The sequence below is a fragment of the Lacibacterium aquatile genome (genome assembly GCF_042683105.1).
Classification (GTDB): Bacteria; Pseudomonadota; Alphaproteobacteria; order Elsterales; family Elsteraceae; genus Lacibacterium; species Lacibacterium aquatile.
The window spans coordinates 385,020-497,461 of the sequence record NZ_JBHUIP010000016.1; the positions used below are offsets into that span (position 1 = coordinate 385,020).

At 63.3% G+C, this 112,442-nt stretch carries 111 protein-coding genes (2 of these 111 cut by a window edge); 59 read left to right on the plus strand and 52 right to left on the minus strand.

The window, feature by feature from the left end:
- A protein-coding gene (locus ACFSM5_RS21410; RefSeq protein ID WP_379878854.1) for an alpha/beta hydrolase crosses the window boundary here: on the minus strand, window positions 1-320 show its 5' portion. It extends 328 nt beyond the left edge of the window; 320 of the gene's 648 nt are visible here — the first part of the coding sequence; the start codon lies at window positions 318-320; its stop codon lies beyond the left edge, outside the window.
- Between the two features lie 145 nt (window positions 321-465).
- A complete protein-coding gene (locus ACFSM5_RS21415; protein WP_379878856.1) occupies window positions 466-1,224 on the minus strand; it encodes a hypothetical protein in 759 nt (252 codons plus the stop codon).
- Window positions 1,225-1,533: 309 nt separating this feature from the next.
- On the opposite strand from ACFSM5_RS21415, the gene ACFSM5_RS21420 reads away from it, so the two are divergent.
- The 15 genes from ACFSM5_RS21420 (at window position 1,534) to ACFSM5_RS21490 (ending at window position 16,166) form a co-directional block, all read left to right on the plus strand.
- The gene (locus ACFSM5_RS21420; protein WP_379878859.1) at window positions 1,534-2,085 is read left to right on the plus strand and encodes a F0F1 ATP synthase subunit delta; all 552 of its coding nucleotides are present in this window, start codon (window positions 1,534-1,536) and stop codon (window positions 2,083-2,085) included.
- The gene (gene atpA / locus ACFSM5_RS21425) at window positions 2,085-3,614 is read left to right on the plus strand and encodes a F0F1 ATP synthase subunit alpha (protein ID WP_379878861.1); all 1,530 of its coding nucleotides are present in this window, start codon (window positions 2,085-2,087) and stop codon (window positions 3,612-3,614) included. The genes ACFSM5_RS21420 and atpA overlap by 1 nt, the downstream gene beginning before the upstream one ends.
- Before the next feature lie 37 nt (window positions 3,615-3,651).
- On the plus strand, window positions 3,652-4,530 hold the full coding sequence (locus ACFSM5_RS21430; protein ID WP_379878863.1) for a F0F1 ATP synthase subunit gamma: 879 nt from the start codon (window positions 3,652-3,654) through the stop codon (window positions 4,528-4,530).
- A 62-nt stretch (window positions 4,531-4,592) separates the two neighbouring features.
- Entirely contained in the window at window positions 4,593-6,017 is a 1,425-nt protein-coding gene (gene atpD, locus ACFSM5_RS21435; protein ID WP_379878866.1) for a F0F1 ATP synthase subunit beta, read from the plus strand.
- A 51-nt stretch (window positions 6,018-6,068) separates the two neighbouring features.
- Window positions 6,069-6,449, plus strand: coding sequence for an ATP synthase F1 subunit epsilon (atpC, locus tag ACFSM5_RS21440; RefSeq protein WP_379878868.1), 381 nt, complete (start codon window positions 6,069-6,071; stop codon window positions 6,447-6,449).
- Window positions 6,450-6,613: 164 nt separating this feature from the next.
- Entirely contained in the window at window positions 6,614-7,444 is an 831-nt protein-coding gene (locus ACFSM5_RS21445; RefSeq protein WP_379878870.1) for a ferritin-like domain-containing protein, read from the plus strand.
- A 90-nt stretch (window positions 7,445-7,534) separates the two neighbouring features.
- Complete coding sequence (locus tag ACFSM5_RS21450) at window positions 7,535-8,194, plus strand: DsbA family protein (protein ID WP_379878872.1); 660 nt, start codon at window positions 7,535-7,537, stop codon at window positions 8,192-8,194.
- A 30-nt stretch (window positions 8,195-8,224) separates the two neighbouring features.
- Window positions 8,225-11,725 carry an AAA family ATPase gene (locus ACFSM5_RS21455; protein ID WP_379878874.1) on the plus strand — a complete coding sequence of 1,167 codons (3,501 nt, stop codon included), beginning with the start codon at window positions 8,225-8,227 and terminating at the stop codon, window positions 11,723-11,725.
- 390 nt (window positions 11,726-12,115) lie between these two features.
- A complete protein-coding gene (locus tag ACFSM5_RS21460; RefSeq protein ID WP_379878876.1) occupies window positions 12,116-12,460 on the plus strand; it encodes an AtpZ/AtpI family protein in 345 nt (114 codons plus the stop codon).
- Window positions 12,461-12,495: 35 nt separating this feature from the next.
- Window positions 12,496-13,230 (plus strand): F0F1 ATP synthase subunit A, encoded by a 735-nt coding sequence (locus tag ACFSM5_RS21465; protein WP_379878878.1) that lies wholly within the window; start codon window positions 12,496-12,498, stop codon window positions 13,228-13,230.
- 69 nt (window positions 13,231-13,299) lie between these two features.
- Window positions 13,300-13,524, plus strand: coding sequence for an ATP synthase subunit C family protein (locus ACFSM5_RS21470; RefSeq protein WP_379878880.1), 225 nt, complete (start codon window positions 13,300-13,302; stop codon window positions 13,522-13,524).
- 144 nt (window positions 13,525-13,668) lie between these two features.
- Window positions 13,669-14,160 (plus strand): F0F1 ATP synthase subunit B family protein, encoded by a 492-nt coding sequence (locus ACFSM5_RS21475; RefSeq protein ID WP_379878882.1) that lies wholly within the window; start codon window positions 13,669-13,671, stop codon window positions 14,158-14,160.
- A 1-nt stretch (window position 14,161) separates the two neighbouring features.
- Entirely contained in the window at window positions 14,162-14,644 is a 483-nt protein-coding gene (locus ACFSM5_RS21480) for a F0F1 ATP synthase subunit B family protein (protein ID WP_379878884.1), read from the plus strand.
- Window positions 14,645-14,673: 29 nt separating this feature from the next.
- Window positions 14,674-15,429 (plus strand): GNAT family N-acetyltransferase, encoded by a 756-nt coding sequence (locus tag ACFSM5_RS21485; RefSeq protein ID WP_379878886.1) that lies wholly within the window; start codon window positions 14,674-14,676, stop codon window positions 15,427-15,429.
- Window positions 15,423-16,166: a GNAT family N-acetyltransferase gene (locus ACFSM5_RS21490; RefSeq protein WP_379878888.1), complete on the plus strand. Its 744-nt coding sequence runs from the start codon at window positions 15,423-15,425 to the stop codon at window positions 16,164-16,166. The genes ACFSM5_RS21485 and ACFSM5_RS21490 overlap by 7 nt, the downstream gene beginning before the upstream one ends.
- A 165-nt stretch (window positions 16,167-16,331) precedes the next feature.
- On the opposite strand, the gene phhA is transcribed toward ACFSM5_RS21490, so the two are convergent.
- The 10 genes from phhA to hisS form a co-directional block, all read right to left on the minus strand.
- The gene (phhA, locus tag ACFSM5_RS21495) at window positions 16,332-17,180 is read right to left on the minus strand and encodes a phenylalanine 4-monooxygenase (protein WP_379878890.1); all 849 of its coding nucleotides are present in this window, start codon (window positions 17,178-17,180) and stop codon (window positions 16,332-16,334) included.
- A gap of 60 nt (window positions 17,181-17,240) precedes the next feature.
- Complete coding sequence (locus ACFSM5_RS21500; RefSeq protein WP_379878892.1) at window positions 17,241-17,993, minus strand: class I SAM-dependent methyltransferase; 753 nt, start codon at window positions 17,991-17,993, stop codon at window positions 17,241-17,243.
- A gap of 53 nt (window positions 17,994-18,046) precedes the next feature.
- Complete coding sequence (locus ACFSM5_RS21505; RefSeq protein ID WP_379878894.1) at window positions 18,047-20,311, minus strand: glucosaminidase domain-containing protein; 2,265 nt, start codon at window positions 20,309-20,311, stop codon at window positions 18,047-18,049.
- Window positions 20,312-20,328: 17 nt separating this feature from the next.
- On the minus strand, window positions 20,329-20,928 hold the full coding sequence (locus ACFSM5_RS21510) for a nucleotidyltransferase family protein (protein WP_379878896.1): 600 nt from the start codon (window positions 20,926-20,928) through the stop codon (window positions 20,329-20,331).
- A 245-nt stretch (window positions 20,929-21,173) separates the two neighbouring features.
- A complete protein-coding gene (locus ACFSM5_RS21515) occupies window positions 21,174-21,599 on the minus strand; it encodes a DUF1178 family protein (protein WP_379878898.1) in 426 nt (141 codons plus the stop codon).
- Window positions 21,600-21,661: 62 nt separating this feature from the next.
- Complete coding sequence (locus ACFSM5_RS21520) at window positions 21,662-22,684, minus strand: DUF4167 domain-containing protein (protein ID WP_379878900.1); 1,023 nt, start codon at window positions 22,682-22,684, stop codon at window positions 21,662-21,664.
- Between the two features lie 260 nt (window positions 22,685-22,944).
- A complete protein-coding gene (gene prmC / locus ACFSM5_RS21525; protein ID WP_379878902.1) occupies window positions 22,945-23,802 on the minus strand; it encodes a peptide chain release factor N(5)-glutamine methyltransferase in 858 nt (285 codons plus the stop codon).
- Entirely contained in the window at window positions 23,792-24,859 is a 1,068-nt protein-coding gene (prfA, locus tag ACFSM5_RS21530; protein WP_379878904.1) for a peptide chain release factor 1, read from the minus strand. The genes prmC and prfA overlap by 11 nt, the downstream gene beginning before the upstream one ends.
- Complete coding sequence (locus ACFSM5_RS21535; RefSeq protein ID WP_379878906.1) at window positions 24,856-25,998, minus strand: glutamyl-tRNA reductase; 1,143 nt, start codon at window positions 25,996-25,998, stop codon at window positions 24,856-24,858. Before ACFSM5_RS21535 ends, prfA begins: the two co-directional genes overlap by 4 nt.
- Window positions 25,999-26,013: 15 nt before the next feature.
- On the minus strand, window positions 26,014-27,249 hold the full coding sequence (hisS, locus tag ACFSM5_RS21540) for a histidine--tRNA ligase (RefSeq protein WP_379878908.1): 1,236 nt from the start codon (window positions 27,247-27,249) through the stop codon (window positions 26,014-26,016).
- A gap of 147 nt (window positions 27,250-27,396) precedes the next feature.
- Here hisS and ACFSM5_RS21545 point away from each other — a divergent pair, with 147 nt between their 5' ends.
- The gene (locus ACFSM5_RS21545; protein ID WP_379878910.1) at window positions 27,397-28,239 is read left to right on the plus strand and encodes an EamA family transporter; all 843 of its coding nucleotides are present in this window, start codon (window positions 27,397-27,399) and stop codon (window positions 28,237-28,239) included.
- On the opposite strand, the gene ACFSM5_RS21550 is transcribed toward ACFSM5_RS21545, so the two are convergent.
- A complete protein-coding gene (locus ACFSM5_RS21550) occupies window positions 28,236-28,601 on the minus strand; it encodes a VOC family protein (RefSeq protein WP_379878912.1) in 366 nt (121 codons plus the stop codon). The two genes, ACFSM5_RS21545 and ACFSM5_RS21550, sit on opposite strands and share 4 nt — an antisense overlap.
- A 48-nt stretch (window positions 28,602-28,649) precedes the next feature.
- Between ACFSM5_RS21550 and ACFSM5_RS21555 the strand changes: the two genes are divergently transcribed.
- Window positions 28,650-29,297, plus strand: a complete 648-nt coding sequence (locus ACFSM5_RS21555; protein ID WP_379878914.1) for a phosphohydrolase — start codon at window positions 28,650-28,652, stop codon at window positions 29,295-29,297.
- A 100-nt stretch (window positions 29,298-29,397) separates the two neighbouring features.
- Here ACFSM5_RS21555 and htpG read toward each other — a convergent pair whose 3' ends face one another.
- Window positions 29,398-31,212, minus strand: a complete 1,815-nt coding sequence (gene htpG / locus ACFSM5_RS21560; RefSeq protein WP_379878916.1) for a molecular chaperone HtpG — start codon at window positions 31,210-31,212, stop codon at window positions 29,398-29,400.
- Window positions 31,213-31,416: 204 nt separating this feature from the next.
- Between htpG and ACFSM5_RS21565 the strand changes: the two genes are divergently transcribed.
- On the plus strand, window positions 31,417-32,574 hold the full coding sequence (locus ACFSM5_RS21565) for a TMEM43 family protein (protein WP_379878918.1): 1,158 nt from the start codon (window positions 31,417-31,419) through the stop codon (window positions 32,572-32,574).
- Here ACFSM5_RS21565 and ACFSM5_RS21570 read toward each other — a convergent pair.
- The 18 genes from ACFSM5_RS21570 to ACFSM5_RS21655 all read right to left on the minus strand — a co-directional run bounded on the left by ACFSM5_RS21570 (window position 32,571) and on the right by ACFSM5_RS21655 (window position 49,297).
- Window positions 32,571-33,026: an STY0301 family protein gene (locus ACFSM5_RS21570; RefSeq protein WP_379878920.1), complete on the minus strand. Its 456-nt coding sequence runs from the start codon at window positions 33,024-33,026 to the stop codon at window positions 32,571-32,573. The genes ACFSM5_RS21565 and ACFSM5_RS21570 overlap by 4 nt on opposite strands.
- A 65-nt stretch (window positions 33,027-33,091) precedes the next feature.
- A complete protein-coding gene (locus ACFSM5_RS21575; protein ID WP_379878922.1) occupies window positions 33,092-33,445 on the minus strand; it encodes a hypothetical protein in 354 nt (117 codons plus the stop codon).
- Between the two features lie 407 nt (window positions 33,446-33,852).
- The gene (locus ACFSM5_RS21580) at window positions 33,853-37,086 is read right to left on the minus strand and encodes a calcium-binding protein (protein ID WP_379878924.1); all 3,234 of its coding nucleotides are present in this window, start codon (window positions 37,084-37,086) and stop codon (window positions 33,853-33,855) included.
- Between the two features lie 128 nt (window positions 37,087-37,214).
- Entirely contained in the window at window positions 37,215-38,792 is a 1,578-nt protein-coding gene (gene purH / locus ACFSM5_RS21585; protein ID WP_379878926.1) for a bifunctional phosphoribosylaminoimidazolecarboxamide formyltransferase/IMP cyclohydrolase, read from the minus strand.
- 111 nt (window positions 38,793-38,903) lie between these two features.
- Window positions 38,904-39,986, minus strand: coding sequence for a CobW family GTP-binding protein (locus ACFSM5_RS21590; RefSeq protein ID WP_379878928.1), 1,083 nt, complete (start codon window positions 39,984-39,986; stop codon window positions 38,904-38,906).
- Window positions 39,986-41,002: a WD40 repeat domain-containing protein gene (locus ACFSM5_RS21595; RefSeq protein WP_379878930.1), complete on the minus strand. Its 1,017-nt coding sequence runs from the start codon at window positions 41,000-41,002 to the stop codon at window positions 39,986-39,988. Before ACFSM5_RS21595 ends, ACFSM5_RS21590 begins: the two co-directional genes overlap by 1 nt.
- The gene (locus tag ACFSM5_RS21600; RefSeq protein WP_379878932.1) at window positions 41,002-41,553 is read right to left on the minus strand and encodes a DUF924 family protein; all 552 of its coding nucleotides are present in this window, start codon (window positions 41,551-41,553) and stop codon (window positions 41,002-41,004) included. The genes ACFSM5_RS21595 and ACFSM5_RS21600 overlap by 1 nt, the downstream gene beginning before the upstream one ends.
- A gap of 1 nt (window position 41,554) precedes the next feature.
- Window positions 41,555-42,625 carry a CobW family GTP-binding protein gene (locus tag ACFSM5_RS21605; protein ID WP_379878934.1) on the minus strand — a complete coding sequence of 357 codons (1,071 nt, stop codon included), beginning with the start codon at window positions 42,623-42,625 and terminating at the stop codon, window positions 41,555-41,557.
- Between the two features lie 47 nt (window positions 42,626-42,672).
- Window positions 42,673-42,888, minus strand: coding sequence for a hypothetical protein (locus tag ACFSM5_RS21610; RefSeq protein WP_379878936.1), 216 nt, complete (start codon window positions 42,886-42,888; stop codon window positions 42,673-42,675).
- A gap of 77 nt (window positions 42,889-42,965) precedes the next feature.
- A complete protein-coding gene (locus ACFSM5_RS21615; protein ID WP_379878938.1) occupies window positions 42,966-43,577 on the minus strand; it encodes a hypothetical protein in 612 nt (203 codons plus the stop codon).
- Window positions 43,578-43,770: 193 nt separating this feature from the next.
- Window positions 43,771-44,772, minus strand: a complete 1,002-nt coding sequence (locus ACFSM5_RS21620) for a response regulator (protein ID WP_379878940.1) — start codon at window positions 44,770-44,772, stop codon at window positions 43,771-43,773.
- A 217-nt stretch (window positions 44,773-44,989) separates the two neighbouring features.
- Window positions 44,990-45,166: a DUF1328 domain-containing protein gene (locus tag ACFSM5_RS21625; RefSeq protein ID WP_379878942.1), complete on the minus strand. Its 177-nt coding sequence runs from the start codon at window positions 45,164-45,166 to the stop codon at window positions 44,990-44,992.
- A gap of 32 nt (window positions 45,167-45,198) precedes the next feature.
- Complete coding sequence (locus ACFSM5_RS21630; protein WP_379878944.1) at window positions 45,199-45,408, minus strand: hypothetical protein; 210 nt, start codon at window positions 45,406-45,408, stop codon at window positions 45,199-45,201.
- Window positions 45,409-45,596: 188 nt separating this feature from the next.
- Window positions 45,597-45,899, minus strand: a complete 303-nt coding sequence (locus ACFSM5_RS21635) for a CsbD family protein (RefSeq protein WP_417498536.1) — start codon at window positions 45,897-45,899, stop codon at window positions 45,597-45,599.
- An 83-nt stretch (window positions 45,900-45,982) separates the two neighbouring features.
- Complete coding sequence (locus ACFSM5_RS21640) at window positions 45,983-47,737, minus strand: sensor histidine kinase (protein WP_379878946.1); 1,755 nt, start codon at window positions 47,735-47,737, stop codon at window positions 45,983-45,985.
- A gap of 12 nt (window positions 47,738-47,749) precedes the next feature.
- Window positions 47,750-47,980 (minus strand): NepR family anti-sigma factor, encoded by a 231-nt coding sequence (locus tag ACFSM5_RS21645; protein WP_379878949.1) that lies wholly within the window; start codon window positions 47,978-47,980, stop codon window positions 47,750-47,752.
- Window positions 47,981-48,023: 43 nt separating this feature from the next.
- Complete coding sequence (locus ACFSM5_RS21650) at window positions 48,024-48,668, minus strand: sigma-70 family RNA polymerase sigma factor (RefSeq protein WP_379878951.1); 645 nt, start codon at window positions 48,666-48,668, stop codon at window positions 48,024-48,026.
- A gap of 62 nt (window positions 48,669-48,730) precedes the next feature.
- Entirely contained in the window at window positions 48,731-49,297 is a 567-nt protein-coding gene (locus ACFSM5_RS21655; protein ID WP_379878953.1) for a sigma-70 family RNA polymerase sigma factor, read from the minus strand.
- Window positions 49,298-49,467: 170 nt separating this feature from the next.
- On the opposite strand from ACFSM5_RS21655, the gene ACFSM5_RS21660 reads away from it, so the two are divergent.
- From ACFSM5_RS21660 to ACFSM5_RS21700, 9 genes are all read left to right on the plus strand, one after another.
- On the plus strand, window positions 49,468-50,256 hold the full coding sequence (locus ACFSM5_RS21660; RefSeq protein WP_379878955.1) for a PhyR family response regulator anti-anti-sigma factor: 789 nt from the start codon (window positions 49,468-49,470) through the stop codon (window positions 50,254-50,256).
- Between the two features lie 148 nt (window positions 50,257-50,404).
- The gene (locus ACFSM5_RS21665; RefSeq protein ID WP_379878957.1) at window positions 50,405-51,709 is read left to right on the plus strand and encodes a glycerate kinase type-2 family protein; all 1,305 of its coding nucleotides are present in this window, start codon (window positions 50,405-50,407) and stop codon (window positions 51,707-51,709) included.
- Window positions 51,710-51,733: 24 nt separating this feature from the next.
- Entirely contained in the window at window positions 51,734-53,155 is a 1,422-nt protein-coding gene (gene pyk / locus ACFSM5_RS21670; RefSeq protein WP_379878959.1) for a pyruvate kinase, read from the plus strand.
- 44 nt (window positions 53,156-53,199) lie between these two features.
- Window positions 53,200-53,400, plus strand: coding sequence for a v-SNARE N-terminal domain-containing protein (locus ACFSM5_RS21675; RefSeq protein WP_379878961.1), 201 nt, complete (start codon window positions 53,200-53,202; stop codon window positions 53,398-53,400).
- A gap of 13 nt (window positions 53,401-53,413) precedes the next feature.
- Window positions 53,414-54,841 (plus strand): protein adenylyltransferase SelO family protein, encoded by a 1,428-nt coding sequence (locus ACFSM5_RS21680; protein ID WP_379878963.1) that lies wholly within the window; start codon window positions 53,414-53,416, stop codon window positions 54,839-54,841.
- Window positions 54,842-54,874: 33 nt separating this feature from the next.
- Complete coding sequence (locus ACFSM5_RS21685; protein WP_379878965.1) at window positions 54,875-55,534, plus strand: TetR/AcrR family transcriptional regulator; 660 nt, start codon at window positions 54,875-54,877, stop codon at window positions 55,532-55,534.
- Between the two features lie 111 nt (window positions 55,535-55,645).
- Window positions 55,646-56,644 carry an ABC transporter substrate-binding protein gene (locus tag ACFSM5_RS21690; RefSeq protein ID WP_379878967.1) on the plus strand — a complete coding sequence of 333 codons (999 nt, stop codon included), beginning with the start codon at window positions 55,646-55,648 and terminating at the stop codon, window positions 56,642-56,644.
- 3 nt (window positions 56,645-56,647) lie between these two features.
- The gene (locus ACFSM5_RS21695) at window positions 56,648-57,415 is read left to right on the plus strand and encodes an ABC transporter permease (protein WP_379878969.1); all 768 of its coding nucleotides are present in this window, start codon (window positions 56,648-56,650) and stop codon (window positions 57,413-57,415) included.
- Window positions 57,403-58,149 (plus strand): ABC transporter ATP-binding protein, encoded by a 747-nt coding sequence (locus tag ACFSM5_RS21700; RefSeq protein ID WP_379878971.1) that lies wholly within the window; start codon window positions 57,403-57,405, stop codon window positions 58,147-58,149. Before ACFSM5_RS21695 ends, ACFSM5_RS21700 begins: the two co-directional genes overlap by 13 nt.
- A gap of 151 nt (window positions 58,150-58,300) precedes the next feature.
- Here ACFSM5_RS21700 and gluQRS read toward each other — a convergent pair whose 3' ends face one another.
- Window positions 58,301-59,122, minus strand: coding sequence for a tRNA glutamyl-Q(34) synthetase GluQRS (gene gluQRS / locus ACFSM5_RS21705; RefSeq protein ID WP_379878973.1), 822 nt, complete (start codon window positions 59,120-59,122; stop codon window positions 58,301-58,303).
- 114 nt (window positions 59,123-59,236) lie between these two features.
- On the opposite strand from gluQRS, the gene ACFSM5_RS21710 reads away from it, so the two are divergent.
- Window positions 59,237-59,449: a hypothetical protein gene (locus ACFSM5_RS21710; protein ID WP_379878975.1), complete on the plus strand. Its 213-nt coding sequence runs from the start codon at window positions 59,237-59,239 to the stop codon at window positions 59,447-59,449.
- 137 nt (window positions 59,450-59,586) lie between these two features.
- Window positions 59,587-60,240: a hypothetical protein gene (locus tag ACFSM5_RS21715; RefSeq protein ID WP_379878977.1), complete on the plus strand. Its 654-nt coding sequence runs from the start codon at window positions 59,587-59,589 to the stop codon at window positions 60,238-60,240.
- A gap of 84 nt (window positions 60,241-60,324) precedes the next feature.
- Here ACFSM5_RS21715 and acnA read toward each other — a convergent pair whose 3' ends face one another.
- The 11 genes from acnA to ACFSM5_RS21770 all read right to left on the minus strand — a co-directional run bounded on the left by acnA (window position 60,325) and on the right by ACFSM5_RS21770 (window position 70,895).
- Window positions 60,325-63,003, minus strand: a complete 2,679-nt coding sequence (acnA, locus tag ACFSM5_RS21720; protein ID WP_379878979.1) for an aconitate hydratase AcnA — start codon at window positions 63,001-63,003, stop codon at window positions 60,325-60,327.
- Window positions 63,004-63,170: 167 nt separating this feature from the next.
- Entirely contained in the window at window positions 63,171-63,650 is a 480-nt protein-coding gene (locus ACFSM5_RS21725) for a 2-thiouracil desulfurase family protein (protein ID WP_379878981.1), read from the minus strand.
- Window positions 63,647-64,255 carry a LysE family translocator gene (locus ACFSM5_RS21730; RefSeq protein WP_379878983.1) on the minus strand — a complete coding sequence of 203 codons (609 nt, stop codon included), beginning with the start codon at window positions 64,253-64,255 and terminating at the stop codon, window positions 63,647-63,649. Before ACFSM5_RS21730 ends, ACFSM5_RS21725 begins: the two co-directional genes overlap by 4 nt.
- A gap of 62 nt (window positions 64,256-64,317) precedes the next feature.
- Window positions 64,318-65,178, minus strand: a complete 861-nt coding sequence (locus ACFSM5_RS21735; protein ID WP_379878985.1) for a FecR family protein — start codon at window positions 65,176-65,178, stop codon at window positions 64,318-64,320.
- Between the two features lie 56 nt (window positions 65,179-65,234).
- Window positions 65,235-66,572 (minus strand): c-type cytochrome biogenesis protein CcmI, encoded by a 1,338-nt coding sequence (gene ccmI / locus ACFSM5_RS21740; protein ID WP_379878987.1) that lies wholly within the window; start codon window positions 66,570-66,572, stop codon window positions 65,235-65,237.
- Window positions 66,572-67,021 (minus strand): cytochrome c-type biogenesis protein, encoded by a 450-nt coding sequence (locus ACFSM5_RS21745; protein WP_379878989.1) that lies wholly within the window; start codon window positions 67,019-67,021, stop codon window positions 66,572-66,574. The genes ccmI and ACFSM5_RS21745 overlap by 1 nt, the downstream gene beginning before the upstream one ends.
- Complete coding sequence (locus ACFSM5_RS21750) at window positions 67,018-67,569, minus strand: DsbE family thiol:disulfide interchange protein (RefSeq protein ID WP_379878991.1); 552 nt, start codon at window positions 67,567-67,569, stop codon at window positions 67,018-67,020. The genes ACFSM5_RS21745 and ACFSM5_RS21750 overlap by 4 nt, the downstream gene beginning before the upstream one ends.
- Window positions 67,566-69,548, minus strand: a complete 1,983-nt coding sequence (locus ACFSM5_RS21755; RefSeq protein ID WP_379878993.1) for a heme lyase CcmF/NrfE family subunit — start codon at window positions 69,546-69,548, stop codon at window positions 67,566-67,568. The genes ACFSM5_RS21750 and ACFSM5_RS21755 overlap by 4 nt, the downstream gene beginning before the upstream one ends.
- On the minus strand, window positions 69,545-69,994 hold the full coding sequence (ccmE, locus tag ACFSM5_RS21760; protein WP_379878995.1) for a cytochrome c maturation protein CcmE: 450 nt from the start codon (window positions 69,992-69,994) through the stop codon (window positions 69,545-69,547). Before ccmE ends, ACFSM5_RS21755 begins: the two co-directional genes overlap by 4 nt.
- Window positions 69,994-70,173 (minus strand): heme exporter protein CcmD, encoded by a 180-nt coding sequence (ccmD, locus tag ACFSM5_RS21765; protein WP_379878997.1) that lies wholly within the window; start codon window positions 70,171-70,173, stop codon window positions 69,994-69,996. The genes ccmE and ccmD overlap by 1 nt, the downstream gene beginning before the upstream one ends.
- Entirely contained in the window at window positions 70,170-70,895 is a 726-nt protein-coding gene (locus ACFSM5_RS21770; protein WP_379878999.1) for a heme ABC transporter permease, read from the minus strand. Before ACFSM5_RS21770 ends, ccmD begins: the two co-directional genes overlap by 4 nt.
- Before the next feature lie 178 nt (window positions 70,896-71,073).
- Between ACFSM5_RS21770 and ACFSM5_RS21775 the strand changes: the two genes are divergently transcribed.
- The 5 genes from ACFSM5_RS21775 to ACFSM5_RS21795 all read left to right on the plus strand — a co-directional run bounded on the left by ACFSM5_RS21775 (window position 71,074) and on the right by ACFSM5_RS21795 (window position 75,104).
- A complete protein-coding gene (locus ACFSM5_RS21775; protein WP_379879001.1) occupies window positions 71,074-71,973 on the plus strand; it encodes a DUF72 domain-containing protein in 900 nt (299 codons plus the stop codon).
- Window positions 71,974-71,987: 14 nt separating this feature from the next.
- The gene (locus tag ACFSM5_RS21780) at window positions 71,988-72,656 is read left to right on the plus strand and encodes an extensin-like domain-containing protein (RefSeq protein WP_379879003.1); all 669 of its coding nucleotides are present in this window, start codon (window positions 71,988-71,990) and stop codon (window positions 72,654-72,656) included.
- 40 nt (window positions 72,657-72,696) lie between these two features.
- On the plus strand, window positions 72,697-73,707 hold the full coding sequence (locus tag ACFSM5_RS21785; protein WP_379879005.1) for a Gfo/Idh/MocA family protein: 1,011 nt from the start codon (window positions 72,697-72,699) through the stop codon (window positions 73,705-73,707).
- Between the two features lie 134 nt (window positions 73,708-73,841).
- On the plus strand, window positions 73,842-74,480 hold the full coding sequence (locus ACFSM5_RS21790; protein WP_379879007.1) for a bactofilin family protein: 639 nt from the start codon (window positions 73,842-73,844) through the stop codon (window positions 74,478-74,480).
- Between the two features lie 9 nt (window positions 74,481-74,489).
- Entirely contained in the window at window positions 74,490-75,104 is a 615-nt protein-coding gene (locus ACFSM5_RS21795) for a phosphoribosylanthranilate isomerase (protein WP_379879009.1), read from the plus strand.
- A 220-nt stretch (window positions 75,105-75,324) separates the two neighbouring features.
- Here ACFSM5_RS21795 and ACFSM5_RS21800 read toward each other — a convergent pair whose 3' ends face one another.
- The gene (locus ACFSM5_RS21800; RefSeq protein WP_379879011.1) at window positions 75,325-76,182 is read right to left on the minus strand and encodes a helix-turn-helix domain-containing protein; all 858 of its coding nucleotides are present in this window, start codon (window positions 76,180-76,182) and stop codon (window positions 75,325-75,327) included.
- A gap of 151 nt (window positions 76,183-76,333) precedes the next feature.
- Here ACFSM5_RS21800 and ACFSM5_RS21805 point away from each other — a divergent pair, with 151 nt between their 5' ends.
- The 3 genes from ACFSM5_RS21805 to ACFSM5_RS21815 all read left to right on the plus strand — a co-directional run bounded on the left by ACFSM5_RS21805 (window position 76,334) and on the right by ACFSM5_RS21815 (window position 79,549).
- The gene (locus ACFSM5_RS21805; RefSeq protein ID WP_379879013.1) at window positions 76,334-77,239 is read left to right on the plus strand and encodes a DMT family transporter; all 906 of its coding nucleotides are present in this window, start codon (window positions 76,334-76,336) and stop codon (window positions 77,237-77,239) included.
- Window positions 77,240-77,323: 84 nt separating this feature from the next.
- Window positions 77,324-77,713 carry a nuclear transport factor 2 family protein gene (locus ACFSM5_RS21810; protein WP_379879015.1) on the plus strand — a complete coding sequence of 130 codons (390 nt, stop codon included), beginning with the start codon at window positions 77,324-77,326 and terminating at the stop codon, window positions 77,711-77,713.
- An 18-nt stretch (window positions 77,714-77,731) separates the two neighbouring features.
- Entirely contained in the window at window positions 77,732-79,549 is a 1,818-nt protein-coding gene (locus ACFSM5_RS21815) for a monovalent cation:proton antiporter-2 (CPA2) family protein (RefSeq protein ID WP_379879017.1), read from the plus strand.
- Window positions 79,550-79,672: 123 nt separating this feature from the next.
- Here ACFSM5_RS21815 and mutS read toward each other — a convergent pair whose 3' ends face one another.
- Entirely contained in the window at window positions 79,673-82,321 is a 2,649-nt protein-coding gene (mutS, locus tag ACFSM5_RS21820) for a DNA mismatch repair protein MutS (protein WP_379879019.1), read from the minus strand.
- A gap of 133 nt (window positions 82,322-82,454) precedes the next feature.
- Here mutS and ahcY point away from each other — a divergent pair, with 133 nt between their 5' ends.
- Together ahcY and ACFSM5_RS21830 are read left to right on the plus strand one after the other, a co-directional pair.
- Window positions 82,455-83,750 (plus strand): adenosylhomocysteinase, encoded by a 1,296-nt coding sequence (gene ahcY, locus ACFSM5_RS21825; protein WP_379879021.1) that lies wholly within the window; start codon window positions 82,455-82,457, stop codon window positions 83,748-83,750.
- 81 nt (window positions 83,751-83,831) lie between these two features.
- Window positions 83,832-85,751 carry a sensor histidine kinase gene (locus ACFSM5_RS21830; protein ID WP_379879023.1) on the plus strand — a complete coding sequence of 640 codons (1,920 nt, stop codon included), beginning with the start codon at window positions 83,832-83,834 and terminating at the stop codon, window positions 85,749-85,751.
- Between the two features lie 25 nt (window positions 85,752-85,776).
- Here the strand turns inward: ACFSM5_RS21830 and ACFSM5_RS21835 are convergent, their stop codons facing one another.
- The 5 genes from ACFSM5_RS21835 to ACFSM5_RS21855 form a co-directional block, all read right to left on the minus strand.
- On the minus strand, window positions 85,777-86,646 hold the full coding sequence (locus ACFSM5_RS21835) for a 3-hydroxybutyryl-CoA dehydrogenase (RefSeq protein WP_379879025.1): 870 nt from the start codon (window positions 86,644-86,646) through the stop codon (window positions 85,777-85,779).
- Between the two features lie 101 nt (window positions 86,647-86,747).
- On the minus strand, window positions 86,748-87,683 hold the full coding sequence (locus tag ACFSM5_RS21840) for an electron transfer flavoprotein subunit alpha/FixB family protein (protein ID WP_379879027.1): 936 nt from the start codon (window positions 87,681-87,683) through the stop codon (window positions 86,748-86,750).
- Between the two features lie 2 nt (window positions 87,684-87,685).
- A complete protein-coding gene (locus tag ACFSM5_RS21845; RefSeq protein ID WP_379879029.1) occupies window positions 87,686-88,435 on the minus strand; it encodes an electron transfer flavoprotein subunit beta/FixA family protein in 750 nt (249 codons plus the stop codon).
- A 152-nt stretch (window positions 88,436-88,587) separates the two neighbouring features.
- Window positions 88,588-89,142 carry a cob(I)yrinic acid a,c-diamide adenosyltransferase gene (locus tag ACFSM5_RS21850; RefSeq protein WP_379879031.1) on the minus strand — a complete coding sequence of 185 codons (555 nt, stop codon included), beginning with the start codon at window positions 89,140-89,142 and terminating at the stop codon, window positions 88,588-88,590.
- A gap of 3 nt (window positions 89,143-89,145) precedes the next feature.
- Window positions 89,146-89,337 (minus strand): twin transmembrane helix small protein, encoded by a 192-nt coding sequence (locus tag ACFSM5_RS21855; protein ID WP_379879033.1) that lies wholly within the window; start codon window positions 89,335-89,337, stop codon window positions 89,146-89,148.
- Window positions 89,338-89,444: 107 nt separating this feature from the next.
- Between ACFSM5_RS21855 and rsgA the strand changes: the two genes are divergently transcribed.
- From rsgA to ACFSM5_RS21920, 13 genes are all read left to right on the plus strand, one after another.
- On the plus strand, window positions 89,445-90,542 hold the full coding sequence (gene rsgA, locus ACFSM5_RS21860; protein ID WP_379879035.1) for a ribosome small subunit-dependent GTPase A: 1,098 nt from the start codon (window positions 89,445-89,447) through the stop codon (window positions 90,540-90,542).
- On the plus strand, window positions 90,539-91,387 hold the full coding sequence (locus tag ACFSM5_RS21865) for an NUDIX hydrolase (RefSeq protein ID WP_379879037.1): 849 nt from the start codon (window positions 90,539-90,541) through the stop codon (window positions 91,385-91,387). The genes rsgA and ACFSM5_RS21865 overlap by 4 nt, the downstream gene beginning before the upstream one ends.
- A 329-nt stretch (window positions 91,388-91,716) precedes the next feature.
- A complete protein-coding gene (locus ACFSM5_RS21870; RefSeq protein WP_379879039.1) occupies window positions 91,717-92,283 on the plus strand; it encodes a hypothetical protein in 567 nt (188 codons plus the stop codon).
- Between the two features lie 180 nt (window positions 92,284-92,463).
- The gene (locus ACFSM5_RS21875) at window positions 92,464-93,027 is read left to right on the plus strand and encodes a polysaccharide biosynthesis/export family protein (RefSeq protein WP_379879041.1); all 564 of its coding nucleotides are present in this window, start codon (window positions 92,464-92,466) and stop codon (window positions 93,025-93,027) included.
- Window positions 93,028-93,038: 11 nt separating this feature from the next.
- The gene (locus tag ACFSM5_RS21880; protein WP_379879043.1) at window positions 93,039-94,193 is read left to right on the plus strand and encodes a hypothetical protein; all 1,155 of its coding nucleotides are present in this window, start codon (window positions 93,039-93,041) and stop codon (window positions 94,191-94,193) included.
- 18 nt (window positions 94,194-94,211) lie between these two features.
- Window positions 94,212-95,789 carry a GumC family protein gene (locus tag ACFSM5_RS21885; protein ID WP_379879045.1) on the plus strand — a complete coding sequence of 526 codons (1,578 nt, stop codon included), beginning with the start codon at window positions 94,212-94,214 and terminating at the stop codon, window positions 95,787-95,789.
- Window positions 95,790-95,802: 13 nt separating this feature from the next.
- Window positions 95,803-96,627, plus strand: coding sequence for a CpsD/CapB family tyrosine-protein kinase (locus ACFSM5_RS21890; RefSeq protein ID WP_379879047.1), 825 nt, complete (start codon window positions 95,803-95,805; stop codon window positions 96,625-96,627).
- A 10-nt stretch (window positions 96,628-96,637) separates the two neighbouring features.
- On the plus strand, window positions 96,638-97,519 hold the full coding sequence (locus tag ACFSM5_RS21895; protein ID WP_379879049.1) for an ExeA family protein: 882 nt from the start codon (window positions 96,638-96,640) through the stop codon (window positions 97,517-97,519).
- Window positions 97,516-99,090, plus strand: a complete 1,575-nt coding sequence (xrtD, locus tag ACFSM5_RS21900; protein WP_379879051.1) for a VPLPA-CTERM-specific exosortase XrtD — start codon at window positions 97,516-97,518, stop codon at window positions 99,088-99,090. The genes ACFSM5_RS21895 and xrtD overlap by 4 nt, the downstream gene beginning before the upstream one ends.
- 35 nt (window positions 99,091-99,125) lie before the next feature.
- The gene (locus tag ACFSM5_RS21905; protein WP_379879053.1) at window positions 99,126-100,748 is read left to right on the plus strand and encodes a glycosyltransferase family 4 protein; all 1,623 of its coding nucleotides are present in this window, start codon (window positions 99,126-99,128) and stop codon (window positions 100,746-100,748) included.
- Window positions 100,749-100,759: 11 nt separating this feature from the next.
- Window positions 100,760-103,150, plus strand: a complete 2,391-nt coding sequence (locus ACFSM5_RS21910; protein ID WP_379879055.1) for a tetratricopeptide repeat protein — start codon at window positions 100,760-100,762, stop codon at window positions 103,148-103,150.
- A 13-nt stretch (window positions 103,151-103,163) separates the two neighbouring features.
- A complete protein-coding gene (locus tag ACFSM5_RS21915) occupies window positions 103,164-103,931 on the plus strand; it encodes a WecB/TagA/CpsF family glycosyltransferase (protein ID WP_379879057.1) in 768 nt (255 codons plus the stop codon).
- Window positions 103,928-105,175, plus strand: a complete 1,248-nt coding sequence (locus tag ACFSM5_RS21920) for an MATE family efflux transporter (RefSeq protein WP_379879059.1) — start codon at window positions 103,928-103,930, stop codon at window positions 105,173-105,175. Before ACFSM5_RS21915 ends, ACFSM5_RS21920 begins: the two co-directional genes overlap by 4 nt.
- On the opposite strand, the gene ACFSM5_RS21925 is transcribed toward ACFSM5_RS21920, so the two are convergent.
- Window positions 105,116-105,994: a glycosyltransferase family 2 protein gene (locus tag ACFSM5_RS21925; protein WP_379879061.1), complete on the minus strand. Its 879-nt coding sequence runs from the start codon at window positions 105,992-105,994 to the stop codon at window positions 105,116-105,118. The genes ACFSM5_RS21920 and ACFSM5_RS21925 overlap by 60 nt on opposite strands.
- Before the next feature lie 182 nt (window positions 105,995-106,176).
- On the opposite strand from ACFSM5_RS21925, the gene ACFSM5_RS21930 reads away from it, so the two are divergent.
- The 7 genes in view from ACFSM5_RS21930 to ACFSM5_RS21960 are tightly spaced (at most 4 nt apart) and all read left to right on the plus strand, a layout consistent with a single transcriptional unit that may run on beyond the window.
- Window positions 106,177-107,106, plus strand: a complete 930-nt coding sequence (locus tag ACFSM5_RS21930; RefSeq protein WP_379879063.1) for a glycosyltransferase family 2 protein — start codon at window positions 106,177-106,179, stop codon at window positions 107,104-107,106.
- Window positions 107,106-107,690 carry a WcaF family extracellular polysaccharide biosynthesis acetyltransferase gene (locus ACFSM5_RS21935; protein WP_379879065.1) on the plus strand — a complete coding sequence of 195 codons (585 nt, stop codon included), beginning with the start codon at window positions 107,106-107,108 and terminating at the stop codon, window positions 107,688-107,690. The genes ACFSM5_RS21930 and ACFSM5_RS21935 overlap by 1 nt, the downstream gene beginning before the upstream one ends.
- Window positions 107,687-108,400, plus strand: a complete 714-nt coding sequence (locus ACFSM5_RS21940) for a YdcF family protein (RefSeq protein WP_379879067.1) — start codon at window positions 107,687-107,689, stop codon at window positions 108,398-108,400. Before ACFSM5_RS21935 ends, ACFSM5_RS21940 begins: the two co-directional genes overlap by 4 nt.
- Before the next feature lie 4 nt (window positions 108,401-108,404).
- Complete coding sequence (locus ACFSM5_RS21945; RefSeq protein ID WP_379879069.1) at window positions 108,405-109,172, plus strand: SGNH/GDSL hydrolase family protein; 768 nt, start codon at window positions 108,405-108,407, stop codon at window positions 109,170-109,172.
- Window positions 109,169-110,494, plus strand: coding sequence for an O-antigen ligase family protein (locus tag ACFSM5_RS21950; protein WP_379879071.1), 1,326 nt, complete (start codon window positions 109,169-109,171; stop codon window positions 110,492-110,494). The genes ACFSM5_RS21945 and ACFSM5_RS21950 overlap by 4 nt, the downstream gene beginning before the upstream one ends.
- Window positions 110,491-111,627 (plus strand): glycosyltransferase family 4 protein, encoded by a 1,137-nt coding sequence (locus ACFSM5_RS21955; protein WP_379879073.1) that lies wholly within the window; start codon window positions 110,491-110,493, stop codon window positions 111,625-111,627. Before ACFSM5_RS21950 ends, ACFSM5_RS21955 begins: the two co-directional genes overlap by 4 nt.
- A protein-coding gene (locus tag ACFSM5_RS21960) for a BNR-4 repeat-containing protein (protein ID WP_379879075.1) crosses the window boundary here: on the plus strand, window positions 111,612-112,442 show its 5' portion. 513 nt of this gene lie beyond the right edge of the window; only the first 831 of its 1,344 coding nucleotides appear in the window; its start codon is at window positions 111,612-111,614; the stop codon falls past the right edge of the window. The genes ACFSM5_RS21955 and ACFSM5_RS21960 overlap by 16 nt, the downstream gene beginning before the upstream one ends.

Sequence of the window (112,442 nt, forward strand, 5' to 3'; positions counted from 1 at the left end):
GCGACGAGCGAGCCATAGGAATAGCCGATCAGATTGAGCTGGGCTCCGTCGGTCCCGAAAGCTCCCCGATCCCCGATGTCTACGCCCCCGGATCTACCCAAGCGATGGGCAAGGACGCCCCAGGTGGCATCGATCAACATATCGGCTGACAAGAGATCGTGAGACCAGCGTTGACGGTCTGCTTTGAAAGCGTGGGTCATGCCGACCTCGACCAGGGCCGAAATCATGCCATCGATATAGCTGCCTTCCATTCCCGAACCACCGAAGAAGTAGGTGCCCTTGCGCGGAATGAACTGCGGCGGTGGAGGCGGCCTATTCAAATTCGGCGGGGGCGGTCGATGCCATTCAGGTGGAGACCTCGGGCCTGGGGGATCCAACGCCCAGGCCCAGTCAGGAAGAACTCCCAAAAAGATGGCAGCGATCAGGCAGAATCGAAACATCGGGCGAGATTAAGCTTAGCGTTCTTTACCCGCCATACTTGCGCGCCAATGCCTCGGCGGCACCGTCGTAGGCTTGTTTCTTCAGCAGGGCGACCTGCTCCTGGTCCGAGGCGGCCCGGCTGCGCGAGCTGCTTAAGGCTTCATCGGTGAAGGCGGACGGGGCGAAGGTTTCCCACTGGCCGGTGCGGGTGTCGATGACCGCCATATTGAGACGGATCCGCATGGTCTGGAATTGGTCGGGAATGCTGGCGCCGACGAAGGGGACCCAGGAAACTGCCTTGGTGGCGCCGCTCTGGGTGCCGGCTTCGAGCAGGCCCCAATAGACGATGATCGTCTCATATCCGCCCTTGGCGGCGGCGAGGCGGAAGAGCTTGGCATACTGGTCCTTGGGCAGGGTCTGGACGACCTTCTGATCGGCGCCCGCCGGGAAGGCGGGCACACCGGAGAAGGTTGCCACGCTGTAGGATCTCTCCAACGCGGCGACCATGTCGCTGTCGGGGATGGCGGCACCCGACTGCACCAGCATGATCGAGGAGCCTTTCTTGACCTGGATCGGCTTTCTGGCCGCCATCGCCCGGGCGATATCCTCCTCGGTGATCGGGCGGTCGAGGTCGACGCCCAGGATGTCATAGGGCGATAGTTCGCCCTTATAGGCATAGGCGCTGGCGGTGTAGCTGCTGCCCTCGCCCTTGTATCCGCTGTCGGAGATCGAGCGGGTGGAGCAGGCGGCGAGCACCAGCAGGGCACTCGAAACGGCGAGGAGCCGAAGGGTCGGGATGAACATGGCGCGGTTTAACCTTGAACGGGGCGATATCGCAGCATTTGACGGGAATTCAGGCGGAAATATGCGCGCATGCCGTGTTTTCCGGGCGAACGGGGCGAGACGCTTTGTCCCATGTTCAAAATACCACGCCGAATCGGCGCCCGGCTTGTTGCGCCACCGGGATCGCTGTGGTAGAGAGGCCGCGCCGTGCGTCGGGAAGGATCCCGTTTGCGCTCGGCACCATTTTGGCCGAACTCCGCCGGCGACGTTTAGAGGGCTCCAAATCAGGGGCAAAAACGGCGCCGCGGACTTGATGTGAGGACCGACAGGGTGGCGACACAGAAGACCGGGCTTGCCGAACGGTATGCCGTGGCCCTCTACGATCTCGCCGACGGCGCCAAGGCGCTGGATGCGGTGGCAGGAGATCTGAAGGCGCTGGGACAGGCGATTGTTGAGGTTCCCGATTTGGCTCGGGTGCTGAACAGCCCGGTCCTGTCGCGTGCCGATCAGTCCAAAGCAATTGCAGCGGTGCTGGAAAAGTCGGGCGCGCATGAGTTGACGCGCCGCTTTATCGGCGTCATTGCCCAGAACCGCCGTCTGGCGGCTCTGACTGAAATCAGCAAGGCCTTCCTGGCGCTGCTCGCTCAAAAGCGTGGCGAAGTGTTGGCCGAAGTTGTGGCGGCCCAGCCCCTTACCGACGCGCAGGTCGAGAAGGTCAAGGACGCTCTTAAAGGAACATACGGCTCGAAGGTCGTTGTCGACGTAAAGGTCGATGCAGGCTTGATCGGCGGGCTTATCGTCAAGGTCGGTTCGAAATTGATCGACCATTCGTTGAAAACCAAGTTGATGCGCCTGCAGCTCGCGATGAAGGGAGTTGGTTGATGGATATCCGTGCTGCCGAAATCTCGGCCATTCTGAAAGACCAGATCGCGGGCTTCGGCGCCGCGGCCGAGGTGGCTGAAGTCGGCCAAGTTCTCTCCGTCGGTGACGGTATCGCGCGCGTCTACGGCCTCGATAAGGTCCAGGCCGGTGAGCTGGTCGAATTCCCGAACGGCGTCAAGGGTATGGCGCTGAACCTCGAAGCCGACAACGTCGGTGTCGTGCTGTTCGGTGACGACCGTGAAATCCGCGAAGGCGACACCGTGAAGCGCACCGGCGCCATCGTCGACGTTCCCGTCGGCAAGGGCATGCTGGGTCGCGTTGTCGACGGTCTGGGCAACCCGATCGACGGTAAGGGTCCGCTGACCGATGTGACCCGCGCCCTCGTCGAGCGCAAGGCTCCCGGCGTTATTCCGCGTAAGTCGGTTTCCGAGCCGATGCAGACCGGCCTCAAGGCCGTCGACAGCCTGGTGCCGGTTGGCCGTGGCCAGCGCGAACTGATCATCGGCGATCGTCAGACCGGCAAGACCGCCGTCGCGATCGACACGATCATCAACCAGAAGAAGCTGAACGAAGGCTCGGACGAGTCGAAGAAGCTCTATTGCATCTATGTCGCCGTCGGCCAGAAGCGCTCGACCGTTGCGCAGATCGTGAAGACGCTGACCGACTACGGCGCGATGGATTACACCACCGTCGTCGCCGCGACCGCCTCGGATCCGGCTCCGCTGCAGTTCCTGGCCCCCTACACCGGTTCGGCCATCGGCGAATTCTTCCGCGACAACGGCATGCATGCCGTCATCATCTATGACGATCTGTCGAAGCAGGCCGTTGCCTATCGTCAGATGTCGCTGCTGCTCCGTCGTCCGCCGGGCCGTGAAGCTTATCCGGGCGATGTGTTCTATCTGCACTCCCGCCTGCTGGAACGTTCGGCGAAGATGAACGACGCCAACGGCAATGGCTCGCTGACGGCGCTGCCGATCATCGAAACCCAGGCTGGTGACGTGTCGGCCTACATCCCGACCAACGTGATCTCGATCACCGACGGCCAGATCTTCCTGGAAACGGAACTCTTCTATAAGGGCATCCGTCCGGCGATCAACGTCGGTCTGTCGGTCAGCCGCGTTGGCTCTGCCGCTCAGATCAAGGCGATGAAGCAGGTTGCCGGTCGCATTAAGATGGAACTCGCGCAGTACCGCGAAATGGCTGCCTTCGCTCAGTTCGCGTCGGATCTGGACCCGGCAACCCAGCGTCTGCTGGCCCGTGGTGCCCGTCTGACCGAGCTGCTGAAGCAGCCGCAGTTCGACCCGATGCCCGTTGAAGAGCAGGTTGCCTCGATCTTCGCCGGTGTCCGCGGTTACCTCGATAAGGTTGCCGTGAACCAGGTTACCCGCTTCGAGAAGGCGTTCCGCGCCGAACTCAAGGCGAATGCCTCGGACATCCTGGACTCGATCCGCGACAAGCGCGAAATCACCAAGGAAACGGACGAAAAGCTGAGCGCTTTCCTCGACCAGTTCTCCAAGTCCTTCGCCTAAGCGGTAAGAGACCGGATAACGGAAAGACGAGAGCGCCATGCCCAGCTTGAAGGACTTACGGCTGCGGATTCGTAGCGTTAAGTCGACCCAGAAGATCACTTCGGCCATGAAGATGGTCGCGGCGGCTAAGCTCCGCCGCGCCCAGGAACAGGCCGAAGCCGCCCGCCCCTATGCCGAGCGCATGGAGCGGATGATCGCCACGCTTGGCGCGCGCGTCTCTTCCGACGCGCCGGCCCTGCTGGCGGGGAACGGTAAGAACCAGACGGTCCTGTTGATCGTCGCCTCGGCCGATCGCGGCCTGTGCGGCGGTTTCAACACCAATATCGCCCGTGACGCGCGTGCTTTTGCCCGTCAGCTCAAGGGCGAGGGCAAGACCGTCAAGATCCTTTACGTCGGTCGCAAGGCCCGCGATCTGCTGCGCAAGGAATTCGCAGCCGATCAGGTCGGCTTTGTCGAACTGGCGGGCAAGAAGGGTGTCGGCTTTGCCGATGCCGACGCTATCGCCGTAACGGCTCGCGACATGTTCGCGCGCGGTGAAATCGACAGCGCTTACATCATCTATGCAAAGTTCAAGTCGGCGATCAGCCAGATCCTGACGCGTCAGCAGATCATTCCGGCCCCGCTGCCGGAAGTTCAGGCCGACGCTTCGGCCTCGGGTGGTGCGCTGTACGAGTACGAGCCGAGCGAAGAAGAAATTCTGGAAGCCGTGTTGCCGAAGAATCTGTCGATTCAGGTGTTCCGCGCGCTTCTCGAGAATGTCGCTTCCGAGCAGGGTTCGCGCATGACGGCGATGGACAATGCAACCCGCAACGCGGGCGATATGATCAACCGCCTGACCCTGAACTACAACCGCAGCCGCCAAGCGCACATCACCAAGGAGCTGATCGAAATCATCTCCGGTGCCGAAGCGGTCTAAGGCTGGCGCGACGGTTCTAAGGTCAAGCACAGAGATTTCTCCTAGGAGAACGGAGTATTCCAATGGCGAAGAATAATGTTGGTAAGGTCGCACAGGTCATCGGCGCTGTTGTCGACGTCAGCTTTGACGGCGAACTGCCCGCGATCCTCAATGCGCTGGAACTGAAGAACGGCGACAACAAGCTGATCCTCGAAGTCGCTCAGCATCTGGGCGAGCGCACCGTGCGCGCCATCGCCATGGACACGACCGACGGTCTGGTCCGCGGCACCGAAGTTGTCGATCTCGGCGCCCCGATCTCGGTTCCGGTCGGTCCGGAAACCCTCGGCCGCATTCTGAACGTCATCGGCGAGCCGATCGACGAGCGCGGCCCGGTCAATGCCAAGAAGACTGCCCCGATCCATCGTGGCGCCCCGAGCTACACCGATCAGGCGACCGAAGCCCAGATCCTCGTCACCGGCATTAAGGTCATCGATCTGCTGGCCCCCTACCTGAAGGGCGGCAAGATCGGCCTCTTCGGCGGTGCGGGTGTCGGCAAGACGGTTACCATTCAGGAACTGATCAACAACGTCGCCAAGGGCCACGGCGGTTATTCCGTGTTCGCAGGCGTTGGCGAGCGTTCGCGTGAAGGTAACGACCTCTATCACGAAATGATCGACTCCGGGATCATCAAGACCGACGGCGGCGAGTCGAAGGTTGCCCTGGTCTACGGTCAGATGAACGAGCCGCCCGGCGCCCGTGCCCGTGTCGCTCTGTCGGGTCTGACCCTGGCGGAATACTTCCGCGATGAAGAAGGCCAGGACGTGCTGTTCTTCGTCGATAACATCTTCCGCTTCACCCAGGCCGGTGCCGAAGTGTCGGCGCTGCTGGGCCGTATCCCGTCGGCCGTGGGTTATCAGCCGACCCTGTCGACCGACATGGGCGCGCTGCAGGAACGCATCACCTCGACCAAGAAGGGTTCGATCACCTCGGTCCAGGCCGTCTACGTGCCTGCCGACGATTTGACCGATCCGGCGCCTGCCACTTCGTTCGCCCATCTGGACGCCACCACCGTTCTGTCGCGTCAGATTGCCGAAATGGCGATCTTCCCGGCCGTCGATCCGCTGGACTCCACCTCGCGTGCGCTCGATCCGCGCATCGTCGGTGAAGAGCACTATCAGGTCGCCCGCGACGTGCAGCGCGTTCTGCAGAGCTACAAGTCGCTGCAGGACATCATCGCGATCCTGGGCATGGACGAACTGTCCGAAGAGGACAAGCAGGTCGTCTCGCGCGCTCGTAAGATCCAGCGCTTCCTGTCGCAGCCGTTCCACGTTGCTGAAATCTTCACCGGTACGCCTGGCGTGTTCGTGAAGCTGGAAGACAGCATCCGTGGCTTCAAGGGCATCGTCGACGGCAAGTACGACGATCTGCCGGAAGCCGCCTTCTACATGGTCGGCACCATCGAAGAAGCCGTCGAAAAGGCAAAGCGTCTGGCGGCTGAAGCAGCGTAACGCTGCTTCGACCCCTGGCTTTCCTGATCGAACCTTTGAAGGAGTAACCCGATGGCGACCGAACAGACAGTCGGCAAGCTGGCTTTCGAGCTGGTCTCGCCCGAACGGCTGCTGATGTCCAAGCCTGTGGACATGGTGGTGATGCCGGGTACCGAAGGCATGTTCGGTGTCCTGAAGGGCCACGCCCCGCTGATCGCCACCCTGGCGCCCGGCGTTGTGGACGTCTATGAGGCAGGCCAGATCGTCGACAAGATCTTTGTCGGCGGCGGTTTTGCCGAAGTGACGGGCGAGCGTTGCGTCGTTCTGGCCGAGACGGCTCTGCCGATCAGCAAGATCGACCGCGCGGATGCCGAAGCGAAGCTGGCAGCTGCCACCACGGAAGACGCCCGTCGTCTGTATCGTGCGATGGCCGAGGCTGCCAAGGCCGCGTAGGCTGACGCTCAAGACTAAGAAAAAGCCCGGGGACAGGTTCTCCGGGCTTTTTTATTGCAGCGCGATGACAGCTCCTGTCCTATCGTCTTGGAAATGCCACGGTCTCTGCCCACATATGCGCGGATTTCCGCAGTGGCTTGGACGCCGACTTTGTAGGTGAATTGATGAAAAACTGGTCCCTCGACGATATTCCCTGGGATAAGTTCGATCCTGCGCTGGTCGATCCCGAGACCGTGAAAGTCGTGAAGGCTGCGGCGATGGTCGAGCATAATGCCGCCGACTATGTCGCCTATCTTTCCAATGTCTTTGCCGACGATCCAAAGTTCCTGGAAGTTGTGCGCCATTGGGGCGACGAGGAAGTCCAGCACGGCGAGGCGCTGCGCCGCTGGGGCGAGCTGGCCGATCCGACCTGGGATTTCGAGAAATCCTTCAAGACCTTCCGCGAGGGCTATTCCCTGCCGCTGGACGCGAACGAGAGTGTGCGCGGCAGCCGGGTGGGTGAACTGATTGCCCGCTGCATCGTCGAAACCGGCACTTCCTCCTGGTACACCGCGATCCGCGAGGGCAGCGAGGAGCCGGTGCTGAAGGCAGTCTGCAAGGTGATCGCCGCCGACGAGCTGCGCCATTACAAGCTGTTTTATGATCATCTGCGCCGTTATCTCGAAGCCGAACAGGTATCGAAATGGGGCCGCCTCAAGGTTGCCGCCGGTCGTATCGGCGAGACCGAGGATGACGAACTGGCCTATGCCTATTACGCGGCGAACTTTGCCGATCAGAATGGCGGCGGCGTGCCCTATGACCGGTTGCGCCATTCCAATGCCTATATGCGCCGGGCCTTCAGCTTCTACCGCCCGCACCATCTGGATCGCGGCATGGCCATGATCTTCAAGGCGGTTGGACTGACCCCGAATGGCCGTCTGCAGATGGTCGCGAGCAAGGCCGCCTGGTGGCTGATGCAGTCGCGCACTAAGAAACTGGAGAAAGCGGCGGCCTGACCGTATAAAGGCCACGTTCTAGCCAATTTTGTCGGCGCTGATGCGTTGCTCGCGGACAGTCGGTCCGCCCAGATCTTTTGAGGACGGACGATGAATTCGAAACTGATGGTTGGCGTCGCGGCGGTTGTGGTCGTGGTGGTTGCCGGTGCCTTGATCCCGACCTTCATGGATTCGGGTTCCTCCGGCTCCTCGACCGGCAGCAGCGCGGTTTCGGCCGAAGTTGCCGAAGTACTGAAGCTGCGCGATGGCGACGTCATCCTGGGCAATCCGTCTGCCCCCATCACCATCGTCGAATATGCCTCGCTGACCTGCCCCCATTGCGCCAGCTTCTCGACCAACGTGCTGCCGCAGGTAAAGGCGGAATGGATCGATAGCGGCAAGGCCAAGCTGGTCTATCGTGATTTCCCGCTGGACCGCGTTGCCCTGCGTGCCTCGGTCCTGACGCGGTGCCTCCCCGCCGAGCGTCGCTATCCGTTCATCGACGTGCTGTTTAAGACCCAGAATCAATGGGCCGGTTCGCAGGATGCCAATGCCGCGCTCGCCCGTACTGCCAAGCTGGCGGGCCTGGGGGACGAGCAGGCCAATGCTTGCGTCGCCGATACCGCCAATGAAAATGCCGTCCTGCAGAGCCGCCAGGAAGCCAGCACGAAGCTGTCCGTGCAGTCGACTCCGACGATCTTCGTCAATGGTCGTGTCGCCGAACATGGCAGCGTCGAAAGCTTCACCGCTGCCCTGAAGGCGGCGCAGTAACGGCACGGCCCCAGCCGGTCAGGCGCAGCGATGTTTTTTACCAAGCTGCGCCTTGCTGGCTTCAAATCCTTTGTCGAAGCGACCGAGGTCCCCATTGCCAACGGCTTGACCGGGGTGGTGGGACCGAACGGCTGCGGCAAATCCAACCTCGTCGAAGCCATGCGCTGGGTGATGGGCGAGACGTCCGCCCGCCAGATGCGCGGCGGCGAGATGGACGACGTCATCTTCGGCGGCACCACCGGCCGTCCGGCGCGTAACTTCGCCGAAGTCTCCCTGACCATCGACAATGCCGACCGACGGGCGCCCGCGCAGTTCAATGACGCGAGCGAGCTGGAAGTCACCCGCCGCATCGATCGTGGCAAGGGGTCGCTCTATAAGGTCAATGGCCGCGAAACCCGCGCCCGTGACGTTCAGCTGCTGTTTGCCGATGCCGGGACCGGCGCCCATTCGCCCTCCCTGATCAGCCAGGGCCGAGTTGCGGCGATGATCGCGGCGCGTCCTGCCGACCGCCGGGCCATCCTGGAGGATGCCGCCGGTATCGCCGGTCTGCAGTCCCGGCGCGGTGAGGCGGAGAGCAAGCTCAAATCCGCCGAAGCTAATCTCGCGCGTCTTGAAGATGTGCTGGCGACCCTGCAATCCCAGGCCCAGAGCCTTGCCCGGCAGGTCCGTCAGGTGCAGCGCTATCGCAGCCTGTCCGAAGAAATCCGCAAGACCGAGGCGATCCTGCTGGCGGTCCGCTGGGCCGAGGCCACCAGCCAGCGTGAACAGACCGCCGAAGACGTGCGCCGGGCCGAACGTGCCGTAGGCGAGGCGACGGGCAAGACGGCCGAGCTGTCGACCCTGGAAACCGAAGCCAGCGCCATTCTTCCGGAGCTGCGTCAGGCAGAGGCGGCGGCATCTGCGCAGGTGCAGCGGCTGGCCCTGGCCCAGGGCGAGATCGAGGCCGAAGAGCGTCGCTATGGCGAAACCCGCAGCCGTCTGGTGGCGGCGCTGGAGCAGATCGCCCGCGATATCGAGCGTGAAAAATCCCTGGCTGGCGATGCCGATGGCGCCATCCGCCGCCTGGACGAGGAACGCCAGAGCATCACGGATGCCCAGGAGGAAGAGGCCGAGGCGCTGGAGCTGGCGGCCGAAGTGGTTGCCGAGGCCGAGTTGGCGGCAGAGGAAGTCGAAGCCGCGTTGCAGGCCGCGACCCAGCGCGCGGCCGAGCTTGAAGCCAAGCGCGCCTCCTTCGACCTGCGGCTGGCCGAGCTGGATAACCGCTATCAAGCCCTCGACCGGGATCTGGCGGGCATCGAGGATCGCCGCGCCGCCTTGCAGGCCGACCTGGATGGCGCAGCCTCCCCGGAGGAATCCGAGGAACGGCTGATGGCCGCCGAGGAACGGCAGGAGCGGGCCAGTGCCTTGCTCCAGGCCGCCGAGGAAAAGCGCATCGGGGCTCAAGGCGCCGAGAGCGAGGCGACCCGCACGCTCCAGGCTATCGAAGGCCGTCTCGTCGCCCTTCAGGCCGAGGTGCGTGGGCTGGAAGCCGCTCTCAAGGCCTCGGCTGGGTCGGATGATGCCGGGGTGCTGGATAGCCTGACCGTGACCTCCGGCTATGAGGCGGCGCTGGCGGCGGCCTTGGGTGACGATCTGGATGCGCCGGTGGCGGAAACCTCCGATGGTCCCCATTGGCTGCCCAACCCGCCGGATATCGCCGTGCCGGGACTACCTGCGGGTGCCCAGCCGCTTAGCCGTTTCTGTCAGGCGCCTGCCGCCTTGAAGCATCGTCTGGCGGCGACCGGTGTCGTGAATAGCCTGACACCCGAGCTGCGGGGCCAGTTGAAGCCCGGTCAGCGGCTGGTGACGCTGGAAGGCGCGCTCTATCGCTGGGATGGGTTTGGGCTGGCCGCCGGGGCGCCGACCGCCGCTGCCCTACGTCTGGCCCAGCGTAACCGGCTTGCCGAGCTGCGGATGGAGCTGGAAGGGCTGGAGGAAGAGGTCGAGATCGCGCGCGATGCGGTCACCGCCGCCAAAGGCCGCGCGACCCTGGCCCAGGAAGCCGAACTATCGGCCCGTGCCGACGAGCGGGCGGCAACCCAGGCCCTGGCCGGGGAGCGCGACCGCCATGCCAAGATCGTGGCCGCCCATGCCGGGGCGACCCAGCGCCTGGCTGCACTCGATACCGAAACCGAGCGCCTGACAACCGAAGCCGAGCAGGTGGAAGCCGCGCTGTCCGCCACCATGGCCGAACAGGATGCGCTGCCGGATGCCGCCACCCTGAAAGCGGCAGTTGGCGAGGCGCGCGGACAGGCCGCCGAGGCCCGCGCCCGCATTCTCACCGCCCGCACCGCCCGCGATGCCGTGAAGCGCGAAGCCGAGATGCGCCGCCAGCGGCTGGCGTCCCTGGCCCGCGAGGCAGAGGAATGGCGCAACCGGGCAGGCGGTTCGGACGAACGGCTGGAGGAATTGGCCGAACGTCGGTTGGGCGTCGAGGAAGATCTCGCCGCCCTGGAGGATCTGCCCGCCGAATTGCAGGAGCGCCGTCAGAATCTGATGGGCTTCATTGAGAAGGCCGAGGCTGACCGCCGCAAGGCGTCCGACGCCCTGGTCGCCGGGGAGCGCACGGTGCTGGAGGCGACCCGAGCGGCGCGCGAGGCCGAGGCGGCGGTGATGAACGCCCGCGAGACGCTGATCCGCGCCGAAGCCAAGCGCGATGCCGCCATCGAGGAAGCGCATCGCGTCGCCGACCGCATCCAGGAACGTCTGGGCTGCGCTCCCCATGAGGTGGCGGCGCTGGCGAATGTCGATCTGGAGCAGGCTTTGCCTGCTGTCGAAGCGGCGGCCCAGAGCCTTGAAAAGCTGACCCGCGACCGCGACGCCCTGGGCGCCGTCAACCTGCGGGCCGAGGAAGAGGCGGCGGAGCTGGAAACCCAGCTGACGAGCCTGACCGAGGAACGCGAAGATCTCACCCAGGCGATTGCCCGCCTGCGTACTGCCATTACCCAGATCAACCGCGAAGGGCGCGAGCGTCTGCTGGCTGCCTTCGAGGAGGTGCGCAAACATTTCGAGGAGCTGTTCACCCGGCTCTTCGGCGGCGGTCAGGCCAAGCTGATCCTGACCGAAAGCGAGGATCCGCTGGCGGCGGGCCTGGAAATCCATGCCAGCCCGCCGGGCAAGAAGCTGCAGTTGCTGTCCCTACTGTCGGGTGGCGAGCAGGCGCTGACGGCGCTGTCGCTCATCTTCGCGGTCTTCCTGACCAATCCGTCGCCGATCTGCGTGCTCGACGAAGTGGATGCGCCGCTGGACGACGCCAACGTCGATCGTTTCTGCGGCTTGCTGGATCAGATTTCTGCTGCGTCGGGGACGCGCTTCCTGGTCGTCACCCACCATCGCCTGACCATGGCCCGCATGGAGCGTCTCTATGGCGTCACCATGGCCGAACGGGGCGTCAGCCAGCTGGTCTCCGTCGACCTCGCCAGGGCCGAGCGCATGCGCTTCCCCGAAAAAGACCCCCGCAGCCCCAGCCTGCCCGGGTTGGAGCGGGAATAGGGGGGGCTTTTGGGGGGTATAATCCTCGAGCTTCGCCCTCTTTAAGGCCGTCATCCTCGGGCTTGACCCGAGGATCCATGGCGGTTGCTCGACACCGACCCCTACGCGGTTTGTGGAAAGATGGATCCTCGGGTCAAGCCCGAGGATGACGAAAGATAGTGAACCGCTACTCATTAGTCAGATAGATCATTCGTCAGCAATCGATCTATCTGACTAATGAGTCGCCGCGACCCTCCCATCTCGGGAAGGGCAAAACGTCGCTGCTACAGAAAAAGCGTCACTTCCGCGCTGTTATCCACACCCGCGCCTTGACAGGGCATGAGCCACGCTCTTATGGTGCGCCGCGCTATGCCAGGGGCGGAAGTCTCGGCATTGAGGAGTTGGTTTGCCATGGCTGAGGAAGAGACCCCGAAAGGGTTCGATGAGCGCCTCAAACGCCTGGAGGCTCAACGGGGGTTGAGTGAACCGGAGCCCGCCCAACAGGCGAGCAAAGGGGGGCTTAACCAGGGCATGCGCGCCGGGACCGATCTGGTCGGGGGCGTGCTGTTCGGGATCGGGGTCGGATACGGCCTCGACCGTTGGCTGGATACCAAGCCTTGGTGCCTGATCATCTTCTTCTTTCTGGGCACAGCAGCGGGATTCTTGAACGTCTATCGTTCACTTTCGGGCTACGGCTATGGGGTCGGGTACCGGAAGGACGGCAAGACGAAAAGCAACGACACGCCCCATGCCTGACGGCATGTGGCAGCCTTCTTGTGGGAGAGCATCAGGTGGCAGCAGGACATAGCCCTCTGGAGCAGTTCGAGATTAAGAAGCTGGTCGATCTCAACATCGGCGGCATCGATATCTCGTTCAATAACTCTGCTGCCTGGATGATGATCGCCGTCGTTCTGATAGCGACGCTGATGCTGGTTGCCGGCAGCCGCCGCGCGATGGTGCCGGGCCGCGTGCAGTCGATGGCCGAGGTTCTCTACGGTTTTGTTGCCGATCTGGTCCGCCAGAATGCGGGCAAGCAGGGGATGAAGTATTTCCCCTTCGTCTTCTCGATCTTCATGTTTGTGCTGTTCGGCAATCTGCTGGGCATGCTCCCCTATTCCTTCACCTTCACCAGCCACATCATCGTGACCTTTGCGCTGGCGATTTCGATCTTCATCATGGTGACGATCATCGCCCTGGCCCGTCACGGGCTGCATTTCTTCAGCTTCTTCCTGCCCGCGGGTGTTCCGCTGTGGCTGGCGCCGCTGATGATCGTGATCGAGGTGATTTCCTACTGCGTGCGTCCGATCAGCCTGTCCGTCCGTCTGTTCGTCAACATGATGGCCGGTCACACGATGCTGAAGGTCTTCGCCGGTTTCGCCATCAGCCTGCCGATCTTCGCCTCGCCGCTGCCGGTGGTGATGATGTCGGCGCTGACGGCCCTCGAAATTCTCGTCTGCCTGCTGCAAGCCTATGTCTTCAGCGTGCTGACCTGCCTCTATCTCAAGGACGCGATCGAACTGCACTGAGCAGTCGAGCATCCTCGGGTTTCGTTAGTTAGTTCTGTTTCTACAGTCTCGTTTAAGGAAGGAAGTACCATGGACGTTCAGGCTGCAAAGATGATTGGTGCCGGCATCGCCGTTATCGCCCTCTTCGGCGTCGGCATCGGCCTCGGCAACATCTTCTCGACCCTGATCGCTTCGATCGCTCGCAATCCGGCCGTCGAAAGCAACCTGCGCGGCGTCGGCATGCTGGGCTTCGCGCTGACCGAAGCGGTCGCGCTGTTCGCCCTGCTGATCGCCCTGCTGATCCTCTTCGTCTAAGGTTCTCTGACACGGACCGGTTCGCCGGTCCGTGTTATCGGACCACCCGCCGGATGGCTTGCCGTCCGGCCTTTGGGTTCAAAGGTGTCGCCCTGAGTCGGCTTCTCGTCGGCCGGGGCGCGCGGATTTTTCCAGGGAAGCGTGATGCCCCAGCTTAATCCCGCCTTTTTCTCGATGCAGATCTTCTGGGTCGCCGTTTCATTCATCCTGCTCCTCGTTCTGATGAGCAAGGTGGCGCTGCCCAAGATCGCCAGCATTCTTGACGAACGCTCGGCCCGCATCGATGGCGACATTGCCGCTGCCAAGGCCGCGCGCGATGCTGCCGAGGCATTGTTTGCCGAGACCGAGAAAAGCCTGCTTGCCGCCCGCGCTTCCGCGCAGGAGGTCATGAAGGCCGCCCAGGACTCGGCCGATGCCGAAGCCAAGCGCCGCGAGCTGGAACTTGCCCAGCGCCTGTCGGCCGAAGCCAGCGCTGCTGAAGCGCGGATTGCGGCTGCCAAGCAGTCGGCTCTCGATAACGTGCGTCAGATCGCGACGGAAGTCGCCGCTGCCGCCGCCTCGAAGCTGACCGGTACGACCGTGTCGGAAGCTGACGCCGCTGGCGCCATCGACCAGACCCTGCGGGAGCGTGCCTAACATGCTGCATGATACCAATTTCTGGGTGCTGCTCGGTTTTGCGCTCTTCGTTGCCGTCGCCGGCAAGAAGATCTGGAACGCCCTGACCGCGCTGCTCGATAACCACACCGCGACGGTGCGGGCTCAGCTGGCGGAAGCCACTGCCCTGCGTACCGAAGCCGAGGCCCTGCTGGCCAAGGCCAAGAGCGAATCGGCCACCGCACAGGCCGATTCGACCCGGATCGTGGAACAGGCCAAGCACGCTGCTGCCGAGATCAGCAAGGCTGCTGCCGCCGATCTGGAAGGTACTCTTGCCCGTCGCCAGAAAGGCGCCCTGGACAAGATCGCCCAGGCCGAGGCCGCTGCCCTGGCCGAAGTCCGGTCGGTTGCCGTCGATGTGGCGATTGCCGCCACTTCGAAGCTACTGGTGGAAAAGACCTCGGGCGCGCTTGCCGGTCAGATGATCGATCAGGCGATTGCCGACCTGCCGGGCCGGCTCAACTGAGCTCGTCCCTGGACGGATCTGATAGCGTGATGGCCGCCTTGGGAAACCTGGGCGGCCGTTCGCTTTTGGCGCTGGAGCAGGTGCAGCTCGCCAGCTGGCCTGCTCGCCGCACGGTGCTGCTGGATGGCTGGGCCATCCGCCTGTCGAGCGGCGTCACCAATCGATCCACCTCCATCAATGCCCTGACCGAAGGCCGCATGCCGCTATCGGCGCGCCTGACGGAAGCCGTGGCGCTGTTCCGGGCCGCAGGCCGCTGCCCGGTTGCCCGCATCACGCCGCTGGCGGAGCCTGCCTTGGATCCGGTGCTGGATCGTCTGGGCTGGGAGCGTCTGGCGGAAACCGATGTGCAGGTCGCCGATCTCTCGGCAGCCAGGCCGGACGCGGGCGTGGCTTTGGTGCCGGTGGCAGAGCCCAGCTGGATCGGCGCCTTGGCCCATGGCGGCGCCAGCCCGGAACGTATCGCCGAACATCGCGAATTGTTGGGCCTGTCGCGGGTGCTGTCCGCCTATGCCTATATCGGCCCTGCGGAGGCACCATTGGCCCTCGGCCTCGGCACCCTGGAAAACGGAGTGCTGATGCTGCATGAGATCGCAACAGCACCGCAAGTCCGGCGCCAGGGCCTGTCCGACCGCCTCTGCCGCGCCTTGATGGCTTGGGGGCAGGAGCGGGGGGCGACGACGGCCTTGCTGCAGGTTGTGGCGTCTAACGCACCGGCGCACGCTCTCTATGCTCGCCTGGGTTTTTCTCACGCCTATAGCTACTGGTATCGCCGCGCCCCATGCTGAACCTGACGCCCGATCAGATCCGCCCGCTCGAAGAAATCCAGCTGTCGACCTGGCCGACGCTGCGCACAGCGCTTGTGGATGGTTATGTGGCGCGCCTGGGCAATGGCGTTACAGGCAGGGCCAATTCGGTGAATGCTGTCTATGCTTCCACCCGGCCTGCGCCGGAGGTGCTGGCGGAGCTCGAAGAGCTTTATAAAGCTGCCGGTCTGCCGACGGTATTCCGCGACACGCCGTTGCTGCCCGACGCCATGCGCGAAGCCCTCACGGTGCGGGGTTATAAAACCTTCAAGCCGTCCGTGGTACAGCTTGCCCAGTCTCTGCCGGAAGCGGAGGCCGATCCCGCCGTCGCCTTCAAGCCGAAGCAGGATAATGCCTGGCTTGACGCCCTGGGCGCCTGCGGTGTGGTGCGCGGCCTGCTGGAGAAACACCGGGCGCTGCTGAGCCTGATCGCCCATCCAGCCCGCTTTGCGACTTTAAGCGAAGACGGTGAAGTGCTGGCGGTTGCTCTGGGTGTGCTGGATCGCGGTCACTTCTGCATCTATGAGGTCAATACCGCCCCCGCCGCCCGTGGGCGCGGAATTGGCAAGCGGTTGATGCGCGCGCTGCTGGCTGAAGGGCGCAGGATGGGCGGCACGAAGGGGTTGTTGCAGACCCAGGGCGATAATGAACCGGCGCGGGCGCTGTATCGGGGTTTCGGCTTCGAAGTAATTTACCCCTACGGCTACTGGCAGAGATAACCTCGCACCTGAAGAGAATCTGTCATCCCGGACGTGATCCGGGATCTTGGGTAGACGAGCCGCGTCCAGGTGTTGAAGAAACCCTACGCAGTGTGGCCACACAAGATCCCGGCTCGAAGGCCGGGATGACGAGGTCAATGAGGTGAGGCCTTCGGGGAAGGAGGCCTAAGCCGCCGGTCGTGTCCTGCCCGTCCCCCGATTGAGTACCGTATCTTCTGGCTGGATCTCCCCGGCTTCGACTTCCGGCAGGGACTTCAGCGTCTCATAATAGCCGGTGAAATCGGGGCGGGTGGCCTCGAACAGCTGCTCGTAGCTGTCGATGACGAAATAGCTCTCCTGGAAATCATCGATGCGGTAGCGGGTCCGCATGATCCGCATCAGATCGAATCCGATGCGGTTGGGGGCCGAGCTTTCCAGGCTGAAGACGCTTTCGCCCTGGCTGGAGACGATCCCGGCACCATAGATGCGCAGGCCGTCCGGCGTGCGGATCAGACCGAATTCCACGGTGTACCAATAAAGGCGGGAGAGATTATGTAGCGCCCCCAGCTGCATGGCCTTCACGCCGCCTTTGCCATAGGCCTGCATGTAGTCGGCAAAGACCGGGTTCACCAGCAGCGGGACGTGGCCGAAAACATCGTGGAAGACGTCCGGCTCCTGGATGTAGTCCAGCTGCTCGGCCGTGCGGATGAAGCAGGTGGAAGGGAAGCGGCGGTTCGCCAGATGGTCGAAGAAGATATCGTCCGGCACGAGGCCCGGCACGGCAACGATCTGCCAGCCCGTGCGGGCGCCGAGGATATCATTGAGGCGCCGGAAGTCCGGAACACCATCGGAGCTGACGTTCAGAATATCGATACCGTCCAGGAACTCCTGGGCAGCGCGGCCTTTCAGGATCTGCTGCTGACGTTTGAACAGGGTGGCCCAGATGGCGTGCTCTTCGGCCGTATGGGCGTCCCAATTCTGGTCGATGGTAAAGTCCGCCCGGGTCGACTCGGGGCGATGCGGATGGTTCTGCATGATGTCGCGATCCACTGCTGTGAAGTGGCAATATAGCGACATAGTTACATCGGAAACTAATTACCGCAAGTCTTCCCGCTGTGACACCCGGGTCGCGCGTCCCGGCATGGCGGGGATCAGCAGCTGGCGCCGTTTCTCGATCTTGCGCGGGGGCGGAACGGCGTAGAGCTGCTTGGAGGCTTCGACCAGGACGACGCCCGCTACGGTCGGGAACCAGCGCCCGCCAAAACCTTCCAGCGTATTGGCCATCCGCAGCATCATTCGTCCGTTCGAGGGGGGGACGTAGAGCGCCTGATCCACCTCGGTCGGGGTGAAGAGATTGTCGCGCAGCAGGCGTGTCAGCTGCCCCGGCGAATAAGGAGAACCGGAACCAAACGGCGTGCGGTCCAGCCGCGCCCAGATGCCCCGTCGGTTGGGGGCAATGACCAGCAGCCGCCCGTTGCTGGCCAGCACCCGCCAGATCTCGCGCAGCATGGGGCGAACCTGTTCCGACCGCTCCAGGGCATGCACCAGCAGCACGCGGTCGACGGATCCGTCCGGCAGGGGCAATTCGCCCTCATCGGCCAGAAACACGGCGTTCAGTTCGTCGGGCGGCCAGCGCAACACACCCTGGCTTGCGGGCATGCAGGCGATGGTGCGGACACCATCCTCGCGCAGCTGGCGCAGGAAAGGGGTGGCATAGCCGAGGCCCATGACGCTCATCCCGTCGAGCTTGGGCCAGAATTTGGAAATCCGCTGACGCAGAATGCGCCGGGTCACCTGCCCCAGGCGGCTCTGGTAAAAATCGCGAAGATCGACGACGTCATCATACATGGCTGCCCACTATAGGCACGGTTTGATGTCGGTGCGATAGCAGCGGCTGCGACTTATTCGAGACTGGTGCCCGCGCGGAACCGGGCGTCGTCATAGGCCAGCAGATTGTTGCTGACGATCAGGCCGCGGATGGTGCGGATATAGGCGTCGCCCCGTTCGGAGTATTTCTCCAGCTCGCCGATCAGGGCGAGGCCGTTGGGGCGCTGACCCTTGGTGCGCAGCTGGGCGCGGCGCTCGCGGAACTTGGAATAGGCGCGATGGGTATTCAGGTTCTTCACATAGGCATAGACGCCTTCGTGCAGATCGTCGAAGGGCCGCTGCTGGCGCACGGTAGTGCCCGACGCCTTGACCCAATGCACCTGCCCGAACAGCGCATTGCCGCTGACCGCCATGTCCGAGGTACCCCAGCCGCTTTCCTCCGCCGCCTGGGCCAGGGCTAGGGACGGCGGCACGATGTCGAGGCGGCGCATCAGTTCCAGGAAATCCCATTTCTCCATGCCGATTTCGGCGATGGTGGCATCGAGGAAGTCCTTCTCTTCGGGCGTCAGCTGGGCAACCTCGACCTTGGGTGCGAGATCGATGATCCGGCGACGCAGATAGAGCACCCGCTCGTTGGCATGCAGGATGTGGGGCAGGATCGCGCGCATGAACAGCTTCTTCTTGCGCTCGCCTTCCTCGCGGTCGAAATCCACCGGCAGCTTGCGCAGGAAGAAGCCCGGCACCGACAGCATGGATCCGGTCCCATAATCGAGGTCGCGCAGGATGGTCACGAACTTGGCCACATCCTTGGCCGCCCCGTGGGGAACCAGTGCCATCGGCCGGTCGCTGACAACCGCGCCGCCAGTCGTATCCGGGGCGACGTCGAACATGCGCAGGGCCTTGAAGGCGCTGATATCCACATCCTCGACCCGGGGGGAGGAGGAGGGGCTTTCGGCCAGATGCAGGCTCGCGACCTTGGGCAGGGCATCCAGGCGCAGGCGCGGCAGGGGCGTATCGGCCAGGCGGGCGAAGATCTCGGCGCGGTTCTCGATCGGCTCGCTGGGGGTGGTCGGGCGGCGCAACGGCGCTTCGCCAATCCAGGCTAGGGTGACCGGCGTCGGCTTGATCGGGCCTTCGCCGCCTCGTGGCGCGCGGGGGCTGCGGACATCCACCAGGGCAAGCTTTGGCGCGGGCGGGGGCGCTTCGATCCGGGCGACGGGGCGCGGATAACTTGTTTCCATCACCAGCACGACCGGCGCGGGCGGGCTGTCCTGGGGCGTCTGGTTCGGCGGGCGGCTCTGTTCCGGCACCATCATCGGGCCGGTGGTCAGGTCCAGCCCTTCGAAGCGCCGCCAGTCGGGTGACCGGATATCGGCGAGCAGGCTGCCGGTTGCGGCAAGGGGCTCGCTGACCGCGACGGCAGCGAGGGCGCGTGGGATTTCGCCGACGGCCGGACGCAGCCGCGGCAGGGGCTCGGGCGTCGGCAGGGCAGCGACGGCGGCTTCCGGTACCAGCGCCCGCTGCGGCGTCAGGCGATCCTCGCTTGCCAGCAAATTTGCCGGTGGCGGTTCAGCTAAAGGACGCACCAGCGGGCGCGGCAGCTGGTCGGCGCGCGCTTGGAGCACAGGGGCCTGTGTTTCGGACACCGGCGGCATCAGGGCAGCGAACAGGTCGGGCTGGCCGCTCGGGGTGGGCTCGATCTCGGCCAGCAGAGGGTCTGACGCCTTTGGCAGTGGATCGAGGCCAGGCAGGCTGGCTACCGGCACATCGTCGGGCAGGCCCGGACCGGGCGCGGGCCAGCTTTCCGGTGGCGTTGCGCGGGCGGGTGCGGTGGGCTCCCCGAGGGTGTGGTTCTCCGGTGCCGGGAAATGGTCTGCGACGGCGTCAGGGGCGGGATGCACCTCCTGGATCGCGGCGAGGCCGGGCGGGGCGGCCAGGGCATCGGGATTGCGGAAAGTGATCTGCGGCGGCTCACGCAAGGAGCGGTCGAGCCTTGTGATCAACCGCTCGGTCGGCGGCGGCAGCGCCTGACGGTGGGGCTCGGGACTAAGGCCAAGATCGGGTAGATCTGGCGGCCCCATCTCCACCACCACATAGCGGCGCATATCGGTCGGAACGCCGGGAATCGTGCGATGGTCGACCGGCGGCGGCAGGGTCGACGGACCCAGGGCGATTTCGATGCGGGGAGCCTGCGGGGGCGGATTGCCCGCTATCAGGACGACGGCGGCGACGGCACTTTCCAGGGCGGTCAGTCCGATGATGGCATGCCAAAGGGACCGACGCGGAGGCGCCGATGCCGTCAGGACCAGAAGGGAGTTCTCAAGACGTCGCCGCTCCATAGCGGCCGCAGTCTAACTTAAAGTGTCACCGTAGGCGATTCAGGTAAGACACGTTCAGACCACGGTAAGACTAACAGGTGTGGCCATTCCGCAACCCACCGTGTGGTTTTCTTGACATAGACTTCTTCGGTGGTCAGGCGTCCATTTGCGCGTATTACGCCGTCAAAAAGATCCACTAGACCAAAGGGAGCACATATCTGTAGGTGCTTGCCAACTTGTCTGACCCCAAGGGTGGTAGAGGTGGTGGGATAGCTGGCGATGGCGTCGGGCGTGTCGCGATAGGGCGGGCAGGGCACGCCGAACTTGGCTTCGAACCAGAGCGGCACCCGCGCCTGATTCTTGACGTCGATGGGAAGCGGGAATTCGGCGAACTTCGCCTCCAGCGCCGCTTCGGTGTCGGCAGAAAGATCCTGCGGGTCGAAATAGACGATATCGAGGTCGCGGATGCCCTGCAGGGCAGGCTGTCCGGCCTGATGGTTCCAGACGATCCCGGCGATGGAGCCTGCCACCAGCCAGGCATCGGGCAGGTTGAGTGACTCGATCTTCTCAAGGACCGACTGGAGAAGTGGTACGTCGCGGATCAGATCGGTGAGGTGCGCTGTTGGGTCAGGGGTCATGATCTTCTCATCTCGTCATCCCGTGGCTTGACCACGGGATCTCCTCCGGGAGCCTGTCTAGTCGTGCTGAGATAACATGGAAACGCCCCCGGAGGAGACCCCGGGATCAAGTCCCGGGGTGACGACAAGGCACAAATGGCTGGAGACCCCGGGATCAAGTCCCGGGGTGACGACAAGGCACAAATGGCTGGAGACCCCGGGATCAAGTCCCGGGGTGACGAGGTTTTTGAGGATGTAGACCTATCTCAATTATCCAGCTGGACCCAGGGGATCTGGCCGACTTCGATGCCTTCGTCGGCAAGTTCGGCGGCCTGATCGGCGCTGGCCTCGCCATAGATGCCGCGCTTGTCGGCTTCGCCATAATGGATGCGGCGGGCTTCCTCGGCAAACTGGCTGCCGACATAGTCGCAGTTGTCTTCAACTTCGCGGCGGATGGTCTTGAGGGCCTGCATCACGGCGGCCTGGGCCTGTTCAGCCTCGGTTGCCTGGGTGGCTTCCCGTTTTTTGGAGGAGCGGACGGCCGGGGCCATCAGGGCCTTGGACACGTCCAGCGATCCGCAGACAGGGCACGACACTTCATGCGCCGCAGTCTGGGCGTCGTAGGTGGCACTGTCGCGGAACCAACCATCGAACTGGTGGCCGCCGGTGCATTGCAGGCTGTAGACGATCATGACGAACTATAGATGGCCCAGCCGCGCGCGCAGGACAAGCACTCGCGGCTGGGGTCTTTAGATTATTCGCCGGCCGGTTCGGCCGTCTTGACCTTCGGCGGACGACCGCGACGGCGGGGAGCTGCCGGGGCAGCTTCGCCAGCGGCGTCACCAGCCAGCGGCAGATCGGCCTGGGGTGCGGCTGCGGTCGGCTGTGCTACCGGAGCCGGGGCAACCGGCTCGGCTGCGACAGGCGCCGGAGCGACGGGGGCAACCGGCGCTGCAGCAACAGGCGCGGGGGCCGGTTCATAGGGCAGCGGCGCTTCGGGCTGGGGCGCATCGAGTTCCATCGGGCGCGGCTGACGCGGACGGCGTCCACCCCGATCCTCGCGCGGACCACGATCTTCACGCGGTGCGCGGTCTTCACGGGGGCCGCGATCTTCTCTGGGGCCACGATCATCGCGCTGGGCCCGGTCTTCGCGGGGCGCGCGATCTTCACGTGGTGCGCGATCTTCCCGGGGGCCACGATCTTCACGGTCGCCACGGTCGAAGTTGCGATCCTGGTTACGATCCGGGCGGTCGCCGCGCTCGTTGCGGTCCCGATTGCGTTCGGGACGGTCGCGGTAGCCCTCGTTCTGCTCGGAACGCTCACGCGGTTGATCCTCACCACCCTCGGTGGGCTCGCCGCCTTCTTCGCGGCCCTGCTGATCGGTGCGCTGCGATTGCTGCTGATTATTCTGGCCTTCGCCTTCCTCGAACTCGCGCCCCTGCTGGTTAGGCAGATACGGGCCGGTGCCCTGGGCCTCGTGAGCGGCGTTGATCAGGCGATAATAATGTTCGGCGTGCTGGAAGTAGTTCTCAGCCTGGATGCGGTCACCGCTCGAGGTCGCGTCGCGTGCCAGCGTCAGGTATTTTTCATAGACCTGATAGGCGTTACCGCGCACGCGGACATCGGGTCCGTTGCTGTCGAAATTCTGGTGGCGAATATTCTGCGGGCGGCCGCTCTGGCCATTCTGGCCACCGTGGTTACGCTGGCCGTGGTTGTGACCACCGCCCATGCCGCCGTTATTCTGTCCCCCTTGACCGCGCCCACGCGAGCGCTTCATATGCGGACCTTGTCTCATGGCACCTTGGCTGAGTTATTGTCACCGAAAAGCTAAGGGAAAGCGCCGAAATGCGCGATTCCCGCCTTATCGGTCGTCGCCCTGAACCATTAACGGCAGGGTCCGACCCCTAGCGTGCGTCCGGCCCCATCTGAGCCGATCACCGAAGCTTCCCCAAACCTGAAGAACTTCGTATTGCTGGAATAGAGGCAAGCTATCGTCACTATCCCATGCTTGCCAAGGGCTTTTTTTCTAAAAGTCGGTCAGGCTTGTGCTTTAAGTCCGACGACTACACGATCCCGGCCACCAAGATCCGGCAAGACGGCGACCTCGGTCAGTCCGGCTGATTTAAACAGATCGGCGACGCGCGGCCCCTGATCCCAGCCGATCTCCACCGCAAGCCAACCGCCTTTCTTGAGCCGCGCGGGCGCCTGTGCGGCCAGAATGCGATAGGGGCCGAGGCCATCGGGACCGCCATCAAGCGCGCGGGCCGGGTCGAAATCCTTCACCTCCGGCGCGAGCGCCAGGACATCAGCACTTGGGATATAGGGCGGGTTCGACAGAATCAGATCGAAAGTCGCGCCGATGCCGGTCAGCCAATTGCCAAGCTGAAAACGGGCGCGCGGTTTCAGGCCCAAGTCGACGGCATTGCGGCGCGCGACCCTCAGAGCGCCGGGGGCGATATCCACCCCGACGCCTTTGGTCTGGGGGCGTTCGCTCAGGATCGACAGCAACAGGCAGCCGGTGCCGGTGCCGAGATCGACCATACGATAGGGCGCCGTGCGCTCCGGCAGACGGGCAAGACAGGCCTCGACCAGCGCCTCGCTATCCGGGCGTGGCTCCAGCGTATCCGGGCCCAGGCGGAAATTCAGCGACCAGAACTCGCGATACCCCAAGATGCGTCCCACCGGCTCGTTCCGCTCGCGCCGGGCGATCATGCGGGCGAAGCGGGCGCGCTGGGCTGGCTGCAGGGTCTGGACGCGGCCCAGGGTCAGGTCGGCAGGCTCGACCCCGCAGGCAGCGGCCAGCAGGAGGCGGGCATCGAGTCGGGCCGTGTCGTTTCCAACGGCGGCAAGCCGCTGGGTGGCGCTGACCAGGAGGGCGTCGGCCTCAGTCGACATCGGCGAGGCGGGCGGCCTGATCCTCGGCAATCAGCACTTCGATGATCTCGTCCAGCGCTTCACCCGAGACGATCTTATCGATCTTATAGAGCGTCAGATTCACGCGATGATCGGTGACGCGGCCTTGCGGGAAATTGAAGGTGCGGATGCGCTCGGACCGGTCACCGCTGCCCACCTGATTCTTGCGGCTGGCGGCGCGTTCATTGTCGATCTTCTGACGTTCGAGGTCATAGAGACGAGCGCGCAGCACACGCAGGGCCTTGGCCTTGTTCTTATGCTGGGACTTTTCGTCCTGCTGGCTGACCACAAGGCCGGTCGGCAGATGGGTGATGCGCACCGCGCTGTCGGTGGTATTGACCGACTGACCGCCCGGACCCGAGGAGCGGAACACGTCGATGCGCAGATCTTTTTCTTCGATCTGGATATCGACTTCTTCGGCTTCCGGCAGCACGGCGACGGTGGCGGCGGAGGTGTGGATACGGCCGCTGGCCTCGGTTTCCGGCACGCGCTGAACGCGATGCACGCCGCTTTCGAACTTGAGGCGCGCGAACACATTCTGGCCCTGGATGGCGGCGGTGGCTTCCTTGATGCCGCCCAGGCCGGTGTCGCTGACTTCCATCACTTCAAAGCGCCAGCCGTGGATATCGGCATAACGCTGATACATGCGCAGCAAGGTGGCGGCGAATAGGGCGGCTTCCTCACCGCCGGTACCGGCGCGCACTTCCAGGATGGCGTTCTTTTCGTCGGCCGCATCCTTGGGCAGCAGCTCGATCTGCAGGGCGCGCTCAAGTTCCGGCAATTTGGCTTTCAGCTCGTGAAATTCGGCTTCGGCCATATCCCGCATTTCGGGATCGCTGTTGTCCTGCATCAGGGCAGCCAGCGAGACAAGCTCGTCCTTGGCCTGATCGAGATCGTTGATCTTGGCGACCAGTGGCGTCAGGTCCGAATATTCCTTGGAGAATTTGACGAAGTCCGACGTCGGCAGCTCGCCCGCCAGAATATCGTTCAATTCGAGGTGGCGGGCCTTCAACCGGGCCAATGTATCGCTAAAGCTCACCGTTCCGAATCCTTGTCAAAATCATCCATCAAACCAAACAACTGCTGCGCGGCTTGCCCAAGCGCCGGATCCGCTTTTGGACCCAGGGACGCCCGGAGGCGGTTCAGCAGCCGGTCGGCAAAGTCACGCGTGGCCTTGTCGGCATCGCGCGGGTGCCGGGTCAGGGCCGCCACCCGCTGTGCATCGATCAGCGCGTCCAGTGCGCCCAGCACCGCAGACTCGCCTTCCGCCGATGCAACCAGCTTGTCGATCAGGCTGGCTGCCTGCGTCAAGACCGATGCGCCGTCTTGATAGGCCATATCGGCAAGATCGGCCAGCGTGTAGGTGAAGATATCGTCAAACTCGGCGGCATCCGGTGCCACGTCGGCAGGCAATCCGCCATCGATCAGCAGGATCGGGCGGCGGCGGCGGACCTTCAGAGCGGTGCGCAGATCCTCGGCCTCGATCACCGGACGGCCCAGGCTTAGGCCTGTGACCACGATATCGCCGCGGGCCAGACTATCGGCCAGCGGTTCGGGCGGGACGGCCTGACCGCCCAGGCGCAGGGCAAACTCCCCATCCCGCGCCAGGGTGAAGATGCTGCCGACGCCCGCTTCGACAAAAGGTTTGGCGAGTGTCTCTGCGGCTTCGCCGATCACCAACAGGCTCGCCTGTTTCAGACCCCCATGCAGACGCTGGGCAGCGGTGACGGCTTGGATGCCGATGCGCTTGGGATAATCCGCCAGCCCACCAACCGTTCTTGCCTGATGGGCGATCCCCAGCGCCATCATGACCCGCTGGCCAAGGTCGCTGCCGAAAGCACCGTGGGCGGAAGCCGTACGGGCGGCGGCTTTCACATGGTCGGGCATGCTGGGATCGCCGGTCAGCGGCGATTCCAGGCCTGCCGTCACCCGCGCCAGATGGCGCAGGGCGGCGCGGTCCCAATGGATATAGGGCTCGGGCGCGCCCAACTCCTGCCAGACCATCAGCGGCCCCAGCGGATCATTGGCGGTGCCATGCAGCTCCACCCGGTCGGGGGCGATCAGCCACAGCGCCTCCCCGCAGCCGGGCGGCAGGGCGGGATGGGGCAGATCGGCCAGCAGATCGCGCATCGGCTGGCTGGCGCGCCGGAAATCGACCCCAAGGGCAAAGGGGCGCATCCGGCGCTGTCCGGCTTAGCCCAGATGCCGCAGCAGATCGGTCAACGCGACTTCGGCCTGTTCGCCGCTGTCGAGATCACGGACTGCCGCCACACCCTTGGCCAACTCATCCTCACCCAGGATGATGGCCTTGGTGGCCTTGAGCTTATTGGCACGCATCAGACGCTTCTTCAGGTTTCCGGAGAAGCCGACATCGACCGTATGGCCTGCCTTGCGCAGCTGATGGGCCAGTTTCAAAGCTTCGGTTTCGGCAGCTTCGCCCAGCGGTACCAGCACCAGGGGACGGGCCACTTCCGGCTCGAACCCCAGCATCATCGACAGGCGCTCGATGCCCGCTGCCCAGCCCACACCGGCGATATCGGGGCCGCCCATGTCGCGGATCAGCCCGTCATAACGACCGCCCGCCATGACTGTCCCCTGGGCGCCAAGCTCAGTCGTTACGAACTCGAAACAGGTGTGGGTGTAATAGTCGAGACCACGGACGAGGCGCGGGGCCAGCGTATAGGGGATGCCGATGGTATCGAGGCCCCTGGTCACGCCGCCAAAGAAATCCTTGGCCTCATTGCTCAGGTACTGCTCGAAGGTCGGAGCGTCCTTGACGAAGACCCGGTCGCCTTCGTCCTTGCTGTCCAGGATGCGCAGCGGGTTCTTTTCCAGGCGCAGCTTGCTGTCTTCCGACAGCTTGTCGCGGAAGGCGCTGAAATACTCGACCAAAGCCGCGCGATAGGCGTTGCGGCTTGCGATATCGCCCAGGGTGTTCAGCTCAAGCTGCACACGGGACAGGATGCCGAGATTATCCAGGATATCGGCGCCGCAGGAAATTACCTCGACATCAGCGAGCGGCGTGGTCGGGCCGATCAGCTCCATGCCGATCTGGTGGAACTGGCGCTGGCGTCCCTTCTGCGGCCGCTCGTAGCGGAACATCGGGCCGTTGTAGAACATCTTCAACGGCAGGTTCTGGGCGAGGCCGTTGGAGATGACGGCGCGCGCGACACCGGCCGTGCCTTCGGGGCGCAGGGCGATGCTCTCACCGCCGCGATCCTCGAAGACATACATCTCCTTGGTCACGATATCGCTGGTCTCGCCCACGGTGCGGGTGAAGACTTCGGTGAATTCGAAGATCGGCGTTTCGACACGCTCGAAGCCGTAGCGACCCGCCGTCTGCCGGGCGGTATCGATCACCGCGCGGTGTCGACGCTCGTCCTCGGGCAGAAGGTCATGGGTTCCGCGCACCGGCTGCAACTGCGCCACGGCTGATCTCCTAAGAGCATGGGGGTGAAAAACAACAGCTTTCGCCTAGCCGACGCGCCCGCGCACGTCAAGCGCCGATAGGCTCTTGAGGGGGTGGGAACGGGCCGCTAGGGTGATATTTCATTTCTGTGACGAGTAGATCTCCCCATGCCCATCGATGTCCTGTTGATCGTCCTCGTCGGCGCGCTTCTGCATGCCAGCTGGAACGTGGCGGTGAAATCAGGCGGCGGTGGCGGTGGCGACCGGGTGATGGATGTGATCCTGGTGGCAGCCGGGAATGTGATCGTTGGATGTCTTTTTCTGCCGTTTGTCGATTTCCCACCGGCCCAGTCCTGGCCGCTGATCGCAGTATCGACCATCATCCATTCGCTTTACTTCCCCCTGATCGCCATGACCTATCAGGCCGGGGACGTGACCGTGGGTTATCCGATCATGCGGGGCGGTGGGGTGCTGCTGTCGGCGCTCTTGGCGGCTTTCCTGGCAACCGACCTGCCGGGACCATTGGGCTGGGCCGGGATTTTCTGCATCGGCTGCGGAATTCTGGCGCTGGCCCTGTTCGGTAGGGGCAATGCGCGGGTGCTGCTGATGGGCGGGGCGACGGCGCTTACCGTGGCCGCCTATACTTTGGTCGATGGTTTGGGTGCCCGAAGCGCCACCAGTGCCTTTAGTTATGCTGCTTGGCTTGTGGTCGTGCAGGGGGTCTTCATTACCGCCGTCGGTCTGATCTGGCGCGGCGGGGCGCTGGTGCGCCATGCCAGGGTGCGCGGCAAAATCATGATCCCGGCGGGTATGATCTCCGTCGTTTCCTACATGCCCGCCCTCTGGGCCATGACCAAGGCGCCGATCGCCCTGGTGGCGGCCCTGCGGGAAACCTCCATCGTCTTTGCGACGCTGCTGGGGGTGTTGTTCCTGAAAGAGAAAGTGCCGCACCAGCGCTATATCGCCATCGCGGCGATCATCGCGGGCGCGGTGTTGGTGAAATTCTCCTAGAACTGCGTTTCGACGACGTGCCACAGCACGCCGGAGGGGTCGAAGATAAAGCCGACCTTCATGCCCCATTCCTGCATGGCGGGCGCCCGCGGTGGTTTGACGCCGAAGTCCGCGACCAGCTTGTCGCCGTCGATCCGGCTCCACCAGGCATCCGCATCCCGGACCAGGATCTGGATCATCAGGTTTTCGGCGGCTTCCTGGACATAAAAATTCTGCAGGATGAAACTCTGACCGCCCATCTTGAGGCCTGCGACCGGGCCATCCTGATGGGTGATGATGAAGCCCAATGCCTGATAGAAGCGCTTGGAAAGCTCGAAGTCCTTGGCCGGAATGAAGGGGCGGAGAGCCAGGATATCGGACATCGGCAAAACCTCTTGAGCCTGGAGCGATAGGCGAGGCTAAACTGATCCATGCCTGCAATCGACAAGAAACCTCCCCGAGCCTGGGTGCGCCTGCCGTCCGGACGGCGGCTTAATCTGCTCGACCCAACGCCGCTGGATTTCGAGCCTTCGGATCTGGCCCTGGGGTCGGCGCGCACCTTTCGCTGGGGTGGCCATTCGATCTGGCCCTGGCCGTTGTCGGTTGCCCAGCATGCCATGAGCGTGCTGGCTATCGGACGCCAGCAGCTGGGGGACAAGATGACGCCGAAGCTGGCGCTTGCCTTCCTGCTGCATGATGCATCGGAGTGCCTGGGCGTCTGTTTCGACCCGATCTCGCCTCTGAAGCCGTTCCTGGGGCCGGGCTATGCGGCGCTGGATAAGGCGTTGCAAGGGGTGGTGCATACCCGCTTCGGGCTGCCGTCCGTGCTGCCCGACGCCTGGAAGAAGCCGATCAAGAAAGCCGACCGGCTGGCAGCAGCGGCCGAGGCGGTGTTCGTCGCGGGCTGGAGCGAGCAGGAATGCCGCGAGGCCCTGCAGATCAAGCTGCCGTTGCTGGAGGAGGATCCCTTGCAGGAACGCTTCGGCATGCGACCCTGGGAGCCCTGGACTCCAGCGGTGGCGGCGGAGAGGTTTGCGGCGGAGCTGGAAGGGTTGGTTGATTTGTCATCCCGGACTTGATCCGGGATCCGGCCGAAGGGAGTTGCCGCACTCCGCCGCCTGAGGTCGGCTATAAGGGCGGCCGGATCCCGGCTCGAGGCCGGGATGACACAGGTGGCCTTTAACCCAACAGCGCACTCAACCGCCGGGCGAAGGCGGCGGCATCCAGCGGCGGTTCGCCGTCGAGGATGCGGGCCTGATCCAGCAGCAGCCAGGCGGCGTCGGTGATGTCGGCGCCGTTCTTCTGTTTGTCGGCCAGCCCCTTGATCGCCTCGTGACCCGGATTGAGTTCCAGCACGCGCGGGGCCGCTTCCTCCACCCGCTTATGCTGGCGCATCAGCCGTTCGAACCGCAGATCCATGTCGCCTTCGTCGGCGACAAGACAGCAGGCGCTGTCGGTCAGACGCTTGGAGGGTCGGACATCCTTGACCTTGGTGCCAAGCGCCAGCTTGATCGCCGCGATGACGTCGGAGAGGTTGCCGGTGTCCTCGACCGGCTTCTCCTCGCCGCCGGAGATCTTGTCGAGGTCGGAGGCCGCGCCGCGCGTCACCGACTTGAACTGCTTGTTTTCGAACGCGGGAACCGACGGCAGCCAGAATTCATCGATGGGATCGGTCAGCAACAGCACCTCGACGCCCTTGGCCTTGAAGCCTTCGAGCTGCGGGCTGGAACGCAGGGCGGCCAGATCGTCGCCGGAGGCAACATAGATCGCCTCCTGACCTTCCTTCATGCGGGTAACGTAGTCGGCAAGGCTGGTCCAGCCATCGCCGTTGGTGGTGCGGAAGCGGGCGAGCTTCAGCAGGGTCTCGCGATTCTCGAAATCCTCGTACAGCCCTTCCTTCAGGACCGGGCCGAAAGCTTCCCAGAAGGCGGTGTAATCCTCGCTGTCGGCTTTCTTCCCAATCTCGCCCAGGATCTTTTTGACAAGGCCGGAGCGGATCTTGCCCATCAGCGGGCTGGCCTGCAGCAGCTCGCGGCTGACGTTGAGCGGCAGGTCGGCGCTATCGACCACGCCCTTCACGAAACGCAGATAGCCGGGCAGCAGTTCCTTGGCCTCGTCCGTGATGAAGACGCGGCGGACATAGAGCTTCACGCCATGTTTGCGATCGGGATCGAACAGGTCGAACGGCCGGGTCTTGGGCGCGAACAGCAGGGCGGAATATTCCAGCGTGCCTTCGGCGCGGATCTGAATGGTCGCGAAAGGCGCTTCGGTGTCATGGGAGAGGTGGGTGTAGAAACCCTGCAGCTGCTCCTCACTCACCTCGCTCTTGGATTTCGCCCAAAGCGCGCTGGCGTCATTCAGGGTCTTGTCGCCCAGCTTCACCGGCAGCGCCACATGATCGGCATAGCGGCGGACGACGTTTTCCAGGCGGTATTCATGCAGGAATTCGGTCGCCTCTGCCTTCAGGTGCAGGGTGATGTCGGTGCCATGGATGTCGCGGCTGGCTTCGGAGATCTGGAAGCTGCCGCGCCCGTCGCTTTCCCAGGCATGGGCGGTGGCTTCGCCTGCCCGGCGCGACAGGACCGTGACCTTGTCCGCGACCATGAAGGAGGAATAGAAGCCGACGCCGAACTGACCGATCAGCGATAGATCTTTCTTCGCATCGCCGGTCAGGTTGGCCACGAACTTGCCGGTGCCGGAATTGGCGATGGTGCCGAGGTTGTCGATCAGCTCCTGACGGCTCATGCCGATGCCATTGTCGCTGATGGTCAGCGTCTTGGCCTCTTCATCGACACTCAAGGTGACGGCGTAAGTCGCGGCGGGACCGGCGGTTTCCGGTTCCGTCAGCGACAGGTAGCGGTGTTTGTCGCAGGCGTCGGCGGCGTTGGAGATCAGCTCGCGCAGGAACACCTCCTTCTCGGAATAGAGGGCGTGCGCGACGATATCGAGCAGGCGGCTCACTTCGGCTTGGAAGGATAGTGTTTCGGTGCTCATGCGAGAAAACCCCGGCTGTTATGAATAGCTTAGGCTGCGGAAGTAAGCGCCGCCGCCAGACAGGTCAAGAGGCGAGCTATTCTTGTCGTGCAATGGTCCCCGCCGCTTTCATCTGTCGATAAGTTAAGACGCAGACACATCGACGGCAAAACTTCAGCTGAGCTATCATCCCCTCCAAGGTAAGTATCATCAGGGTGGGGCCCCGTGGATCGCTTTACAGAAACAACGTCGGTTTCCTGGGGAGGGCGGCTGAAGCAATCCCTGATCGGCATGCTCATCGGCATCGTGCTGATCATCGCCTGTCCTTTTGGGCTGTTCTGGAACGAGGGGCGGGCTGTCACGACGGCCAAATCGCTGGACGAAGGTGCGGGCGCCGTCGTTTCGGTCGATGCGGGGCGCGTCGACCGGGCCAATGAAGGTCGGCTGATCCATCTGGCGGGAAATACCGATGTCTCGGACACCGTCGCGGATACCGGCTTTGCCGTGACGGCAAAGGCCTTGCGCCTCTACCGCCGGGTCGAGATGTACCAATGGAAGGAAAGCACCGAATCCTCTACCCGCACCAAGCTGGGCGGCGGCGAGGAAACCGTGACGACCTATAGCTATGAAAAGGCCTGGTCGAACGAGTCGATCAATAGCGCCGACTTCAAGGAACCGAACGGCCACCGGAATCCCCGGATGGATATCAGCGGGCAGGACTTCGTGGCCAAGCAGGCCCGGCTGGGCGGCTTCGCTCTGTCGCGGGATGTGTTGGATCAGTTGGGGAACTGGGAGCCGCTGAGCGTGCCGGAGAATCGGCTTGGCGCCATGCGCTCGGCCTATCGCGGCTCCAAGCCGATCAGTTTGACTCAGGATGGCATCTATCTCGGCAATTCGCCCGATGAGCCGGTGATTGGCGACTATCGCATTACCTGGGTTGTGGTGGCGCCGGGCGAACTCAGTGTCATTGCCAAGCAGGTGGGCAATAGTTTTGCTGAATATCAGACGGCTGCGGGCGACGGCCTGCTAATGACCGCCGAGGGCATCAAGACGGCGGACGATATGTTCGCGGCGGCCCGTACGGAGAATACGATCCTCACCTGGATCCTTCGCGGCGTGGGGCTGGTGCTGCTGTTTGTCGGCTTTATGCTGGTGGGCGGCCCGTTGGCGGTTTTCGCCGACGTCATCCCTTTCATCGGCAGCATCGTCCGGCTGGGGCAGGGGCTGCTGGCCTTCAGCGCCGCATTGCTGCTGGGCGGCGGTACCATTGCCGTCGCCTGGTTCGCCTATCGCCCCTTGCTGACCGTGGCGGTTCTGGCAGGGGTCGCGGTGGTGATCGGGCTGTTCATCTATGCCGGGCGCCGGAAACCGGCAATCGTCTAGCGGCAGTTGAGCTGGGTGGGGCGGCCTTCGGGGGTATAGGTCGCCTCGCAGCGGCGCACGCCCCGCGCCAGCGGTTTGATCAGCGTCCAGCGGCTGTCTTCATAGCGGCAGGCAAGCCAGGTGGTGCCTGGGCCAAAAGACCAGTCGACGCGCTTGCCTTCCAGGGTCTTGCGTTCGCGGACCGGCGCGCGGTTGTTCTGACCGGCGGGCGTGCCGTCGTAGAAACTGATGCTCGCCAGTTTGCGTTTCCGTTCGGCGGGCGGCAGGTTGGCCTCGCTGGACCAGCTTTGCCAGCCGCTGGGGACGGCGCCGCGAAACTCCTCGCTCACCTCGACCTCCAGCGGGCAGCCGAGGTCGGTCGGTTGCGCGCCGAGGGTGGTGGGTGCGGCGGGCTTCTGCGCGCCGCCCTGCTGACCCTGGATGATGCCTTGCAGATCTTTGAGCGAGGGCATGGGCAGATCCTGGGCATGCCCAGGGAGCGCTACGCAGGCCGTCATGAAAGCAAAGGCCGCAAGCCTCAACGGCTGGCTCCCAGCTTCGAAGCGGTATTGATGATCGGAATGATATCGATCCCATTGACCAGAACGCCGCCGTCCGGTGTGGTCGTGACCTTATAGTCAAGGCTGGTGCGGCCATTTGCGACCGGCCCGGGACGGCCAATCTGCTTCATCAGGGTCAGGAAAAGGGCTGCCTGGGCCGAATTACGGTCGCCTTTGCGGGCTTGCAGCGCCGCGATCACATCCTCAACGCCTTTGACGTTCAGATCGGCGGTGGCCGAGGTCGGGGCCTGGGCCGAGGCAGGCAGAATGCTTAAGGCAAGGACCGCTGAAGCGGCAATCAGGCTGAGGCGGAGATGGGGCGCACGGAACATGGACGGCAATCCTTCAGGGCTCAGAGTTCAAGACGAGCCTTATTGAGAGCCGCGAATGTGTCGTGTCTTTGATGCGCTGTCGAGAGTGTCGAAAGCTTAAGCGGCCCAGGTCTTTTTCGGGGCGCGAGCTGCAGGCCAATCCAGGCCTTCCCAGCCAGCAAGAATGTCTTCGTCGTGGTGGGGGCGCTGTTCTTTGGCACAATTAGCTGCAGGTGCTAATTCAGCCGTGAAGTCTGACCAGGCCGGAGCCGTCAGCGTTGAGCGCGAATAAACGAGTTTCACCACGGGAGGACTCCGCACATCTCATTTCCTTAAGAAAAGGTTACTGAGAAATCTAACGGGAGTCCAGGGTGATTTTTACGTTTTGTTAATAAAATGAAGAAAGCTCAGTGATGCTGGATTGCGTATTAAGCGATAATCGACGAGCCAGTAAGATTGGCGACGCCATCGAGCTCAATTGAAAACTCAGCATAACCGTCACCATTCGTATCGCCTTCTAGGCTGCCGTTGGCAAATCTAAGTTGCCCAGCAGTGCCAGAAAACGACTCATCTCCAATGAAGTTGAAGGCTTGATTGCCGGACAGTTTGCTGTTGGCATCAAGCGATGAAAGGTCGATTTTTTCCGCACCCGCGTCGAAATCATGAATGACCGAAACATCCGGAAGAACTGAGCCCGACATATGGAGATAGACAAAAACGTCATTTCCATTGCCGCCCCATAGTTCCGTGCCGTCAAAAGCAAATTGCAGCCGATCCTCTCCATCTCCTCCATAGAGCATGTCTTTGTCATGCAAACTCGAGGAGTGGATCATAAAAGCTGATAATGTATCGTTGCCACTACCACCCGAAATTGTATCAGCGCCTCCGCTGCTTTGAAGTCTGTCGTTGCCCTCACCACCAAGAAGGAGGTCCGGTAGGTAGTTTCCATTCAGAAGATCGTTGCCGTTGCCACCGCTAAGTGTCTGGGAAGCAAAACCAGCGACAATTGTATCGTCGCCATCGCCGCCGAAGATCAAAACCCCAGCCTTCCCAGCCCAGATGATGTCATTGCCGTCGCCGCCGAGCAGCGTGGAGGTCGAGTCTCCGCCTTCCAAGGAATCGTTGCCATCCCCGCCATCCATCAGACCCGACGTCGCGGTGGAATGCTCGTCAGATAGCGTATCATTTCCAGCGCCGCCGAAAAGACTGTCGCTACCTTCGAAACCTTGCAGTGAATCATTGCCGTTTCCTCCCACGAGGAGGTCTTCGCCAGCATACCCAATCAGGGTATCATTGCCGTCCAGTCCCGAGATCGCGTCTCCATAGGGGGTGCCGACGATGAAGTCGGTATTGTCTGTACCAACTTTGGAAAAGTGATGCCCGGCCGTTGTCTCGGTGTCATCCGCATTTGTCAGAATGAGGGATGACTGAGAAAAAGTCTCAACGCCCTTCAGTTCGATAAAGAAATCTGCAATACCATCGCCGTTGATGTCTCCGCTGAGAATCCCGTTCTCGAAGCGCATTTCACCAGCAATGCTATGAAAAGCCTCATCATTGATAAACGTGAAGGATTGTTTTCCTGCAACTGCCGTGTTGGAGTCGATCGCCCGAAGATCAAGGATGTCTTCATCCACCTGGAAATCTTCGATCACACTATAGGCACCGTCGACCTGAAGAGCCTTATAGATGAAGCGATCGCGGCCATCGCCGCCCCATAGCTGATTGTCACCTGCTTCAAAAATCAGCAGATCGCCACCGGTGCCGCCGTGAAGATGGTCGCCGCCTTTGCTGCCGAACAGCATATCGTCGCCGTCTCCACCCTCCAGGGTGTCCTCGCCCTCGGCACCCGGTGTGCCGTAGAAATAAATCTCGAAATCCGTTGCGTATAGCAGATCGTTGCCAGCACCACCCTGTACGAGGTCGCTTCCGCCATTTCCGGCCAGCTTATCGTCCCCGGCACCACCGATGACAACGTCCATTCCGTCTTCGCCCGCAACGGTGTCATTGCCGTCTTCGGCGTTCAGCAGATCGTTCCCGCTGCCGCCATACACCACATCATCGCCATCTCCAGCCGACACGGTGTCGTCGGCAGCGTTTGCATTAATGGTGTCGCTGCCGCTTCCACCATTAATGGTGTCGGTTTCCAAACCGCCATAAACGTAGTCGTTGCCCTCGCCACCATCGATGACATTCAGACCGTTTGCATCGCTCAGGGTGTCATTCCCCGTGCCGCCGCTCAGGGTGTCGTTCCCCCCCTCGCCAACAAGAAAATCATCGCCGTCATTTCCAAACAGCTGGTCGTCGCCCTCACCACCGACGGCCCGATCATTTCCTGAGCCACCACTCAGGATATCCGATCCTTCATGCCCGTGAAGGTCGTCATTCCCCGAGTCGCCAATCAGGGTGTCATTGCCCCCACGCCCCAGCATGAAATCATTCCCAGCGCCACCGGATACCAGATCGTTACCGGTTTCGGCGTCTAGGTAATCATCGCCAGCGCCGCCATCGATCGTATCGTTTCCGGCCCCGCTGTTGGCGTAGTCATTGTCGTTCCCCATGAGGAACTGATCGTTGCCATTTCCCCCCACGGCATAGTCCCGACCATCGCCGCCGTCTAAGGTGTCGTTGCCCGATCCGCTGTGCAGCTGATCGTCGCCGGCCCCGCCAACAAGCAAGTTATCGCCGGAACTGGCGTCCAGGGAGTCATTGCCAGCGTCCCCGAAGAGCTTGCTGTTGCCACCGAGATCGGTAATCGCATCATTCCCATCGCCGCCGTTAAGCGTGTCGCGATCAGAACCGCCATAAAGCGTGTCGTTGCCTGACCCGCCATTCAAGGTGTTGATGCCTGTACTGCCAACCAACAGATCGTGGCCATCCCCACCAAGCAGCACATCGTTTCCAACGCCGCCAGATAGAACGTCGTTGCCCACATCGCCGCTTAGGACGTCGTCTCCGGCAAGGCCATAAAGAGCATCGTTGCCGATCCCGCCTCTCAGGGTGTCGTTGCCTTCATTCCCGTACAGCAGATCATTTCCGCTATCGCCGCTGAGAAGATCGTTCCCCAAATAACCGTAGAGAGAATCGTGACCGAGCCCGCCGTAGAGCCGATCATCGCCAGCGTCCCCGATCAGCGCATCATTGTCGCCGCCACCCACTAGCGTATCGTTGCCAATCCCACCAAAGAGCGTATCGAAACCGGCACCGCCCTGGATGATGTCCATACCTGCTTCGCCAGTGATCAGGTCGTGACCGGCATCACCATTTAGAACGTCGTCACCGGCACCACCGAAAAGGGTGTCTTCCCCGTCACCGGCATAAATAAGATCATTGTCAGCAAAGCCGTTCAGGATGTCGGAATGACGGCCGCCATCGATCGTATCGTTACCGTTGCCCCCATGGATGATATCCACGCCATCACCACCGGACAGCGTGTCATTGCCGTCACCACCGGTTAGCCCGTCGTTCCCATTGCCGCCACGCAAAAGATCGTTGTGGTTACCACCATAAAGGCGGTCGTTCCCGTCGCCGCCGGACAGCGTGTCGTTACCATCGCCGCCAGAGAGCGTGTCGTTTCCGTTATTTCCAACGATAAGCTCTTTCGCTTTTGTCCCGCGAATGAGGTCATTATGGATAGAGCCTTTACGGACGACAATTTGGGCCACGGTAGATACTCGAGCGAATAGACGATATATCCTCGTATATCAGAAATCGTGTTGCCGTCGATATCAGTATCACATAACGCGATAAATCTTGAGGCGCGACCAAGGTTGGGCCGCGCCTATTAGCACTCTCAATGCTTGAAGTGGCGCAGGCCGGTGAAGACCATCGCGGCGCCGGCGGCGTCGGCCGTTGCAACCACGTCGGCATCGCGCTTGGAGCCGCCGGGCTGGATGGCGGCGGTGACACCGGCCTTCAGGCAGACTTCCAACCCATCGGGGAAGGGGAAGAAAGCGTCGGAGGCGACAACGGCGCCGATGGCGCGGCTCTGGGCCTCGCCAGCAGCCTCGGCCATTTCGGCGGCGCGCTGCACGGCCTGGCGGGCGGCGTCGACCCGGCTGGTCTGACCGCCACCGATACCGACCGACGCGCCATCCTTCACCAGGACGATGGCGTTCGACTTCACATGCTTGACCAGCGTGAAAGCCAGCAGCAGGTCGCGCTGCTCATCGGCTGTGGGCGCACGCTTGGTGACGGTTTCGAGCTTGTCGGCACTGGCGCGGGCGGTGTCGCGATCCTGGACCAGCAGGCCACCAGCGACCGAGCGTACCAGGGTGCCGGTCTGATGGGGATCCGGCAGGCCGCCGGTCACCAGCACACGCAGGTTTTTCTTGGCCGACAAGACGGTCAGGGCTTCGTCCGTCACGCTGGGGGCGATGACGACTTCGGCGAAGAGTTCGGCCACCAGACCGGCGGTTTCGGCATCCAGCGGACGGTTGACGGCGATGATGCCGCCGAAGGCGCTGACCGGATCGCAGGCCAGGGCCTTGCGATAGGCGGTCGGCAGGTCGGCGGCCATGGCGACGCCGCAGGGGTTGGCGTGTTTGATGATCGAGACGGCGGGTTCCGGCAGCTCGGCCACCAGCTCGAAAGCGGCATCGGTGTCGTTGATGTTGTTGTAGCTGAGTTCCTTGCCCTGCAGCTGCTTGGCCGAAGCGACGCCGGGCCGGTTCTCGGCTGTGCGATAGAAGGCGGCCTGCTGGTGCGGGTTTTCGCCATAGCGCAGCGACTGCAGGATCGCGCCGCCGACGGCCATGCTGGTGGGGGCGGTCTCGTCGATCTGGCTGTTGAACCAGGCCGAGATGGCGGCATCATAGCTTGCGGTGCGGCTATAGGCAGCGGCGGCCAGCTTGCGACGGGTGGTCAGGGTGCTGCCGCCCTTTTCCGTCAGCTCGGCGGTGAAGGCGGCATAGTCGGCGGGATCGGTCATGACGGCGACGAAGTCGTGGTTCTTCGCGCCCGAGCGGATCATCGACGGGCCGCCGATATCGATATTCTCGATGCAGGTTTCGAAGTCGGCGCCGCGCGCCACGGTGGCTTCGAAGGGATAGAGGTTCACGACCACCACATCGATCTCGCCGATGTCATGTTCCTTCATCGCGGCCACATGACCCGGCAGATCGCGGCGCCCCAGCAGGCCGCCATGGATCTTGGGGTGCAGGGTCTTGACCCGGCCGTCCATCATTTCAGGGAAGCCGGTGTAATCGGCCACTTCGGTCACGGCCAGACCTGCGTCCTTGATCGCCTTAAAGGTGCCGCCGGTCGACAGCAGCTCGGCCCCTGCTGCCACCAAGGCGCGGGCGAGATCGACGATACCGGTCTTGTCCGAGACGGACAGGAGGGCGCGGCGGGGGCGAACCAGATCGGTCATGGGAAACCTTCCGAAAGGCTAAAGGGCGATTTTGGCGCCTCTATACCCCCGGGACGCGCGGATACCAAGCGATAGAGCGTCAACCCCGGTGTGCGGAGTCTGACCGGGTGGTCAGGCAGCGGCGATGATCTTGTCCAACCCGTCTTCCAGGGCGGCCTGGGTGATGTCGCGGACGATCAGCACGATGCGCGAGCGATGGTCGGCATCGGGCCATTCCGGCAGTTCGACCGGGGCATGGAAAAGATGCTGCACGCCGTGAACGACGACGGGCTTGTCCTTGCCCTTCACGTTCAGCATCGCCTTCATGCGCAACAGATCCTCGCCGCGATAGGTGGCCAGGCTCTGGGCCCAGAGGGCGAAGGCTTCCCAGTCCAGCGGCTCGTCCCGTGTCAGGCAGATCGCATGGATGCGGGCGTCGTGGCGGTTGACGTTATGGGCGTCCTGATGGGAATGCCCATGGCCGTGATCATGGTGATGATGATCGTGACCGTGGTCATGATCGTGATGATGATGGTGGTGGTGATCCACCGCTTCGGCCTGGAGCCAGCGTCGCACGTTCAGGGACTTGGTGGCCGGGTCGAACAGGCCCGCTTCGATCAGGTCGGCAACCGGCGCCTCGGTGCCGAGGATCGGGGCGGCGGGATTAAGGTCATGCAGCCGCGCCTGGATGGCCGTGACGGCTTCGGGGCGGGCGAGATCCTGCTTGGTCAGGATGATGCGGTCGGCGATGGCCGCCTGCTTTACCGCCTCTTCCTGGGCATCCATGGTGGCACTGCCGACGACGGCATCGACCGTGGTGACGATCCCGTCCAGGCGGTAATGGGCGGCGACCATCGGATCCTGCATCAGCGTATGGACAACAGGCGCCGGATCGGCAAGGCCCGTGGTTTCGATGACCACGCGCTTGAATTCCGAGACTTTGCCGCGCACCCGGTCGATGGCGAATTGGCGCAGCTGGTTCGACAGGTCGGACTGGATGGTGCAGCAGAGGCAGCCGGCCGCCATGATGACCACATCGCCGTCGACCTTCTCGACCAGATGATGGTCGATGCCCACTTCGCCGAACTCGTTGATCAGGACCAGCGTGTCCTTCATCGCCGGGTCACGCAGCAGGCGGTTGAGCAGCGTCGTCTTGCCGGACCCGAGGAAACCGGTCAGTACGGTGACGGGAATCAGGGGACCGGCACCGGACATCAGGCGCTGGCCTCGTTCGGATCGGCGGAGAAGATCGCAGCGCGGCCCTCGTCGGACCCCGACAGCAGATGATGCCCGTCACGCGACCAGGACAGGGCGGTGATCGGCCCGCGCTTGGACAGCGGGAACAGGCCGCCCGACTTGCTCTTGACATCGACCATGCCCAGCACGCCGCTCTCGAAGCCGCAGGCAACCATGTTGCTGACCGGATGGCAGGCGACCTTGGTAACGAGCGCGCCCTTGCCGTCCAGCATCTCCAGCGGCTCGCGACCTTCCGGGCCCTTGCCGTCGAATGGCCAGATGACGACGGTTTCGGAGCTGGCGGTGGCCAGCCAGTTACTGTCGGCGGTGTAGTTGATGCTGCGGACCTTGGTCGGATAGCCCGACATGCGCATCTCGCGCCCATCGGCCAGACGCCAGCCATGAACCTCGCCATCCTGCATGCCGGTGGCGGCATATTGCAGATTGGGGGACAGCACGACGCAGAGGTGCGAGCCTTTCCAAACCAGAACCCGCGGCGCGATCGAGGTATCGTCCAGCGCCCAGATGGTGATGCCGTTGTAGTGGCTCGCGGCCAGCACGGTGCCTTTGAGATCAAGCCCGCTGACGGTGGAGGGCAGGGGGCCAAGCTCGGACAGCTTGCCGCCATCGGCTGCCAGCACCTGGATGGTCTTGCCGATCACATAGAAGGTGCGGCCATCCTCGGCCACGATCAGGGTTTCGATCCAGCGGTTCGGGTGCTTGGCCCATTCCAGAACGGTGCCGTCGGGCAGCAGGCGGCGGATGGTGCCGTCTTCACCACCGGTCACGAAGCCGCCGTGCGGGTGGGCTGCCAGCGACAGGATCGCGCTGGGGTGCATCGGCACGCCGATGGAGACATTCTGCTCCTGCCGGGCCAATTCGACGAGGCGCAGGCTGCCGTTGGCCAGGGCAAAAGCAGCGGTATCGCAGCCCCAATCGGCGGCGACCTGGGTCACGCGGGCGTCGAATTTCCAGGTGATGCGGGAAGCAGGCATTAGAAGGACGATCCAGGTTGTTCTAGGAACGCCAGCTCCTCGGGCGTGCTCTCACGCTCCAGGATGGCATTGCGATGGGGGAAGCGGCCGAAGCGCGCGATAATCTCGTAATGGCGGACGGCGTAATCCAGCAGTTCGGGATTGCCGAGCGCCTTGAAGAGGGCGACCGACTTTTCCTGCTCCGCCAGGATCTCCGAATGCTCGTAAGGCAGATAGAGAAACAGCTTCTGCCAGAGGGTCATGCGGCGATCATAGCCACGCACCAGGGCCAGATCGGACAGGCGCACGGTCTTGCTGTCGCCCATGAAGGCGCGTGGCGTGCCGCGATAGGCGTTGCGGGGGAACTGGTCCAGCAGCAGGATCAGGGCCAGGGTGCCGTTCGGGCTGTCTTCCCAGGCGGCAAGACCGCCCGTCACGGCAAGGCCGATATCGGTCTCGAAACGCCGCGCGATGGACAGATCGAACTCCGGATCATTGGTGAACCACTTGGCGCGCTGCACCTCGGGGTCGCCGTCGAACCAGAAATCGACGATGGCGGCGCTCGAGCTCATCTTACTTCACGCAGGCCATGAAGCCTTCGCGCAGCGCGGCTTCGTCGAGATCCTTGCCGATGAAGACGATCCGGCTTTCGCGGGTGTCGCGGCCGCGCCAGGGGTTGCCCCATTCGGTACGCATCTGCATGTGCACGCCCTGGAAGACGAAGCGGCGGTTGGAGCCGTCGACATTCAGGATGCCCTTGGAGCGGTAGATATCCTGGCCCTTGAGCTTCAGCAGGGTCCCGATCCAGGGTTCGAACTTGTCGGGATCGACCGGGCGGTCGGTGCGCAGGGCGACCGACTTCACCTTGGTGGTGTGGCCGTGATCGTGATCATGGTGATGATGGTCATGGCCGCAATGTTCGTCATGCACATGGTCATGGTCGCAATGGGCGTGGTCGTGGTCATGCCCGTGGTCATGGTCGTGATGATGATGATCGTGCTCGTTCTTCAGGAAGAAGGGGTCGAGCTCCAAGGCGCGCTGCAGATCGAACGCATTGCGGCCCAGGATCTGGTCCAGCGCGATCTCGCTGTTCTGGGTCTTGTGCAGCGGGGCATAGCGGTTGATCGCGCGGATGCGGCGCTCCACCTGGGCCAGTTCCTCGGGCGAGACCAGATCGGTCTTGTTGAGGATCAGCACATCGGCAAAGGCGATCTGCTGCACAGCCTCGTCGCCTTCGTCCAGGTGCTGGAGAATATGCTTGGCATCGACCAGGGTGACGATGGCGTCCAGCTTAGCGCGGTCCTTCACGTCTTCATCGACGAAGAAGGTCTGGGCGACCGGCGCCGGTTCGGCAAGGCCGGTGGTTTCGACGATGATGCCGTCCAGCTTGGTGCCGCGTTCCAGCAGGCCGCCGATGATGCGGATCAGATCGCCGCGCACGGTGCAGCAGATGCAGCCGTTGTTCATCTCGAAGACTTCTTCGTCGCTCTCGATGACGATCTGCTCGTCGATGCCAAGTTCGGCGAATTCATTGATGACGACGGCGTATTTCTTGCCGTGTTGCTCGGTCAGGATGCGGTTCAGCAGCGTGGTCTTGCCCGCGCCAAGGAAGCCGGTGAGGACGGTAACGGGAGTCTGGAGCATGATGCGGTCCTAAAAGGGACGAAACTTTATAACAGCAAGGTGGCGTCTCAGGCGCGCTTTCGCAAGCGCTCGACGATGAAGCCGATCACCAGGGCGGCAAACGGCACCCCCACTGTCAGCGGTCCGACCAGATAGAAGCTGGGCGCCGGGCGCGTATAGGCCGTGTAGATCAGCATCGCGCTGATCCAGAAGGAGCAGAACAGCATCCAGACCAGCATCAGCCGGTGGCGGCGCTGCTGGGCGGCATCGGGGGAAGCGGACACGGGCGGGGCCTCGCAAGCATTCTCAAAAGGTCGAAGCCTTGAGATAGGCGATGCCCTGCCCAAACCCAAGCAACTTCTTATCGGCGACCCGAGAAATCAGCTGTGACCGCTTCGACGGCGGTGGAGAGCGTTCCGCCATTGAAGCTCATTTTTCCAAAAGCCTGGGCGATGTCGCGCTGCTTCTGTTCCAGCGCCAGTTCCACCTCCAGCGGGACTGCGTAAGGGTTCTGCTCCTGCCCGCCCTTCTTTTCCTCGTCGCCGATCTTGATCATGGAGGCGAGCGAGGTCTTCTCGGCCGTATCCAGGACATCGGCTTTGAGGGCGCCGTTCTCGTTCAGGATATTCTCGATCTGGGTGGTATCGGGGTGGGGGCTTGTGACGGAGACTTCTCCCTCGCCTGATACGCTGATGGTGATCGGCGTTGTGGTATCGACACCGGCTTGCGAAAAGGCGACGGCCAGCTTTTCCTCTAGATCCCGCTTGGCCTCGTCGGCATCCTGCAGCAGCTCTTCCGGGGTTGGCAGCGACGCCATCTCATCGGATTGAAGCTGAAAGGAGCGCAGCCCCTCGGCGATCTTCTTGGACGTCGAGAGCGTATCGGGAAATTCCCCAACAGGCGTAATCGGCGCGATGGGTTTGAGAGCCCCGGCGCCTTTGACGGCAGAAATATTGAAATTGATGCTCAGCATCGGTCTTCCCCTAGACAAATGACATGACGGATCGCCCGGCCATTTCTTCCGGGTCGGGCGTCCTTATTGGGGGACCGGGCAGTATTTTCCCCGGCATCACATCGGCTTTTCTAAAGAAGAGCGCGTTGCGACCGATATTTTATCTGTCCACGAACGGGAAAGCAGCAAGTCGCATGCCACCACAAGGGGATGCTCAGGAGGCGACGACACCCAAAGCGCGCAGGGCGTTTTTCAGCTGGGCACTGTCATAGGGCTTGGCGAGGAAGCCCATGCCCGGATCGCCGCCGAACCGCTGGCGGAAGTTCGACTCGTCATAGCCGCTGGCGATGACGATGGGGAGCGCGGGGAAGCGGGCGCGCAGGTCGGCTGCCAGAACATCGCCTTTGCGGTCGGGCAGGCCGATATCGACAATCACGGCATCAATCGTGTTGGTGTCCGGCATTTCGATCCGCTTGAGGGCCGCTTCAGCCGTGCCGGCTTCCTCGACGGTGAAGCCGTTTATCTCCAGGGCATCGACGGCCATCATCCTTACCAGAATCTCGTCCTCCACGATCAGCACGCGCGGGGCGGCAAGATCCACTGCTGCCGGTGATGCGGGCGGCGCAGCGGGTGCAGGGAAGAGCGGCAGGACTTCGGGGGCAGGATCGGCAGCTGCCCGGTCGCCCTGCAGCAGATGACGTGCCAAAGCAACTGCCCGCGTGGCGCCATCGGCGGCATTGTCGGTTGCCCGGCGTACCCGAACCAGATCGGGATCGGCCCGCTCCAGCTGACGACGGGCCGCTTCGATATTATTCAGGACGATGGCGAGGAGATTATTGAACTCGTGCGCAAGCCCGCCCGATAGCGCCGTGGCCTCCCCGGTCGGCAGCTGAACAGTTTGACGCGCAGCGATCAAAGCGGTAACGCGGGCCAGCAGGTCCGGAGCTTTTGTCGCGCCCGAGGACTGTTCGACGTTGGCTTTTAGGACGGGAATATTGGGATGGCTCAAACCGATGGCGCGGACGGTACCATCGTTCGCCAGGCTATCGGTGCCCGTCAGAACGACGATGGCCGGGCTTAGCCGATCCAGCATCGGCAAGCCGTCGGCAAGAGTCGAGACGGTGGTAACACGATAGCCCCCGCGCTCAAGCTGGCCCGTAACCGTCGCCGATTCGGGTCCGCTGGGGCCGATGACCAATAGGGTGATCCCCGCCATTCCAGACATTCACCTCGCGCTTTCGCAAAGCCTATGCGCTGCCTGTATTCCGTTGTTCCCCGAAGGGTTCCGGATGCAGTCAGCAACAGTTGCAGAGCAAAGCGTGCGGAGCAATTTGTTTGTGGTCATTCGACGGGCGGGTGCCTTGGCGATTGAGCTTTAAGGGGAGATCCCCATGTAGGAAATGCTCAACGTCGGTCAAGGTTCCGCTTGAGGATCAAGAAATCGGCGAAGGTCCCCGCAGGGCGGCGGTGACGGCGCCAACCAGGAACAGCAGGCCAAACACACCGGCGGCAATCTGCGCGATGCCAGCGATGCTGGCCATCAAGCCCGAAAAACCGAAAAACGCCGAGACGAGCGCGATCACGAGCGATGTGAAAGCCCAGCTGATCATTGTGGCCTCCGATACTCGAATGCTAAGGGGGGTTAAGGAACAATCCGGCGGTCGGTCACGCCGACATGCACATAACGCGGCACGGGATCGGAGACGAGACGCCAGGTCGCGAGCGAAACGGGCGCCTGGACTTCGACCTGCGGGCCGTCGGCGGCCCAGGCGGCAGCCATGAGTTCCTGGCCGGTGAGGGCACAGAGGCAGGCGGCGATGGCGGCTCCGGTCAAATTCATTCGAAAGGTCATGCTACCCTCCCTCGATCCCGTGGCCTGAAATCAGGTGCCGCAGCGGCGGCGATGCAGGGACAACGCGGCCCCCAGGGGTTCGTTCCCTGGAAAAAGGTGTTTTTGGGGCAAAAAGAAAAAGGCGGTGGAAGGATCCACCGCCTTAAGGCCAGCGCGGGTACGCTTAGGGCTTATTCTTGTTTATCGTGTCAGCGGGTAACCCGGTTTTCCCAGTCGGCAACCTGACGTTCCGCCTCTTCCTTGGCAATGCCATAGCGGATCTGAATTTTACCCAGCAGCTGCTGGCGCTGGCCCTTGATGACGGTGATATCGTCATCGGTCAGCTTGCCCCACTGCTCGCGGGCCTTGCCTGCGAACTCGTTCCAGTTGCCTTCGATGCGTTCCCAGCCGGGCGCGGTGATCTGCGCCGCGGCGGGGGTCGGGACGGTCAGGCGAACGGTGCCGATGGCCATCAGGCCAATCGCGGTCAGGATGAGCAATTGTCTCTTCATGATGACCCAAGCTCTTGCAGTTTCGGGTGTCAGAGAAAGAACGCCCCCGCCCGAGCTTGGTTCCATGGCTTGTTCGAAAAATCTCACACCTTGCCGGGGGGCAACCGACGCAAGGGGAAACGCAGGCGTACGGTCACGCCGTCATCGGAGGTATCGATCGCGATTTCGGTTCCCAGTTGGGTCGCAAACCCCCGCATCAGGATGGTGCCGAGGCCCTTGCCGTTGGCCTTGGCATCGGCAATGCCGACCCCATCGTCGGCGATGATGCAGGTGACATATTCGTCGGTATCGCTGGTGATCCTGATGTCGATGCGGCCGTTCTCGCGCTCCTGGAAGGCGTATTTCCAGGCGTTGGTCACCGCCTCGTTAATGATGAGACCCAGGCACACCGCCTGATCCGTCGTCAGGATGATCGGCTCGATCTCCGTCGAGAGCTGGATCCGGCCCGCCCCCTCGGTTTCAGCCAGCTTGGTCAGCTGGGAGACCAGATCGCCGATGAAATCCTTGGCATCGACCTGGGAGTAGTTATGCGCCACATACAGATGCTGGTGAAGGATACTGAGCGCCCGGATCCGGCTGATGGCCGACTGGAACTGGTTGGCGGCTTCCTCGTCGGTGATCTTGCTCTGCTGGATCGAAAAGATGCTGGCGATGATCTGCAGGTTGTTCTTCACCCGGTGATGGGTTTCCCGCATCAGCATGTCGCGCTGATCGATCAGGTTCTGCAGCCGGATCTCGCGGTCATGAACCTTCTCGATCATATCGAGGAAGCTTAAGCCCAGCGCCCGGATCTCCTGCGGGGCATTGCCGACCGTGCTTTCAAGCCGTTCGGGATAGACGCCATCCTCGGCATAGCGGCGCATTTCGCGCGACAGCACCGCTACGGGCCGCACCACCAGATAACGGGCGCCGATCAGGATCGCGGCGAGGCTGGCCCCGGCGTAGAGGAAAAGTTCGAGCACACGGGACGGCATCTGGGAATTGGCCAGCGCTGCCAGATCGGCTTGGCGGGCGGACAGGACGATATCGAAATCCTCGTCGACGGCGGTGACGACATGGACCCAGTCGTCGTGTGAGACGGTCCGGGTGGTGCCGTTACTCATGTCGAGACCGGCGGGCCGCCGCAGTTCGACCGGCAACAGGGGCGCGTCGACCTGTTTTCCCAGGGCGTCGAGGGTGCGATCATTTTTGTCGACGATCTGGAAAACCGCCTTTTCCGGCAAGGCGAACGCACTCTCGCTCACAAAGAATTCAGCCCGGATCGCCGTCGATACCGCGCCTTTGTAGTTCCCGGCCGTATCGAACAGGGGATAGGCAAGCGCGATGACCGTTTCGCCGCTGATCTGGCCCTTGGTGAAGGAGGTGACGCTGGGAAGCTGGGTTTCCCGCACCTCCTGATTGGCGGACCCCAGAGCAAGGATACCCACCAGTGCCGGGTTCGACGCGCAATAGACATGGTTGTCGCTATCGACAAGATAGACGTTGGTCAGCAGCCGACCGTGAATCTGCATGGCCGATGCGAGCGCCCGGTTGCAGCGCTCCGTATCCTTATCGAAATCGGAAACCACCACGGCCAAGGTGGCGAGTGAGGAGCGGATACCGGCAATCTTGCGGTCATAGCTTTCGCCCAGGACCCGCAGATTGCTGCGATAATGATCAAGCAGCAGGTCGCGGTTATCCTTGGTGGTCAGAAAAATGAGGAAAAGCACGGGCGTCGCGCTGACGAGCAGCAGCACGATGAGGCGACGGCCCAAGGTGGTGATGTAACTGCGACCGAACCAATGCAGCCACCCGATGGCGGGCCATCGGGACAGGTCGAACAGGGCGGGCTGCTTCATGAGAAGGACCCGTTATTTAGGTTTTTCGTCGGTCGGCGGTTCGTCTGTTTTGGTTTTTTCCGCATGGTCCGATATCAGGCGCAGCAAATCATCGGGCAGCGGCTCGTTGGCGATTTCGTCGTACATGGCATGCAGCGATTGCTTCAACCAATTGTCAAAGGCCTTATCGACCTTTCCCCGATTGGTTGAAGCGGAGACGGGGCGTGTTGGCTGCGTGTCATTCTTTTTGTCCGAACTGGCCAACTCGCCCTATCCCGGAAAGTGACGTAACTAGCTGAACTGCCTGTTACGCGTTGTAATGCAGACCATCGCGCGACGAATTGCGACGGTTAAGCTCAAGATGAGCCGTCCCGACACCTTTGGTCAATCCCCCGCGTTCGCCCTGTTCCTTTGCAAAGGAACGGTCGGACGACTTGCGGACATCTGCGGTATCCAGGGCTTCTTCTGCTTCTTCGCCCATCAAGTAGTCTCGCAGGGCCTGACGGGCACGGGAGACGCGGCTCTTGATGGTGCCGACCGAGCATTCACAGGCCTCAGCGACTTCTTCGTAGCTCATGTCGTGCAGAGCAACCAGAAGCAGTGCTTCGCGCTGGGCGGCAGGCAGCTTGTCGAGGCCATTTTTCAGCTCGCCGACAACCAGATTGTCTTCCTGGCTGCCGTTGCTGGCCAGATGGGCGGTATTAACGTCGTCCAGTTCGGCGGTGGGCCGGGTGCGACGGATATCCGAGAGGAACTGATTGCGCATGATGCGATACATCCATGCGCAGAACTGCGTGCCCGGCGTGAATTTGTCGGCGGCGGCCAGCGCCTTCGCGACGGCTTCCTGCAGCAGATCGTCCGCCTTGGCACGGTCGCGGGTAATGGCGACCGACAGGGCGCGCAGGCGGGGCAGATTTTCGATCAAGAGATCGTGAAAGCCAGTGGTGTTCATCGGATCACTCCTGATGGGTTCTGATAGCCAAACGTCTCAGCCCATCGATGTGCAACATCGCCTCATGCATTTTTTTCATTTTCATCGATTTCGCCGGAATCGCCGTCGCCGGTCAGGATGGTCTTGAGTTGTCGACGGGCGCGGGAAAGCCGCATGCGCATAGTGGCCGCGCTGCATCCTGCGACCCCGGCGGCTTGTTCATGGGTCAGGCCCTGGGTTCCGATCAGGGCGACCGCTTCACGCAGGACCGGCGCCAGCTTGTTCAGGGCAGCCTCCAGGTCGCGCATATCGTTGCGTCCTTCCTGCCCACCGTCGACGGCTGCTACCGTTTCGACCTCGTCGAGTGTGGCGTGACGGCGTCGCCTCTCGAACCGCAGGCGGTCGTAATAGACATTGCGCAAGGTCCGGAAGAGCCAGGCCTTCAGCCCATCCGGGGTCGGGATACCGCCCAGTTCTTCGGTATGTTCAAGGGCGCGCAGCGTCGTGTCCTGTACCAGATCCTTGGCCAGAGTCGCGTCCTGGCACAGCACGCGGGCGAAAGCCTGCAGATGCGGTAGTTGTGAAACCAACCTGTGACCTAGGGGGAGAATTTCCTGACCAGTCGGATCGCGGGGACGAGTAACGTTCATGCGCTTCCTGGTTTAAGCCCTTTAAATATTTTCGCCTGTGACGTGGCTGTGACAAGCAGGAAATCCAGTAAAGAAAAACATTTGCATGATCGGGAGATAAGGTCTTTAGCTTATGTTTCTTCGGCTTGTTTCTAGAGCTGATCCCCCTCCCTTTCTAGACTTTGGACGGTATGAGCGAACTCCAAGCAAAGCTGGCTTATTATCTCGCGCCCCTTCGACGCTATGCGCGTGCTCTGACGGGTGATCAGGCCCAGGGGGATCGGGCGGTGGTTGCGGCGGTCAAAGATCTGCTGGCAACCCCCGATGTTGCCGATGATGGTCAGTCGCTCAAGTTGACGCTCTATCGCTTGGTATCTCAGGCGCTGACCGCCGAAGGGGAACTGGTGAACGCGCCGTCCCTGGCCCCCGGTTATGATGGTCTGAGCTGGACCCAGCGGCAGCTGATTGTGCTGACCGATCTGGAGGGCATGACGGTCGCCGATGCGTCACTTGTCCTGGGGCTGTCCGGCGATGTTGCCACCAGTCTGCTGACCCAGACGCGCGAACAGCTGCGCAAGGCGACCGCGACCGATATCCTGATCATCGAAGATGAATTCGTCATCGCCATGGATATCTCCAATCTGGTGACGACGGCGGGCCACCGGGTGGTGGGCATCGCGTCCGACCATATGTCGGCGGTGAAGCTGGCCAAGGAAAAGAAGCCGGGCCTGATCCTGGCCGATATCAATCTTGGGACCGGCGGTTCTGGGAACGAGGCGGTGGCGGAAATCCTGGAAAGCCACGATGTGCCGGTCATCTTCGTGACGGCCTATCCCGAGCGGCTGCTGACCGGGTCGCAGATCGAACCGAACTATGTTCTGACCAAGCCGTTCGATCCCATGACGTTGGGCGTTGCGACCTTCCAGGCTTTGGCGACCTGGCGACAGAAATTGGGGCGTTCGGCTTCGGCCGCACAATAAAAACCCCAACCTGATTTCTTGCGCGCAGCAACATATGTAGTTTTGCGAGTGCGAACTACAGTGTCAGCATTCTTTAACAATCTGAATTTGCTTGCATATCCTTTCGGGCAATGGATGCTGAGAGCCTTATCTCTCGGAATAATGCCCTATGACCTCGTGCGATCCGCTCCGCAATCCTGCCGAATTCCTGACCGCTCTCTTTGAGGAAGCGGTGCGGGCGGCCGATCCGCGCGCGGTGCTGGCCGAGTATCTTCCTCCTAAGCCCAAAGGCCGGGTGATCGTGGTGGGCGCGGGCAAGGCGGCAGCCAGCATGGCCGTTGCCGTGGAAGATGCCTGGAGCGGTCCGATTGCAGGGCTGGTGGTGACGCGGTACGACCATGGGCTCCCGACCCGGGGTATCGAGGTTATCGAGGCGAGCCATCCCGTTCCCGATGCGGCAGGGACCGAGGCTGCCAAACGGATTCTGTCGCTCGTCCAGGGGCTTGGCCCGGACGATCTGGTGCTGTGTCTGATCTCCGGCGGCGGCTCCGCCCTGCTGGCGCTGCCCGCACCGGGCGTGGCCCTAGCCGACAAAAAAGCCGTCACCTCGGCGCTGCTGAAGTCGGGCGCTGCCATCGATGAGATGAATTGTGTCCGCAAGCATCTCTCGGCCATCAAAGGCGGGCGCCTGGCTGCAGCTGCCTTCCCGGCGAAAGTTCTAACGCTGGCGATTTCAGATGTGCCGGGCGACGATCCGGCCGTGATTGCCTCGGGCCCGACGATTGCCGATCCGACCACATTGGCCGATGCGCGGGCGGTGCTGGCCCGTTACGGCATCGAGCCGCCGGCCAGCATCAAGGCGGCCTTGGAAGACCCGGCCAATGAAACGCCCAAGCCCGGCGACCCGCGTCTGGCAAAAGCGGAGATGCGTCTTATTTCGCGCCCGCTCGACAGTTTGAAGGCTGCTGCGGCTTTTGCCCAAAAGCACGGCCTCACGCCCATCGTGCTGGGGGATGCCCTGGAAGGCGAAGCCCGCGATGTAGGGCGGACACTGGCCGGGATAGCCCGTTCGGTCGTGGAACATGGGTTGCCGGTCGCGGCGCCCGCGGTGATCCTGTCGGGCGGCGAGACGACAGTGACCGTGCGCGGCAAGGGCCGGGGCGGACGCAATGCCGAATGCCTGCTGGCGCTCGGCATCCAGCTTCAGGGGTTGCCCGGTGTGCATGCGCTGTGCGCCGATACCGACGGCATTGATGGAATCGAAAGCAATGCCGGTGGCCTCTGGCATCCTGATAGTGCCGCGAAAGCCAAGGAAATCGGGCTGGATCTCGGCGCCCGACTGGCGGATAACGATGCATTCGCCGTTTTCGAAAAGCTCGGTCAATTGGTCGTTACTGGCCCGACCCGAACTAATGTGAATGATTTTCGCGCAATCCTGGTCCAACATGGCCTGGTTCAGCATGGCGCGGACTAAAGCAGCCCACCAAAGGAAAACATCATGCGTCGCCTAGCCTCTACCCGCATTCTTGCAACCCTCGGTCCGGCGTCCTCGTCGATCGAGAAGGTACGGGCGCTGGCGCAGGCCGGGGCCGATGTCTTCCGCCTGAACTTCAGCCACGGCAGCCATGAAGATCACGCCGCCCGTTACGAGACGGTGCGCGCGGTCGAGGCTGAGTTGGGGCGCCCGCTCGGCATCCTGGCCGATCTTCAGGGGCCGAAGCTGCGTATCTCGACCTTCGCCGGGGACAAGGTGACCCTGACGCCGGGGCAGCCCTTCCGTCTGGACCTGGACGTCAAGACGCCGGGCGATGCGACCCGCGTCGGCATGGCGCATCCGGAGATCTTTGAAGCGATCGAGCCGGGCCAGGATCTGCTGCTCGATGACGGCAAGGTGCGCCTGCGTATCGAAGCCTGCGGCAAGGATTTCGCCGATACCCGCGTCATCACCGGCGGGCCTCTGTCGAACCGCAAGGGCGTCAATGTTCCGCATGCCGTGCTGAACCTCGCCGCGCTGACCGAAAAAGATCGCCGCGATCTCGATTTCGCTCTGACGCTGGGCGTTGACTGGGTCGCGCTTTCCTTCGTGCAGCGTGCCGACGATATGGCCGAGGCCCGCAAGCTGGTCCAGGGCCGCGCCGGTGTGCTGGCAAAGCTGGAAAAGCCGTCGGCCATTCAGTGCCTGGACGAGATCATCGAGATGTCGGACGCCCTGATGGTGGCGCGTGGCGATCTGGGTGTCGAAATGCCCCCTGAAGACGTGCCCGCCCTGCAGCGTCGCATCGTCCGCGCCTGCCGCCGTGCCGGTAAGCCGGTGGTGGTGGCGACTCAGATGCTGGAAAGCATGATTACCGCGCCGACCCCGACCCGCGCGGAAGCTTCGGACGTCGCGACCGCCGTTTACGATGGCGCCGATGCGGTGATGCTCTCGGCCGAAACCGCCTCGGGCGATTGGCCCATCGAAGCCGTCTCGATCATGAACCGCATCATCCTGCGTGTGGAAAGCGACGAGCTTTACCGCAAGCTGATGAATGCCGATCCGATCAGCCATGACAGCAGCTCCAGCGACGCCATCTCGGCCGCGGCGTCCCAGGTTGCCGAATCGATCAATGCGGCGGCTATCGTGACCTTCACCTCCTCGGGCCTGACGGCGCTGCGTGTCGCCCACGAGCGTCCGGCGACCCCGATCCTGGCCCTGACCCAGGTGCAGGCGACCGCGCGCCGCCTCTCGCTGGTCTGGGGCATGCATCCGGTGCTGTGCCGCGATTGCACGAACTTCGAGGAAATGGTCCAGATCGCCTGCGACATGGCCCGTCTGAAAGGCTTTGCCGATCCGATGGACAAGATCGTGGTGACGGCGGGTGTGCCGTTCGGCACGCCGGGCGCGACGAATATTTTGCGCGTCGCCCGCGTGGAGGAGTAACATAAGGGGGCGCGTCCCCCTTACCGACTGCCGGAAGATCCGACATGGCCAATCCTCCCAGCGTTCCGCCAAAAAAAGACGAAGCAGATCCGTTGCTGGCGGAGATGGAGATGAAGCTGCGCGGCGTCGATGGGGGTGTTAAAAGCCACCTCGTCGCCAAACTGCGCCAGTTGGTCGACAAGAATCCCGACGCGGTGGTGAAATCCATGCGTCACGGCTGGCTTGCCCAATCCGACGACCATTGATCCTCTCGTATTGATGCCGGTTTCCCCGCGTTTCAGGCCTTCGACCGCGCACGCTACCCTCGGTCCCGATTTCTACGACCCCGTCGCTCCCGCCCGTTTTCCGATGACGCGAGAGGTTTGGCGTGACCAGGCCGCAGCTGCCCGCATGGGGCTCGATAGCCTGACCGAGGCTGAATGGGCTGCCCATTTCGCCCGCTTCGAGCCGCTGCCCGGATCGCATCCGCAGCCGCTGGCGCTGCGCTATCACGGCCATCAGTTCCGCGTGTACAACCCCGACCTTGGCGATGGGCGCGGTTTTCTGTTCGCGCAGGCCTTCGATACGATCGACGGGCGGCTGATGGATTTTGGCACCAAGGGCAGCGGCCAGACCCCCTGGTCGCGCACGGCCGATGGGCGCCTGACCCTGAAGGGCGGGGTGCGCGAGCTGCTGGCAACCAACATGCTGGCGGCCCAGGGCGTGACGACCAGCCGGACCTTTGCCCTGTTCGAGACCGGCGAGGCGTTAGTACGGGGCGACGAGCCGTCGCCCACGCGCTCCAGCGTACTGACCCGGCTGTCCCATGGTCATGTCCGCATCGGCAGCTTCCAGCGGTTTGCCTATCTGGAAGAGCCGGAGAATATCGAAAAGCTGGCCCGCTATAGCCTTGCGACCTATTACCCGGCCTTAAGTGCTGGCGAGAGCGCGGCGAGCGTCATGGAGACGCTGCTCGACGCCGTGGTGTCCGCCTGCGCGCGTCTGGGCGCGCAATGGATGGCCGCAGGCTTCGTGCATGGCGTGCTCAACAGCGACAATATCAACATCACGGGCGAAAGCTTCGATTACGGCCCCTGGCGTTGGCTGCCGATCTATGACCCGGCTTTCACGGCGGCCTATTTCGATCAGAACGGCCTTTATGCCTATGGACGGCAGCCCTCGACACTGGCCTGGAACCTGACGCGTCTTGCCGAATGTTTCCTGGGCTTCTGTCCCGAGGACCGGCTGACCACGATCCTGGCTGAGTTCCAGCCCCGGTTCGAGCGGGCACTGGTGGATGAATTCTTCCGGCGTCTCGGTCTTCAGCGCACGGACGATGAGTCGGCGGATCTGGGGCTTGTGACCTCGCTCTATGCCTTCCTCTATGAGGCGCGCTGCGGGTTTGAGCAGGTGTTCTTCGACTGGTACGGCGGGCGCCTGTCGGCGGATCGCGCTGCGGCGGGGCCGCTCGCCAGCGTCTATGAGATGCATGAATTCCGCCCGGTGCGGCAGCGGATCCTGGATCGCGAGCCGGTTGCGGGCATCAAGCTCGATCATGCCTATTTCAAGCGCCCCTCTCCGGTAACGATGCTGATCGACGAGGTAGAGGCGATCTGGGCGCCGATTGCCGAAAGAGACGATTGGTCTCTGCTGCACGGCAAGCTGGCCGATGTGGCCGAGATGGCGGAGGCCTATGGTGCTGCTTGACCTCAACCGTCTGCAAATGATCTGGTCGAAGCCATGATCGACAAGGGCCATAGACCCGCAACCCGTCGCCCGTCCCGGCGCGAGGTGCAGCGCCAGCGAACCGAAGCCGAACTGGTGGCGGTAGCGGCCGAGGTTTTTGCCGAATTCGGCTATCACGGCGCCTCCACGGCTTTCATCGCGGCGCGGGCCGGGGTGCCGAAGGCCAATCTGCATTACTATTTCAGCACCAAGGAGGCGCTCTATCGCCGGGTGCTGGAGGAAACCATGGCCGGTTGGCTGACCGCTGCCGATCCGCTGGATCCCGCCGCCGATCCGCGTGCCGCCCTGGGCGCCTATATCGCCGACAAGCTGCGCTGGTCGCGCCTGCGCCCCGATGCCAGTCGCGTCTGGGCGCGCGAAGTCATGGATGGCGCTCCCTTCATCAAGGCCGGTCTGGCGCCCAGTCTGCTGCCCTGGTTCGCCCGCACCGTCAATGTGCTGGAAGGCTGGATGGCGGCGGGAAAGCTGCGGCAGGTCGATGCCCGCCATCTGCTGTTCCAGATCTGGGCGGCGACCCAGCATTACGCCGATTTCTCGGCCCAGATGGGGCTTTATCTCGCCAAGCCCGCGCTGGACGAGGAGGATTTCGATGCTGCATCGGCTTTGCTGTCAGCAACGATCCTCGATGGATTGATCGTTAATAAAAACACATAAAGCATGTGAATTGGAAAATTCACCTCAAGCTGCGCTGATATATCCTTTACAGCGGCTTGAGACTCGTGAATACCATGCGTCCTGACCTGTTTTTACAAAAGGGCGTGCAAAATGCGTAAAATACTGTTGGCCGTGACCGGCCTTGCGGCGCTGATTGCCGCCCCTGCGTTCGCTCAGACCAAGATCGAAATCGGCTATATTCCCGTTCTGGGCTCAGCTCAGCTGTTTGTGCTGGAAGGCGAGGGCTGGGCGAAGGAAGCCGGTCTGGACGTCAAGCTGACCAAGTTCGACAGCGGTCCCGCCATGGTGCAGGCGCTGGCATCGGGCAAGATCGACGCCTATTACGGCGGCGTCACCCCGCTGATTGTCGCCAAGGCGCAGGATGTGCCGATCTCCATCGTCGCAGCCGCCGCGACCGAGGAGATCGTGCTGGTCGGCCGTGGCAAATACGCCGAACTCGCCAAGAAGGAAGGCGCGGGTCCCGCGCTGCTGTCCTTTGCAAAGGCCGAAGGCAAGAAGGTCAAGATCTCCTCCCAGCCGTCCGGCTCGGTGCCTGATACCATCACCCGCTACTGGCTGCAGGAAATCGCCAAGGTTCCGGCAGCAGAAGTCGAGATCCTGTCGATGGGCATCGATAAGACTCAGCAGGCACTGCTCTCCAAGGCCGTCGATCTGGCACCGATCCGCGAGCCGCTGATCACCGTGATCCTTCAGCTCGACCCCTCCATCGAAGTGGTGGCCAAGGGTGGCGAGCTGTTCCCCGGCCAGCCGGGTTCGGTCGTCGGTGTGCGCGACGAGTACAAGCAGAAGAACCCGGATGCCATCAAGGCGCTGGTGAAGCTGCATATCCGCGCGACTGACGCCCTGAAGACCGATGCCAAGAAGGTTGCTCCCAGCGTGCATAAGATTTTGGGCGCGGGCCTCAGCGACGTGTCGGTGATCGAGAAGGCGCTGACCTCGCCCTATTCCAACTTTGTGTCGAACCCGGCCGATATTTTCGAATCGACCGACAAGATGCAGAAATTCCAGGTTGGACAAGGGGCTATCGCAAAGCAGGTCGATCTGGCAAAGCTGTTCGACGACAGCTTCTACAAAGCGGCAGGCAAGTAACGTATGTCCAGAGTCCCCCTTTCGCGTGCATCGACATTAGGCCTTGGGGCCGGGGGACTTCTGGTCTTCGTTCTACTGTGGGAGGCGCTGGCGCAATCCGGCCTGCTGCCGACTTTCGTCGCGCCTGCCCCCTCCAGCCTGCCCGCCGCCTTCTGGAAGGAAGTCACCGGCGGCTTCTGGCTGAAAGCGATCAAGGGCAGCGCCGGGCATTATTTCCTGGGTCTGCTCGCGGGCTGCGGCCTTGGGATTTCGTTTGGGATCGCCGCCGGGCTCTCATATCGCTATGAAGCGGCCCAGCAGTGGATCGTGCGCGTGATCCGGCCGATCCCCGGCATCGCCTGGATCCCCTTTGCCATCATCTGGTTCGGCATTTCCGAAGGCGCCGCGGTTTTTATCATCGGCGTCGGTGTCTTCTGGATCACCTATTTCTCGGCCTTTGCCGCTGTGCGCAGTGTCGACCCCGACCTGCTCGAGGTGGCGGAAGCCTTCGGCCATCGCTCCTCCTTCGCCAAGGTCACCAAGATCGTCCTGCCGGCGGCAGCGCCCGGCATTCTGGGCGGCGTGCGCATTGCGTTGGGTCAGGGCTGGATGGCGGTGGTGGCGGCCGAACTCTTCGGCATTCCCGGCATGGGCTCGCGCATGCAGGATGCCAGCGGTCTGCTCCAAACCCAGGTGGTGATCGTCTATATGTTGACGATTGCCGCGCTCTATAGCCTTACCGATATCGTGTTCGGCCTGTTCTCCAAGGTGATTCTCCAATGGCAGCGATAGCCGAGATTAAGGGGCTGAGCCTTGCCTATGGCCCGAACGTGGTGCTGCAGGGGCTGGATCTGACGTTGGAGCGGGGCAGTTTCGTCGCTATCGTCGGCGCCTCGGGCGTCGGCAAATCGACCCTGCTGCGGGTGCTGGCCGATCTCTCCAAGCCGTCGAGCGGCACCGTCACCACCCATTTCACCCAAGGGCGCGGCCATCGACCGACATCGCTGGTGTTCCAGGAAGCCCGCCTGCTGCCCTGGCGCCGGGTGCTGGCAAATATTGAATTCGGTTTGGAAAGCTTAGGCCTGCCCAAGGCCGAGCGGCGGGATATGGCGGAAAAGGCACTGAAACTTGTCGGGCTGGCTGATTTCGGCAAACGCTGGCCCTATCAGCTGTCAGGGGGGCAGCGGCAGCGCGTGGCCCTGGCCCGTGCCTTGGCTTTGAAGCCCGATCTGTTGCTGCTGGACGAACCTTTCGGCGCGCTCGACGCCATCACCCGCGCGGGCATGCAGGATGAATTGCTGCGTCTCTGGCGGGAGACCGGGGCATCGGTGCTGATGGTGACCCATGACCTCGATGAAGCCGTCTATCTGGCCGACAGGGTCATCTTGCTTGGCGGTAGCCCGGCGCGGATCATCAGCGATCTGCAGGTCCCGGAGATGCGCCCGCGCGTGCGCGGCGCCCTGAAGTCCGCCGCTGGAATCCGGGACGAGCTGGAACGCACTATGGCGGGCGGCAGCGGGATCTGAGTTTAGATCTTTAGCGCCTTCATCCTCCGCTTCATGCGGGGGATCTCCTCCGGGAGCATATCCGATTTCGGCCGAGGCCTTTCGGCACCAGCTTGGAGGAGATGCCCCGGATAAACCGGGGCATGACGGTTCATTTTTAAAGCATGTCAGGTCAAAACCCCAACTGCCGCCTGACGTCTTCCGGTGACACTCCTTCGGTCCGTAGCTCCCGCAGGCTCTTTGCGCCGTCGCGCTTGGCGAGGCGCTTGCCGTCTGCACCTTTCAGCAAAGGGAAGTGCCGATAGTCCGGCGTTGGCAGATCCAGCAGCGCTTGCAGCAATCGATGCAGATGGGTCGCGGGCAGAAGATCCTCGGCCCTTGTGACCAGCGTGACACCTTGGGCGGCATCATCGACGGTTACCGCCAGGTGATAGCTGGTCGGGGTTTCTTTGCGGGCCAGGATGGCATCGCCAAATTGTTCCGGATTCGAAACGATTTCGACGCCATGCTCCCGAAAGGTGAGCGGGCGAGCCGTTGCCGCAATAGCCCGCTCCATATCGATGCGTAGGGCATAGGGTCTGTCAGCCGCCAGCTTTTCGGCCCGTTCTTCGGTGCTCAGGTGACGGCAGGTGCCGGGATACAAAGGGCCGTCTGGCCCATGGGGGGCGGCGTCGACACCAGCGATTTCCGCCTGGATTTCTTTGCGGGTGCAGAAGCAGGGATAGAGCAGGCTCTGATCTTCAAGGTGGGCCAGCGCTGCGCGATAGGCATCGAACCGCTCTGACTGACGCCACACCGGCCCCGTCCAACGGATGCCAAGCCAGGCCAGATCTTCGAAGATCGCAGCGTCAAACTCTGGGCGGCAACGGGTGGTGTCGATGTCCTCAACCCGCACGAGCATTTCTTCGCCCGCTGCTTCGGCATAAAGGGCTGCCAGGGCATGGCCTAAATGCAGAAAGCCGGTGGGGCTGGGAGCAAAACGTGTGCGGTTCATGGGCGGAACCCTAGCTACCTCTTGCTCGTTTGTCAGCTTGCTGCCAATGTCGCGCACCTTGCGTTGTGGCCCTCAATTCGTGAGTATTGAGGGAAAGAATTTAGGAGCTGTACTATGCCGCGTTACGAGGCCGCTATTTTTAATCAAGTTGTCGCCCGCGATGTGCAAAGTGGTTTGAAGCCGCGCCAGCTCGACGAAGGTTGGGCCGATACGCGCTATGTTGAGATTACTGCCACTAATGATCTCGATGCTCGCCGTAAGCTGGAAGCGCGTTACCCTTCTTCTCGGGGATTTGTTATCCAAAGTGTCGAGCAGATCGGCGATTAGTTGTTAATTTCATTTGTAATCCGCTAAAAGATGCAGGTTTTCTGCAAAATACCGCCGTTAACTAATTTTTAGCCCTTGCACGCAGAGGCGCTGCCGGTCAAAGAAGGCAGCGTCTTTGTTGGAATTTGTGGGCGGTCATGGATCTGGCGTCGGTTCTATCCTATCTGCTGGTTCTACTTGCCTGCGTCATCGCCTTTACGATTGCAGTTGGCACCGCGACGGCTCAGCCCGATCGGGCCTTCATGGGTTATCGGTTGTCGCTGGCTTTCATGGCAGTTGGAGCTGCCTTGACCATGCTCCGCATGGCAATTCCGATGTTTCTCACCAGTTTCCTGGCAAATCTATTGATCCTGGTGGGGATGGCGCTCTACGTCGATTTCCTGTCGGGCGGAAAGCGGTTGTGGCGGGCTCTGATCGCCGTTGCCTTCCCGATCAGCATGGCGAGCCTCACCTATTTTATCTATTACACCGATTGCTATAGCGGCCGTGGCGTATCAGTGCATCCCTATCACATGATGATTACGCTGCTGTCCGGCCTCGCGATCATGCGGCCGGGTTGGCAGGACCGCAGCCAGACGTTGCGCCAGGGCATCTGCGCGGCGATGTTCTTCCTGACCGCAGTACTATTCAGCTTGCGAGTTTGGATTCTCTGGCAGGAAAGCGCCTGCGCGGACACTTTGCTGACCTCGCCGCTGCATGCGGTCTCGATCCTATCCTTCTCCGTCGCGGTATTGAGCACGCACTTCATGATCGTGCGGGGGCTTGTCCTGGTGGCCCGGAGCCGCGCCTAAGAAAAAAGCCGCCCCGGTTAGGAGGCGGCTTTTCTTCTGTAATGCTTTAAAGCGTCTTAGGCGCTCATGAGCGACCCCCGAGCGCTATGCGCTCATGAGCGAGCGGAGCACATACTGCAGGATGCCGCCGTGGCGGTAGTATTCGACCTCGTCGAGGGTATCGACGCGGCAGAGCACCTTCACGACCTGACGCGAGCCATCGGCCTTGGTGATCGCCACATCGACATCCATGCGGGGCTTCAGGCCCGCAGCGACGCCGATGATGTCGACCACTTCGCTGCCGTCGAGGCCCAGCGACTGGCGGGTCATGCCATCCTTGAACTGCAGCGGCAGGACGCCCATGCCGACGAGGTTCGAGCGGTGGATACGCTCGAAGCTTTCGGCGATGACGGCCTTGACCCCTAAGAGCACGGTGCCCTTGGCCGCCCAGTCACGGGACGAACCGGTGCCATATTCCTTGCCGGCGAAGATCACCAGCGGGGTGCCTTCGGCCTTGTAGCGCATGCAGGCGTCATAGATGAACATCTGCTCGCCCGAGGGCTGATAGCGGGTCCAGCCGCCCGACACGCCTTCGACCATCTCGTTCTTGAGACGGATGTTGGCAAAGGTGCCGCGCATCATGACTTCATGGTTGCCACGGCGCGCGCCATAGCTGTTGAAGTCCAGCGGACGGACCTGATGTTCCAGCAGGTAGGAACCGCCGGGGCTGTCTTTCTTGATCGAACCGGCCGGCGAGATATGGTCGGTGGTGATCGAGTCGCCCAGCAGGGCCAGAACGCGGGCCTGGCTGATGTCCGACAGAGTCTCCGGCGCGGCCTTGGGCATGCCGACGAAGTAGGGCGGGTTCTGCACGTAGGTCGAACCGCTGTCCCACTTGTAGGTTTCGCCCTCGGCAGTCTCGATCGAGCGCCACTGGTCGGGACCATGGAACACGTTGCCGTAGCGGTTCTTGAACATCGCCGGGGTCAGCGCGGCATCGACGGCCTGCTGGATTTCGGCGTTGGTCGGCCACAGGTCCTTCAGATAGACGGCGCGGCCGTCGCTGCCGGTGCCCAGCGGCTCGGTGGTCACATCGACATTCATCGAACCGGCCAGCGCGTAAGCAACGACCAGCGGCGGGGAAGCGAGGTAGTTCGCCTTCACGTGCGGCGAAATGCGGCCTTCGAAGTTGCGGTTGCCCGACAGCACGGCGGCAACCATCAGGTCGCCCTTTTCGACGGCGGCGGCAATCGGCTCGTCCAGCGGACCGGAGTTGCCGATGCAGGTGGTGCAGCCATAGCCGACGAGGTTGAAGCCCAGCTTGTCGAGATACGGGGTCAGGCCAGCGGCAGCCAGATAGTCGGTGACGACCTGGGAGCCCGGTGCCAGCGAGGTCTTGACCCACGGCTTGGCGGTCAGGCCGCGCTCGACTGCCTTCTTGGCAACCAGACCGGCGGCAACCAGAACCGACGGGTTCGAGGTATTGGTGCAGGAGGTGATGGCGGCGATGACGACGTCGCCGTCGGTCAGCTCGTAGTTCTTGCCTTCGACGGGAACCTTACGAGCGGCTGCAACACCGCTTTCGGCGAAGGTCTTGGCGAAGCTGCCCTTGGCATCCTTCAGGACGACACGGTCCTGCGGGCGCTTCGGACCGGCCAGCGAGGGTTCGACCGAACCGAGGTCGAGTTCCAGAACGGTCGAGAAGACGGGGTCGGGGGTCGACTCGTCGCGCCACATGCCTTGCGCCTTGGCATAGGCTTCGACCAGCTTCACGCGGCTCGGATCGCGGCCGGTGAAGGACAGATAACGGATGGTTTCGGCATCGACCGGGAAGAAGCCGCAGGTTGCGCCATATTCCGGGGCCATGTTGGCGATGGTCGCGCGGTCGGCCAGCGACATATTGGCAAGGCCGGGGCCGAAGAATTCGACGAACTTGCCGACGACGCCCAGCTTGCGGAGCATCTGGGTGACGGTCAGCACGATATCGGTGGCGGTCACGCCTTCGGGGGCCTTGCCGGTCAGTTTGAAGCCGACGACTTCGGGCACCAGCATCGAGACGGGCTGACCCAGCATGGAGCTTTCAGCTTCGATACCGCCCACGCCCCAACCCAGAACGGCCAGGCCGTTGACCATGGTGGTGTGGCTGTCGGTGCCGACGCAGGTGTCCGGATAGGCGACGGTCTTGCCCTGCTCGTCCGCGGTCCAGACCACCTGGGCGAGATATTCGACATTCACCTGATGGCAGATGCCGGTGCCGGGCGGCACGACGCGGAAATTGTTGAAGGCGGTCTGGCCCCAGCGCAGGAACGCATAGCGTTCGTTATTGCGCTCGAATTCCAGCTTCACGTTGTCGTCGAACGACTGGGCGGAGCCATAGGCGTCGACCATGACCGAGTGATCGATGACCAGATCGACCGGCGACAGCGGGTTGATCTTCTGCGGATCGCCGCCGAGGTTGTGGATGGCATCGCGCATGGCGGCCAGATCGACGACGGCCGGAACGCCGGTGAAATCCTGCATCAGCACGCGGGCTGGGCGATAGGCGATTTCACGCTCGGCCTGGGCGGGCTGCCAATCGGCCAGCGACTTCACGTCCGACACCGCAACCGTGCGCTCGTCCTGATAGCGCAGCAGGTTTTCCAGCAGCACCTTCAGCGAGAAAGGCAGCTTGGCGACGCCGGGGTGTCCCTGCTCGGCCAGAGCGGCAAGGCTGAAGTAGTCATAGCTCTTGCCATCAATGGTAAGGGAGCGGCGGGTTTTGAGTGTGTCGATGCCGACGGTCACGGTTTTTCTCCGTTGTTGATGCGGCTGGAGGTCTATTCCCCCAACCCTTCCGATGCGCGGACGTTAGCTCCTAAGCGGGACCTACGCCTGTTACCCTGAAGATTATCTATGGACGGGATTCGCACAAGTGCGAAGAGATGGGGAACTTCCCAAGAGAAACTTGGGGATTAGCCAATTTCTTCCATAGATTGGTTAAAGTCGGTCAACCATTGTGAAGCTGCCTGGATCTGGTCATCGCGAAAAACCGCAAGACCTTCAGCCTTGGCAGCCAAGGCAAACAGCCCGTCGCCGTCCGTCAGGCGGCCTTCGAAACTTCCGTCGTAAATTCTGCCCAAACCACAGGACGGGCTTTTGCTTTTAAGGATTACGGCCTTGATCCCTGCGCTCCTGAGAGCCCTGACAGCGCGTTCTGCTCCTGCGACAAATGCGTCCGTCTGATCTTCGCCGCTTTGCGTGACAACACGATTACCCAGACGTTCGGCCGAAGGACGCGGAGTCGGCAGGCCGCCCAAAACTTCCGGACAGACAGCCATCAGCCGCCCTTCTGCCTTCCAGGTATCGAGCAGCTTATCCTCCAGCGTCGCCGCACGCCCGTCATAGCGCACCGGCGCCCCGATAAGGCAGGCGCTGACGCCGATCCGGATCATGACAGCAGCAGCTTCAGGCCAAAGCCTGCCAGAACGGCGCCAAGAACTGCTTCAAGCCCCCGCTTACCCCGTTGATAGAGGCGCTGCACCAGCGGTGCCGTCAGGATATAGGCCAGCGACCAGTGCCAGAGCAGCGACATGATGACCGCGCCGGTCACAGCGACGCTGCCTGTCTGCAGGCTGACATCAGGCCCTAGGATCGCACCGGTCAGCGAGACCCAGAAAACCCCGGCCTTGGGATTCAGCATCATCAACCCGAGGCCGCGCCAGAAGCCGGTTGCGGGGGCCGACGGCGCGATCCCTTCCGAAGCGGCTTGGGGACGTAGAGCCGACTTCAGCGCGCCATAGCCGAGATACAGCAGGAAGAGCCCGCCGCCGATCCGCAGGCACCATTCGATCCAGGGATGATGGGCCGCCAGGGTCGCCACGCCGAAGACGGCGGCAAAGCCCCAGATCGCCTCGCCCAGGCCAAAGCCGCTGGCAACCCGCAAGGCAGGCCCGCGGCCGGCTTTGAGGGAGGTCGAGAGAATGACGGCAAAGTTCGGCCCTGGCGCGAGCAGCGCCACGGCGAAGGTTGCCCAGAAGGCCAGCAGCAAGGGGTCCATGGGATCACCGGAAGGCGAAAACGATCAGCAGGCCGCCAGTTTATCGCGCTGGCGCGGCAGCGTCAGTAGCGAACTCGACGTGAGGGCAGCAAGGCTGCAAACCCGTAGTCGTCCAACATGCCCAGGTCGCGCAACGGGCGACCGAACTCCCGATGTCCGTTCAAGGGGACGATGCAGGGGCCGACGGGCAGAACCTGGGTACCGCTGTCATTGACGAGAGTCACCGCCCCGGTAGGACCGGAGGCTTGCCGTATGATACCGACCGTATCGGGTTCGTCCCCGGCGGCGATCTGGGCGCCCATGGTGGCGTCGGACCAGCTGAGCCAGCCCAGCGGTGTGCGCAGGGTGACCACGGCAGGCGGTGCACCAGTGGGAGAGGCGAGGGAAACCACCGATCCCGTCATCAACGTCAGCTCTATCGAGCCGACCCTGAGGCCGGTCCCGGTGGGGGCGAGGCTGCGGCGATCCAGGCGCAGGCGCGACATGGGGCCGATGCACAGCTTCAGGCTGGTCGCCAGGACCAGCTCGACAATGCTGAAGGCGCCGGTTTCGATCAGATCGCCCGTCTGTAGCAGTTGGCCATTGCGCAAAGGAGTCCGCGTCTCGCCGATCCGTTTGCAGATCGCCGCATTCTCGATAGCCGCGATCTCCGCCATCGGATCGCCGGCTTGAGCGCGATTGAGAGCGCTGGTCGTCAGGACCATGTCCTCGATCAAGGCGGCTGGCAGGCGATAGTCGGGTGGAACCTCGATATCCTCGGGGCGCCGGTCCTTGAAATAATCGTGGAACGTGTGGATCGGCTGCCCGCCCTGGACCAGCATCAGGTCCTCGTCGATCCGCAGATAGTCGGCGCGCAAAAAGCGGTCACGGGCCGCTAGTGCGCCTTCCAAGGCTTCGGATTGATGGACAAACGGGTCGAACATGAATCAACTCTGTCGGGGAAACTCAACCCCGAAAGTATCCTGAAAATATTAGCAAATCATTTCCGGGGAAGTGAAAGTAAAGCGCGGTCGATGGTTTTGGCTTCGGGTGCCTCGGTTGGTAAGAATTCCTTAAGTTTCTGCCAAAGGGTGCGCGCTTTTTCTGGCGCCCCGCTTTCCAAAGCGGCGACACCTCCGAACCAGAGGGCTTCAGGCTGGTCCGGATCGAGAGCTAAGACTCGGCCATATATTTCAATTGCTTGCGGGGTCAAGGGCGCGTTGCCCATTTGGGCGGGCAGCAGCGCGCGGGCATAGGCAAGCTGCACATCGACGCGGCCCGGCGCCCGCTCTGCGGCTGCGGCCAGCGCCTGGGTGGCGCCTAGACCATCGCCCAGCACACCCCTGGCCCGCGCCAGACGCAACCATCCATCGATGTCGTTGGGGTCATTTTCCAGGCGGGCGGATAGGTTGTCGACCATGCCCTTGATGGCAGCGGAGCGCTGTTCGTCGCTCAAAGTCGCCATTCCAGCCATTCCGGCGGCGTCGGGTCCGCGCGGAGCGATATCAAGGCTGGCCGGATCGCGACCGAGGCTGGTGGCAAGCGCGCGGGCCTTTTCGGCCACTCGGGGATACCAGGATGCCCCAGCGGGCGCGGAACGGCCCAGAGTTTCGAGGTCGCTCAAGGCTCCGGTGGGATCGCCGGACTGTTCACGGGCCAGCGCCAGATTATAGCGGGCGCGGGCATCCGACGGATCGTTCTTCAAGGCATCTTCGAACGAAAGCTTGGCCTGGGCCGTTACCAGCCCGTCGGCTTGGCGGGTCAACAGATCGCCTTGCAGGGATGCAAGATCGGATCGCAGGGGCAGATGGCGACGGGCCTCGGCCAGACGTTCCAGGGCTTCTTCCCCCTGGCCGCGTAGGGCGAGCGCTTGGGCCAGTTTTGCCATCGCACCTGCATCTTCCCAATCACGGGCCAGCCGTTCGCGCAGGGCGGCAATCGCCTGATCCAGTTCGCGCAGTTCGCCGGTTTCCTCCGCTCGGCTGGAGAGCGGGATATCCGGCATGCCGGGGGTGCCCAGCGACAGATAAACGCCCAGAGGCCCGGCCAGAACCAGGCAGGCCACCGGCACCAGAACCGCGCGCCGCCCGCTCCAGCCTGCTTCCGAGCGCTGCTGGCGGTCGACGGCCAGCATGCGGCGCTGAATCTCAAGCTTGGCCGCCGTCGCTTCGGTCGGGGCCAGACGTCCGGCCGCCGCTTCGCGTTCGACCTCGCGCAACTGATCGCGATAGACCGCCAGCCGCCCATCCTCGCTGCCTTTGCCGGGGCGGCGGAAGACCGGGGTTGCCAGCAGCAGCAGGGCGGCGGCGGCAAGTGCCAGGAAACCCAGCCAAACCATCAGGAAATATCCTTATCAAGCGCGTCGAGACGCGCCTTTTCATCCGCACTTAAAGGCTTCGGCGCCTCGGTCCTGCGGCGGCGGCTGGCGAGGTAGAGCCCACCGAGAAGACCCGCCAGCAACAGCGGCGGTCCGAACCAGAGCACGGCCGTGGCGCCTTTCACCGGGGGCCGCAGCAGCACGAAATCGCCGTAACGGTCCTGGACATAGGCCAGCACGGCGCTATCGGTGTCACCGGCTACAAGCCGCTCGCGCACCAGCAGGCGCAGGGCACGGGCAAGGTCGGCGTTGCTGTCGTCGATGCTTTCATTCTGGCAGACGAGGCAGCGCAACTCCTTGGACAGGCTGCGCGCGCGTGTCTCCAGCAGAGGATCTTTCAGAACCTCGTCCGGTTGCACGCCAAGGGCGGGCGTGGCGATCAGCGCCAGCAGAATCAGCAGGCGCTTCATGAGGCGGCAAGGCTGCGCAGCAGGGGAAGGATGGTCTTGTCCAGCACAGCGCGGTCCATGGGGCCGACGTGGCGATGGCGGATGCGGCCGGTGCGGTCGATCACAAAGGTCTCCGGCACGCCATAGACACCCCATTCGATGGAGGCACGACCGTCGCGATCCGTCGCGATCCAGGTATAGGGGTCGCCCAGCGCCTTCAGGAAGGTTTTCGCATCTTCCGGTTTATCGCGCTGGTTGATGCCGATCAGCTTCACGCCCTGCTGCTGCAATTCCATCAGCAGCGGATGTTCGGCCCGGCAAGGCAGACACCAGGACGCAAAGACATTGACCAGCAGCGGGCCGCGCTTGGCCAGGGCTACAATATCGGCCGCTTTCACGATCTCATCGCCTTCACGCAACGGCGGCAGGGCGAGGTCGGGGACCGGCCGGTCGATCAGCTGCGAGGGCAGGGCACGATCATCGTCGTTCAGCATCAGGCCGAAGCCGTACCAACCGGCGATGCCAAGGAAAACCAGCAGCGGCAATATGGTCCAGGTGCGGATATTCATGCTCTTTGCCCCACGGCCAAAGCGGATGCCCCCCGTTTTGGTGCGCCGACGCGCAGACGCCGGTCGGCCAGCGAACAACCCGCGCCCAGCACCATCACCAACGCGCCGAGCCAGATGAAGGGCGCCAGCGGATTGTGATAGACGCGCAGGGGAACGGTCTGCGCTCCCGGCGGCGCTTCGCCCAGCACGACATAAAGATCGCTGATGATATTGGTGCGGATCGCGGCTTCGGTCGTCACCATCGGCGGGCTCGCAAAGCGGCGGCGCTCGGGATGCAGGAAGGCGATATCCTTACCGTTCCGCATGACCTTCACTGTCGCGCGCGCTGCCTGATAGTTCGGGCCTGCTGCGGCCTCGACATCCAGCAGCTCCAGCCGGTATCCGGCGATATCGATCTTGCCGCTGATGGGAACGGCCTGGATGGTTTCGGCTTGCCAGAGGGTGCCGACCATACCTAGGACCGACACGCCGAGGCCGGCGTGGGCCAGAGCGGCGCCGATGGCGCTGGCGGGCAGGCGACCGGCGCGGGCCAGGATGACGGCGGGCTTGAAGCTGCCGAGGTTGATGCGTTCGGCGATATCGGTCAGCGACCCGAAAATCAGCCAGAGGCCGAGGGCGAAGCCGAGCGGCGCCATCATCGGCCCGTCGCTTTTGATTGCCCAAGTGGCGGCAAGCCCTAGGGCGGTGAGCAGAATCGCCATCTTGAGGCGCGATAGGACCCCGCGAAGATCCGCGCGCTTCCAGGCCATCAGCGGCCCGGCGGCCATCAGCAGCAGCAGCGGCGTTACCAGCGGCACAAACGTCGCCTGATAATAGGGCGTGCCGACCGAGACCGCGCCTGCGTCCAGGGCCTGCAGGATCATCGGATAGAGGGTGCCGAGCAGCACGGTTGCCAGCGCTGTTGCCAGCAGGACGTTATTGAGGATCAGGGCGCCTTCGCGGCTGATGGGGGCAAACAGCCCGCCGGGCTCCAAATCTGCGGCCCGCCGGGCATAGAGGGCCAGCGCCCCGCCGACCACCAGCACCATCAGGATCAGGATATAGGAGCCGCGGGTGGGATCGACGGCGAAGGCATGGACCGAGGTGATAACGCCCGACCGCACCAGGAAAGTACCCATCAGGCTGAAGGCGAAGGTGATCACGGCCAGCAGGATGGTCCAGCGCTTCAGGGCGTCGCGCTTCTCGACCACGATGGCGGAATGCAGCAGCGCGGTCCCCGACAGCCAGGGCATCAGCGAGGCGTTTTCAACCGGGTCCCAGAACCACCAGCCGCCCCAGCCCAGCTCGTAATAGGCCCACCAGGAGCCGAGCGCGATGCCGCCGGTCAACATCGCCCAGGCCGCCAGCGTCCAGGGCCGTACCCAGCGCGCCCAGGCCGGATCGACGCGCCGCTCCAGCAGGGCCGCGATGGCAAAGCTGAAGGTCAGCGAGAAACCGACATAGCCGAGGTAGAGCATCGGCGGATGAAAGGCGAGGCCGGGGTCCTGCAGCAGCGGATTGAGGCCACGCCCTTCGATGGGGGGCGGGAATACGCGCTCGAACGGGTTCGAGGTGAAAAGGATAAAGCCGTAGAAGCCCAGGGCAACCAGGGCCTGGATACCCAGCACGCGCGCCTTCAGACTATCGGGCAGGCGGCGTCCGAACAGGCCGACCGCGGCGCCGAACAGGGCCATGACGGTGATCCAGAGCAGCAGCGAGCCTTCGTGATTCCCCCAGACGCCGCTGATCTTATAGAGCAGCGGCTTGGCCTGATGGCTGTTCTCCACCACATTGACGACCGAAAAGTCGGAGGTCAGATAGGCATGCATCAGGGCCGCGAAAGCCAGCAGGCAGCAGACCGCCTGACCGATGGAGGCGGGCGTCCCGAAGGCCATCAGGAACCGGTCGCCGCGCGCCGCGCCCCACAGCGGCAGGATCACCTGCACCATGGTGATGAAGGCCGCCAGGATCAGGACAAAATGACCGGCTTCGACGATCATTTCTGAGTTCCTTCCTTCCACTGACCCTGCTTCTTGATGGCGTCGGTCAGTTCCTTGGGCATGTAGTTTTCGTCGTGTTTGGCCAGGATCTCGGTGGCAACGAAGCTGCTACCCTCATTCAGGCGCCCCAATGCCACGACGCCCTGCCCCTCGCGGAAAAGATCCGGCAGGACGCCTTTGTAGCTGACCGGCAGAGTGCTGCCGCCGTCCGTCACGCGGAAGGTAACCGACAGACCGTCCGCCGCCTTGACGACCGATCCCGTTTCGACGAGGCCGCCCAGACGGAATGTCCGCTCCAGCTTTACCTTGCCTGCCGCTATATCACTGGGCGTATGGAAGAAGACGAGATTGTCCGAAAAGGCCGCCAGGATCAGGGCAGTGGCGACCCCAAGGGCGCCCAGGCCCAGCAGCAGGACATAGAGGCGGCGCTGTTTACGGCTGCGCATCAGACGGCTCCCTTGCGGGCGCGGGCAGGTCGGCGGGCATCGAGTTCGGCGACGGCTTTCACAGCGCGGGCATGACGGCGGTGGGTCCAGACGATCAGGCCGACGATCAGCGCGGCGGCCAGCCCATAGGTCGGCCAGACGAAGGCGGCGTAGCCGCCCATGGCAAAAAACGCGCTCATCGTGCGAGGTCCAGTCCTGCCAGCTCGGCCATCCGCAGCTTGCGCTCCAGGAGGGCGCTTTCGATGTTCCGCAGCAGCAGCCAGGCGAAGAGAGCCGAAAAGCCGACGGCCATCAGGGCGAGCGGCAGCAGCATATCGGGATGGATCGACGGGCCGCCCAACTTCATGACCGAAGCGGGCTGATGCAGGGTGTTCCACCAATCGACCGAGAATTTGATGATCGGCACATTCACCGCCCCGACCACCGCCAGCAGGCCAGCGGCCCGGCCCCCGCGCTCGGGATCGTCGAAGGCATCGGCCAGCGCCATATAGCCGAGATAGAGGAAAAACAGCACCAGCACCGACGTCAGCCGGGCGTCCCACACCCACCATGTCCCCCACATCGGCTTGCCCCAAAGCGATCCGGTGACAAGGCACAGCAGGGTGAAGGCGGCACCGATAGGCGCGGCGGAGCGGGCGGCGAGCTCTGCCACAGGATGGCGCCAGACCAGGGCAACCGCACTGGCCACTGCCAGGGTGCTGTAGCCCGCCATGGCCAGCCAAGCCGACGGCACGTGGATATACATGATCCGCACCGTCTCCCCCTGCTGATAGTCGGGGGGCGAGGCCAGCAGGGCAAAATAGAGGCCGGGCAGTAGCGTCAGGATCGCAATCAGCCCGGCAACCGGGCGGACTCGTCCCGCAATTCTCAAGAAGCGGGCGGGATTGGCGAAACGATGCATAGACGTCTTTTATCCTAAAGTTGCCCGCAATATGGAGTGTCTGGTCCTGAATTGCGAGCCGTCTGCCATCCCAGGACGCCGGGTGCGACGGAACCTCGCGCCTCTGCCCCTATACTGCCGGCGGAACCTCGCGGTTGCGGCTGGTTTTACCATCGGCGGGACAGGGGGAGAATGATGCATGTCAAAACTGGCCGACATCCGGATCGGAATTTCCGGTTGGACTTATAAGCCGTGGCGCGGCCATTTCTATCCCAAGGGCCTCGTCCAGCGGCGCGAGCTTGCCTATGCCAGCCGCGCCTTCCGGGTGATCGAGGTGAACGGCACCTTCTATGGTCTGCAGAAACCCGCCAGCTATGCGCGCTGGGCCGAGGAGACGCCGGATGATTTCACCTTCACCCTGAAGGCGCCGCGCGCCATCACCCATGAGAATAGATTAAAGGATCCAGCGGAGCTATTGGCCAATTTCCTGGCCTCGGGGCCTTTGCGCCTGGCAGGCAAGCTGGGGCCGATCCTCTGGCAATTCCCCCCGAGTTTCCGCTTCGATTCGGAGCGTATGGCGGCGTTTTTCCAGATGCTGCCGCGCGACACCGAAGAGGCTTCCCATGCGGCGGGCAAAAGTTCGCTCAAGGACGTCTGGCTGAAGACCGACCGTCACCGTCGTCTGCGCCATGCCATCGAGATCCGCCACGAGAGTTTCCGCGACGCATCCTTCATCGATCTTCTGAAGAAACACGAGCTGGCTTTGGTCCTCGCCGACAGGGTGGAATGGCCGCGCCTGATGGATCTGACATCGGATTTCATCTATTGCCGCCTGCATGGCAGGACCGAGCTTTATCGCAGCGGTTATGAGACAAAGGATCTCGACCGCTGGGAAGAGCGGGTGGCGGCCTGGGCGGGCGGGGAAGAAATGACGGACGGGGATTTCATCGGCGGCGGCTTGAGCCCTGCAAAGCGGCCGGTCTTTCTGTTCTTCGATAATACCGACAAGCTGCATGCGCCGGATAATGCGCGCGTTTTGATGGCGCGGATGCATGAACGCGGCGGGCCGCCGGTACCGGGTCTGCCTGCATGGGAGTGAGGCGCTGGATTCTGTTGATCCTCCTGCTGCTCCTGATGATTGCGGCAGGTGTGCTGGTCTCGGGCCGGGTCAGCATCCCTAACCGCTATAACCCCTGGGCCAATTTCGATGCGCGGGAGGAGCCGGGTGTCCTAACGCGCCTGAAGCTGGCACGCCTCCGGGCCGATTTTCCGCAATGTCTGGTCGCTCTCAAAACCACCGCCCTCAAAGCCAGCCCGCTTCCCGACCGCACCACGGGCGACTGTCCTCTGCTGGCAACCGTGCGGGTCACGGGGTCAGATGTCGCTTTCTCATCGCCCTATACCGCCACCTGTGCCGTGGCCACTGCCTGGGGTGCCTTCGAGCGCCATGCCCTGCAACCGGCGGCTTTGCGGCATTTCGGGCAACGGGTGGTGCGGGTGGAGCATCTCGGCTCCTTTGCCTGCCGCTCGATTGCCGGGCGGGATCGCCTCAGCGAACATGCCTCGGCCAATGCCCTCGATATCGCGGGCTTCGTGCTGGCGGATGGGCGCAGGATCTCGGTCTTAAGCGACTGGAAAGGCGGGGGCGATAAGGCTGCTTTCCTGCGCGATCTGCGCGACGGCGCCTGTCGTTTCTTCAATGTGACCCTGGGGCCGGATTATAATGCCGCCCACGCGAACCACTTTCATCTCGACATGGGAGGCTACCGCATCTGCCGCTAATGGGGCATGGTAGCGCTCTCAGATTTCAGGGGAGGAAAAAATGGCAGAAAAGCCGGTGCTGTGGGGTGTTCTGGGGGCAGCGAAAATCGCGCGCCTGAAAGTCATTCCGGCTATGCAACGAAGTGCGCTCGGCAAGATCCATGGTCTGGCATCGCGCGATGCGGAGCGGGCCAGGGCGACGGCAGCCGACCTGGGTATCCCCAAGAGCTATGGCTCCTATGAGGAGATGCTGGCCGATCCCGAGATCGAAGCCGTCTATAACCCGCTGCCCAACCATCTGCATGTGCCGCTGACGGTGCAGGCGATGGAGGCGGGCAAACATGTGCTGTGCGAAAAGCCGATTGCGCTGACCGCCGACGAGGCGTCGGCCCTGGTGGCGGCTCAGGCGCGGACCGGCAAGATCTGCGCGGAAGCCTTCATGGTCCGCCATCACCCGCAATGGATCCGAGCCCGCGAGCTGGTGCAGGGCGGGGCGCTGGGCATCGTGCGGTCGATGAATGTGCATTTCGCCTATCACCTCACCGACCCGACCAATGTGCGCAACATGGCCGATATCGGCGGCGGCGGTCTTTACGACATCGGCTGTTATGCGGTTGCGACCTCGCGCTACGTGTTCGGGGCCGAACCGACACGGGTGGTTGCCCTGATGGATCGTGACCCGGTGACTAAGGTCGACCGTCTGACCAGCGGCATGCTCGCCTTCCCCGACAACCGTCAATTGACCTTCACCTGCTCGACCCAGGTCGTGCCCTATCAGCGGGCCGTGGTCATGGGCGACAAGGGGCGCCTGGAGGTGCCGGTGCCCTTCAATGCCGATCCCACCAAACCGACACGCATCCTGATCGATGATGGTAGCGATCTTTATGGTGCCGGTATCAAGGTCGAGGAGTTTCCGCCTTCCGATCCTTATCTGAACCAGGGCGATGCTTTTGTGCGGGCGATCCGGGGCGTGGAGCCGCTGGCCTATCCGATCGGCGACGCAGTCCTGAACATGAAAGTCATCGATGCCCTCTTCCGTTCAGCCGACAGCGGACGCTGGGAAGGTCTCTGATCCGATCCCCCTTCCAGGAGGTCCGGGGCGTTGGCCCCGGATCATATGCGTAGCATCGATATGGGAAGCATTGATGCTGCGGGGATGGGGTGGCATAGTGCGCCGGCTTCCCTCGTGTAGAGATTCTATTGGCCATGTTCCGTCGTAAGAAGAAATCAGACCCGACGTCTGAGGCCGAGTCCGTCTCGACCGATGAACCCACCCTTTCGTTGCCGGGGACCGATGGGCCGCAGCTTTCCAAGCCGGAAAGCGCGCCTATCGCGAGCACGCCTGCCGTGCCGCCCGCCCCGCAACCGACCCTGACGCCTCGTTCTGAAGGACCCCGACGCATGCCCGAATACCCGACTCCCAGCGCTGCAGCCATGCCTGCCGTCAGCGGCACCACGCAGTCCCCGCGTCGGGTGGCCATCCCCAACATGCCCATGCTGGGCGGTGCCAAGCCGGAGAATGCGGAAGGCAAGCGTCTGACCGTCGGCAAGGACATCTCGCTGTCGGGCGAGATCAACTCCTGCGATATCCTCGCGGTTGAAGGCAAGGTCGAGGCAACGCTGGTTGGCGGCCGCGCTATCGAGATTGCCGATGGCGGCTATTTCAAGGGCAACGCCGAAATCGACACCGCCGATATTGCCGGTCGTTATGAAGGCGACATCGTCGTCCGCGACCGTCTGACCGTGCGCGCCACCGGCCGTATCGTCGGCAAGGTGCGCTATCGTCGCCTGGAAGTGGAACTGGGCGGCGAGCTGGTCGGCGATATCGCCACCCTCGACGCCTAACCCCGCAGAGTGCCTGTTCGGGTCAAGATCTGCGGCCTGACGCGCCTGGGCGATGCCCTGGAAGCGGCAGGTTTCGGGGCCGATGCCCTTGGCTTCATCGTCTGGCCCGACAGCAAGCGGGCCATGACGGCCGAAGGGGTGCGGGCGATCCGCCTCGAACTACCCCCTCTGATCCAGACGGTCGCGGTGACGGTCAATATGCCCGCCCGCGATCTCGTCGCCCTCTGGCAGGCGACCGGCGTCGGTGCCGTTCAGCTGCATGGGGATGAAAAGCCCGACGACTATCGCGGCCTACCCATGCCGGTGATCAAGGCCTTCCGCGAACCGCCGCCCCTGGCCGAGCTTGAAGACTGGCAGGCGGCTGCTTTTATGGCCGATGGCGCTGCTGCCGGGCATTACGGCGGATCGGGCCATCTGGCCGATACCGAGACGATCGATGCCCTGAGCGCGACCGGGCGCCTGATCCTGGCCGGTGGTTTGACGGTCGAGAATGTGGCCGACCGGGTGCGGGCCGTGAAACCTTACGGAGTCGATGTCGCCTCGGGCACCGAAGCCAAACACGGCATCAAGGATCCGGCGAAGGTGAAGGCCTTCATCGAAGCGGCCAAGGGCGCGTTAATGTAGTGATCCGTCATCCCAGGGCTTGACCCTGGGATCTCGTGTGGCCACACCGCGTAGAGCACTCAACGGATGGAGATCCCCGGATCAAGTCCGGGGATGACAGTCTTAAGTAGGGCAAAGCCCGGTAGGCCGACGCAAACGGCCTCAAGTAGGGCGAAGCCCGGTAGGCCGACACAAAGGGCCTCAAGTAGGGCGAAGCCCGGTAGGCCGACACAAAAGGAACCTACCCCCGCATCGCCGAGGGGCTGATACCGAAGCGGGTCTTGAAGCTGGCGGCGAAATGGGCGGGTGTCGAGAAGCCGCAGGACAGCCCGACCTCCGTGACTGAAACCCCACCCTCCCGCAGACGCTCCTGCGCGGCCATCAGGCGGCGTTCCTGCACGAAACGATGGGGCGTTTCGCCGGTCGATGTCTTGAACATACGCGCGAAGTGATAGGGGCTTAGTCCAGCCTCTGCTGCCAGCCGGTCCAGGCTGAGATCGCCCGCCAGATCCATCTCGATCAGATCGCGGATGCGGCGCAGCACATGGGGTGCCAGGCCTCCGGCGACAGTGAGGCCGCTCTGGCGGACCGGGCCGTTTTTCCGCAAAACCTCGGTCAGGATCAGATCGGCCGCCTGACCCAGCAGCAGCCGGTTGGTGCGGTCGGACCAGTCGTTCGGCAGGATCGCCCGATTGATGATCTCTGCCACCAGCGGATCGGCGACGAAGCTCTTATCCGGCAGGGTCAGGGTGCGGGCATCGCGGTCGAAAATCTCGGTCGCGAGGCGCTGAAAGCGGGCGCGCGAGATATAGAGGTGGCAGAACTGCACCTCCGTCATCGTGTGCCAGGCGCTTTCCCCTTCTGCCGGGACAAGACAGATGGCCCCGGTTGATCCTATGCCCGTATTGCCTGCATCGGTCCGGCGGACCGTGCCGTCGAGATAGAGGCTGATCGTATGGTGGCCGGGGTCGTGATAGAGGATGCGGCTGTTCGGGAAATTACGCCAATGGGCCAAAGCAAGCCCACCGCCGAGGTCGACCTGCCGACGCAGTTCCGCCCCGACGTCCGACAGAGCCAAGGCTACCGGGCGCGTTTCCATGGGCAGAAGCTTAGGCCGTTACCGCGCGCCCGCAAAGAGGCCGCAGCCGAAGACCGCAAGATTTCGATAGTCCCGCAAAACCCCGATAGCGCCGGGTTGCTCCGCCGCGCTAGGGAACGGATCCGATTGTTTCTTCGCAAGGTTTACCCCCATGGCGCCGTTTCTGTTTGTTCTGACTGTCCTCATCTGGGGAACCACCTGGTACGCGATCAAGCTGCAGGGCGGGCCCGTCGCGGCCGAGGTCTCGATCCTTTATCGCTTTGCCCTGGCGGCTGTGATCCTGCTGGCGATCCTGGCGCTGCGCGGGCGTCTGAAGGCACCGCCGATGAAACATTGGGGCAGCGTCGGCGCCCAGGGACTCTGTCTCTTCTGCTGCAACTTCCTCTGTTTCTACTATGCGACCGGCATGTTGCCGAGTGGCGTGGTGTCGGTCGTCTTTGCGATGGCGACCTTGTTCAACGCCGTGAACGGCTGGGTCTTCCAGGGTATGCGCCCGACGGGTCGGGTGGTATTGGCTGGCACCCTGGGGCTTTCGGGCCTGGGGCTGCTGTTCGCCGAACCGCTGATGGCCTTGAGCACCGCGCCCCAGGGCGGGATTGGGCTGCTGCTGGCCCTGGGTGGAACCTATTGCTTCTCGCTGGGGAATTTCCTCTCCGCGCGCCATCAGCGCCTGGGCCTCGATCTGCCCTCGACCACCGGCTTTGCCATGGTGGGCGGTGTGGTTGCCTTGAGCATCATTATCCTGGTCCGCGGGCTGCCGCTGAATTTCGATCCGTCGCCCGCCTATGTCGGGGCGCTGATCTATCTGGCGATCCCCGGCAGCGTCATTGGTTTCGTCGCCTATCTCGCGCTGGTCGGCCGTTGGGGTCCGGCACGTGCCTCCTACGCCACGGTGCTGTTCCCGCTGGTGGCACTGACCGTCTCGACCCTGTTCGAAGGGTACGTGTGGACCTGGGAAGCCGCGCTCGGCCTGACGCTGGCGCTCGGCGGCAACCTCGTGATGTTCGGTAAAGGGCTGGGCCTGAGCCTGCGTCGGCGGTTGGCATTGGCGAGCTGACTGTACCATTGCGTTGTTGCTACACCGTCAAACTGCTGTTTTAATCCGCATCCTTAATAATTGGTTAATTCAAGGATGCGGATCGTGACTTTGAGCGATTTGGCACGGGCCTATCTGGCGTCGATCGAGACGGATGATCAGGAGGCGGTTTTCGCCTTTTATCATCCCGATGTCGTCCAGGAAGAATATCCCAACCGGCTCTTGGCCGTGGGTGCGCGCCGGGACTTTGGCGAGCTGCGTCAGGCTGCCCAGCAGGGCGCGGCGCTGATGGCGGAACAGCGCTATGAAATCAATCATCTGTACGAGTGCGGACAGACCGTCATCATCGAATGCAGCTGGACCGGACGGCTTGCCCAGGTGGTGCCGGGATTGCCCGCAGATCGATCCATGCGGGCGCGATTCGCTGTGGTGCTGGAGTATCGCGACAAGTTGATCTGGCGCCAGCGTAACTATGATTGCTTCGAGGCTTGGTGACCCCTTAGTGTCGCGGCTATGAACCTCGCGACAATCCTGATCCTCCTGGTGGCCGCCGTCGTCGCCGTCCCGCTCTCCAAACGCTTCGGCTTGGGGGCTGTTCTGGGCTATCTGCTGGCCGGGGTGTTGATCGGGCCAAGCGGGTTCAAGCTGATCGGCGATGTGGACACCATGCTCCACGTCTCCGAATTCGGCGTGGTCATGCTGCTGTTCCTGATCGGTCTGGAACTGAAGCCGTCGCGCCTGTGGCTGATGCGCAAAGCCGTCTTCGGCATGGGCAGCGCTCAGGTCGCCCTGAGCGGTCTGGCCATCGGCACGCTCTGTTATTTCTTCGGCTTCTCCTGGCAGGTGGCGGTGGTTGCGGGCTGCGGCCTGGCGCTGTCCTCGACAGCGCTGGTGCTGCCGATGCTGGCCGAACACAAGCAGCTCTCCAGCCAGATGGGCCGCGACAGTTTCGCGATCCTGCTGTTCCAGGATCTCATCATCATCCCCATGGCTTCCCTGCTGCCGCTGCTGGGCGCGCAGGACCTCGAAGCCCATATGAGTGCTGAGAATCCCTGGCTTGCCGTGGGCCGCGCGGTTGCCGCCATCGCCGTCCTGTTCTTAGGCGGGCGCTATCTGATCCGTCCGGTCTTCCGCCTGATCGAAGCGGCCAAGGCCAAGGAAATCTTCACCGCCATGGCGCTGCTGGTGGTGGTGGCGACGGCGGCGCTGGCCGATGCGGTTGGCCTCTCCATGTCGCTGGGGGCGTTCCTGGGCGGGGTCATCCTAGCCGACAGCGAATATCGTCACGAAATCCAGGCAGATATCGAGCCGTTCGAAGGGCTGCTGCTGGGGCTGTTCTTCCTGTCTGTCGGCATGATGGCCGACCTACAGCTTATTCTGCATCAACCGCTGCGCCTGATCGGCTTTGTGCTGGCGATCATGCTGGCCAAGGGGCTGGTGCTCTATGGCCTCGGCCGCTTGATGGGCCATACGGGACCGTCCGCCCGGCGCCTGTCCTTCAGCATGTCCCAGGGTGGCGAGTTCGGCTTTGTCCTGTTCGCCGTGGTGGCGGGCGCAGGGGTTATCGATGCGGGCACCCGCGATTTCCTGGTGCTCGCGGTCACCGTGTCGATGATCCTGACGCCGCTGCTGTTCACCTTGAACGAGAAGGTGATCGGCCGGATGTTCGAACGGCCCACCAAACGCGAATACGACACCATCGACGATACGCAGCACGGCGATTCCGAAGTGATCATCTGCGGCTTCGGGCGCATGGGGCAGATCGTCGGCCGTGTGCTGTCGGTGCGGGGTATCCCTTTCACCGCGCTGGAAAATAGCGCGGCCCAGGTCGACTTCATGCGGCGGTTCGGCGCCAAGGTCTATTACGGCGACCCGACCCGCATGGATCTGCTGCGGGCGGCGGGGGCCGGATCGGCCAAGGCTATCGTGGTGGCGGGCGATGATATCGACAGCTCGATCCAGACGGTCGAACTGGTGCGCCACCATTTTCCCCATCTTGTCGTGATCGCCCGCGCCCGTAACCGCCAGCATGTGTTCAAGCTGATGGATGCCGGTGCCCACCATATCATCCGCGAGACCTTCTATTCCTCGCTGGTGTTGGCGGAAACCCTGCTGGGGCGCCTGGGGTATGAGGCCGAAGAGGCGCACCGCCTGATCAAGCTGTTCCGGAACCACGACGAAAAGGTTCTGAAGAAGCAGTATGAGGTGCGGGATGACGACGCGCAGGTGCTGCAAACCTCCCGTGAGGCAGCGGCTGAACTGCGCACCCTGTTCGAAGAGGATATCGCCCAGCCCGACCGCGCCCCCGAAGCCCGACGGGTGGAAGGGTAAAAAACACTGTCATCCCGGCCTTGAGCCGGGATCTGGCCTGACTGATGAGGCCGACCTCTAACGTCGTTGTTTGGTCTCTGCCATTGGCCGGATCCCGGCTCAAGGCCGGGATGACAACCTCTGCTAATTCAGGCTCTTCAGCCGATAGAGCGCCTCCAGGGCGTCGCGCGGGGTCAGGGCGTCGGGGTCGATCTCGGCCAGGGCGTCGCGCAGCTTATCCTGCACCGCCGGTGTCGCGACCGAAGTCCGCTGAACGACGGCGGCAAACAGCGGCAGATCATCGGCAAGGCGGGTGAGGGCGCTGGACTGTTCGCCGGTTTCCAGTAGGGCCAGCACTTCTTCGGCACGGGTGATCGCGGCGGCGGGTAGGCCCGCCAGACGCGCCACATGGATGCCGTAGGAGCGGTCGGCAGCACCCGAGGCAACCTCGTGCAGGAAGACGACATTGCCCTGCCATTCCTTCACCCGCATCGAATGGCAGGCGATGGTCTCGTGGCGGCCCTGGAGGGCGGTCAGCTCGTGGTAATGGGTGGCAAACAGCGAGCGGCAACGGTTGACGCCCACCAGATGCTCGACAGCGGCCCAGGCGATGGAGAGGCCGTCGAAGGTGGCGGTGCCGCGCCCGATCTCGTCCAGGATGACGAGGCTGCGGTCGGTGGCATTATTCAGGATCGCGGCGGTTTCGACCATTTCGACCATGAAGGTGGATCGCCCGCGCGCCAGATCGTCGGCGGCGCCGACACGGCTGAACAGCCGGTCCACGATACCAACCTTGGCGGAGACCGCCGGGACGAAGCTGCCCATTTGGGCCAGCAGCACGATCAGGGCATTCTGGCGCAGATAAGTGGATTTACCGGCCATATTGGGGCCGGTCAGCAGCCAGAGCTGGCCATCGGACAGGGTGCAGCCATTGGCGACAAAGGCGCTCGGCCCTTCGGGTAGCATGGCCTCCACCACCGGATGGCGCCCGCCGACAATCTCGAAAGCGCGATCCTCGGAAACGATGGGCCGGGCGTAATTGCAATCGATGGCGAGGTCCGCCAGAGCCGCGACCACATCCAGGGTCGCCAGCGCTCGGGCGGCTTCCACCACCACTTCGGCCCGGGCCATCACTTCACCGACCAGATCCTCGAACAGCTTTAGTTCCATCGCCAGCGCGCGGTCGCGTGCCTTGGAGACTTCGCTCTCCAACTCGGCCAGTTCTACCGTGGTGAAGCGGGCGGCACCGGCCAGGGTCTGACGATGGATAAAGGGCTCGCCCAGCTTGTCGGCGTGCTGGGCCGTGACCTCGATATAATAGCCGATGATGTTGTTGTGTTTGATCTTCAGGGTCGAGATATTCGTTTCGTTGACGTAACGAGCCTGAAGGGCGGCGATATGGCGTCGGGCGTCATCGCGCAGCGAGAGCTGATGGTCCAGCTCCACCGCATAATCCTTGGCGATGAAGCCGCCATCGCGCGCCATCAGGGGCAGTTCCTCGGCCAGGGCGCGCTTCAGACGGTCGATCAGGCCGGTTTCCGGGCGCAGGGCATCGAGGGTTGTCGCCAGATCGTCGGGCAGGGGCTTCAGATCCGGTGCCGTCAAAACAAGGCGCAGGTCAGCAGCGGCGGCCAAGCCATCGCGGATAGCAGCCAGATCGCGCGGACCACCCCGGCCCAGGGCAAGGCGCGACAGCGGGCGCTCCAGATCGGGGGCAGCCTTCAGGCGCTCGCGCACGCCAGCCCGGACGGTTGAGCGGTCGGCGAAGAATGCCAGCATATCCTGGCGGCGGCGGATCGCGGCCATATCGGTCAGTGGGGCGACCAGCCAGCCGTGCAGCAGACGGGCGCCGCCCCCGGTCACGGTGCGGTCGATACAAGCCAGCAGGCTGCCTTTGCGCTCACCCGACAGCGTCCGCGTCAGCTCCAAGCTGCGGGCAGTGGCGGCATCGATCTCCAGAATGCCGCTTTCGCCCAGACGCACGGGGGGGGACAGGCGGGGCAGCTTGCCGCGCTGGGTCAGATCCACATAGTCGATGAGGGTGCCGGTCGCCGAAATCTCGGCCCGGCTGAAGGCGCCGAAACCGTCCAGCGTGCCGACGCCATAGACCTGCTCCAGGCGCTTCTTGGCATTGTCCGGATCAAATCGGACGGTCGGCAGCGGCGTGAGCTGGGCCTTCCAATCGGCGAAGATCTCGAAGAGATGCTCCAGCTGCAACAGCCGCTCCGGCACCAGGATTTCCGACGGCTCCAGGCGCTGCAAGGCTGCGGCAAGGCCGCCCTGGCGCACGGGCGCTGCCTGGACCTGACCCGTCGAGAGGTCGAGCGCGGCGAGCGCCATATGGCCACCCGTCTCGGTGATCGCAGCCAGCCAGTTATGGCGGCGCGCATCCAGCAGCGTGTCTTCCGTCAAGGTGCCGGGGGTCAGGATGCGCACCACGTCGCGCCGGACCATGGATTTGCCGCCGCGCTTCTTGGCTTCGGCCGGGTCTTCCATCTGCTCGGCAACCGCAACCCGGATGCCCTGGCGGATCAGGCGCGAGAGATAAGCCTCGGCCGCATGGACCGGCACGCCCGCCATCGGGATATCCTGGTCCTGATATTTCCCGCGCTTGGTCAGCGTGATGTCGAGCGCCCGGGCCGCGAGTTCCGCGTCGGCGAAGAACATCTCGTAGAAATCGCCCATGCGATAGAAGAGCAGACAATCGGGATTCTGCTGCTTCACCACAAGGTAATGCGACATCATCGGGGTGAGGCTGCTATCGGTGGGGTCGGGCGAAGAGATTGTGCTCATAGGGGCAATCTTGTAACGCGAGCCGCGTATGGATGCCAGATGCCGCCGCTTGCCAGTGGGTTTTGAATCGGCTATACCGACGACATATAAAGGTATCTTTATATTGTGATGCCGATCTCGAAGAGGACATGTGATGACCGCTTTCAGCGACTATAAGGTAAAGGACTTCTCGCTGGCCGACTGGGGCCGCAAGGAAATCCGCATTGCCGAAACCGAAATGCCGGGCCTCATGGCCTTGCGCGAAGAATTCGGCGCTTCCCAGCCGCTGAAGGGCGCGCGTATCGCCGGTTCGCTGCATATGACGATCCAGACCGCCGTGCTGATCGAGACGCTGACGGCTCTCGGCGCGGAAGTCCGCTGGTCGTCCTGCAACATCTTCTCGACCCAGGATCAGGCCGCTGCCGCGATTGCCGCCGCCGGTATCCCGGTTTTCGCCTGGAAGGGCATGTCGGAAGAGGAATTCTGGTGGGCAATCGACCAGACCATTGATGGTCCGAACGGCTGGAAGCCGAACATGGTGCTGGACGACGGCGGCGATCTGACCCTCGTTCTGCACGAAAAGCGCCCTGAGCTCCTGAAGGACATCAAGGGCATCTCGGAAGAGACCACCACGGGCGTGCATCGCCTCTATGAAATGGCCCGCGCCGGCAAGCTCGCCGTTCCGGCCATCAATGTGAACGACAGCGTCACCAAGTCGAAGTTCGACAATCTCTATGGTTGCCGCGAATCGCTCGTCGATGGCATCAAGCGCGCCACCGACGTCATGATGGCCGGTAAGGTTGCCGTCGTTGCCGGTTATGGCGACGTGGGCAAGGGCTCGGCTGCTTCGCTGCGTAGCCAGGGCGCCCGCGTCATGGTCACCGAAGTCGACCCCATCTGCGCGCTGCAGGCCGCGATGGAAGGCTATCAGGTCGTCACCATGGAAGAAGCCGCCCCGATCGGCGACATTTTCGTCACCGCGACCGGCAATATCGACGTGCTGACCCTTGATCACATGCGTGTGATGAAGGACCGTGCCATCGTCTCGAACATCGGTCACTTCGACAGCGAGATTCAGATCTCGGCCCTGCGTAACTACACCTGGGAAAACGTCAAGCCGCAGGTTGACGAAGTCGTCTTCCCGGACGGCAAGCGCCTGATCGTTCTGGCCGAAGGCCGTCTGGTTAACCTCGGCTGCGGTACGGGTCACCCCAGCTTCGTGATGTCGGCCAGCTTCACCAACCAGGTGCTGGCGCAGATCGAGCTTTGGCAGAACCACTCGAAGTACGAGCGCAAGGTCTACGTCCTGCCCAAGCACCTCGATGAAAAGGTTGCAGCCCTGCATCTGGCCAAGGTCGGCGCCAAGCTGACCCAGATGACCAAGGCCCAGGCCGAATACATCGGCGTCGCCGAAGCCGGTCCCTACAAGCCGGAACATTATCGCTACTAATAATAGCGGTGACTAAAGCACAAGGGGGGACTAGTCCCCCCTTGTGTCGTTTACAGGCCAGCCTCTATTCTCGGCGGCATCATGAATTGGCCTAATATTCTCCTCACCATTGTCATGCCGCTGGGCTACCTCCTGCTCCTGGGGGTGATGTGGCAATGGCGCAGGCGTCTCAAGGCGATGGAAGTGCGCATGGAGCGCCGCCGTCAGCTGCTCGATGGGCTTTCGACGCCGCTGGCGATGTTCGATGAACAATCGACCCGCCGCTTTGCCAATAATTCCTTCCGCCTGCTCGATGGCGATAAACACGGCACCCTGACCGAGGCGGCGACCGAGCTTGCGCGCCGCGTGCTGCGCACCCGCGGTCCCCATGTGGAAAGCCTGACCGTCATCGTCGACGGCACGCCGAAGGCGCTGACCATCACTGCCTTCCCGGTGCCCGAGGGCGTCGCCTGTCAGGTGGCGGATCTTTCCGAAACGGAGCGGCTGATGGCGGATCTGTCGCGCCATATCGCAGCTCAGGACGAAGTTCTCAATCAGGTTGGGCAGGCGATTGCCATCTTCGGTCCCGACCGCCGCCTGAAATATGCCAATACCGCTTTCCTTGATCTCTGGCAGTTGCCGCCCGAGATCGTGTCCCGCGAACCGTCCATCGTGGAACTGGATGATGATCTGCGGGTGCGCCGTCTGATGCCGGACGAGGCGGATATGGCCGTTGCCCGCCGCCGCACGCTTTCCTATTTCGAAAATCTGGTGGAGCCGCTCGAAAGCCTGCTTCATCTGCCGACCGGGGTGACGCTGCACACCCGGATCGCGCCACATCCGTTCGGCGGATTGATCTTCACCTACGCCGACGTCACCGACAAGCTGGTGCTGGAGCGCAACTACAACACCGCCATCGCGGTCCAGCGCGAGACGCTGGATAACCTGGCCGAAGGTGTCGCCTTCTTCGGGCTCGACCGGCGGCTCGCGCTCTTCAATCCTGCCTTCTGCCGGACCTGGGGCCTCAGCGAAGAAAAGATGGCCGAACAGCCGACGCTGGATGCCATCATCGAACATTGCACCGGCATGACCACCGGCGACGATGCGGCTGCTTCCCGCGACCGGGTGATTGCCGATATCGATCAGCGGCGGGTGCGGCACGGGGTCGATGTGCGCCTGGATGGTCAGCACACGGAATTCACCTGGGTTCCGATGCCCGATGGCGCGACGCTCTTCCTATGCCTGGATGTCACCGACCGTGCACGGGCCGAAGCCGCCTTGCGGGAACGCGCGCGCGCGTTGGAAGAGGCCGATCGCCTCAAGACCGAGTTCATCGCCAACGTCTCGTACGAGCTGCGCACGCCGCTCAATACGATCATCGGCTTTGCGGAAATCCTGTCCCAGGCCTATTTCGGTCCGATCAACGAGCGGCAGCGGGAATATACCGATGGCATCCTGGAAAGTTCGGGCCGTCTGCTGCTGCTGATCAACGATATCCTGGATCTCGCCACCATCGAGGCGGGTTACATGGTCCTCGACCGCGAAATGCTGCCGGTGCAGCCGCTGCTGGAGGCGACGCTGGGGCTGGTGCGCGAACGAGCCCGCGCCCGCGATCTCGCCCTGACCCTCGATATTCCCGCCCAGGAAAACGGCGGGGGTGACCTTCAAGTCTTTGCCGATGGCAAGCGCATGCGCCAGGCTCTGTTCAACCTGCTGTCCAATGCCTGCACCTTCACGCAGCCGGGTGGGGCAGTAGCGCTGGGGGCAACGGTAGAAGACGGTTACATCGAACTGTTTGTGGCCGATACCGGTGTCGGCATCGCCACGGGGGACAAGGACCGCGTGTTCGAGCGGTTCGAGCGCCGGGGCCGCAGCGCCGGGGCAGGCCTAGGACTCAGCCTCGTCAAAAGCATCATCGAGCTGCATGGCGGCACGGTCGACCTGACCTCGCAACCCGGTAAGGGTACCCGCGTTGTGTGCCGCCTGCCGGTCACGGAAGAGCCAGCGCTGCCTGCTGCCTGAACTCCAGGAACAACCCCGAGTTACCTCAGCGCGTCGGAACCGGCTTCTCGCCCCGATAGTCATAGAAGCCGCGACCGGACTTGCGCCCCAGCCAACCGGCTTCGACGTATTTTACCAGCAGTGGGCAGGGGCGGTATTTGCTGTCCGACAGCCCGTCATGGAGCACCTGCATGATCGAGAGGCAGGTGTCGAGGCCGATGAAATCCGCCAGCTCCAGCGGCCCCATCGGATGGTTCGCGCCCAGCTTCATGGCGGTGTCGATGGCGGTGACCGAACCGACGCCTTCGTAGAGCGTATAGATCGCCTCGTTGATCATCGGCAGCAGGATGCGATTGACGATGAAGGCGGGGAAGTCTTCGGATACCGCGACGGTCTTGCCCAGGGCAATAGACAGATCGCGGACCTTGCTGAAAGTGTCTTCGTCGGTGGCGATGCCGCGGATCAGTTCGATCAGTTGCATCACCGGCACCGGATTCATGAAATGCATGCCGATGAATTTGCCCGGACGGTCGGTCGAGGCGGCGAGGCGTGTGATCGAGATCGACGAGGTATTGGTGGCCAGGATGGTGTCCGGCTTCACCTTGGGCACCAGTGTCTTGAAAATCTCGCGCTTGACCGCTTCATTCTCGGTCGCGGCTTCAATGACAAGATCGCAGTCGCCAAAGGCGTCATAGCTGACGTCGGTCGAAATCAACGCAATAGCGGCATCCTTGGCCGCCTGCGTGATCTTTTCCTTGGATACCTGGCGCGACATGTTCTTGTCGATGGCGGCGACGGCTTCGGCCAAGCGGTCGGCGGACAGGTCGCTCAGACGGACCCGATATCCGGCCAATGCAATGACATGGGCGATCCCGCTGCCCATCTGCCCCGCGCCGATAATCCCGATCGTCTTCATTGTCGAACCGCTCCCATCGGCATCCATGCCGCATTGCAAAAACAAGACGCCGAAGCGTGGCGAAGCGCTTCGGCGTTGGCAAGTCCTGAAAGTAAACGACCCTAAGCTTTGTCGAGTTCCGCCTTCAATTCCGGAACTGCCTTGAACAGGTCGGCGACGAGGCCATAGTCGGCGATCTGGAAGATCGGCGCTTCCTCGTCCTTATTGATCGCGACGATGACCTTGCTGTCCTTCATGCCCGCCAGATGCTGGATCGCGCCGGAAATACCGACGGCGATATAAAGGTCCGGGGCGACGATCTTGCCGGTTTGGCCGACCTGATAGTCGTTCGGCACAAAGCCCGCGTCGACGGCGGCGCGAGAGGCGCCGACGGCACCGCCCAGCTTGTCCGCGATCTCTTCGAGCATGTGGAAATTCTCGCCGTTCTGCATGCCGCGACCGCCGGAAATGACGATGCGGGCAGCGGTGAGTTCCGGGCGTTCCGACTTCGACAGTTCGGCACCGACATAGGATGTCTTGTCGGCAGCCGGGGTGGCCGAGACGGTTTCAACGGCAGCCGAACCGCCGGTGGCGGCTGCGACATCGAAAGCCGTGGCGCGGACGGTGATGACCTTCTTGGCGTCGGACGACTTCACGGTCGCCAGCGCATTGCCCGCATAGATCGGGCGCACGAAGGTATCCTTGTCGACGATCTTGACCGCTTCGGAGATCTGCTGAACGTCCAGCAAAGCTGCAACGCGGGGCAGCAGATTCTTGCCGACAGCCGTCGCGGTGGCGACGACAGCGTCGTAATTGGCGGCCAGACCGACGACCAGCGGGGTCACGGCTTCGGCAAGACCGTTTTTATAGGCGGCATCGTCGGCAACCAGCACCTTGGCGACACCGGCAACCTGCTTGGCGGCATCGGCAACGGCGGAGGCGCCGCTGCCCGCGACCAGCACATGCACCTCGCCCAACTGGGCTCCGGCGGTGATGGCATTCAGGGTCGAGGGCTTCAGGGCCGCATTGTCATGTTCGGCGATAACGAGGACGGCCATGGTCAGATCACCTTCGCTTCGGTCTTGAGCTTTGCGACGAGTTCGGCGACGGAACCGACCTTGGCGCCGCCCTGGCGCTTGGCGGGTTCTTCAACCTTCAGCGTGGTCAGACGCGGGGTCACATCGACGCCAAGGGCTGCCGGATCGAGCGCATCGATCGGCTTCTTCTTGGCCTTCATGATGTTCGGCAACGAGGCGTAACGCGGCTCGTTCAGGCGCAGATCGGTGGTGATGACCGCTGGCAGGGTCAGCTCCAGGGTCTCCAGACCGCCGTCGATTTCGCGGGTCACGGCGGCCTTGCCACCATCGACCACGACCTTGGAGGCAAATGTGGCCTGCGGCCAGCCCAAGAGGGCGGCGAGCATCTGGCCGGTCTGGTTGCTGTCGTCGTCGATGGCCTGCTTGCCCAGGATAACGATCTGCGGCTGTTCCTTCTCGACGACAGCCTTCAGCAGCTTGGCGACGGCCAGCGGTTGCAGATCGACGTCAGTCTGGACGTGAATGCCGCGGTCAGCGCCCATGGCAAGCGCGGTGCGGATGGTTTCCTGCGCCTGGGCCACGCCCAGCGAAACGGCAACCACTTCCTCGGCCTTGCCCGCTTCTTTCAGGCGGATCGCCTCTTCGACGGCGATTTCGTCGAACGGGTTCATGGACATTTTGACGTTCGCGAGTTCGACACCCGTGTTGTCCGCCTTGACGCGAACCTTCACGTTGTAGTCGACCACACGCTTAACGGCGACAAGCAGCTTCATGGCTGTTTTCCTCCACCGGCACCCCGTGTGCGGGATGCCCTTTTGCGATCGGGCGGCAGTCTTGAAGCCCCCGCGTCTGCTGTCAAGGAAGTTTACGTGCGCGTCAATTTAGCGCAAGCCGTAAAAATAACACTGTTATTGTTTGTGGAAGTCTAGCGGCTGGCGCCGGGGACCCATTTGACATCCAGGCTGCCCTTGGCATTGGCGAAGCGGCTGGCGACAAAAAGATGGTCGGACAGGCGGTTGAGATACTTCAGCACGGCGGGATTAACCGCCTCATGCCGCAGCAGGGCGACGAGATGGCGTTCGGCCCGCCGGGTAACGGTGCGGGCAAGATGCAGATGGGCCGCGCAAGGCGTTCCGCCGGGCAGGACAAAACTGTCGAGCGGCGATAGGTCAGCGTTCATGGCATCGATTTCGCGCTCCAGCCGGTCGACCTGACCCTGGGTGACCCGCAGTGCCCCTTCGATATCGCCGGGGCAGCAGAGATCGGCACCCAGGTCGAAGAGGTCGTTCTGGATGGTAGAGAGCATGGCATCCAGGTCAGGCGCGGCCGACAGGCGGGCAAGACCGATGGCGGCATTGGCCTCATCGACGGTGCCGTAGGTTTCGACGCGTAAGGAATCCTTATCGACCCGCTCGCCGGTGCCGAGCGAGGTCTGCCCCTTGTCGCCGCCGCGCGTATAGATGCGGGTCAGGGTGACCATGGCTTACGAGGTCAGAACGGTCAGGATGAAGAAGACGACGGCTACACCCTGAAACAGGACACGCGCCTGCATCATCTTGTTGCTCTTGCGGGCAGACCCCTCGGCGCCGCGGGCCATATGGAACAGCCCGACGAACAGCGAGGCCAGCACCGCCAGCATCGCAACACCCATGCAGATGAAAGAAAATGTGCTCATGGGGCTAATGTAGTGCGTCGGGCGTCACGCGGCTAGGGGATCCGAAACGGCGAAGAAACCCACGCGCTCTTATCGGGACCCCCTCTGTCATGCTAGCGTCGCGCCCGATGAGCAGTGAACCCGTCTTTCCGCTGGCGACCCTGGGTTGGGATGCCGATTTCGCCCAGGCTTTCGCAGTCTTGCCCGGCGCGGCGCAGCTGGTGCCTGCCCGCTTGTCGGTGGAACATCGCCAGCATTACGAGGCTCTGACGGAACAGGGGCCGATCGAAGCCATCCTACCCGGCACCTTCCGCCGCACTCTGAACGGATTGGGCGAACATGCGGCGGTCGGCGATTGGGTTGCGGTCGAGATAAAGCCCCAGGGACCGGCGGCGATTGCAGCGTTGCTACCCCGGCGCGGTGCCTTTGTGCGCAAGGTCGCGGGCGAGCGGGCGGAGCGGCAGGTGGTGGCCGCCAATATCGATCTGGCGCTGCTGACCATCGCCCTCGACCAGGATTTCAACGAACGCCGCCTGGAGCGATATCTGGCTGCTGCGCGCGGCGGCGGAGCGGCGGCGGTGGTGCTGCTGACCAAGCTCGACCTCTGCCCCGATCCAAGTCCCATTATCGCAGCCGCCCGCAGCGTGGTGGGCGAAGAGGTACCGGTCATCGCCTGTTCCAGCCGCAGCGGCGCGGGTACGGAGGCGCTGACGGCCTTGCTCAATCCGGGCAAGACGCTGGTGCTGCTGGGATCGTCCGGTATCGGCAAATCCAGCATGGTCAATTTCCTGATGGACTTCGAGCGCATGGCGGTCAGCGGCCTCGATAGTATCGGCAAGGGGCGCCATACCACGACCCGGCGCGAACTGATCCTGCTCCCCTCCGGCGCTATCCTGATCGATACGCCGGGGATGCGCGAGCTGCATCTGTGGGAGGAGGAATCGAGCCTCGCCGATGCATTCGGGGACCTGGATGAGCTGGCGACCGAGTGCCGCTACAACAACTGCGGCCATACAAGCGAGCCGGGGTGCGCGGTGCGGGCGGCTGTCGAGGCCGAAGAGATCGATCCGGCGCGGGTTGCCGCCTGGCAGAAGCTGCTCGGCGAACAGGCCGCCAGCGCGCTGCGGGCACAGGGTCGCGAAAAACATTCCGACATGAAACGTCGGCAGGAAGTGAAGACGATCCACCGGGCCTTGCGCAGCCGATTAAAGGAGAAGGGGCGATGAGCCTCGATACTTATTTTCGCTATATCGAGGCCTGCAATCACTTCGATCCTGCCGATTTTCTTCCCTTCTATATCGCGGGTCGTCTGGTGGGCCGCGTGCCTGCCGCCCATGCATCTGCCTTGGATGGGCGCCCGCAGCTGGAGCGACACGCAGACGGCTTCGCCCTGGTCGCCGGGGACAGTTTTGCCGCCCGCAGTGAGGTGATCGACAGTCTGGTCGGCGATCTGATCGCGGCCGGGCTGCCGCTGCGCCGTCGCAAGGAGAAATTCGCCGTCGTCAACAGCTGGGGCGACGAGCCTTTGGCCGCTCTCGACCGCGGGGCGGTGCCGTTTTTTGGCATCAAGGCGTTCGGCGTGCATCTGAATGTCTTTGTGCGGACGCCCGAAGGGCTGGATATGTGGCTGGGACGGCGGTCCCGTACCAAGCCGGTGGCTCCCGGTCAGTTGGATAATCTTGTGGCAGGCGGCCAGCCGATTGGCCTCACGCTCTGGGAGAATCTGGCCAAGGAAGCGGACGAGGAAGCGGGCATTCCCGCCGATCTGATCAGCTATGCCAAGCCCGTCAGCGCCGTGAGCTATCGGATGAACGCAGACGGTGGCAGCCGGGACGATGTGCTGTTTGCCTATGATCTGGAGGTCGATGAGGCCTTCAAGCCCGTCAGCCACGATGACGAACATGAGGCATTTTTGCGCCTGCCGTTGGCGCGGGTGATCGAGCTGCTGCAGGACCCCCATGAATTTAAGTTTAACGTTACGCTAGTGCTTGTGGATTTCCTGGTGCGCCATGGCTATATCGCGGCCGATTCGCCGGGCTTTCTAGATCTTGTGAAGGCATTGCGGCGATAGCTGTGAGATTGCCGTTACTAAACGTGAATAATAAAATTCCTTCGAAAGTCTAGAAACGTCAATTTTGCAACGCACAATACAAAAGATTGATCGTTTATCGGATATCACCAGCCGATAACAATTAAGTGCCAAGCCTAATCCTGTTGCTTTCCTTATCCTCGGCATCGTGTTCGCCAAAATAATCGGCAGCACGTTCGCATTGCGGTATCCCCGACACTGCCGCGACGGCCTCACGCAGACCGTTGCGGTAATGCCTGTCGATGGTGGTCCGCGGACTCTCAAGGCCGATGCGTCTCGTATCGGCACCACGAGCGATAGAGGATCATATTATGGCTTCACTCGGTTCATTGCTGCGGGCAGGTGCCGTTCTCGGCGCCCTGATCGCCAGTGCGCCTGCTTCGGCAGCCGTCGTCGACGATTGGGGGACACTGGGGTCGAACTCAGTCGGCTCTTATGGTCAGACCGTCGTTTCAGGCGGGACGACCACCACTTTCTCCCATGACTACGCTTTCGAGCTCTCGAGCAACGCCAGCTTGAAATCGGTTGTCCTGAACTTCAACGCCTTCTCCCCGCGTAACATCATCGGGCTGCAGGCGATGCTGTTCCGGAACGACGGCGATACCGACACTCTGCTTGCCTCGACGGCAGTGGGTGACGGCACGCTTTACGAGACCATCAAGCTCGCCTACGCCAACCTGACCTCGGCAACCGACTATTTTATTCGCATCGTCGGTACGGTTACGCGCGGTACGCTTGGAACCTATGCCGGTGTTTATGAGTTGAGCCCCGTACCCCTGCCGCCTGCGGCTTGGCTGTTTGGTACGGCAATTATCGGGCTCGCAGCTATCGGCCGACAGCGCCGGGCTGCGCGTAACAACGGCGCCGCCGGAGCCTGATGCCGATGGGGCGATTGTCAGCGACGCTACGGCATCGGTGGCAATCGCCCCATGGAGCCTCGTGCTTCGCCATAACAGTCATGCGTCTGCTTACGGATATGAGGTATAAGAACGGGTCCGAAACGCGGCCCACGGCCCTGTCTGTTCGGCAGGCCGCCGCCCTAATGATGCGAGATATCCATGAAGCGTTGGCTGGCTCTGATCTGTCTTCTCCTGGCTCCGACCTCTGGCGCCTTGGCGCAGGCGAAGGAATATACCCTCAACCCCGGCGATACCTTGCAGATCATGGTCTGGAAGGAAGACCAGCTCGACCGCGAAACGCTCATTGCGCCCGACGGCACGATCTCGTTTCCGCTGGCCGGACGCTTCTCGGTCAAGGGCATGACGGTCGATCAGGTACGCGATCAGATCGCCTCCCGGATCAAGCCGCTCATTCCAGACGCCGACGTGACGGTTTCGGTCAAGCAAGCCCTGGGCAACCGGGTTTTCGTGACGGGGCAGGTCAACAAGCCGGGCGAGTACGCCATGAATGGGCGTCTCTCGGTCATGCAGGCCTTGAGCTTAGCTGGCGGCCTCACCCCTTATGCGGGCGAGAAGTCGATCCGGATCCTGCGCTCGGCCGATGGTCAGCAGAAGACATTCTCCTTCAACTACGCGGCGGTAGAGAGCGGGGAGTCGCTCGACACCAACGTTATTCTGGAGGCCGGCGACGTCATCGTCGTGCCGAGCGGCGGCCTCTTCTAGGGCCGCGCGATATGAAGGCAGCTGTTCGGGTCGCGGCGCTGGGCGCCGCGACAGTCTCGGCGTTGGCAGGGCCCGCCGAGGCAGAAACCATTTTGCGCGGTCAGTTTCGGACCGGCGTCGAACTCAACGATAATATGCGCCTGCGTGAGGACAACCGCGAGACGGACGCGAAATTCACTGTCTCGCCAGGGCTTCTTTTGACCACGCGCGATGCCGATACGATGCTGGATCTCGGCGCGTCGGTCACCGCCATCCGCTATTGGGACCGCGACGAATTCAACAAGGAAGATTTCAATTTCAGCGCCGCGCTGAAGCAGAAATTCCTGACCGCCGAAGCGGGCATCTCGGCGCGGTATGCGCGCGCAACCCTGCTGGGGAACGAGGAGCAGGACGATCTGGGGGCCGGGGACGGCGACACCCAGAGCGACACGATCTCGATTGCGCCGACCTTGGATTGGCAATTAGGCCTTCTCGACCGGCTCAGCCTTTCCACCAGTGTGACCGACGTAAGCTATTCGGGCGGCGGTGGTTATACCGGCTATCGGCGCTACCAGGGATCGGCCGCCTGGTCGCACAGCGTGTCGCAGCGCCTCGTGCTGATCGGCACGTTGCTGGGCGACCGGTATGAGGGCGACAATGGCTTCGATGCCAATGGCGCGGGCCTGACCGGCGGACTCTCCTACTCTCTGACCCCGCTTGTGGATGTCAAAGCCAGTCTCGGCGGGCGGGCTACCCGGAATTATCCGGCGGTGGGCGAGAATAATACCGAGATGGACTGGCTTGCCTCCGCAGGCATCGAATACCGGCCGCAGATCGGCCGTTATACGCTGGATTTCGACCGTTCCGTCGAACCCAGCAACGGCGGCGGCCTCAAGGTGCGTAATCAGCTGCGGGGAACGGCTGTCATGCCGATCACCCAGCGCCTGTCCTTCGATCCGTCCGCCCGCATTCAATATACGCAAAGCGTGGAAGACGGCGGAGCGGACAGCTCGCGCCTACTGATGGAGATCTCGCCGGCCCTGCGTTACCGGCTTCTTGAAGATTTGTCGGTAATGGGAACTTTGCGGCACCAGCGGCTTAAATATGGGGGCAGTAGCGACGAGCGAGTCTCGAACGCTGCCCTCGTGATGCTCAGCTGGTCGCCCGCTCTCTACGTCGATCGGTAACTGTTCAAGAGGGATGCGATGGAAGGTTTCACGATACGCGATCTGATGGCGATCCTGCGTCGGCGGTTCTGGCACCTCACGGTGCCGGCCGTCCTGCTGATGCTCGGCACCGTCGCGGCCGTGGTCCTTCTGCCGCCCCTCTACCGGTCGACGGCGACGGTGCTGATCGAGCAGCCGGAGATTCCGAAGGACTTCGTTCGGGCGACGGTCTCCAGTCTTGCCGATCAGCGCCTGCGCGCCATTCAGCAGAAGATCACGGCCTCGGGGGATCTCTCCGATCTCGTGACCCGCTTCGATCTCTATCCTGCCGAACGTCGCACCAAGCCGATGAATGAAGTCGTCGACAAGATGCGCGACAACATCAAGCTGATGGAGGTCAGCCCCGACCTGTCGGGCAAGCCGCTGCGTCCCAACCAGACGGCCATCGGCTTTACCTTGAGCTTCGACTATGGTGACCCGGTGCTGGCGCAACGGGTGGCGAACGAGCTGGTCTCCCGCTTCTTGAGCGAAAACCTGAAGACCCGGCGCGAGCAATCCTCGCAGACCGCGCAGTTCCTGGGCGCGGAAACCAAGCGCGTCGAAGACCGCATGAAGACGCTGGAATCGGAGATCGCGGTCTTCAAGAACCAGCACGCGGGCGCCCTGCCGGAAGACCTCACCTACAATATGCAGCTCGCCGAAAAGAACGAGCGCGACCTTACCGAATTGGTGCGCCAGATCCAGATTGCCGAGCAGCGCCGCACGGCGCTCAAAGGGCAGCTTGCCGTCGTTTCCCCGACCACCACGGTGGATGGGCGCGGCCGGGATCTTGGCCCGGCGGGCAAGCTGCAGGTGGCGCAGACCGAACTTGCCGAACTATCGGGGCGTTACGGCGCGCGTCACCCGGACGTGTTGAAGAAGCGGCGCGAGGTTGCCTCGCTTCAGGTGGCTGCCCGTGCCCAGCCGATCCAGGCCGCGGTGCGCGGCGACGCCAATCCGGCTTATCTGCAGATCCAGGCGCAGCTTGAGGGCATTGATGCCGAAATGCGCTCCCTCACGGTCCAGCGTGACGCGGTGCGGGCTCAGTTGCAGGCCTATCAGGCCAAGGTGCAGAAGACGCCGGATGTGGAGCGCGATTACCTCGCCCTGCGCCGTGATTATGACAATGTCGCTGCCCGCTATAACGACCTGAAGACCAAAGCGACCGAGGCGGACATGGCCCAAGCGGTGGAGCGCGACAGCAAGTCGGAACGCTTCACCCTGGTCGAGCCTGCCGACCTGCCCGGTGCTCCGGTCAAACCTCAGCGGATGATGCTGCTGGCCATCGGCATGGTGCTTGCCGCCGGTGCAGGCGTCGGAACCGTTGTCGGGGCAGAAGCGTTGAGTAGTGCCGTCTATGACCCGCGACAGGTGCGGGGCATTACCGGTGCCTTGCCCCTGGTGGCGATCCCGTATCTGTCAACGCCATCGGAAAAACGGGGCCGATGGCAGTGGCGATGGGCCTGGGTGGGCCTGGGGATAGCCGCCATTCTGGGGGCGCTTCTGGCGATTGATCGCCTCTGGATGCCATTGGACGTGCTGACCGCCGTCCTCTCCCGGTCCGCCGGTCTGAACTAAAGGAGCAGCGTCGATGGAAAAGCTTGAACGTGCCTTGGAAAAGGCGCGAGCCCAGCGTGTTGACGCTTTGCGGACCTCGACCCGGCCGACTCTGGTCGCCGATCCGGATCGATTGGAGCCCGTGGATGCCGCAAAACCCGAGGGAATCACCTATCAACAGACCCGCACGGTCCGCCCGGATCGCGCGGCCTTGCTGGCGAACCGCATAGTGGCCGCCGACGGTCATGAGGCGGGCGCGCAGATGTTCCGCGTCCTGCGGACCAAGATCCTGCAGCAGATGGCGCGGTCGGGACAGAAGACCCTCGGCATCACCTCGGCCAATGCAGGGGACGGCAAGACCTTCGTCGCCGTCAACCTCGCGATTGCCCTGTCGCTGGACGTCAAGCAGACGGTGCTGCTGGTCGACCTCAACCTGATGAACCCGTCGGTCCATCAGCAGTTCGGCATCACGCCGCAACTGGGCCTCGACGATCATCTCAAAGACGGCACGCCGATCTCGCAATGCCTGGTGCAGCCGGGGTTCGAGCGTCTGGTCCTGCTGCCGACCCGTCGTCCGATGGAGGGGTCTTCGGAGTTCCTGGGGGCGCCGCGCATGGCGGCCCTGGCGCGCGAGCTGCGCGACCGCTACCCCGACCGGATTGTCGTCTATGACATGCCGCCGATCTTCGGCAGCGACGATACGCTGGTGTTCCTGCCCAATGTGGAGGCCAGCCTGCTGGTGGTCCGCGAGGGGCAGACCGGGTCGGAGGATCTGGCCCGGGCGACGGAATATCTTGCGGAAACCACGATGCTGCTCGGTTCGGTGCTGAATAGCGCCGGCAACCGCGACGCCGCTTAAGGGAGCGCCCATGTACGAGGCCCATTTCGGTCTGTCGGGCAAGCCCTTCGCCCTGGTGCCGGACCCCGACCTGCTCTACCCCAGCCGCCGCCATCGCCGGGCGCTGGCCCTGCTGGAATATGGCCTGTCGTCGGGGGCGGCCTTTGCCGTCATCACCGGCGAGGTCGGGGCGGGCAAGACGACGCTGCTGAAACATTTCCTGCGCACCATCGGCCCGGAAGTGACGGTCGGCCTGATCAGCAATACCCATGCGTCCCTGGGGGATGTGCTGGATTGGGTGACGAGCGCCTTCGATTTGTCGCCGCCCGCCCGGGACCCTGCGACGCTCTATAATCACTTCGTCGACTTCGTGTTGCAGCAATATGCCGAAGGGCGCCGCACCATGCTGTTTGTCGACGAGGCGCAGAATATCGGGCCGCAGATGCTCGAAAAGCTGCGCATGCTGTCGAACATCAACAGCGGCAAGGATTTGCTGCTGCAGATCGTGCTGATCGGCCAGCCGGAGCTGCTGGCGGAACTGAACCGGCCCGATCTGCGCCAGTTCGCCCAGCGCATCTCCATCTCCTATCACCTGGGCGCCCTGGATGCCGAGGAGACGGCGGGGTACGTGCTGCATCGCCTGTCCAAGGTCGGCGGGCGCCGGGATATCTTCACGGCCGATGCGCTGGCGATCCTGCATTATTTTACCGGCGGCGTGCCGCGCCTGATCAATAACCTTGCCGATCTGGCGCTGGTCTATGCCTTCGGGGCGGAATCGGCCCATGTGGACGGTCGCCAGATCATTGAAGTGGTCGCGGATCGTCAGGCGACGGGCCTGTCCCCCTTCCTCGACCTGCCAATGCCGTCGCGGGACGACTCCCTGCGCGTCATCCTGCGCGGAGAAGCGGCGTGACCGGCGCCACCAGTCGGCAGTTTCCGGGCGGCCAGCTGCTGCTCTGGGCCGGGCTTGCCGGGGCTATCGCGCTGCTGTTCGCCTTCAAATCCAGCGTCGGCGCAATGGTCGATGCCTGGGATCAGGAGGAATATAGCCATGGCTGGATCATCCCGGTCCTGGCCCTGCTGATCGCGGGCAGCCGCCTCGATGCCTTGCCGGATGACGGCAAGGTCGTGCGCGGTTTCGGCGGGCTGGCCTGCATCGGGGTGGCGCTGGCGCTGCTGATGATCGGGGATCTCTCGACCATCTATACCCTGTCCCAATATGGGCTGCTGCTGGCGGTGGTCGGGCTGGTCTGGGCCGCGCTGGGCGTGCGGGCGGTGCTGGTCCTGGCGGGGCCGCTGATCTACCTCGCCTTCATGGTGCCGCTGCCGCAGTTCCTGTATCAGGGGCTGTCGGCAAAGCTGCAGCTGATCTCCTCCGAACTGGGCGTTGCCGCCATGCGGATGATGGGCATCGGGGTCTTCCTCGAAGGCAATATCATCGACCTCGGGCGGTACAAGCTGGAGGTGGCGGAGGCCTGCAGCGGGCTGCGCTACCTCTTCCCGCTGATCAGCTTCTCCTACCTCGGCATGCTGCTGATGAAGGATGCCTGGTGGAAGCGGGCGGTGGTGCTGCTGTCGGCGGTGCCGATCACCATCGTCATGAATTCCGCCCGCATCGCCGTGATCGGCCTGCTGGTGGACCGCCAGGGCATCGCGGCAGCCGAAGGCTTCATCCATCTCTTCGAAGGCTGGGTCGTCTTCGTCATCTGCGTGGCGCTGCTGCTGCTGGAAATCCATCTGCTGCTGAAAATCGGCACACCGGGCCGGTTCGAGCCGCTGTCGACCCTCTGGCCGCGCTCGGAAAGTCTGGCGCGCATCTCCCGTGGGAAAGTCTCGCGCAGCCTGCTGATCGGCATCGCTGCCCTGGCGCTGGCCGGTGTCGCGGTTCTGCTGGTGGCAGGGCGGGTGGAAACGCCGCCTGCCCACAAGCCGCTGATCGATTTCCCGACCCAGATGGGCAGCGACTGGAAAGGTCAGGAGCGGGGCCTGCCGCCGGAAGCCCTGCGTGTGCTGCATCTGACCGACTATGCCCAGATCGACTACCGGCGGCCGGGCGATGGCGGGTTCGTCAATTTCTACCTCGCCTATTACGCCTCCCAGCGCTCGGGTCAGGCGGCCCATTCGCCCCAGGCCTGTATCCCCGGCGGCGGCTGGACCATCGACCGGATGGAGAAACGTGAGCTGGCGGATATTCCGGCAGCGGCAGGCGGGGCGCTGACGGTCAATGAGGTGCTGATCGTGCGCGGCGGCGAACGCCAGCTCGTCTTCTATTGGTTCGAGCAGCGCGGCACCGCCATGACCAGCGAATATACGGTCAAAGCCTCGATCCTGATGGATGCCCTGACCCGGAACCGGACCGATGGGGCGCTGGTGCGCCTCAATAGTCTGATCCTGCCCGACGAGACGGAGCAGGACGCCCGGAACCGGCTGACGGCCTTCGTGAAAGACGCATACCCACGCATCGCGGCCCATGTCCCGCGTTGATCGTATGACCCATTTTTAAAGCGGAGGGCCAAGCCATGTTCCTGGTCTTCATTCTGATCGTAGCCATTCTGCTGACCATCTGCGCGATGCCGGCGCTGATCCGCGTTGCGCCGCGCCTGGGCCTCATCGATCAGCCCGACGCCCGCAAAGTCCATGCGATCCCGGTTCCCCGCTGCGGCGGCATCGGTCTTGCCATCGGCGCGCTGGCACCGCTGCTGATCTGGGGCGAGCGCGATCCGTTCCTGATCGGCCTGCTCGCCGGGATGGGTATCATCCTGCTGTTCGGTATCTGGGACGATATCGTGACGCTGGATTTCCGCTGGAAATTCTTCGGTCAGATCCTGGCGATCATGCCGGTGATGGCGACGGGCACGGTCCTGACCCATCTGCCGCTGCTGGGCGAAGCGACACCGATGTGGCTCGCCATGGGGGTGACCTTCATCCTGCTGCTGGGGGTCACCAACGCGGTCAATCTCTTCGACGGCCTCGATGGGATGGCGGGCGGCTGTGCCCTGCTATCGCTGGCCGCCATCGCTGTCATCGCCTTCATCGGCGGCAATACCCAGGTGCCGATGCTGTGCCTTGCCATCATCGGCGGGATCATCGGCTTCCTGCGCTTCAATACCTGGCCCGCGATCATCTTCATGGGCGACGCGGGCAGTCAGCTGCTGGGCTTTGCCACGGCGGTGCTGTCGATCCGTCTGGTGACCGACGCCAATACCGCCGTCTCGCCCGCCATCGTCGGGTTGCTGCTGGGCCTGCCGATCCTCGATACGCTGATGGTGATGATCCAGCGCAAGCTGGAAGGCCGGTCGATGTTCGCGCCGGACAAGTCCCATATCCATCACAAATTCCTGCGTATCGGTCTACATCATTACGAGACCGTATCGATTGTCTATCTTGTTCAGGCGGCGATGGTCGGCGGGGCGATTCTGCTGCGGTACGAGGCGGACATCACCATTCTCTCGCTGCATCTGTTGCTGGCAGCGATCATCGTCGGGCCGCTGACGATTGCGGTCTACAAGGGCTGGCAGGTGCGGATCCCAGCCGAACAGCGGGTAGAGCGGCGCAATCCGTCCCTGCGGCGCCTTGGCTGGTTGCCGAATGTCAGTGCGAATATTCTGATGGTGCTGGCGGCGACCGCTATGACGGCCGGATCTATTCTGGTGCCTGCCAGCGTGGTCAGCCCCTTCTCGCTGACGCTTGCGGCGGTGGTTCCCTTGAGCCTCTGGGCGCAGACGCTGGCGCCCTGGCCGCGCCGTCTGATTTCAACCCTGGCGGCTTTCCTGGCCGGGGGCTTCGCGGCCTATGCCGTTCCTGCCGCCATCCAGGATCAGCCCGCCCTGCGCACCCTGCTCTGGGCCACCATGACGGCGGTCATTCCCCTGCTGGTGCTGGCGATCCGGGTGACCCGCCGCGACGTTTTCCGGGTGACGCCCCAGGATGTGCTGATCGGCGCCATCGTGCTGGTCGCGCCGAACCTGATCCCGGCCACCCTGATGCCGATCCATGCGGCCCAGAGCCTGATGCTCGGCGTGCTGCTGTTCTACGCCTGCGAATTTGTGCTGTCGCGTCCGGGCAAATCGGCCCGGATGCTGGCCATTCTTTTGTCGAGCCTGCTGACCCTGCTGGCGGTCCGCGGCCTGCTCGCCGTCTAAGGAGACACTCCATGCGACGCTATCTTCTGGTTCTGACCGCCCTGACGCCGCTGGTGCTTGCCGCCTGCGACGGGGCGGAGGAGCGCGAGTCGAAATATCTTGGCCGGGGCAAGGACCTCTTCACCACGGGGGATTATGTCAAGGCGCGGCTGGAATTCCGCAATGCCCTGCAGATCAATCCAAAAGGGGTCGAGGGTCGCTATTACCTGGGGCTGATCGACGAAGCCCAGGGAGACCTGCGCAATGCCTTCGTGAATTTCACCAAGGTCGAACAGCAGGACCCCACCATGACCCCGGCCCAGATGAAGTTGGGGAATTATTATTTCGCCTCCAACGATATGGAGCAGGCGCAACGCCGCGCCGATGCGATCCTGGGGCGCGAGCCGGATAACGCCAACGCCCTGGCTCTGCGCGCCGCCATCCGTCTCCGTCTGGGTCAGGCCGGGCTGGCGGTCACCGATGCCAGCCGCGCGCTCGATCTGTCGCCGGGCAATGTCGGCGCGATCTCCGTCCTGACAGGCGTCAAGCTGCAGGAGGGCGATGTGGCGGCGGCTTTCATGCTGCTGGACGGCGGGCTGGCCGCCGATGGCGACAATATTGCCCTCCTGGAGCTCAAAGCCCGCCTGCAGGCTGACCAGAAGGATCGCAAGGCGGTTATCGAGACCTATCGCAAGATCCTGGAAAGCAAGCCAGGGTCGGTCTCCTACCGGGCTGAACTGGCGCGCCTGCTGATCGGTGGCGAGCAGTTCGATCTGGCCGAACAGGTGCTGCGCGAAGGGGTGACGGCGGCGCCAAACGATGGGCAGATGCATAATCTGCTGGTTGCCTTCCTCGCCCGCCATCACGGCCTGGAAGTGGCGGCAGCCGAGATGCGCGCCCGCATCGAGAAGGCCCCGGATGAGGCCGGGCTCTATTTCACGCTCGCCGACCTTTACGAACAGGCCGGGCGCCTGGACAAGGCCGAAGAGACGATCCAGGGTCTGTCCAATCGGGCCGGAACCAAACCGGCAGGCCTGACTGCGAAAGCCGCCCTCGCGCGCCTCGCCTCACTGCGCGGCAACGCCGATGTGGCCGACAAGCTGGTGGCCGAGGTGACGGCGGAGGATCCGCAGAACAGCGAGGCTCTGCTGGTGCGGGCTGGTATCCGCCTGAACCGGGGCGAGGCGCGCGACGCTGTCATCGATCTGCGCACCCTCCTGCGGAACAAGCCGACCCAGCGTGACGCCCTGGGCCTGCTGGCCGAAGCGCACTACCGCCTGGGCGAGCGGGATCTGGCCATCGATACGCTGAAACGTCAGGCGCAGCTGACGCCTGACAATGATGCCTTGCGCCTGCGCATTGCCTCCATGCTTCAAGAAGCTGGCTCCCCCGACGCCGCCCGCGATCTGGTGGCGGATATCGAGGCCCGTCGGGGTACCGACGCGCCGGTGCTGGGCGGCCTGACCCGCCTTGCCATTCAGCGCAAGGACTGGCCGGAAGCCGAGAAGCTGATTGCGCGCCTGGAAAAGGCGCCGGGCGGCGTTTATGAGCTGCACCGCAGCCGGGGCGATCTCTATGCCGCCCAGGACAAGCCAGCCGAGGCAATGGCGCAGTTCGCGGCCATCCTGCGCCCGAACCCCGACCAGCCCTATGACCCGCGCGCGGCCATGGCCTATGCCGAAACTGCGAAGCGTGCAGGCAAGGCCAGCGAGGCGGCGGCCACCCTCGATCAATTGGCGGGCGAGAAAGGCGAGGGGCTGCTCAGCCTGCTGTCCGGACGCCTGTTGCTGGTCGACAAGCGCATCCCCGAAGCCCAGGTCGCCTATGGCAAGGCCATCAAGAACAAGCCCGGACTGACCGAAGCCTATGTGGAACTGGCCGAAGGACTGGCACGGAACAAGCAGTTCGAACAGGCCCACACGCTGCTGAACGGTGGCCTCGACACGGCGGCGCGGCGCGAATCGCTGCTGCTGGCGCGGGCGCAGGTCGAACTGATGATGGGCAAGGCCGATTCGGCGATGGCGACTTACGAGGCCGTGCTGGCCAGGGCGCCCGGCAACGACAGCGCCGCCAATAATCTGGCAGCCCTGCTGGCCGACACCTATCCGACCGATACCCAGCGTCTCAACCGCGCCTTGCAGCTTGCCGAACGGTTCCGCTCGTCGGGCAATCCCGGCCATATCGACACCCTGGCCTGGGTGCAATATCGCCTGGGCCAGACCGAGCAGGCGGCAGAACTGCTCAACCGCATCGACGGCGCCAATCAGGACGATCCGACGATCCGCCTGCATTGGGCGGTGGTGAATGCACGGCGCGGCGATGCCGAACGGATCCGACCCGTGCTTTCCGCGTTGACCAAGGAAGACTTCCCCGGCCGCGCCGAAGCAGCCCGTCTGTTCGCGACGCTGGAAAACGGCGGTTAAGCAGGAGCATCCCATGACCTCGACCATCGATCTCTTTGGCTATCGCATCTCCTCCCAGCCTTTGGCCCCCACGGTGGCGGCCGCGCTGGAGGCTGTCGACGACAAGCGCACCTGCTCCTATCTCGCCTGCGCCAATCCCCATTCGGTGGTGGAGGCGGATCATGATCCGGCCTTTCGCCGCGCCCTGTGCGAGGCCGATATGCTGGTGCCGGATGGGGCGGGCATCGTGCTGGCGGCAAAGCTGCTGAAGCTGGCGCCGCTGGAACGGCTGGCAGGCCATGACGTCTTCACCGGCGTCATGTCTGCGCTGAACGCGCGGGGCCGGGGCCGCATCTTCTTCCTGGGCTCCACCCCCGCCGTGCTGGCGAAGATCCGCGCCCAGGTGGCCAAGGATTATCCGAACCTCAGCGTCGTCGGCGTCTATTCCCCGCCCTTCCGCGAGCGTTTCTCGGACGACGATAACGACGCCATGATCTCGGCCATCAACGACAGTGCGCCGGACGTGCTGTGGGTCGGCATGACTGCGCCCAAGCAGGAGAAATGGCTCCACGAGCATCGCGATCGGCTAGCGGTTCCCTTCGCGGGCGCCATCGGGGCGGTGTTCGACTTCTATGCCGGAACCAAGAAGCGGTCGCCGGAATGGTCGCAGAAGATGGGGCTGGAATGGCTGCCGCGCCTGATGCGGGAACCGCGTCGCCTCTGGCGCCGTAACTTCGTCTCCTCGCCGCTGTTTCTGGCCAAGGTCGCGGGGCAGATGGTCCGCTCGCCCGCCAGCCGATGAGCGCAGAAACCACGGCTGTTCTAGCCAAACCGCCGAGGCTGCGGACGGATCTTCTGTTCGGGCTGGCCGATCAGGCGGTGGTGAGCGGCGGCAATTTCGCGATTGGTGCCGCTCTTCTCTATACCGCCAGCAAGTCCGACTACGGCCATTATGGTCTCGGCTATACGACGATCCTGCTGGTGGCGGGATTGGCCGGGGCTGGCGTGCGCGCGCCCCTGACCAGCGGCATCCTGCATCGTCCCCAGGGCGAGCGCGCATCCTATGCCGCTGCCATGCTGATCCTTCAGCTTCTGTGCCTGCTGCCGGTGCTGGCGCTGGGGGGCGGGTTGCTGGCCTCACCCTGGAGTTTCTATGGCCTCGCCATCCTGGCCGGCTGCGGGGCCTGTATCCATGAATTCGCCCGTGCCCTGCTGCTGACCGAACGGGCGGCCGGAGTCTTCTGGGCGGACCTTGTGCAGGTGCTGCTCTGGGGCGCCCTCGTCATGGTCGGGCGGGACTATTTCCCCGTGCCGGAGGCGGCGGTGGGCGCCTATGGGCTGGCCGGTTTCCTGGTGGGGTCGGCAATTCTGCTGCAGCGGACCGGCTGGGCGGCGGGCTGGCGGGTGCGCCGGGAGGTCTGGCATGACGCGCGCCTGCATGGCGGCTGGGTTGCCCTGGGGGTGCTGGTGATCTTTGCCCAGAGCCATGGGTTTCTCTATCTGCTGGCCGCTTTTGCCGGGGCAGCGGCGGTGGCGGAGGTCAATGCCGCCCGCCTGCTGATGGCGCCGCTGGGTCTTGCCATCGGCGGGGTCGGCCGGGTGTTGGTGCCGCATTATACCCGCCTCGTCACCCGTGACGGGTTGGGGGCGGCCCGGCGTCTCGCGCGGAAAGTCGCCGTGTCCCTGGCGGTGCTGATTGCAGGATATGGCGCGGCGCTGGCGGCAGTGCTGACGAGCCCGCTGCAGACCTATCTGCCCCCTGGGTACGAGGGCATCGCGCTGCTGGTGTTGCTCTGGGGTCTGATCTTTATCGGTCAGGCGGCGCGGACCAATGTGGCGGCCCTGTTGCAGGCGGTGCAGCGCTATCGCGTGTTGACCCTGATGAACGCCTGGACGGCGGCGGCCAGCCTGGGGTCGGTGATCGCGGTGGCGGGTGAGCTTGGCCCGGCGGGTTGCCTCGCCGCCATCGCGATCTGCGAGATCCTGCTATGGCTGCTGCTGGTGTGGGCTCTGCGCCGTCCGGCTCCCCTTCAACAGACGCGATAGCGGGCTGAGCAGGCGGGTCCGCCAATAAGCGCGGCGGAAGCGACCCGCCCGTGCCTGGATGGCGCGGCGCAGATCCGGCGAGACGCTATCGCCGATGGTCTCGTGGAGCCGGTCCATCGCGCTGGCGACGAGGTGCAGGTTGCGGGCGCCGCCAGCGGTGGCCGAGACATGGCCGCGCCGGTAGCGATAGAAGGGCTCCGACAGGTAATAGGCCTTGGCTCCGGCGGCGAAGCAGCGGGCGTAGAGGTCGAAATCCTCGGCCATCCGCATGTCGGTGTCATAGCGCAGGCCATTATCGTCCAGGAAACTGCGGCGGATCATCGGCTTCAGATAGCCAAGCGACAGGCGTCCTGCCGGAAACCGCCGGTCGTCCAGCAGCCCGTCGAGGTTCAGCAGGATCGGCCCCTCGGCCTCGGCAAAGGCGATCTCGCCTTCATCGGTGGCCGGGTCCAGCACCAGGCGCTGATTATCGGCGACGAAATCGGCATCCAGCGATTTGGCGGCTTTCAGCAGATAGGCGAGGCGTCCGGGCGAGAAGGCATCATCGGCATCGAGCAGCGCGATCCAGGTGCCGCGCGCGGCATCCAGCCCGTCGTTGCGGGCTGCCGACGGGCCGCCATTGCGGCTGCGGCCGATGATGCGAACCCGGCTGTCGCCGTCGTACCGCGCCGTCAACTGCGCCAGGCTGTCATCCGGCGACGCATCGTCGATGACCAGCACCTCGACCGGGACATCCTGGGTCAAGGCGCTCTCGATGGCGAGAGGGGCGAGATCGGCGGCCTTATAGGCGCAGATAATAACGGAAACCTCTGGCTGCATGATGTCGCCTCCATCGTAAAAGAGTTCGCAAGAGCGTTTATCTCATATTCATAAAACGCAAACTTGACGAATTCAGGACACAATCAAAAGCGATATATAAATCTGTCGCCGTTGCCAAAAGTAAATTGGCGAATACTTGTGGTATTTCTGTTTTATTCCTGTGACAGGAATGGGAGCGCGATATGAGTCCGCATTCTGCTGTTGTCGATGTCTGTGTCGCGACCTTCCGCCGACCCGAGATGCTGCGGGCGCTGCTCGCCGGGTTACAAGCCCAGCGCCTGCCCCCGCACGCGACCGCGCGGCTGATCGTGATCGACAACGACAGCGCTGGATCGGCGCGCGAAGAGGTATTGGCGGCCGCCATCGCCGGTCCCTATCCCGTCACCTATGCCATCGAGAGCAAGCAGGGCATTTCCCATGCCCGCAATCATGCGCTGCGACTGGCGACCGGGACGCATCGCGCCTTCATCGATGATGACGAGGTTCCGGCGGTCGATTGGCTGTCCAGCCTGTTGGATGTGCAGGCGGCAAGTGGTGGCGACGCCGTTTTCGGTCCCGTGCTGCCGGATCTGCCTGTCGATGCCCCGGCCTGGGTGGCGGCGGGCGGTTTCTTCGACCGACCGCGCCATGTCACGGGGACGCGCCTGCCCCATGGGGCGACCAACAATTGCCTGATGACCGCCGGTGCCATCGAGAAGGCGGGCGGCGGCTTCAATCCGGACTATGCGCTGACCGGCGGCGAGGATACCGAGTTTTTCCTGCGCCTCAAGGCGGCGGGCGGGATTCTCGTCTGGTGTGACGAGGCCGTGGTGCGGGAAACGGTGCCGACAGACCGCGCCCGCCTGGGCTGGCTGCTGCGTCGCCATTTCCGGGGCGGCCAGACCTTCTCGCGCCTGACCGTGCCGCGTCTCAGCCCGATCGGTAAGGCCGGTTGGGCGGCCAAGCGACTGGCGATCCTGGGCGGGGCGACCGTGCTGGCGGCGCCGCTCTGGTTCGGCGGGCGCGTGGTCGGCACCAAGGGGCTGCTGGCGCTGGCGCGGCAGGCGGGTCAGCTGACGGCCTTCACCTTCCGCTTCCAGGAATATCGCACGCCGCGGTCGCGGGGTCTTTGATGCGCGACGGGACTGAGATGGAGACGCGGCGATATCAGCGCCTGGAGACGTTTCGCCCGGCGGATCGTGGCCGGTCGCGCTGGGTGGCGTTGCTCTGGCAGATGGTGCAGGCGCTGCTGCTGGCCCCCAGTCCGCACTTCTGCCACGGCTGGCGCCGGTTCTGGCTGCGGCTGTTCGGGGCGAAGATCGGCAAGGATGTGGTGATCCGTCCCTCGGCCAGTGTGCATTTCCCCTGGCGCCTGACGTTGGGCGACCGGGTGTGGATCGGCGACGAGGTCCGGCTTTATAGCCTGGGCGAGATTTCCATCGGTTCGGACAGTGTCATCTCGCAGCAGGCCTATCTCTGCGCCGGAACCCATGATCCCTCGGACCCGAGTTTCCCGACCCTGTTGCCGCCGATCCATATCGGGTCGGAGGTCTGGATCGGCGCCCGCGCCTTCATCGGTCCCGGCGCCAGTGTCGGCGATGGAGCGGTCGTCGGCGCGCTCTCCGGCGTTTTCAAACATCTCCCCGGCGGACGGATCTATCGCGGCAATCCCGCGCGCGACGCCGGAGCAAGGCCTACAGGTGCGTTTCGTGAATGAAGATCTTACTGCTGCCGCCCCTCGGGTTGGTGCTGGTTCTGGCTGCCCTGGCAATGGTCGGGGCGGGGTGGCGTCGTCGCTTGTTGGCTGTGGCCGTGACCTGTCTGATCTGCGCGCTGCATCTGCCGTTGGTGGCCGATGGCTTGGCGCGGATACCGGGAGTGCTGACCCCCGATTTTATCGAGAAGACTCCCGAAGCCATCATCGTACCGTCCGCCGGTTTCCAGGATGGGGAGCCGGTGCGCAGCATCGATGCACTTACCCTGGAGCGCTTGGCCAAGGCAGCCGAGTTGGCGCGCGCCACTGGATTGCCGGTGCTGGTCTCGGGCGGACAGGATGGGACGGAGGGGCCGTCCTTGGCCGATCTGATGGCCCAGCGGCTGATTTTCCAGTTCGAAGTGCCGGAGCCCTGGATCGAGGGGCGGTCGCTCAATACAGCGCAGAATGCGGAATTCAGCGCCCGGATGCTGAAGCTGCGGGGGATCGAGGCCGCTTATCTCGTCACCCAGGACTGGCACATGGCCCGGGCGCGCACCGCCTTTGCCGCGCAGGGACTATCGACGACACCCGCCGCGATCCTGACCGGCAGTATCTCGGCGCCGCTCGCCGCCCGGCTCACACCGTCGATTTCGGCGGCCGGGCGCTCGGCCTGGGCCATACACGAGATCGTGGGATTGCTCTGGTATCGGCTGACCTTGCCCGGTGTCTGACAGCATGAAGCGCCAGGGAAGTTTTAAAGCGTGGGTGCTGGGAAGCATCAGCGCCACGATCATCCTGGTTGGTGGCGCCATCACCTACGACCGCCGGTCCGTCGAACCCGAGCCTTTGTGCGAGGCGCCGCGACCGGTCACCGCTGATGCGGGCGATCTGCTGGTTGTCGTCGGCGACAGCTGGGCCAGTTGGGGCAAGCTCGACGATGGTCTGCGATCCGCTTTTGCCGAGGCGGGACGGCCTATCCTGGTGAAAAGCCACGGCTTCCCCGGCGAAACCTCCCGCAGCGTGCTGGAGCGTTTTGCCGGTCCCGGTGGTTTGGCGGCCCTGATGGCCAAGGAATATCCGGGTCGGCGGGTGACCTTGCTGGTGCTGGTCGGGATCAATGACGTCTTCAGCCACAGCGGCCCGATGAGCTATGCGACCCATACCGCCCGTTTCCTCGGCCTTGCAACCGGCTGCGGCGTTCGCGCGTTTGTGGTCGAAATCCCGCCGGTCGATTTTGGCGAGGTGGCGCCGCTCAGCCCCGGCGGCTTGCGGCGGACCTTCTATCGCTGGGTCATCGATGGCGGCAAGACGGATGCTGCTCCCTATCGGGCGGCTTTGCGGTCGATTGCGTCTCCCGGCGTACTGATCGATCCGGCGCCCTATGTCGATGCCCGCCGCAGTGCGCTCTACGACGGGCGGCATTTCACCGCCGCCGCCTATGACGAGTTCGGACATCAGCTGGGCGAGACCCTGCTGGCGCGCCTGACAGGAGAAGGCAAATGAGGGCAGTCATAGAGAAGGCAGGGAAGAAGCCTGCCGGGATCGTCTATTTCCTGCCGTTCCTGCTGGCGCTGATCGCGGCCATCGTGCCGCTGACGGCGGAAAAGACGGTGGATCTGGGCGGGGGCAGCGGCAGTCTGGACGATCCGACCCGCATGATGGTGTTCGGCACCGCCTACCTTTGGGGCGCCATCCTCTGCCTGATGCGCAGCGGCGACGCCATAGGTGTGCTGGGGCGCGCCAAGGGTGTGCTGCTGCTGATCCTGTTTGTCGCCGCCTCGGCCCTCTGGTCCAGCTTTCCGATGAAGGTGATCCTGGTCGCGATCCATTTGGTGGGGCTGCTGGCCACTACCATTGCGGCGGGTCTTTATATCGAGGCGCGGGGACGGTTTCCGTATCTCTTCTTCGCGGTCGCGCTTGGGGTGCTGCTGTTCCTGTCAGTCGCCATGGCGGTCTTCCTACCGGATCAAGGCATCCATAACGTCACCTATCGCTGGAAGGGGATCACCACGAACCCCAACCATCTGGGCATGGTGACGGTGTTGGCGGTCTGGGCGGCGCTGGCGAGTTTCTGGGATAGGCATGGCTGGTTCGGCAAGCTGCTGGCGCTGGGGGTGCTGGCGACGGCCTTCCTGACCCTGCGCGGATCGGGCAGCATGACCTCCACGGCGCTCTGCGGTCTGGTCATTCTGGGCGTGCCGGTGCTGGCCCACATGCGGAACAACAAGTCCGGTGTGCGCAAGGCCAAGCTGACCAGCGTCGTCTTCGTCGGCTTCCTCGGCATCATCGTGCTGCTGGCCGCCAAGCCGGAACTCTTCAGCCTTGCCGGTGTGGCAGGCGCTGCCGGGCGCGATCCGACCCTGACGGGCCGCACCGAGCTGTGGGACATCGCCCTCATGGCTTTTTCCGAAAAGCTGATGGTGGGCTGGAGCTTCGACAGTCTGGCCTCGGTTCTCTCCATCCACACCATGAAGTTCGGCCAGTTCCACAATGGCTTCATCGATCTGGGTGTGCGCGGTGGTCTGGTGGGGATCGCGCTGTTCCTGTTTTTCTGGCTGGAACTCACCTTCCGCCTGCTGCGCCGGTTCCGTGCCGACTGGCTCGATGCCAGCGCCTTCTTTGTGCTCTGCACGGTCGTTCTGATCTGGAACATGACCGAAAGCTCGTTCGTCCGCGAAACCCACGAGCTGTGGCAGATGCTGACCCTGGTTTCCATCGCGCTGGCCGCCCATGCCGCCAAGGCACCGGCGCCCGCCGCCCGCTATGCCCGGCCGCTCGCCGCGCAATCCCCCGTTAGCCGTCGTCCTATGGAGGTCGCCCTATGAGCAATCCCCGCAAACAGGTCCTGCTGGTTCAGCATCGCCTTTTCCAATATCGCGTGCCGTTGTTCGAGCGGATGCGGGAACTGGCCGAAGATCGCAATATCGATCTGCGCGTCATCCACGGGCAGCCGACCGATGCCGAACTGGTGCGCAAGGACCAGGGGCATCTCGACTGGGCCGATCAGGTCCGCAACCGCTATATCAGCCTGGGCGGCAGCGATCTCGTCTGGCAGCCGCTGCCCCAGGAACTGGCCAATCCCGACCTCTGCGTGATTCTGCAGCTCAATCGGGTGATCTCCAATTATCCCTGGCTGCTGCGCCGTAAGTTCGGCCGCACCAAGGTCGGCTATTGGGGGCATGGCGCCAATCTTCAGGCCGAGGATTCCGATAGTCTGCGCGAGCGCTGGAAACGGGCGCTCAGCCATCAGGTCGACCATTGGTTCGCCTATACCGATGCCACGGTCGATCTGCTGGTCGGGTCGGGCTATCCCGCCAATCAGATCACCGCCCTCAACAACGCCATCGACACCAACGGCTTCCGGGCTCAGTGCGATGCGGTCACGGTTGAGGAGATCGCCGATCTGCGGACCGAACTGCGGGTGCCCGACGGCGGGCATCTGGGTATCTTCTGCGGCTCGCTCTATGCCGAAAAGCGCCTGGATCTGCTGCTGGAGGCGGGCGATATCCTGGCCGAGCGTTTCCCCGGCTTCACGGTGGCGGTCGTCGGTGACGGTCCAGGCCGGGCGATGCTGGATGCGGCGGCAAAACCCTGGATGCGCACGGTCGGCGTGAAGTTCGGGGCCGAGAAGGCGCGCTACTTCCGGGCCGGATCGGTGATGCTCAATCCGGGCCTCGTCGGGCTGCATATCCTCGATAGTTTCTGCGCGGGCCTGCCGATGGTTTCCACCCGCAATGCCAAACATTCGCCCGAGATCGCCTACCTGCGCGATGGCGAGAACGGCATTCTGGCCGGAGACGGCGCTGAGGCCTATGCCGAGGCGGTGGCGCGCCTGCTGGCCGATGGCGAATTCCGCCAGCGTCTGGCAGCCCAGGCCCGCGCCGATGGTCGGGCTTATACCATCGAGGCGATGGCGGATAATTTCATGGGTGGGATCGACAGATGCCTCGCAGCCTGATCGCATCGGCCCTGGCTCTCGGGCTGGTGGCAGGTTCCGCTGCTGCCGCCGAAGCCGAGGCGGCGGGCGTGCAGGAGGTGATGGCGCCGGTCGCGGTGGCAGGCAATCTCAATGTCTTTGCCACCCAGGTCGCCTATGACAAGGGTACCATCTACACGGTGAATGTGGAGCCTGCCCAGGGCGTGGCCACCGGGATCAATCTGCGGACGGTGGTTCGCAAGGGGACACCGATTGCGGGCGATGGTTATCGCTGGACGTCGTCTGTCGTGGAATCGCGCACGATGGACGACAATTACCACACCCAGCCGTCCATCGCGGTCGACAAGGCGGGCTACATCCACATCGTCTACAACATGCATAATATGCCCTGGCAATATGTGGTCTCGACCAGGCCGGGCGATATAACCGAGTTCACCTTCCGGGGCGAACCTGTGGGGACCACGGTCCTGGGCCTTGTGAAATTCAAGAGCCAGACGCCTTTTCCCAGCCTGGGCAGCGCCGCCATCCCCGGCAACCAGATCACCTATCCGGCCTTCTTCAAGGATCGGAATGGCGAGCTATACGTCACCTATCGCCATGCGGTCCGGCCCAAGCGCCCGTTCAAGGAGCGGGAATATGCCTGCGGGATTGCCAAATATAACGCTGCGACCCAGCTCTGGAATCCGTTAGGCGGTAAGATCGCGGTCAGCGACGCTGATGCGGAACGGGCAGGGACCGTCACGGCCTTCTGTTCGCAGAGCGGCTGGTGGGGCTATCAGCCGCGCCTCTGGTTCGATAAGCAGAACCATATGCATGTCAGCTGGGCCTGGCGCCAG

Coding starts and splice junctions, on each gene's coding strand:
- ACFSM5_RS21415 (WP_379878856.1), bottom strand. CDS start 1,224: ATGTTCATCCCGACCCTTCGGCTCCTCGCCGTTTCGAGTGCCCTGCTG.
- atpA (WP_379878861.1), top strand. CDS start 2,085: ATGGATATCCGTGCTGCCGAAATCTCGGCCATTCTGAAAGACCAGATC.
- ACFSM5_RS21430 (WP_379878863.1), top strand. CDS start 3,652: ATGCCCAGCTTGAAGGACTTACGGCTGCGGATTCGTAGCGTTAAGTCG.
- atpD (WP_379878866.1), top strand. CDS start 4,593: ATGGCGAAGAATAATGTTGGTAAGGTCGCACAGGTCATCGGCGCTGTT.
- atpC (WP_379878868.1), top strand. CDS start 6,069: ATGGCGACCGAACAGACAGTCGGCAAGCTGGCTTTCGAGCTGGTCTCG.
- ACFSM5_RS21445 (WP_379878870.1), top strand. CDS start 6,614: ATGAAAAACTGGTCCCTCGACGATATTCCCTGGGATAAGTTCGATCCT.
- ACFSM5_RS21450 (WP_379878872.1), top strand. CDS start 7,535: ATGAATTCGAAACTGATGGTTGGCGTCGCGGCGGTTGTGGTCGTGGTG.
- ACFSM5_RS21455 (WP_379878874.1), top strand. CDS start 8,225: ATGTTTTTTACCAAGCTGCGCCTTGCTGGCTTCAAATCCTTTGTCGAA.
- ACFSM5_RS21460 (WP_379878876.1), top strand. CDS start 12,116: ATGGCTGAGGAAGAGACCCCGAAAGGGTTCGATGAGCGCCTCAAACGC.
- ACFSM5_RS21470 (WP_379878880.1), top strand. CDS start 13,300: ATGGACGTTCAGGCTGCAAAGATGATTGGTGCCGGCATCGCCGTTATC.
- ACFSM5_RS21475 (WP_379878882.1), top strand. CDS start 13,669: ATGCCCCAGCTTAATCCCGCCTTTTTCTCGATGCAGATCTTCTGGGTC.
- ACFSM5_RS21480 (WP_379878884.1), top strand. CDS start 14,162: ATGCTGCATGATACCAATTTCTGGGTGCTGCTCGGTTTTGCGCTCTTC.
- ACFSM5_RS21485 (WP_379878886.1), top strand. CDS start 14,674: ATGGCCGCCTTGGGAAACCTGGGCGGCCGTTCGCTTTTGGCGCTGGAG.
- ACFSM5_RS21490 (WP_379878888.1), top strand. CDS start 15,423: ATGCTGAACCTGACGCCCGATCAGATCCGCCCGCTCGAAGAAATCCAG.
- phhA (WP_379878890.1), bottom strand. CDS start 17,180: ATGCAGAACCATCCGCATCGCCCCGAGTCGACCCGGGCGGACTTTACC.
- ACFSM5_RS21500 (WP_379878892.1), bottom strand. CDS start 17,993: ATGTATGATGACGTCGTCGATCTTCGCGATTTTTACCAGAGCCGCCTG.
- ACFSM5_RS21505 (WP_379878894.1), bottom strand. CDS start 20,311: ATGGAGCGGCGACGTCTTGAGAACTCCCTTCTGGTCCTGACGGCATCG.
- ACFSM5_RS21510 (WP_379878896.1), bottom strand. CDS start 20,928: ATGACCCCTGACCCAACAGCGCACCTCACCGATCTGATCCGCGACGTA.
- ACFSM5_RS21515 (WP_379878898.1), bottom strand. CDS start 21,599: ATGATCGTCTACAGCCTGCAATGCACCGGCGGCCACCAGTTCGATGGT.
- ACFSM5_RS21520 (WP_379878900.1), bottom strand. CDS start 22,684: ATGAAGCGCTCGCGTGGGCGCGGTCAAGGGGGACAGAATAACGGCGGC.
- prmC (WP_379878902.1), bottom strand. CDS start 23,802: ATGTCGACTGAGGCCGACGCCCTCCTGGTCAGCGCCACCCAGCGGCTT.
- ACFSM5_RS21535 (WP_379878906.1), bottom strand. CDS start 25,998: ATGCGCCCCTTTGCCCTTGGGGTCGATTTCCGGCGCGCCAGCCAGCCG.
- ACFSM5_RS21545 (WP_379878910.1), top strand. CDS start 27,397: ATGCCCATCGATGTCCTGTTGATCGTCCTCGTCGGCGCGCTTCTGCAT.
- ACFSM5_RS21550 (WP_379878912.1), bottom strand. CDS start 28,601: ATGTCCGATATCCTGGCTCTCCGCCCCTTCATTCCGGCCAAGGACTTC.
- ACFSM5_RS21555 (WP_379878914.1), top strand. CDS start 28,650: ATGCCTGCAATCGACAAGAAACCTCCCCGAGCCTGGGTGCGCCTGCCG.
- htpG (WP_379878916.1), bottom strand. CDS start 31,212: ATGAGCACCGAAACACTATCCTTCCAAGCCGAAGTGAGCCGCCTGCTC.
- ACFSM5_RS21570 (WP_379878920.1), bottom strand. CDS start 33,026: ATGCCCTCGCTCAAAGATCTGCAAGGCATCATCCAGGGTCAGCAGGGC.
- ACFSM5_RS21575 (WP_379878922.1), bottom strand. CDS start 33,445: ATGTTCCGTGCGCCCCATCTCCGCCTCAGCCTGATTGCCGCTTCAGCG.
- purH (WP_379878926.1), bottom strand. CDS start 38,792: ATGACCGATCTGGTTCGCCCCCGCCGCGCCCTCCTGTCCGTCTCGGAC.
- ACFSM5_RS21590 (WP_379878928.1), bottom strand. CDS start 39,986: ATGTCCGGTGCCGGTCCCCTGATTCCCGTCACCGTACTGACCGGTTTC.
- ACFSM5_RS21595 (WP_379878930.1), bottom strand. CDS start 41,002: ATGCCTGCTTCCCGCATCACCTGGAAATTCGACGCCCGCGTGACCCAG.
- ACFSM5_RS21600 (WP_379878932.1), bottom strand. CDS start 41,553: ATGAGCTCGAGCGCCGCCATCGTCGATTTCTGGTTCGACGGCGACCCC.
- ACFSM5_RS21605 (WP_379878934.1), bottom strand. CDS start 42,625: ATGCTCCAGACTCCCGTTACCGTCCTCACCGGCTTCCTTGGCGCGGGC.
- ACFSM5_RS21615 (WP_379878938.1), bottom strand. CDS start 43,577: ATGCTGAGCATCAATTTCAATATTTCTGCCGTCAAAGGCGCCGGGGCT.
- ACFSM5_RS21620 (WP_379878940.1), bottom strand. CDS start 44,772: ATGGCGGGGATCACCCTATTGGTCATCGGCCCCAGCGGACCCGAATCG.
- ACFSM5_RS21625 (WP_379878942.1), bottom strand. CDS start 45,166: ATGATCAGCTGGGCTTTCACATCGCTCGTGATCGCGCTCGTCTCGGCG.
- ACFSM5_RS21630 (WP_379878944.1), bottom strand. CDS start 45,408: ATGACCTTTCGAATGAATTTGACCGGAGCCGCCATCGCCGCCTGCCTC.
- ACFSM5_RS21635 (WP_417498536.1), bottom strand. CDS start 45,899: ATGAAGAGACAATTGCTCATCCTGACCGCGATTGGCCTGATGGCCATC.
- ACFSM5_RS21640 (WP_379878946.1), bottom strand. CDS start 47,737: ATGAAGCAGCCCGCCCTGTTCGACCTGTCCCGATGGCCCGCCATCGGG.
- ACFSM5_RS21650 (WP_379878951.1), bottom strand. CDS start 48,668: ATGAACACCACTGGCTTTCACGATCTCTTGATCGAAAATCTGCCCCGC.
- ACFSM5_RS21655 (WP_379878953.1), bottom strand. CDS start 49,297: ATGAACGTTACTCGTCCCCGCGATCCGACTGGTCAGGAAATTCTCCCC.
- ACFSM5_RS21660 (WP_379878955.1), top strand. CDS start 49,468: ATGAGCGAACTCCAAGCAAAGCTGGCTTATTATCTCGCGCCCCTTCGA.
- ACFSM5_RS21665 (WP_379878957.1), top strand. CDS start 50,405: ATGACCTCGTGCGATCCGCTCCGCAATCCTGCCGAATTCCTGACCGCT.
- pyk (WP_379878959.1), top strand. CDS start 51,734: ATGCGTCGCCTAGCCTCTACCCGCATTCTTGCAACCCTCGGTCCGGCG.
- ACFSM5_RS21675 (WP_379878961.1), top strand. CDS start 53,200: ATGGCCAATCCTCCCAGCGTTCCGCCAAAAAAAGACGAAGCAGATCCG.
- ACFSM5_RS21680 (WP_379878963.1), top strand. CDS start 53,414: ATGCCGGTTTCCCCGCGTTTCAGGCCTTCGACCGCGCACGCTACCCTC.
- ACFSM5_RS21685 (WP_379878965.1), top strand. CDS start 54,875: ATGATCGACAAGGGCCATAGACCCGCAACCCGTCGCCCGTCCCGGCGC.
- ACFSM5_RS21690 (WP_379878967.1), top strand. CDS start 55,646: ATGCGTAAAATACTGTTGGCCGTGACCGGCCTTGCGGCGCTGATTGCC.
- ACFSM5_RS21695 (WP_379878969.1), top strand. CDS start 56,648: ATGTCCAGAGTCCCCCTTTCGCGTGCATCGACATTAGGCCTTGGGGCC.
- ACFSM5_RS21700 (WP_379878971.1), top strand. CDS start 57,403: ATGGCAGCGATAGCCGAGATTAAGGGGCTGAGCCTTGCCTATGGCCCG.
- gluQRS (WP_379878973.1), bottom strand. CDS start 59,122: ATGAACCGCACACGTTTTGCTCCCAGCCCCACCGGCTTTCTGCATTTA.
- ACFSM5_RS21710 (WP_379878975.1), top strand. CDS start 59,237: ATGCCGCGTTACGAGGCCGCTATTTTTAATCAAGTTGTCGCCCGCGAT.
- ACFSM5_RS21715 (WP_379878977.1), top strand. CDS start 59,587: ATGGATCTGGCGTCGGTTCTATCCTATCTGCTGGTTCTACTTGCCTGC.
- ACFSM5_RS21725 (WP_379878981.1), bottom strand. CDS start 63,650: ATGATCCGGATCGGCGTCAGCGCCTGCCTTATCGGGGCGCCGGTGCGC.
- ACFSM5_RS21730 (WP_379878983.1), bottom strand. CDS start 64,255: ATGGACCCCTTGCTGCTGGCCTTCTGGGCAACCTTCGCCGTGGCGCTG.
- ACFSM5_RS21735 (WP_379878985.1), bottom strand. CDS start 65,178: ATGTTCGACCCGTTTGTCCATCAATCCGAAGCCTTGGAAGGCGCACTA.
- ccmI (WP_379878987.1), bottom strand. CDS start 66,572: ATGGTTTGGCTGGGTTTCCTGGCACTTGCCGCCGCCGCCCTGCTGCTG.
- ACFSM5_RS21745 (WP_379878989.1), bottom strand. CDS start 67,021: ATGAAGCGCCTGCTGATTCTGCTGGCGCTGATCGCCACGCCCGCCCTT.
- ACFSM5_RS21750 (WP_379878991.1), bottom strand. CDS start 67,569: ATGAATATCCGCACCTGGACCATATTGCCGCTGCTGGTTTTCCTTGGC.
- ACFSM5_RS21755 (WP_379878993.1), bottom strand. CDS start 69,548: ATGATCGTCGAAGCCGGTCATTTTGTCCTGATCCTGGCGGCCTTCATC.
- ccmE (WP_379878995.1), bottom strand. CDS start 69,994: ATGCGCAGCCGTAAACAGCGCCGCCTCTATGTCCTGCTGCTGGGCCTG.
- ccmD (WP_379878997.1), bottom strand. CDS start 70,173: ATGAGCGCGTTTTTTGCCATGGGCGGCTACGCCGCCTTCGTCTGGCCG.
- ACFSM5_RS21770 (WP_379878999.1), bottom strand. CDS start 70,895: ATGCATCGTTTCGCCAATCCCGCCCGCTTCTTGAGAATTGCGGGACGA.
- ACFSM5_RS21775 (WP_379879001.1), top strand. CDS start 71,074: ATGTCAAAACTGGCCGACATCCGGATCGGAATTTCCGGTTGGACTTAT.
- ACFSM5_RS21785 (WP_379879005.1), top strand. CDS start 72,697: ATGGCAGAAAAGCCGGTGCTGTGGGGTGTTCTGGGGGCAGCGAAAATC.
- ACFSM5_RS21790 (WP_379879007.1), top strand. CDS start 73,842: ATGTTCCGTCGTAAGAAGAAATCAGACCCGACGTCTGAGGCCGAGTCC.
- ACFSM5_RS21800 (WP_379879011.1), bottom strand. CDS start 76,182: ATGGAAACGCGCCCGGTAGCCTTGGCTCTGTCGGACGTCGGGGCGGAA.
- ACFSM5_RS21805 (WP_379879013.1), top strand. CDS start 76,334: ATGGCGCCGTTTCTGTTTGTTCTGACTGTCCTCATCTGGGGAACCACC.
- ACFSM5_RS21815 (WP_379879017.1), top strand. CDS start 77,732: ATGAACCTCGCGACAATCCTGATCCTCCTGGTGGCCGCCGTCGTCGCC.
- mutS (WP_379879019.1), bottom strand. CDS start 82,321: ATGAGCACAATCTCTTCGCCCGACCCCACCGATAGCAGCCTCACCCCG.
- ahcY (WP_379879021.1), top strand. CDS start 82,455: ATGACCGCTTTCAGCGACTATAAGGTAAAGGACTTCTCGCTGGCCGAC.
- ACFSM5_RS21830 (WP_379879023.1), top strand. CDS start 83,832: ATGAATTGGCCTAATATTCTCCTCACCATTGTCATGCCGCTGGGCTAC.
- ACFSM5_RS21835 (WP_379879025.1), bottom strand. CDS start 86,646: ATGAAGACGATCGGGATTATCGGCGCGGGGCAGATGGGCAGCGGGATC.
- ACFSM5_RS21840 (WP_379879027.1), bottom strand. CDS start 87,683: ATGGCCGTCCTCGTTATCGCCGAACATGACAATGCGGCCCTGAAGCCC.
- ACFSM5_RS21845 (WP_379879029.1), bottom strand. CDS start 88,435: ATGAAGCTGCTTGTCGCCGTTAAGCGTGTGGTCGACTACAACGTGAAG.
- ACFSM5_RS21850 (WP_379879031.1), bottom strand. CDS start 89,142: ATGGTCACCCTGACCCGCATCTATACGCGCGGCGGCGACAAGGGGCAG.
- ACFSM5_RS21855 (WP_379879033.1), bottom strand. CDS start 89,337: ATGAGCACATTTTCTTTCATCTGCATGGGTGTTGCGATGCTGGCGGTG.
- rsgA (WP_379879035.1), top strand. CDS start 89,445: ATGAGCAGTGAACCCGTCTTTCCGCTGGCGACCCTGGGTTGGGATGCC.
- ACFSM5_RS21865 (WP_379879037.1), top strand. CDS start 90,539: ATGAGCCTCGATACTTATTTTCGCTATATCGAGGCCTGCAATCACTTC.
- ACFSM5_RS21870 (WP_379879039.1), top strand. CDS start 91,717: ATGGCTTCACTCGGTTCATTGCTGCGGGCAGGTGCCGTTCTCGGCGCC.
- ACFSM5_RS21875 (WP_379879041.1), top strand. CDS start 92,464: ATGAAGCGTTGGCTGGCTCTGATCTGTCTTCTCCTGGCTCCGACCTCT.
- ACFSM5_RS21880 (WP_379879043.1), top strand. CDS start 93,039: ATGAAGGCAGCTGTTCGGGTCGCGGCGCTGGGCGCCGCGACAGTCTCG.
- ACFSM5_RS21885 (WP_379879045.1), top strand. CDS start 94,212: ATGGAAGGTTTCACGATACGCGATCTGATGGCGATCCTGCGTCGGCGG.
- ACFSM5_RS21890 (WP_379879047.1), top strand. CDS start 95,803: ATGGAAAAGCTTGAACGTGCCTTGGAAAAGGCGCGAGCCCAGCGTGTT.
- ACFSM5_RS21895 (WP_379879049.1), top strand. CDS start 96,638: ATGTACGAGGCCCATTTCGGTCTGTCGGGCAAGCCCTTCGCCCTGGTG.
- ACFSM5_RS21905 (WP_379879053.1), top strand. CDS start 99,126: ATGTTCCTGGTCTTCATTCTGATCGTAGCCATTCTGCTGACCATCTGC.
- ACFSM5_RS21910 (WP_379879055.1), top strand. CDS start 100,760: ATGCGACGCTATCTTCTGGTTCTGACCGCCCTGACGCCGCTGGTGCTT.
- ACFSM5_RS21915 (WP_379879057.1), top strand. CDS start 103,164: ATGACCTCGACCATCGATCTCTTTGGCTATCGCATCTCCTCCCAGCCT.
- ACFSM5_RS21920 (WP_379879059.1), top strand. CDS start 103,928: ATGAGCGCAGAAACCACGGCTGTTCTAGCCAAACCGCCGAGGCTGCGG.
- ACFSM5_RS21925 (WP_379879061.1), bottom strand. CDS start 105,994: ATGCAGCCAGAGGTTTCCGTTATTATCTGCGCCTATAAGGCCGCCGAT.
- ACFSM5_RS21930 (WP_379879063.1), top strand. CDS start 106,177: ATGAGTCCGCATTCTGCTGTTGTCGATGTCTGTGTCGCGACCTTCCGC.
- ACFSM5_RS21935 (WP_379879065.1), top strand. CDS start 107,106: ATGCGCGACGGGACTGAGATGGAGACGCGGCGATATCAGCGCCTGGAG.
- ACFSM5_RS21940 (WP_379879067.1), top strand. CDS start 107,687: ATGAAGATCTTACTGCTGCCGCCCCTCGGGTTGGTGCTGGTTCTGGCT.
- ACFSM5_RS21945 (WP_379879069.1), top strand. CDS start 108,405: ATGAAGCGCCAGGGAAGTTTTAAAGCGTGGGTGCTGGGAAGCATCAGC.
- ACFSM5_RS21950 (WP_379879071.1), top strand. CDS start 109,169: ATGAGGGCAGTCATAGAGAAGGCAGGGAAGAAGCCTGCCGGGATCGTC.
- ACFSM5_RS21955 (WP_379879073.1), top strand. CDS start 110,491: ATGAGCAATCCCCGCAAACAGGTCCTGCTGGTTCAGCATCGCCTTTTC.